Origin of the sequence: Shinella sp. JR1-6 (genome assembly GCF_004284735.1) — a bacterium.
Lineage (GTDB): Bacteria > Pseudomonadota > Alphaproteobacteria > Rhizobiales > Rhizobiaceae > Shinella.
In genome coordinates this window covers 53,836-164,881 of sequence record NZ_SHMI01000003.1, presented here as the reverse complement: position 1 = coordinate 164,881, position 111,046 = coordinate 53,836, and the positions used below count along the sequence as shown (strand labels likewise).

Annotated in this window: 113 protein-coding genes (2 of these 113 running past the window's edge); 39 read left to right on the top strand and 74 right to left on the bottom strand. The window is 66.3% G+C overall.

Features of this window, described 5'->3' with window-relative positions; genetic code table 11:
- Together pepN and EXZ48_RS06050 are read left to right on the top strand one after the other, a co-directional pair.
- Positions 1-2,242, top strand: partial view of an aminopeptidase N gene (gene pepN / locus EXZ48_RS06055; RefSeq protein ID WP_130514835.1) — the 3' portion only. It extends 407 nt beyond the left edge of the window; the window shows 2,242 of its 2,649 coding nt (coding positions 408-2,649); its start codon lies beyond the left edge, outside the window; the stop codon is at positions 2,240-2,242.
- A 213-nt stretch (positions 2,243-2,455) separates the two neighbouring features.
- Positions 2,456-4,804, top strand: a complete 2,349-nt coding sequence (locus EXZ48_RS06050) for a PAS domain-containing sensor histidine kinase (protein ID WP_023514085.1) — start codon at positions 2,456-2,458, stop codon at positions 4,802-4,804.
- A gap of 19 nt (positions 4,805-4,823) precedes the next feature.
- On the opposite strand, the gene EXZ48_RS06045 is transcribed toward EXZ48_RS06050, so the two are convergent.
- From EXZ48_RS06045 to EXZ48_RS05895, 31 genes are all read right to left on the bottom strand, one after another.
- A complete protein-coding gene (locus EXZ48_RS06045) occupies positions 4,824-7,775 on the bottom strand; it encodes a bifunctional [glutamine synthetase] adenylyltransferase/[glutamine synthetase]-adenylyl-L-tyrosine phosphorylase (protein WP_130514834.1) in 2,952 nt (983 codons plus the stop codon).
- 49 nt (positions 7,776-7,824) lie between these two features.
- Positions 7,825-9,249 (bottom strand): ATP-binding protein, encoded by a 1,425-nt coding sequence (locus EXZ48_RS06040; RefSeq protein WP_130514832.1) that lies wholly within the window; start codon positions 9,247-9,249, stop codon positions 7,825-7,827.
- A 4-nt stretch (positions 9,250-9,253) separates the two neighbouring features.
- Positions 9,254-9,937: a response regulator transcription factor gene (locus tag EXZ48_RS06035; RefSeq protein WP_023514088.1), complete on the bottom strand. Its 684-nt coding sequence runs from the start codon at positions 9,935-9,937 to the stop codon at positions 9,254-9,256.
- Between the two features lie 116 nt (positions 9,938-10,053).
- Complete coding sequence (locus EXZ48_RS06030; protein ID WP_050743563.1) at positions 10,054-11,628, bottom strand: Do family serine endopeptidase; 1,575 nt, start codon at positions 11,626-11,628, stop codon at positions 10,054-10,056.
- Between the two features lie 132 nt (positions 11,629-11,760).
- Positions 11,761-12,219: a cytochrome c-type biogenesis protein gene (locus tag EXZ48_RS06025; RefSeq protein WP_130514830.1), complete on the bottom strand. Its 459-nt coding sequence runs from the start codon at positions 12,217-12,219 to the stop codon at positions 11,761-11,763.
- Positions 12,216-14,201 carry a heme lyase CcmF/NrfE family subunit gene (locus tag EXZ48_RS06020; protein WP_050743562.1) on the bottom strand — a complete coding sequence of 662 codons (1,986 nt, stop codon included), beginning with the start codon at positions 14,199-14,201 and terminating at the stop codon, positions 12,216-12,218. Before EXZ48_RS06020 ends, EXZ48_RS06025 begins: the two co-directional genes overlap by 4 nt.
- Complete coding sequence (gene ccmE, locus EXZ48_RS06015; protein ID WP_023514092.1) at positions 14,198-14,647, bottom strand: cytochrome c maturation protein CcmE; 450 nt, start codon at positions 14,645-14,647, stop codon at positions 14,198-14,200. The genes EXZ48_RS06020 and ccmE overlap by 4 nt, the downstream gene beginning before the upstream one ends.
- Positions 14,644-15,783, bottom strand: coding sequence for a c-type cytochrome biogenesis protein CcmI (ccmI, locus tag EXZ48_RS06010; protein ID WP_130514828.1), 1,140 nt, complete (start codon positions 15,781-15,783; stop codon positions 14,644-14,646). Before ccmI ends, ccmE begins: the two co-directional genes overlap by 4 nt.
- Before the next feature lie 188 nt (positions 15,784-15,971).
- Complete coding sequence (locus tag EXZ48_RS06005) at positions 15,972-16,403, bottom strand: putative outer-membrane lipoprotein (RefSeq protein WP_023514094.1); 432 nt, start codon at positions 16,401-16,403, stop codon at positions 15,972-15,974.
- Positions 16,404-16,608: 205 nt separating this feature from the next.
- Positions 16,609-18,027: a HAMP domain-containing sensor histidine kinase gene (locus EXZ48_RS06000; RefSeq protein ID WP_023514095.1), complete on the bottom strand. Its 1,419-nt coding sequence runs from the start codon at positions 18,025-18,027 to the stop codon at positions 16,609-16,611.
- A complete protein-coding gene (locus EXZ48_RS05995) occupies positions 18,017-18,688 on the bottom strand; it encodes a response regulator transcription factor (protein WP_023514096.1) in 672 nt (223 codons plus the stop codon). The genes EXZ48_RS06000 and EXZ48_RS05995 overlap by 11 nt, the downstream gene beginning before the upstream one ends.
- A 47-nt stretch (positions 18,689-18,735) precedes the next feature.
- Complete coding sequence (locus tag EXZ48_RS05990; RefSeq protein ID WP_130514826.1) at positions 18,736-18,987, bottom strand: hypothetical protein; 252 nt, start codon at positions 18,985-18,987, stop codon at positions 18,736-18,738.
- A gap of 92 nt (positions 18,988-19,079) precedes the next feature.
- Positions 19,080-19,289 carry a hypothetical protein gene (locus EXZ48_RS05985; protein WP_023514098.1) on the bottom strand — a complete coding sequence of 70 codons (210 nt, stop codon included), beginning with the start codon at positions 19,287-19,289 and terminating at the stop codon, positions 19,080-19,082.
- 15 nt (positions 19,290-19,304) lie between these two features.
- Positions 19,305-23,150: a glycoside hydrolase/phage tail family protein gene (locus EXZ48_RS05980; RefSeq protein ID WP_130514824.1), complete on the bottom strand. Its 3,846-nt coding sequence runs from the start codon at positions 23,148-23,150 to the stop codon at positions 19,305-19,307.
- A gap of 3 nt (positions 23,151-23,153) precedes the next feature.
- On the bottom strand, positions 23,154-23,612 hold the full coding sequence (locus tag EXZ48_RS05975) for an NlpC/P60 family protein (RefSeq protein WP_130515148.1): 459 nt from the start codon (positions 23,610-23,612) through the stop codon (positions 23,154-23,156).
- A gap of 1 nt (position 23,613) precedes the next feature.
- Positions 23,614-24,504 (bottom strand): DUF2163 domain-containing protein, encoded by an 891-nt coding sequence (locus EXZ48_RS05970; RefSeq protein WP_130514822.1) that lies wholly within the window; start codon positions 24,502-24,504, stop codon positions 23,614-23,616.
- Positions 24,501-25,136 (bottom strand): DUF2460 domain-containing protein, encoded by a 636-nt coding sequence (locus EXZ48_RS05965; protein WP_130514820.1) that lies wholly within the window; start codon positions 25,134-25,136, stop codon positions 24,501-24,503. The genes EXZ48_RS05970 and EXZ48_RS05965 overlap by 4 nt, the downstream gene beginning before the upstream one ends.
- A 34-nt stretch (positions 25,137-25,170) precedes the next feature.
- Complete coding sequence (locus EXZ48_RS05960) at positions 25,171-25,704, bottom strand: phage tail tape measure protein (RefSeq protein WP_130514818.1); 534 nt, start codon at positions 25,702-25,704, stop codon at positions 25,171-25,173.
- 3 nt (positions 25,705-25,707) lie between these two features.
- Positions 25,708-25,911, bottom strand: coding sequence for a rcc01693 family protein (locus EXZ48_RS05955; protein WP_050743602.1), 204 nt, complete (start codon positions 25,909-25,911; stop codon positions 25,708-25,710).
- Positions 25,908-26,270: a gene transfer agent family protein gene (locus EXZ48_RS05950; protein ID WP_130514816.1), complete on the bottom strand. Its 363-nt coding sequence runs from the start codon at positions 26,268-26,270 to the stop codon at positions 25,908-25,910. Before EXZ48_RS05950 ends, EXZ48_RS05955 begins: the two co-directional genes overlap by 4 nt.
- Positions 26,270-26,677: a phage major tail protein, TP901-1 family gene (locus tag EXZ48_RS05945; protein WP_130514814.1), complete on the bottom strand. Its 408-nt coding sequence runs from the start codon at positions 26,675-26,677 to the stop codon at positions 26,270-26,272. The genes EXZ48_RS05950 and EXZ48_RS05945 overlap by 1 nt, the downstream gene beginning before the upstream one ends.
- A gap of 27 nt (positions 26,678-26,704) precedes the next feature.
- Complete coding sequence (locus EXZ48_RS05940) at positions 26,705-27,112, bottom strand: DUF3168 domain-containing protein (RefSeq protein WP_130514812.1); 408 nt, start codon at positions 27,110-27,112, stop codon at positions 26,705-26,707.
- Positions 27,109-27,447 carry a phage head closure protein gene (locus EXZ48_RS05935; RefSeq protein WP_024270723.1) on the bottom strand — a complete coding sequence of 113 codons (339 nt, stop codon included), beginning with the start codon at positions 27,445-27,447 and terminating at the stop codon, positions 27,109-27,111. The genes EXZ48_RS05940 and EXZ48_RS05935 overlap by 4 nt, the downstream gene beginning before the upstream one ends.
- Entirely contained in the window at positions 27,447-28,016 is a 570-nt protein-coding gene (locus EXZ48_RS05930; RefSeq protein ID WP_130514809.1) for a head-tail connector protein, read from the bottom strand. Before EXZ48_RS05930 ends, EXZ48_RS05935 begins: the two co-directional genes overlap by 1 nt.
- A 243-nt stretch (positions 28,017-28,259) precedes the next feature.
- Positions 28,260-29,501 (bottom strand): phage major capsid protein, encoded by a 1,242-nt coding sequence (locus EXZ48_RS05925; protein WP_130514807.1) that lies wholly within the window; start codon positions 29,499-29,501, stop codon positions 28,260-28,262.
- Positions 29,502-29,578: 77 nt separating this feature from the next.
- A complete protein-coding gene (locus EXZ48_RS05920; protein ID WP_130514805.1) occupies positions 29,579-30,136 on the bottom strand; it encodes an HK97 family phage prohead protease in 558 nt (185 codons plus the stop codon).
- A gap of 125 nt (positions 30,137-30,261) precedes the next feature.
- A complete protein-coding gene (locus EXZ48_RS05915) occupies positions 30,262-30,570 on the bottom strand; it encodes a DUF6107 family protein (protein WP_130514803.1) in 309 nt (102 codons plus the stop codon).
- A gap of 388 nt (positions 30,571-30,958) precedes the next feature.
- Entirely contained in the window at positions 30,959-32,092 is a 1,134-nt protein-coding gene (locus tag EXZ48_RS05910) for a phage portal protein (protein WP_130514801.1), read from the bottom strand.
- A gap of 208 nt (positions 32,093-32,300) precedes the next feature.
- Positions 32,301-32,912, bottom strand: coding sequence for a chitinase (locus tag EXZ48_RS05905; RefSeq protein WP_050743548.1), 612 nt, complete (start codon positions 32,910-32,912; stop codon positions 32,301-32,303).
- A 1-nt stretch (position 32,913) separates the two neighbouring features.
- Complete coding sequence (locus tag EXZ48_RS05900) at positions 32,914-34,080, bottom strand: DNA-packaging protein (protein ID WP_130515146.1); 1,167 nt, start codon at positions 34,078-34,080, stop codon at positions 32,914-32,916.
- Between the two features lie 439 nt (positions 34,081-34,519).
- The gene (locus tag EXZ48_RS05895; RefSeq protein WP_130514799.1) at positions 34,520-35,083 is read right to left on the bottom strand and encodes a hypothetical protein; all 564 of its coding nucleotides are present in this window, start codon (positions 35,081-35,083) and stop codon (positions 34,520-34,522) included.
- A 260-nt stretch (positions 35,084-35,343) separates the two neighbouring features.
- Here EXZ48_RS05895 and EXZ48_RS05890 point away from each other — a divergent pair, with 260 nt between their 5' ends.
- Positions 35,344-35,676 carry an MmcQ/YjbR family DNA-binding protein gene (locus EXZ48_RS05890; RefSeq protein WP_023514008.1) on the top strand — a complete coding sequence of 111 codons (333 nt, stop codon included), beginning with the start codon at positions 35,344-35,346 and terminating at the stop codon, positions 35,674-35,676.
- A gap of 7 nt (positions 35,677-35,683) precedes the next feature.
- Here the strand turns inward: EXZ48_RS05890 and EXZ48_RS05885 are convergent, their stop codons facing one another.
- Positions 35,684-36,169: a YcgN family cysteine cluster protein gene (locus EXZ48_RS05885; protein ID WP_023514007.1), complete on the bottom strand. Its 486-nt coding sequence runs from the start codon at positions 36,167-36,169 to the stop codon at positions 35,684-35,686.
- A 322-nt stretch (positions 36,170-36,491) separates the two neighbouring features.
- Here EXZ48_RS05885 and EXZ48_RS05880 point away from each other — a divergent pair, with 322 nt between their 5' ends.
- From EXZ48_RS05880 to EXZ48_RS05870, 3 genes are read left to right on the top strand one after another with little or no spacing between them, the layout of a single operon-like run.
- A complete protein-coding gene (locus EXZ48_RS05880) occupies positions 36,492-38,675 on the top strand; it encodes a transglycosylase domain-containing protein (protein WP_024270253.1) in 2,184 nt (727 codons plus the stop codon).
- Positions 38,676-38,704: 29 nt separating this feature from the next.
- The gene (locus EXZ48_RS05875) at positions 38,705-39,298 is read left to right on the top strand and encodes a DUF1214 domain-containing protein (RefSeq protein WP_023514005.1); all 594 of its coding nucleotides are present in this window, start codon (positions 38,705-38,707) and stop codon (positions 39,296-39,298) included.
- Positions 39,291-39,842, top strand: coding sequence for a DUF1254 domain-containing protein (locus EXZ48_RS05870; protein ID WP_023514004.1), 552 nt, complete (start codon positions 39,291-39,293; stop codon positions 39,840-39,842). The genes EXZ48_RS05875 and EXZ48_RS05870 overlap by 8 nt, the downstream gene beginning before the upstream one ends.
- Before the next feature lie 132 nt (positions 39,843-39,974).
- Here the strand turns inward: EXZ48_RS05870 and EXZ48_RS05865 are convergent, their stop codons facing one another.
- On the bottom strand, positions 39,975-40,163 hold the full coding sequence (locus EXZ48_RS05865) for a hypothetical protein (RefSeq protein ID WP_023514003.1): 189 nt from the start codon (positions 40,161-40,163) through the stop codon (positions 39,975-39,977).
- Positions 40,164-40,757: 594 nt separating this feature from the next.
- On the opposite strand from EXZ48_RS05865, the gene EXZ48_RS05860 reads away from it, so the two are divergent.
- Positions 40,758-41,735 (top strand): DUF2336 domain-containing protein, encoded by a 978-nt coding sequence (locus EXZ48_RS05860; protein ID WP_050743546.1) that lies wholly within the window; start codon positions 40,758-40,760, stop codon positions 41,733-41,735.
- Positions 41,736-41,744: 9 nt separating this feature from the next.
- On the opposite strand, the gene EXZ48_RS35755 is transcribed toward EXZ48_RS05860, so the two are convergent.
- From EXZ48_RS35755 to EXZ48_RS05835, 6 genes are all read right to left on the bottom strand, one after another.
- Positions 41,745-41,876, bottom strand: a complete 132-nt coding sequence (locus EXZ48_RS35755) for a hypothetical protein (RefSeq protein WP_023514001.1) — start codon at positions 41,874-41,876, stop codon at positions 41,745-41,747.
- A gap of 94 nt (positions 41,877-41,970) precedes the next feature.
- Positions 41,971-43,623, bottom strand: coding sequence for a calcium-binding protein (locus tag EXZ48_RS05855; protein WP_130514797.1), 1,653 nt, complete (start codon positions 43,621-43,623; stop codon positions 41,971-41,973).
- Between the two features lie 193 nt (positions 43,624-43,816).
- Positions 43,817-44,188: a DUF1491 family protein gene (locus tag EXZ48_RS05850; RefSeq protein ID WP_130515143.1), complete on the bottom strand. Its 372-nt coding sequence runs from the start codon at positions 44,186-44,188 to the stop codon at positions 43,817-43,819.
- A gap of 85 nt (positions 44,189-44,273) precedes the next feature.
- Positions 44,274-45,725: a methyl-accepting chemotaxis protein gene (locus EXZ48_RS05845; protein WP_130514795.1), complete on the bottom strand. Its 1,452-nt coding sequence runs from the start codon at positions 45,723-45,725 to the stop codon at positions 44,274-44,276.
- Between the two features lie 122 nt (positions 45,726-45,847).
- Entirely contained in the window at positions 45,848-46,573 is a 726-nt protein-coding gene (locus EXZ48_RS05840; RefSeq protein ID WP_130514793.1) for a peptidoglycan-binding domain-containing protein, read from the bottom strand.
- Positions 46,545-48,074 (bottom strand): HAMP domain-containing sensor histidine kinase, encoded by a 1,530-nt coding sequence (locus EXZ48_RS05835; protein ID WP_130514791.1) that lies wholly within the window; start codon positions 48,072-48,074, stop codon positions 46,545-46,547. The genes EXZ48_RS05840 and EXZ48_RS05835 overlap by 29 nt, the downstream gene beginning before the upstream one ends.
- Positions 48,075-48,586: 512 nt before the next feature.
- On the opposite strand from EXZ48_RS05835, the gene EXZ48_RS05830 reads away from it, so the two are divergent.
- Positions 48,587-49,012 (top strand): DUF5330 domain-containing protein, encoded by a 426-nt coding sequence (locus EXZ48_RS05830; RefSeq protein WP_024270257.1) that lies wholly within the window; start codon positions 48,587-48,589, stop codon positions 49,010-49,012.
- A gap of 208 nt (positions 49,013-49,220) precedes the next feature.
- Positions 49,221-49,640 (top strand): SufE family protein, encoded by a 420-nt coding sequence (locus EXZ48_RS05825; protein ID WP_023516683.1) that lies wholly within the window; start codon positions 49,221-49,223, stop codon positions 49,638-49,640.
- Between the two features lie 142 nt (positions 49,641-49,782).
- Here the strand turns inward: EXZ48_RS05825 and EXZ48_RS05820 are convergent, their stop codons facing one another.
- The 12 genes from EXZ48_RS05820 to EXZ48_RS05765 form a co-directional block, all read right to left on the bottom strand.
- Positions 49,783-50,577 (bottom strand): DUF6456 domain-containing protein, encoded by a 795-nt coding sequence (locus EXZ48_RS05820; protein ID WP_130514789.1) that lies wholly within the window; start codon positions 50,575-50,577, stop codon positions 49,783-49,785.
- Positions 50,570-50,998 (bottom strand): helix-turn-helix domain-containing protein, encoded by a 429-nt coding sequence (locus EXZ48_RS05815; RefSeq protein WP_165909287.1) that lies wholly within the window; start codon positions 50,996-50,998, stop codon positions 50,570-50,572. The genes EXZ48_RS05820 and EXZ48_RS05815 overlap by 8 nt, the downstream gene beginning before the upstream one ends.
- 235 nt (positions 50,999-51,233) lie before the next feature.
- Positions 51,234-51,668, bottom strand: coding sequence for a MucR family transcriptional regulator (locus tag EXZ48_RS05810; protein WP_024270260.1), 435 nt, complete (start codon positions 51,666-51,668; stop codon positions 51,234-51,236).
- A 413-nt stretch (positions 51,669-52,081) separates the two neighbouring features.
- Positions 52,082-52,438: a monovalent cation/H(+) antiporter subunit G gene (mnhG, locus tag EXZ48_RS05805; protein ID WP_023516530.1), complete on the bottom strand. Its 357-nt coding sequence runs from the start codon at positions 52,436-52,438 to the stop codon at positions 52,082-52,084.
- Positions 52,438-52,803 carry a cation:proton antiporter gene (locus EXZ48_RS05800; protein WP_130514787.1) on the bottom strand — a complete coding sequence of 122 codons (366 nt, stop codon included), beginning with the start codon at positions 52,801-52,803 and terminating at the stop codon, positions 52,438-52,440. The genes mnhG and EXZ48_RS05800 overlap by 1 nt, the downstream gene beginning before the upstream one ends.
- The gene (locus EXZ48_RS05795) at positions 52,803-53,276 is read right to left on the bottom strand and encodes a Na+/H+ antiporter subunit E (RefSeq protein ID WP_130514785.1); all 474 of its coding nucleotides are present in this window, start codon (positions 53,274-53,276) and stop codon (positions 52,803-52,805) included. Before EXZ48_RS05795 ends, EXZ48_RS05800 begins: the two co-directional genes overlap by 1 nt.
- Before the next feature lies 1 nt (position 53,277).
- Positions 53,278-54,819 carry a Na+/H+ antiporter subunit D gene (locus EXZ48_RS05790; RefSeq protein WP_130514783.1) on the bottom strand — a complete coding sequence of 514 codons (1,542 nt, stop codon included), beginning with the start codon at positions 54,817-54,819 and terminating at the stop codon, positions 53,278-53,280.
- A gap of 17 nt (positions 54,820-54,836) precedes the next feature.
- Positions 54,837-55,214: a Na+/H+ antiporter subunit C gene (locus EXZ48_RS05785; protein WP_050743537.1), complete on the bottom strand. Its 378-nt coding sequence runs from the start codon at positions 55,212-55,214 to the stop codon at positions 54,837-54,839.
- A complete protein-coding gene (locus EXZ48_RS05780; protein WP_023516525.1) occupies positions 55,214-55,630 on the bottom strand; it encodes a Na(+)/H(+) antiporter subunit B in 417 nt (138 codons plus the stop codon). The genes EXZ48_RS05785 and EXZ48_RS05780 overlap by 1 nt, the downstream gene beginning before the upstream one ends.
- Positions 55,627-57,966 (bottom strand): putative monovalent cation/H+ antiporter subunit A, encoded by a 2,340-nt coding sequence (locus EXZ48_RS05775; RefSeq protein WP_245461957.1) that lies wholly within the window; start codon positions 57,964-57,966, stop codon positions 55,627-55,629. The genes EXZ48_RS05780 and EXZ48_RS05775 overlap by 4 nt, the downstream gene beginning before the upstream one ends.
- A 111-nt stretch (positions 57,967-58,077) precedes the next feature.
- Positions 58,078-58,494: a type II toxin-antitoxin system VapC family toxin gene (locus EXZ48_RS05770; RefSeq protein ID WP_023512955.1), complete on the bottom strand. Its 417-nt coding sequence runs from the start codon at positions 58,492-58,494 to the stop codon at positions 58,078-58,080.
- Between the two features lie 2 nt (positions 58,495-58,496).
- Entirely contained in the window at positions 58,497-58,730 is a 234-nt protein-coding gene (locus EXZ48_RS05765; protein ID WP_023512956.1) for an AbrB/MazE/SpoVT family DNA-binding domain-containing protein, read from the bottom strand.
- Between the two features lie 140 nt (positions 58,731-58,870).
- Between EXZ48_RS05765 and msrB the strand changes: the two genes are divergently transcribed.
- Positions 58,871-59,278 (top strand): peptide-methionine (R)-S-oxide reductase MsrB, encoded by a 408-nt coding sequence (gene msrB, locus EXZ48_RS05760; RefSeq protein WP_023512957.1) that lies wholly within the window; start codon positions 58,871-58,873, stop codon positions 59,276-59,278.
- 30 nt (positions 59,279-59,308) lie between these two features.
- On the opposite strand, the gene EXZ48_RS05755 is transcribed toward msrB, so the two are convergent.
- Positions 59,309-59,812, bottom strand: a complete 504-nt coding sequence (locus tag EXZ48_RS05755) for a GNAT family N-acetyltransferase (RefSeq protein WP_023512958.1) — start codon at positions 59,810-59,812, stop codon at positions 59,309-59,311.
- 230 nt (positions 59,813-60,042) lie between these two features.
- On the opposite strand from EXZ48_RS05755, the gene EXZ48_RS05750 reads away from it, so the two are divergent.
- Positions 60,043-60,543: a hypothetical protein gene (locus EXZ48_RS05750; protein WP_130514781.1), complete on the top strand. Its 501-nt coding sequence runs from the start codon at positions 60,043-60,045 to the stop codon at positions 60,541-60,543.
- Between the two features lie 15 nt (positions 60,544-60,558).
- Here EXZ48_RS05750 and EXZ48_RS05745 read toward each other — a convergent pair whose 3' ends face one another.
- Together EXZ48_RS05745 and EXZ48_RS05740 are read right to left on the bottom strand one after the other, a co-directional pair.
- Positions 60,559-61,218 carry a hemolysin III family protein gene (locus EXZ48_RS05745; protein WP_130514779.1) on the bottom strand — a complete coding sequence of 220 codons (660 nt, stop codon included), beginning with the start codon at positions 61,216-61,218 and terminating at the stop codon, positions 60,559-60,561.
- 135 nt (positions 61,219-61,353) lie between these two features.
- Positions 61,354-61,677: a TraR/DksA C4-type zinc finger protein gene (locus EXZ48_RS05740; protein WP_023516332.1), complete on the bottom strand. Its 324-nt coding sequence runs from the start codon at positions 61,675-61,677 to the stop codon at positions 61,354-61,356.
- Between the two features lie 304 nt (positions 61,678-61,981).
- Here EXZ48_RS05740 and EXZ48_RS05735 point away from each other — a divergent pair, with 304 nt between their 5' ends.
- Complete coding sequence (locus EXZ48_RS05735; RefSeq protein WP_245461968.1) at positions 61,982-62,842, top strand: VOC family protein; 861 nt, start codon at positions 61,982-61,984, stop codon at positions 62,840-62,842.
- A gap of 95 nt (positions 62,843-62,937) precedes the next feature.
- Here the strand turns inward: EXZ48_RS05735 and EXZ48_RS05730 are convergent, their stop codons facing one another.
- Positions 62,938-63,348, bottom strand: a complete 411-nt coding sequence (locus EXZ48_RS05730) for a DUF930 domain-containing protein (protein WP_371687641.1) — start codon at positions 63,346-63,348, stop codon at positions 62,938-62,940.
- A 163-nt stretch (positions 63,349-63,511) separates the two neighbouring features.
- Between EXZ48_RS05730 and EXZ48_RS05725 the strand changes: the two genes are divergently transcribed.
- The 5 genes from EXZ48_RS05725 to EXZ48_RS05705 all read left to right on the top strand — a co-directional run bounded on the left by EXZ48_RS05725 (position 63,512) and on the right by EXZ48_RS05705 (position 68,081).
- Positions 63,512-64,639 (top strand): AI-2E family transporter, encoded by a 1,128-nt coding sequence (locus tag EXZ48_RS05725; RefSeq protein WP_023516335.1) that lies wholly within the window; start codon positions 63,512-63,514, stop codon positions 64,637-64,639.
- A 133-nt stretch (positions 64,640-64,772) separates the two neighbouring features.
- The gene (gene bigR, locus EXZ48_RS05720) at positions 64,773-65,081 is read left to right on the top strand and encodes a sulfite-sensing transcriptional repressor BigR (protein ID WP_130515136.1); all 309 of its coding nucleotides are present in this window, start codon (positions 64,773-64,775) and stop codon (positions 65,079-65,081) included.
- The gene (locus EXZ48_RS05715) at positions 65,078-65,488 is read left to right on the top strand and encodes a YeeE/YedE family protein (protein ID WP_130514773.1); all 411 of its coding nucleotides are present in this window, start codon (positions 65,078-65,080) and stop codon (positions 65,486-65,488) included. The genes bigR and EXZ48_RS05715 overlap by 4 nt, the downstream gene beginning before the upstream one ends.
- The gene (locus EXZ48_RS05710; protein ID WP_130514770.1) at positions 65,485-65,919 is read left to right on the top strand and encodes a DUF6691 family protein; all 435 of its coding nucleotides are present in this window, start codon (positions 65,485-65,487) and stop codon (positions 65,917-65,919) included. The genes EXZ48_RS05715 and EXZ48_RS05710 overlap by 4 nt, the downstream gene beginning before the upstream one ends.
- A gap of 68 nt (positions 65,920-65,987) precedes the next feature.
- On the top strand, positions 65,988-68,081 hold the full coding sequence (locus EXZ48_RS05705) for a S9 family peptidase (RefSeq protein WP_130514768.1): 2,094 nt from the start codon (positions 65,988-65,990) through the stop codon (positions 68,079-68,081).
- A 201-nt stretch (positions 68,082-68,282) separates the two neighbouring features.
- Here the strand turns inward: EXZ48_RS05705 and EXZ48_RS05700 are convergent, their stop codons facing one another.
- Together EXZ48_RS05700 and EXZ48_RS05695 are read right to left on the bottom strand one after the other, a co-directional pair.
- Positions 68,283-70,358, bottom strand: coding sequence for a caspase family protein (locus tag EXZ48_RS05700; protein WP_165909286.1), 2,076 nt, complete (start codon positions 70,356-70,358; stop codon positions 68,283-68,285).
- A 147-nt stretch (positions 70,359-70,505) separates the two neighbouring features.
- Positions 70,506-70,985, bottom strand: a complete 480-nt coding sequence (locus EXZ48_RS05695; RefSeq protein ID WP_130514764.1) for a hypothetical protein — start codon at positions 70,983-70,985, stop codon at positions 70,506-70,508.
- Between the two features lie 159 nt (positions 70,986-71,144).
- On the opposite strand from EXZ48_RS05695, the gene EXZ48_RS05690 reads away from it, so the two are divergent.
- The 6 genes from EXZ48_RS05690 (at position 71,145) to EXZ48_RS05665 (ending at position 78,988) form a co-directional block, all read left to right on the top strand.
- The gene (locus tag EXZ48_RS05690; RefSeq protein ID WP_130514762.1) at positions 71,145-72,656 is read left to right on the top strand and encodes a YdiU family protein; all 1,512 of its coding nucleotides are present in this window, start codon (positions 71,145-71,147) and stop codon (positions 72,654-72,656) included.
- A gap of 372 nt (positions 72,657-73,028) precedes the next feature.
- Positions 73,029-75,362 carry a glucose/quinate/shikimate family membrane-bound PQQ-dependent dehydrogenase gene (locus tag EXZ48_RS05685; protein ID WP_130514761.1) on the top strand — a complete coding sequence of 778 codons (2,334 nt, stop codon included), beginning with the start codon at positions 73,029-73,031 and terminating at the stop codon, positions 75,360-75,362.
- A gap of 96 nt (positions 75,363-75,458) precedes the next feature.
- Positions 75,459-77,135 (top strand): ABC transporter ATP-binding protein, encoded by a 1,677-nt coding sequence (locus tag EXZ48_RS05680; RefSeq protein ID WP_130514760.1) that lies wholly within the window; start codon positions 75,459-75,461, stop codon positions 77,133-77,135.
- Positions 77,136-77,204: 69 nt separating this feature from the next.
- Positions 77,205-77,654 carry a hypothetical protein gene (locus tag EXZ48_RS05675; protein ID WP_130514758.1) on the top strand — a complete coding sequence of 150 codons (450 nt, stop codon included), beginning with the start codon at positions 77,205-77,207 and terminating at the stop codon, positions 77,652-77,654.
- A gap of 223 nt (positions 77,655-77,877) precedes the next feature.
- A complete protein-coding gene (locus EXZ48_RS05670; RefSeq protein WP_130514756.1) occupies positions 77,878-78,378 on the top strand; it encodes a GNAT family N-acetyltransferase in 501 nt (166 codons plus the stop codon).
- A 25-nt stretch (positions 78,379-78,403) separates the two neighbouring features.
- The gene (locus EXZ48_RS05665; protein ID WP_130514754.1) at positions 78,404-78,988 is read left to right on the top strand and encodes a DJ-1/PfpI family protein; all 585 of its coding nucleotides are present in this window, start codon (positions 78,404-78,406) and stop codon (positions 78,986-78,988) included.
- A 194-nt stretch (positions 78,989-79,182) separates the two neighbouring features.
- Here EXZ48_RS05665 and EXZ48_RS05660 read toward each other — a convergent pair whose 3' ends face one another.
- The 3 genes from EXZ48_RS05660 to EXZ48_RS05650 all read right to left on the bottom strand — a co-directional run bounded on the left by EXZ48_RS05660 (position 79,183) and on the right by EXZ48_RS05650 (position 81,465).
- Positions 79,183-80,091 (bottom strand): c-type cytochrome, encoded by a 909-nt coding sequence (locus EXZ48_RS05660; RefSeq protein ID WP_130514752.1) that lies wholly within the window; start codon positions 80,089-80,091, stop codon positions 79,183-79,185.
- Between the two features lie 160 nt (positions 80,092-80,251).
- Positions 80,252-80,698 (bottom strand): cytochrome c, encoded by a 447-nt coding sequence (locus EXZ48_RS05655; protein ID WP_023516104.1) that lies wholly within the window; start codon positions 80,696-80,698, stop codon positions 80,252-80,254.
- Between the two features lie 131 nt (positions 80,699-80,829).
- Entirely contained in the window at positions 80,830-81,465 is a 636-nt protein-coding gene (locus tag EXZ48_RS05650) for a LysE family translocator (protein ID WP_130514750.1), read from the bottom strand.
- 121 nt (positions 81,466-81,586) lie between these two features.
- Here EXZ48_RS05650 and EXZ48_RS05645 point away from each other — a divergent pair, with 121 nt between their 5' ends.
- Complete coding sequence (locus EXZ48_RS05645; RefSeq protein ID WP_130514748.1) at positions 81,587-82,288, top strand: YafY family protein; 702 nt, start codon at positions 81,587-81,589, stop codon at positions 82,286-82,288.
- A gap of 3 nt (positions 82,289-82,291) precedes the next feature.
- On the opposite strand, the gene EXZ48_RS05640 is transcribed toward EXZ48_RS05645, so the two are convergent.
- The 3 genes from EXZ48_RS05640 to EXZ48_RS05630 form a co-directional block, all read right to left on the bottom strand.
- Positions 82,292-82,600 (bottom strand): type II toxin-antitoxin system RelE/ParE family toxin, encoded by a 309-nt coding sequence (locus EXZ48_RS05640; protein ID WP_023514993.1) that lies wholly within the window; start codon positions 82,598-82,600, stop codon positions 82,292-82,294.
- Entirely contained in the window at positions 82,597-82,854 is a 258-nt protein-coding gene (locus EXZ48_RS05635) for a CopG family ribbon-helix-helix protein (RefSeq protein ID WP_023514994.1), read from the bottom strand. Before EXZ48_RS05635 ends, EXZ48_RS05640 begins: the two co-directional genes overlap by 4 nt.
- Before the next feature lie 119 nt (positions 82,855-82,973).
- Positions 82,974-83,576, bottom strand: a complete 603-nt coding sequence (locus EXZ48_RS05630) for a superoxide dismutase (protein ID WP_024270857.1) — start codon at positions 83,574-83,576, stop codon at positions 82,974-82,976.
- A gap of 208 nt (positions 83,577-83,784) precedes the next feature.
- Between EXZ48_RS05630 and EXZ48_RS05625 the strand changes: the two genes are divergently transcribed.
- The 4 genes from EXZ48_RS05625 (at position 83,785) to EXZ48_RS05610 (ending at position 87,007) form a co-directional block, all read left to right on the top strand.
- Complete coding sequence (locus EXZ48_RS05625) at positions 83,785-84,177, top strand: hypothetical protein (RefSeq protein ID WP_130514746.1); 393 nt, start codon at positions 83,785-83,787, stop codon at positions 84,175-84,177.
- 21 nt (positions 84,178-84,198) lie between these two features.
- Positions 84,199-85,179: a serine hydrolase gene (locus EXZ48_RS05620; RefSeq protein WP_130514744.1), complete on the top strand. Its 981-nt coding sequence runs from the start codon at positions 84,199-84,201 to the stop codon at positions 85,177-85,179.
- Positions 85,180-85,251: 72 nt separating this feature from the next.
- Positions 85,252-86,406, top strand: coding sequence for an MFS transporter (locus EXZ48_RS05615; protein WP_130514742.1), 1,155 nt, complete (start codon positions 85,252-85,254; stop codon positions 86,404-86,406).
- A gap of 88 nt (positions 86,407-86,494) precedes the next feature.
- Positions 86,495-87,007: a ClbS/DfsB family four-helix bundle protein gene (locus EXZ48_RS05610; protein WP_130514739.1), complete on the top strand. Its 513-nt coding sequence runs from the start codon at positions 86,495-86,497 to the stop codon at positions 87,005-87,007.
- Between the two features lie 42 nt (positions 87,008-87,049).
- On the opposite strand, the gene EXZ48_RS05605 is transcribed toward EXZ48_RS05610, so the two are convergent.
- The gene (locus EXZ48_RS05605; protein WP_023515240.1) at positions 87,050-87,442 is read right to left on the bottom strand and encodes a hypothetical protein; all 393 of its coding nucleotides are present in this window, start codon (positions 87,440-87,442) and stop codon (positions 87,050-87,052) included.
- Between the two features lie 247 nt (positions 87,443-87,689).
- Between EXZ48_RS05605 and EXZ48_RS05600 the strand changes: the two genes are divergently transcribed.
- Together EXZ48_RS05600 and EXZ48_RS05595 are read left to right on the top strand one after the other, a co-directional pair.
- Entirely contained in the window at positions 87,690-89,255 is a 1,566-nt protein-coding gene (locus EXZ48_RS05600) for a helicase HerA-like C-terminal domain-containing protein (protein WP_037407989.1), read from the top strand.
- Between the two features lie 463 nt (positions 89,256-89,718).
- Positions 89,719-91,245 carry an ABC-F family ATP-binding cassette domain-containing protein gene (locus tag EXZ48_RS05595; RefSeq protein WP_130514737.1) on the top strand — a complete coding sequence of 509 codons (1,527 nt, stop codon included), beginning with the start codon at positions 89,719-89,721 and terminating at the stop codon, positions 91,243-91,245.
- Here the strand turns inward: EXZ48_RS05595 and EXZ48_RS05590 are convergent.
- The 3 genes from EXZ48_RS05590 to EXZ48_RS34770 form a co-directional block, all read right to left on the bottom strand.
- Positions 91,234-91,992 carry an RES family NAD+ phosphorylase gene (locus EXZ48_RS05590; protein WP_130514736.1) on the bottom strand — a complete coding sequence of 253 codons (759 nt, stop codon included), beginning with the start codon at positions 91,990-91,992 and terminating at the stop codon, positions 91,234-91,236. The two genes, EXZ48_RS05595 and EXZ48_RS05590, sit on opposite strands and share 12 nt — an antisense overlap.
- A complete protein-coding gene (locus tag EXZ48_RS05585) occupies positions 91,952-92,329 on the bottom strand; it encodes an MbcA/ParS/Xre antitoxin family protein (RefSeq protein ID WP_050743515.1) in 378 nt (125 codons plus the stop codon). The genes EXZ48_RS05590 and EXZ48_RS05585 overlap by 41 nt, the downstream gene beginning before the upstream one ends.
- Before the next feature lie 138 nt (positions 92,330-92,467).
- Positions 92,468-92,644, bottom strand: a complete 177-nt coding sequence (locus EXZ48_RS34770) for a hypothetical protein (protein WP_023517002.1) — start codon at positions 92,642-92,644, stop codon at positions 92,468-92,470.
- Between the two features lie 241 nt (positions 92,645-92,885).
- Here EXZ48_RS34770 and EXZ48_RS05580 point away from each other — a divergent pair, with 241 nt between their 5' ends.
- On the top strand, positions 92,886-94,760 hold the full coding sequence (locus EXZ48_RS05580) for a methyl-accepting chemotaxis protein (RefSeq protein ID WP_130514734.1): 1,875 nt from the start codon (positions 92,886-92,888) through the stop codon (positions 94,758-94,760).
- A 73-nt stretch (positions 94,761-94,833) separates the two neighbouring features.
- Here EXZ48_RS05580 and EXZ48_RS05575 read toward each other — a convergent pair whose 3' ends face one another.
- Entirely contained in the window at positions 94,834-95,256 is a 423-nt protein-coding gene (locus EXZ48_RS05575; RefSeq protein ID WP_024270860.1) for an organic hydroperoxide resistance protein, read from the bottom strand.
- 114 nt (positions 95,257-95,370) lie between these two features.
- Here EXZ48_RS05575 and EXZ48_RS05570 point away from each other — a divergent pair, with 114 nt between their 5' ends.
- The 6 genes from EXZ48_RS05570 to rnd all read left to right on the top strand — a co-directional run bounded on the left by EXZ48_RS05570 (position 95,371) and on the right by rnd (position 102,307).
- On the top strand, positions 95,371-95,862 hold the full coding sequence (locus EXZ48_RS05570; protein WP_023515241.1) for a MarR family winged helix-turn-helix transcriptional regulator: 492 nt from the start codon (positions 95,371-95,373) through the stop codon (positions 95,860-95,862).
- Between the two features lie 100 nt (positions 95,863-95,962).
- Positions 95,963-97,882 (top strand): PAS domain S-box protein, encoded by a 1,920-nt coding sequence (locus EXZ48_RS05565; RefSeq protein ID WP_165909285.1) that lies wholly within the window; start codon positions 95,963-95,965, stop codon positions 97,880-97,882.
- Between the two features lie 2 nt (positions 97,883-97,884).
- Positions 97,885-98,262, top strand: coding sequence for a response regulator (locus EXZ48_RS05560; RefSeq protein WP_023515243.1), 378 nt, complete (start codon positions 97,885-97,887; stop codon positions 98,260-98,262).
- Between the two features lie 97 nt (positions 98,263-98,359).
- Positions 98,360-99,595 (top strand): MFS transporter, encoded by a 1,236-nt coding sequence (locus EXZ48_RS05555; RefSeq protein ID WP_130514729.1) that lies wholly within the window; start codon positions 98,360-98,362, stop codon positions 99,593-99,595.
- Positions 99,596-99,679: 84 nt separating this feature from the next.
- Positions 99,680-101,065, top strand: coding sequence for a multicopper oxidase family protein (locus EXZ48_RS05550; RefSeq protein WP_050743510.1), 1,386 nt, complete (start codon positions 99,680-99,682; stop codon positions 101,063-101,065).
- A gap of 96 nt (positions 101,066-101,161) precedes the next feature.
- The gene (gene rnd, locus EXZ48_RS05545; RefSeq protein ID WP_037407995.1) at positions 101,162-102,307 is read left to right on the top strand and encodes a ribonuclease D; all 1,146 of its coding nucleotides are present in this window, start codon (positions 101,162-101,164) and stop codon (positions 102,305-102,307) included.
- 103 nt (positions 102,308-102,410) lie between these two features.
- Here rnd and EXZ48_RS05540 read toward each other — a convergent pair whose 3' ends face one another.
- On the bottom strand, positions 102,411-102,818 hold the full coding sequence (locus tag EXZ48_RS05540) for a DUF2000 family protein (protein WP_023515247.1): 408 nt from the start codon (positions 102,816-102,818) through the stop codon (positions 102,411-102,413).
- Between EXZ48_RS05540 and EXZ48_RS05535 the strand changes: the two genes are divergently transcribed.
- Both EXZ48_RS05535 and EXZ48_RS05530 read left to right on the top strand, forming a co-directional pair.
- Positions 102,817-103,707 (top strand): AraC family transcriptional regulator, encoded by an 891-nt coding sequence (locus EXZ48_RS05535; protein ID WP_130514727.1) that lies wholly within the window; start codon positions 102,817-102,819, stop codon positions 103,705-103,707. The two genes, EXZ48_RS05540 and EXZ48_RS05535, sit on opposite strands and share 2 nt — an antisense overlap.
- 107 nt (positions 103,708-103,814) lie before the next feature.
- Positions 103,815-105,173, top strand: coding sequence for an esterase-like activity of phytase family protein (locus EXZ48_RS05530; protein WP_130514725.1), 1,359 nt, complete (start codon positions 103,815-103,817; stop codon positions 105,171-105,173).
- Between the two features lie 44 nt (positions 105,174-105,217).
- Here the strand turns inward: EXZ48_RS05530 and EXZ48_RS05525 are convergent, their stop codons facing one another.
- The 5 genes from EXZ48_RS05525 to EXZ48_RS05505 all read right to left on the bottom strand — a co-directional run.
- On the bottom strand, positions 105,218-105,802 hold the full coding sequence (locus EXZ48_RS05525) for a DUF922 domain-containing Zn-dependent protease (RefSeq protein ID WP_130514723.1): 585 nt from the start codon (positions 105,800-105,802) through the stop codon (positions 105,218-105,220).
- 8 nt (positions 105,803-105,810) lie between these two features.
- Complete coding sequence (locus EXZ48_RS05520) at positions 105,811-107,331, bottom strand: Ppx/GppA family phosphatase (protein ID WP_023515251.1); 1,521 nt, start codon at positions 107,329-107,331, stop codon at positions 105,811-105,813.
- 11 nt (positions 107,332-107,342) lie between these two features.
- Positions 107,343-109,559 (bottom strand): RNA degradosome polyphosphate kinase, encoded by a 2,217-nt coding sequence (locus tag EXZ48_RS05515; protein WP_024270861.1) that lies wholly within the window; start codon positions 109,557-109,559, stop codon positions 107,343-107,345.
- A 140-nt stretch (positions 109,560-109,699) separates the two neighbouring features.
- The gene (gene hdaA, locus EXZ48_RS05510; RefSeq protein ID WP_130514720.1) at positions 109,700-110,395 is read right to left on the bottom strand and encodes a DnaA regulatory inactivator HdaA; all 696 of its coding nucleotides are present in this window, start codon (positions 110,393-110,395) and stop codon (positions 109,700-109,702) included.
- A 78-nt stretch (positions 110,396-110,473) separates the two neighbouring features.
- A protein-coding gene (locus tag EXZ48_RS05505) for an AI-2E family transporter (RefSeq protein WP_023515515.1) crosses the window boundary here: on the bottom strand, positions 110,474-111,046 show its 3' portion. 546 nt of this gene lie beyond the right edge of the window; the window shows 573 of its 1,119 coding nt (coding positions 547-1,119); its start codon lies off the right edge, out of view — the gene reads right to left on this strand; the stop codon is at positions 110,474-110,476.

Genomic DNA, 111,046 nt, shown 5'->3' with positions numbered 1-111,046 from the left:
CTATTTCCCCGACCGGCCGGATGTGCTGGCCGTCTATACGGTCAACATCATCGCCGACAAGGCGAGCTGCCCGCTGCTCTTGTCCAACGGCAATTTCCTCGGCGGCGCCGGCTACGGCGAAGGCAAGCATTTCGCCGCCTGGTTCGACCCGCACCCCAAGCCCTCCTATCTCTTCGCGCTGGTCGCCGGCGATCTCGGCGTCATCGAGGACACGTTCACCACGATGTCCGGCCGCGAGGTGACGCTGAAGATCTATGTCGAGCACGGCAAGGAGCCGCGTGCGGCCTATGCCATGGACGCGCTGAAGCGCTCGATGAAATGGGACGAAGAGGTATTCGGCCGCGAATACGACCTCGACATCTTCATGATCGTCGCCGTCTCCGACTTCAACATGGGCGCCATGGAGAACAAGGGGCTCAACGTCTTCAACGACAAATACGTGCTCGCCGATCCCGAGATCGCCACCGACCAGGATTATGCGAATATCGAGGCGATCATCGCCCACGAATATTTCCACAACTGGACCGGCAACCGCGTCACCTGCCGCGACTGGTTCCAGCTCTGCCTCAAGGAAGGTCTGACGGTCTACCGCGACCACGAATTCTCCGCCGACCAGCGCTCGCGCGCCGTCAAGCGCATCGCCGAGGTGCGGCACCTGAAGTCGGAACAGTTCCCGGAGGATGCCGGTCCCCTCGCCCATCCGGTGCGCCCGACGAAATACCGCGAGATCAACAACTTCTACACGACGACCGTCTACGAAAAGGGCTCCGAGGTGACGCGCATGATCGCGACCATCGTTGCGCGCGACGGCTTCAAGAAAGGCATGGATCTCTATTTCGAGCGTCATGACGGCGATGCCGCGACGATCGAGGACTTCGTCAAATGCTTCGAGGAGGCGAACGGCGTCGATCTCACGCAGTTCTCGCTCTGGTATCATCAGGCCGGCACCCCGCTCGTCAGCGTCTCGTCGAGCTACGACCAGGCGAAGGGCGAGTTCACGCTGTCGCTGGAGCAGATGATCCCCCCGACGCCCGGCCAGGGCACCAAGGAGCCGATGCACATTCCGCTGCGTTTCGGCCTCCTCTCCGCCGATGGTTCAGAGGCGCTCCCCAGCGCCGTCAGCGGCGCCGAGGTGACCGGTGACGTGCTGCATCTCAAGGAGCGCCGCCAGACGGTGAGCTTCTCCGGCATCGCCTCACGCCCGGTCGTCTCGCTCAACCGCAGCTTCTCCGCACCGATCAACCTGCATTTCGAGCAGGCCCCCGCCGATCTCGCCCATATCGCACGCCACGACAGCGATCTCTTTGCCCGCTGGCAGGCGTTGAACGACCTTGCGCTGCCGAACCTCGTCGAGGCCGCCCGCAAGGCACGGGCCGGCGAAGCCATCGAAACGAACCCGGTCCTCACCGATACGCTGATCGCCATCGCAGGCGACGCGGCGCTGGAGCCGGCCTTCCGGGCCCAGGCGCTGGCGCTTCCCTCCGAATCCGACATTGCCCGCGAACTCGGCAGCAACAACGATCCGGACGCCATCCGCGCCGGCCGCGAGGCGGTGCTCGCCTTCGTGGCAAACCACGATCCCGCCGTCTTCACGACGCTCTTCGAAAACCACCGCACCAGCGGCGCCTTCACGCCGGATGCGGCAAGCGCCGGCCAGCGGGCACTGCGCAATGCCGCACTCGCCTATCTCGCCGTCTCCGACGGCACGCCGACCCGTGCCGCGGAAGCCTTCGCAGCGGCCGACAACATGACCGACCTCAGCGCCGCGCTCACCGTGCTCGCCCACCGCTTCCCGGACGCGCCGGAGACGACGGCAGCACTCGAAACCTTCCGCGCCCGCTTTGCCGACAATGCCCTCGTCATCGACAAGTGGTTCTCCATCCAGTCCACCATCCCCGGCGACGGTGCACTCGAACGCGTCAATGCGCTGATGGAAAGCCCGCACTTCAACAAGGCGAACCCGAACCGCGTGCGCGCGCTCGTCGGCACCTTCGCCTTCTCGAACCCGACCGGCTTCAACCGGGCGGACGGCGCGGGCTACCGCTTCCTCGCAGAGCAGATCCTCGAGATCGACCCGAAGAACCCGCAGCTCGCCGCCCGCATCCTTACCTCGATGCGCTCCTGGCGAGCGCTTGAGGACGGCCGCTCGGACCATGCGCGCAACGCGCTGCGTACGATTGCGGCGGGCGAAAAGCTCTCCTCCGACGTTTCGGACATCGTGGAGCGCATGCTGAAGGGTTGAGTAGATAGCGTTTCCTCTCCGGCCGGCGGGCCGGAGGGGACGCGCATCCCGCGAAGCGCCTCTCTGGCCACCGCAACCCCAATTTCCCAACCGTAATAATTGGTTAACAGTCCGTTACCTTTTCCTCTGGACAAGCCGAATCACAATTGATTCATTAGGGCAGATTCGGGCGAGCGGCGCGCCGAATCACGAGAGGGTACAAGGTTTAAGACTATGACGGACGCGCAACGAGGACGCGCAGCCGGCGGGTGGACTCACCTCAAATTTCCGGGAATGGCGGCCTGGGAAGATGAGTTGACGGGACAGGCGAAGATTTTCGCCGGGCCTGCCGCGCGGCATTTGACACGGGCCGAGCCCGTGCTGAAGCGGTCGATACCGATCCTGATTATTGCCTTCCTGTTCGTGGTGGCCATCTCGCGTATGGCCGGCATCCTGGTCGAGCACGACCGGATGGAAACCAGCGTCAAGGACACGACCTCGCTGACGGCGATGGCCGTCGAGGCGGCGTTTTCCGGTCCGATGGCGGAAAGCCTTGCAAAGTCCGACCGCATGGCGGTCGAGGCGGCACTGTCCCTGCATCTGCCGCAGGATCGCATGCAGGCGGGCGGGCTTGTCCTCTTCGTCGCGGAAAAGGGCCAGGTCTTCGGCGCCTCGCTGGGCGCGGCCCGCTATGTCGGCCTGTCGCTGGCGCGCTTTGCGCCGGAGCTCGCGGCAACCCAGTATTTCGGCGATCCGGCCGGCGTCTTCCGCGCCCGCATCGGCGATGAGGACTATTACGCCTCGCTCGTGCAGATGCCCAAGAAGGGCGGCTTCATCATCGTCGCCAATCCGCTCGGGCAGCTCGCGACGTTCTGGCGCGACGAGGTGGCGTTGAACGTCACGCTCTTCGCCGGCATTTCGGCGATCCTGCTCGTCATCCTCTATGCCTACTACATCCAGGCAAAGCGCGCGCGCGATGCGGATGCGATCTTCGCGGAATCGAACCTGCGCGTCGAGACGGCGCTCGCCCGCGGTCGCTGCGGCCTCTGGGATTTCGACCTGTCGAGCCGGCGGCTGTTCTGGTCCCGCTCCATGTACGAAATGCTCGGCATGCCGGCGCGAGACAGCGTGCTGTCCTTCGGCGATGCGGCGCGCCTGATGCATCCCGACGACGACGGCATCTACCAGGTGGCGCGCGCTGTGGCGCGCGGCGAGGCCAAGCAGGTGGACCAGGTGTTCCGCATGCGCCACGCCGAAGGCCACTATGTGTGGCTGCGTGCCCGCGCCCAGCTCATCCGCATGGCCTCCGGCCGCATGCACATGATCGGCATCGCCATGGATGTCACCGAGCAGCACCGGCTTGCCCAGCGCTATCAGGAGGCCGACCAGCGGCTTGCCGACGCCATCGAATGCACGTCCGAAGCCTTCGTCCTCTGGGACAAGAGCGACCGGCTCGTCATGTGCAATGCGCACTACCAGCAGGCCTACGGCCTTCCGGACGACGTGCTCGTTCCCGGCACGGAGCGGGCGACGGTGCATGCCGCCGCGGCCCGCCCGGTCATCGAGCGGCGCATCGCTGATGCCGACGGCACGGGTGCCTCGCAGACCAGCGAAGTGCAGCTTGCCGACGAGCGCTGGCTGCAGATCAACGAGCGGCGCACCCGCGACGGCGGCCTCGTCTCGGTCGGCACCGACATCACCATGATGAAGCGCCACCAGGTGCGGCTGCGCGAATCCGAACGCCGCCTGATGGCGACCATCGGCGACCTCTCGGCCTCCCGCGCCAAGCTGGAGCGGCAGAAGGCCGAGCTTTCCGTCGCCAATGCCAATTACCAGGCGGAAAAGGACCGCGCGGAGGCGGCCAACCGGGCGAAGTCCGAATTCCTTGCCAACATGTCGCACGAGCTGCGCACGCCGCTCAACGCCATCCTCGGTTTCTCCGAGATCCTGCAGAACCAGATGTTCGGTCCGCTCGGCTCGGACAAGTACCGCGAGTATTCCCGCGACATCCACGAAAGCGGCAAGCACCTGCTCAACGTCATCAGCGACATTCTCGACATGTCGAAGATCGAGGCCGGCCATATGCGCATCAGCTGCGAGACGGTAGACCTGTCGCCGCTGATCGAGGAGACGCTGCGCCTCACCATGCTGCAGGCGGAGAAGAAGCATATCGAAGTCCAGCAAACCTGCCCCGGCCATCTCCTGACCGTCGCCGACCGCCGCGCGATGAAGCAGATCCTGCTGAACCTCCTGTCGAACGCCATGAAGTTCACCAATGCAGACGGTAAGGTGAAGGTGCGGGCGCGCCGGGTGGACGGGGCCGTCACGCTGACGATCGCCGATACCGGCATCGGCATCCCGAAATCCGCGCTGCAGAAGATCGGCCAGCCTTTCGAGCAGGTGCAGAGCCAGTATGCCAAGAGCAAGGGCGGCTCGGGCCTTGGCCTTGCTATCTCCCGCTCGCTCGCCCACCTGCATGGTGGCGCCATGCGCATCTATTCCGTCGAGGGCAAGGGCACGATCATCTCCGTGCGCATCCCCGACCGGGAACGGCTGGCGGCACTGCATCTCGCAGCGGCCTGAGGGTAAGGTTAAGGGGTGGCTACCCCTTGACCGTCGCCTGAAAGATCTTCCGCACCGCCTTGGAGACCCGGCGGATATCCGCCTCCAGCGTGCGCATATCGGGGCAGTCGCCGGCGCGGCAAACGAGGTCGACGAGGCCGGCGGGCGCCTCCTTCGGGTCGAAGCCGCCATCGACGCAGAGACGCACGATCTGGGAGATCTCGGTGTAGAGGGTGAGCGCCCGCTGCACCGTGTCGAGGTCGTTGGGGTCCATCATACTCTGTCCGAGCAGAGCCAGCGCATCGCCGGTCGGCAGCGCCCCTTCCGGCGATGCCGCGCCCCGCACTGGCGCCACGAGCGCCAGGAACTGGGCGATGAACTCGATATCGATCAGCCCGCCGGCGATGAGCTTCAGGTCCCAGATGTCCTTCGGCGGCTTCTCCTGATCGATCAGCGTTCGCATCTCGGCCACATCCTTGGCGACCTTGCCGGTATCGCGCTTGCGGCCGAGCACGGTGCGGAAGATCTCTTCCGCCTGCCGCATCAGGCTCTCGTCGCCGCACAGCACGCGGGCACGGGTCAAAGCCATGTGCTCCCAGGTCCAGGCCTCCTCCGCCTGATACTTTGCGAAGGAGGTGATACGGGTGGCGACCGGCCCCTTGTTGCCGGAAGGGCGCAGCCGCATGTCGACCTCGTAGAGCACGCCTTCGGCGGTCGGCGCGGAGAGCGCCGCGATCAACCGCTGCGTGATGCGGGTGAAATACTTCATGTTGTCGAGCGGCTTGGCACCGTCCGATTCGAAGGCGTCGCTGTCATGGTCGTAAAGCAGGATCAGGTCGATATCCGAGCCTGCCGTCAGCTCGAAACTGCCGAGCTTGCCCATGCCGACCAGCGCGACGCGCCCGCCCGGGAACTTGCCGTGCGCCGTCTCCACTTCCTCCAGCACCGCCTTGAAGGCCGCCTGGACGATGAGATCGGCCACATGGGTGAAGGCGCGGGCGGCCTGCTTTCCCGTGATCGCGCCGGTTAGAAGGCGGATGCCGATAAGGAAGCGCTGCTCGGCGGCGATGATGCGCAGGCGGTCGAGGATTTCCTCGTAGTGCCGTGCGCCGGAGACGAAGCCGTCGATGCGCTCGGAAAGATAGGTGCGGGTCGGCAGTTCGGCGAGAAGCCCCGGATCGAGCATGCCGTCGAAGACATGGGGCTTTGCCGCAATCACTTCGGCAAGCCGCGGCGCCGACGACATGATGTTGACGATGAGGGAGAGCAGTGCCGGGTTGTTGCCGAGCAGCGAGAAGAGCTGAATACCCGCAGGCAGGCCGGAAATGAAATTGTCGAAGCGCAGCAGCGCCTCGTCCGCCCGTTTGCTCTCGCCGAAGACGCGCAGCAGCTCCGGCGTCAGTTCCGTCAGCCGCTCGCGCGCCTCGACGGACTGCGTGGCGCGGTAGCGACCATAGTGCCACGTGCGGATGGTGCGGGAAATATCGGCGGGGCGCTCGAAGCCGAGGCGCTTCAGCGTCTCCAGCGTGTCCGGATCGTCCTTCTGGCCGGTGAAGACGAGGTTGCCGGTCTCCGAGGAGAGTTTTGCCTCCTGCTCGAAGAGCGCCGCATACCGCCGCTCCACGGTCTTCAGCACCTCGACCAGCCGCGCGGAAAACGCCGCCGTATCCGCAAAGCCCAGCATATAGGCGATGCGCTTCAGTTCGGCCTCGGTTTCCGGCAGCACATGGGTCTGCTCGTCACGCACCATCTGGATGCGGTGCTCGACATCGCGAAGGAACCAGTAGGCCTCCGTCAGCTCCGCCGCCGTCGCGTCGTCGATCCAGCTCGCCCTCGCAAGTTCCGCCAGCATCGGCTCGGTGGCGCGCAGGCGCAGCGCCGGAACGCGCCCCCCGGCGATCAGCTGCTGGGTCTGCACGAAGAATTCGATCTCGCGAATGCCGCCGCGGCCGAGTTTGACGTTGTGGCCCTTCACCGCGATCTCGCCATGCCCCTTGTGCACATGGATCTGCCGCTTGATCGAATGGATGTCGGCGATCGCCGCATAGTCGAGATACTTGCGGAAGACGAAGGGGGTGAGCTCCTTGAGGAAGGCCTCGCCTGCCTTGAGGTCGCCGGCAATCGGCTTTGCCTTGATGAAGGCGGCGCGCTCCCAGTTCTGCCCCCTGCCCTCGTAGTAGAGCATCGCCGAATCGACAGAAATGGCGAGCGGCGTCGCGCCCGGATCCGGCCGCAGGCGCAGATCCGTGCGGAAGACATAACCGTCCGCCGTGCGCTCCTGCATGATGCGGATCAGGCGGCGAACGAGGCGGGAAAAAGTCTCGACAGCCTCGCTCGGATCGACCGCGATCCCGGCCATCGGATCGAAGAAGACGACGAGGTCGATGTCGGAGGAATAGTTGAGCTCCGCTGCCCCCAGCTTGCCCATGCCGAGCACGATGAGGCCCGATCCTTCGCTCGGTCGGGCGGGATCGGGCAGCTTCAGCTTGCCGCTCTCATGCGCCGAGAGCAGAAGGTAGTCGATGGCGGCTGACGTCGTCGCCTCGGCAAGCTCCGTCAGCAGCGCCGTGGTGCGCCGCGCGTCGAAAATGCGGGCAAGATCGGCAAGGGCGGTGAAGAAGGCGACCTCGCGCTTGGCGCGGCGCAGCCGCGTCATCAGCACCGCCTCCGTCACCTCGCCGCCCTCGGCCTGCCAGGCCCCGCGGGCGCGGTCGATGGCAGCGTTGACGGCAGGCAGGATCGGCTCTTCAAGCGCGCGGGCGAGCAGGCCGGGATCGATGCGGGCCGTATCGCGCAGATAGGGCGACAGTGACAGGGTCGCAACGATGAAGTCCTTGAGCGGCCCCTCTTCGCCGAGAAGCCGTGCGATGGCTGCGTGCTCCTTGCCCCAGTCCCTGAGATCGGACAGGACCGACTTGACCTCCGTCTGGCTGAGAGCCCGCACGGGGCTGGCCGAAAGATCGGAAAACCGCGTCGTTTCCGCTGCGCTCATGATGCCTCCTCACCGCATCCGACCGGAAAGGCCGGCGCGAAGAGGTGTATCAGTCCGCAACGACGGGGAAAACCATCCTGACCGTCAGCCCCCGATTGTTTTCCCGTTCCGGATGGGTCGCGTCGAGTTCAAGGCGGCCATGGTGCATTTCCATGACCGCGCCGGCCAGCGAAAGGCCAAGGCCCGTGCCGGGCTTGGAGCGGCTGGCATCGAGCCGCACGAAACGCTTCACGACATCCTCGCGCTTGTCGTCGGGCACGCCCGGGCCGCTGTCGGCGACCGAGAGCACGACATCGCCCTGCCGCCGCTCGAGGAAAATGCGGATCTCGGGCTCGCCGCCGCTGCCCTCGGCATATTTGATCGCATTGTCGATGAGATTGCCGAGCGCCTGGCCGACGAGCTCGCGGTTGCCCTTGACCTCGATACCGTCGGCAATGTCCGTCACCAGCTTCAGGCCGCTGTCCTCGGCCACCGGCTCGTAGAGTTCCGCGCTGTCCTGGGCGATGCCGCTGATGTCGATCGCGCTCATCTCCGCCGGCGCCTGGCCCGCCTCGACGCGGGAAATCATCAGGAGCGCGTTGAAGGTGCGGATGAGCTGATCGGATTCCCCGATCATTTCCTCCAGCGCCACGCGGTAGTCGGCCTGCTCACCGCCGGCAAGCGCCGCCTCCGCCTTGTTGCGCAGCCGGGTCAGCGGCGTCTTCAGGTCGTGCGCGATGTTGTCGGAGACCTGCTTCAGGCCTTCGCCGAGTTTCTCGATGCGGCCGAGCATGGTGTTGAGCGATTCCGACAGGCGGTCGAACTCGTCGCCCGAGCCACTGGTCGGCAGCCGCTGAGAGAGGTCGCCCGCCATGATGCGCTGGCTCGCGCCGGACATGCGGTCCATGCGCTTCAGCGCATTGCGCCCGATCAGGTACCAGATGGCGAGCGCCCCGAAGCCCATGACGCCGAGCGCCACCATCAGCGCCTGGCGCACGAGATAGCGGAAATTCTCCGGCTCGCCGAGGTCGCGGCCGACGAGCACACGCAGGCCGTTGGAGAGTACGATGACCTGCGCATAGGCCATCGGCCGGTTGCTGCCGCGCGCCTCTTCCTGGTAGCGCTGGTAGCGGAAGGGCGTCTCCGTCCAGCCCTCCGTGTCGAGCACGCCGGGCTGGAGCGAGGCGACGTTGCCAGCCAGAACCTCGCCCGTCGGGCTCGCGATGATATAGAGGTTGGCGCCCGGCTGGCGGGCCCGCCGCTCGAGCGTGCGCAACAGGCCGTTCATGCCGTTGCTGTCGAAGATACGCTCGATCTGCTCGACCTCCTGTGCCACCGCCTCGCGCATCTGCTGGCGCAGCAGCCGTTCCGACATGGAGGAGACGTAGAAGACGAGAAAGGCCGCACAGATGGCGAACAGCAGCAGATAGACCGCGGAAAGCCGGACCGCGGTCGTGCGATAAAGGGCGGTCAGCCTGCCGAGCAGTCGATGCATGGGGTCAGCCCGCCGCCTCGTCCTTCATCATGTATCCCGCGCCGCGCACGGTGCGCAGCAGCGGCTGGTCGAAGTCCTTCTCGATCTTCGAGCGCAACCGCGAGACATGGACGTCGATGACGTTGGTCTGCGGGTCGAAATGGTAGTCCCAGACATTTTCCAGCAGCATGGTGCGCGTTACGACCTGACCGGCATTCTTCATCAGATACTCGAGCAGGCGGAACTCGCGCGGCTGGAGCAGGATCTCCTTGCCGCCACGCTTGACCGTGTGGGACAGCCGGTCGAGTTCCAGATCGCCGACGCGGTAGACCATGTCCTGCTCCGGCGTACCCTTGCGGCGCCCGAGCACTTCCACACGGGCCAGGAGCTCGCTGAAGGCATAGGGTTTCGGCAGGTAGTCGTCGCCGCCGGCACGCAGCCCCGTCACACGGTCGTCGACCTGGCCGAGTGCGGAGAGGATGAGCACGGGCGTATGGATGTTGCGGCGGCGCAGCTCCGAGATCAGCGACAGGCCGTCGCGGCGCGGCAGCATGCGGTCGATGACAAGGACGTCATAGCTGTTCTCGGTGGCGAGGAAGAGACCGCTTTCACCGTCGCTCGCGTGGTCGAGCACGATGCCCGCCTCGCGAAAGGCCTTCGAGAGATAGGCGGCCGCCTCCAGATCGTCTTCCACAATCAATATCTTCATCGTCAGGACCTTACAGCATGTTCGGCAGGACTTGGCCAGAGCGCCATCGTCCGGATACGGCAGCGCCGCGAAACCTTGCGATTTCGCGGCGCCGTCAAGCGGGATTGCGGAACCGCTCAGCCCTGGTCGATCGGCAGGGCCAGGAAGCGGCTGCCGTCATTGGTCTCGATCTGGAACAGCGCCTTGGAGCGGCCGTCCTTGCGGGCGCCATCGAGAACCTTCACCACGTCGTCGGCCGATTTGACCGGCTGGTTGTTGACCGAGGTGATGCGGTCGCCCTGCTTCAGGCCGCGGTCGCTGGCGTCGGAGTCCGGATCGACGGAGGAAACCGTCAGGCCCTTGTCGTCAGGGGTGACCGAAATGCCGAGATCGGCAAGCGCCTGCTCGGCAGCCGGGGCTTCCGGTTCGGCTTCCTCGGCGCCCGTTGCTGCCTGGATCTGTTCGCCGGCCAGCGTGCCGATCTCGACCGGGATCGTCTCGGACTTGCCGTCACGCCAGACCGAAAGGTCGACCTTCTTGCCGGGCGCGATGTCGGCGACGCGGCGGGCAAGGTCACGCGGATCCTTGATCGGCTCGCCGTCGAGCGCCGTGATCACGTCACCCTTCTTGATGCCGGCCTTGGCGCCGGGCGAATCGGCCTGCGGCTCGACGACCAGCGCACCGGCGGCGTCCGCAAGGCCGAGCGAGTCGGCAATGTCGCGGCTCACCGGCTGGATCTGCACGCCGAGCCAGCCGCGGTCGACCTTGCCGTCCTTCATCAGGTCGGCGACGACGCCCTTGGCGACGGATGCCGGAATGGCGAAGGCGATGCCGACATTGCCGCCCGACGGCGAGAAGATCGCGGTGTTGATACCGACGACCTGGCCGTTGAGGTTGAAGGTCGGGCCGCCTGAATTGCCGCGGTTCACGGCAGCATCCACCTGAAGGTAGTCGTCGTAGGGGCCGGAGCCGATGTCGCGGCCGCGGGCCGAGATGATGCCGGCCGTTACCGTGCCGCCGAGGCCGAACGGGTTGCCGACGGCAACGACCCAGTCGCCGACGCGGATCTGGCTGTCATCGGCGAAGCTCACATAGGTGAACTTGCGCTTGTCCTTCTCCTCGACCTTCAGCACGGCAAGGTCCGTACGGCTGTCCTTGCCGACAAGCTTGGCGTTGAGCTCCGTGCCGTCGTTCATCACGACGGTGAAAGCGCTGCCGTCATTGACCACGTGGTTGTTGGTGACGATGTAGCCGTCTTCGGAGATGAAGAAGCCGGAACCCTGCGAGGTCGGGCGCAGGTGCGGCTTGCGGTCACGGCCGCGACGGTCGCCGCGTTCTCCGAAGCGACGATCCGGCCCACGGTCGCCCTGGAACTGGTCGGGGCCGCCGAATTCACGGAAGAAGCGCTTCAGCGGGTGATCGTCGGGAAGCTCGTCGAGGCCCCGGCCACCGAAGTTGAAGCTGAAATTGCTCTCGTCATTGGCCGGCTTGATGTCGGACTGGACGCGAACGGAAACGACGGCCGGCGAGACGGCCTCCACGACATCGGCGAAGCTCGCAACCTGCGGCCCCTGCACCGACACGGCTTGTGCAAAACTCTCGGTGACGCGCGCGGGAATGCCGGTGGCAAGCATGACGGCCGCAAGCCCGGCGACGGTGGTCGTCCTCAGGACGGTCTTGAGACCCGGACGGAATGCGGAAATCTTGGACATTCTTTGCACCTTTTCTCTCACTTCATGGCTGCGTTTGGCAGCGGATGAGCAAGAGATAGGCGCCTGCACATTACAGCACACTATCCGCCGCATGAATTTTTGGTAATGTTGGACAATTCCGGGCGCGGACGCCTATTCCCTCTTGAGGGCGCGTTCCAGTTCTGCTTTTTCCGCCTCGGAAAGCGGTGTCCCCGTCGGCTTTCCGCCGCGCTTGCGCACGAAGAGCACCATCGCTGCCGCGCCCGCGAGGAAGAGCACGATCGGCGCGCCCCACAGGAGCAGCGTCTCGCCGCGCAGCCGCGGGTTCAGCAGCACGAACTCGCCATAGCGCGAGACGACGTATTCGATCACCGCCTCGTCGCTGTCGCCGTTCTTCAGCCGCTCGCGCACGAGAAGCCTTAGGTCGCGGGCAAGCTCCGCATTGGAATCATCGATCGACTGGTTCTGGCAGACCATGCAGCGCAGCTCGGCCGAAAGCGCGCGCGCGCGCGCCTCCAGTGCCGGATCGGACAGCACCTCGTCCGGATTGACCGCAAAGGCGGGAGTCGCGGCGAGCAGGAAGGCCGAGGCGAGGAGCAGGCGGCGCATCATTCCGCCGCCTCCAGCACAGGCTTGACCTTGCGCACCTTCTGCGGCGCGCCGACGCGCAGTCGCCGGTCGCACAGGGAGACGATGCCACCCGCCATCATGATCAGCGTGCCGATCCAGATGCAGAGGATCATCGGCTTCCACCAGACCCGCACGACGATGCCGCCGTCGGCCATCGCATCGCCGAGCGAAACATAGAGCTGGCTGAGCCCGAAGGTGCGGATGCCCGCTTCCGTCGTCGGCATGCGGCGAGCGGTATAGAGCCGCTTGGACGACCAGACGTCGGTAACGACGACACCGCCACGCGCCACCGTGAAGTGGCCGGATTCCTCGGAATAGTTCGGCCCCTGCCCGCGGCGCATGCCGTCGAAAGTCAGCGTATAACCGCCAGCCTCGATCTGCATGCCGGGCTTCATCTCGACGACATGCTCCGTCTCGAAGGCCGTCACCGCGATGACGCCGACGACCGTCACGCCGACACCGATATGCGCGAGCGCCGTGCCGAAGGCCGAGCCCGGCAGGCCGATGAAGCGGCGGAAGGCGACATTGCGCGCCACCTTGCCGACGCCGGCGCGCAGCCACAGGTCGGTAATCGCACCGGCGATCATGTAAAAGCCGATGGCAAGGCCGAAATAGGCAAGCACCGGCCCGCCGTTCTGGATGTAGAGGACCACCGCCGCGAAGACGAGGCCGATTCCCGCCGCCGCAAAGAGGCGCTGGCCGGCGGCAAACACGTCGCCCCGCTTCCAGGCAAGCAGCGGACCGAACGGCACCGCCAGCAACAGCGGCAGCATCAGGAGGCCGAAGGTGAGGTTGAAGAAGGGCGGGCCGACGGAGATTTTTTCGCCCGTAAGCGCCTCAAGCACCAGCGGATAGAGCGTGCCGGTCAGCACCGTCGCCGCCGCGGTCGTCAGGATCAGGTTGTTGAGAACGAGCGCGCCTTCGCGCGAGATCGGCGCGAAAAGTCCGCCGGCCTTCAGCGTCGCCGCCCGGAAGGCGAAGAGCGACAGCGCGCCCCCGATGAAGAAGACGAGGATGGCGAGGATGAAGACGCCGCGCGTCGGATCGGTCGCGAAGGCATGCACCGAGGTGAGCACACCGGATCGCACCAGGAAGGTGCCGAGCAGCGACATGGAGAAGGTGAGGATCGCCAGCAGCACCGTCCAGATCTTCAGCGCCTCGCGCTTTTCCATGACGAGCGCCGAATGCAGCAGCGCCGTGCCGGCGAGCCAGGGAATGAAGGAGGCGTTCTCCACCGGGTCCCAGAACCACCAGCCGCCCCAGCCGAGTTCGTAATAGGCCCAGTAGGAGCCCATCGCGATGCCGGCGGTGAGGAAGCTCCAGGCTGCCAGCGTCCACGGCCGCACCCAGCGCGCCCAGGCCGCGTCGATCCGCCCGTCGATCAGCGCCGCGATGGCGAAGGAGAAGCTGACGGAAAAGCCGACGTAACCGAGATAGAGCAGCGGCGGGTGGATGGCGAGGCCGATATCCTGCAGCACCGGATTGAGGTCCTGCCCCTCGGCGGGCGCCGGCTGGAGCCGCAGGAACGGGTTGGAGGTAAGCAGGATGAACAGCGCGAAGGCGGTCGAGATGAGGCCCTGCACGGCCAGCACATTGGCGCGCAGTCGCTCCGGCAGATTGGCGCCGAAGGTGGCGACGAGCGCGCTGAAGAAGACGAGGATGAGGAGCCAGAGCAGCATCGAGCCCTCATGGTTCCCCCAGACCCCGGTGATCTTGTAGATCATCGGCTTCAGCGAGTGCGAATTCTCCCAGACATTGCCGACCGAGAAATCCGAGACGACATAGGCGAAGGTCAGCACCGAGAAGGAGAAGAGCACGAGGAGGAAGCCGGCCATGGCCGCGGCGGGCGCCACGGCCATCAGCGCGCGGTCATTGCGGATCGTGCCGACCAGCGGCAGGATCGACTGGACGATGACGGTCGCCAGCGCGAGGATCAGGGCATAGTGTCCAAGCTCGATGATCATTTGATCGTTTCCTTGCCGGAAAGTTCGACGCCCTGCGCCTTCAGGCGGTCCGCGACGTCCTTGGGCATGTAGGTCTCGTCATGCTTGGCGAGCACCGTGTCGGCGATAAAGAGTCCGTCCGTACCGAAGGCGCCTTCCGCCACCACGCCCTGTCCCTCCCGGAAGAGGTCCGGCAGGATGCCCGTATAGGTCACCGGCACCGTCGAGAGCGTATCCGTCACCGTAAAGGTGATGGTGGAGCCCTCGCCGCGCTTGACCGTGCCGGCCTCCACGAGCCCGCCGAGGCGGATGCGCGTTCCCGGCGGGACATTGGCCTTGGCAAGGTCGCCGGGCACATAGAAATAGGCGATGGACTGGCTGAAGGCGAACATGACGAGCAGCACCGCCGCCACCAGGAAGGCGATACCGCCGCTTATCACTGCCAGACGTTTCTGCTTGCGAGTCATGGTCCGCTGCCCTCAGCCGAAATCGATAGGTCCCGGGCAAGCGCCAGAAGCTGTTTGCCGTTGTCGCTGTCGGCCGGGAAGGTCTTCAGCGCCGTCTGTAACGCGGCTTCGGCCTTCGGCCTTTGATCCAGCACAACATAGGAACGGATGATGCGCGTCCATCCTTCGATATTATCAGGGTTCTCCTGAAGTTTCGCCGCAAGGCTCTCCACCATGCCGGCGATCATCTGCTGGCGGTCGCCCGCCGACAGATCCTGCGCCGCCGCCACGTCGTCGGCGGTCGGATTGCCGAGGGCGCCGGCAACCGCCCCGCCCTCTCCCCCGGCAAGCCCGGCTATATGCCGGTTGACGAGCGGCAGCCAGGGCGCATCGGCCGGCGCTTCCTTCACCATTGCCTCGAAGGCGGCGCGCGCCTCGGCGCGCTTGCCCTCCTGCTCCAGCGCCAGCGCCAGATAGTATTCGGCACGCGGATTGTCCGCCTTCAGCGCCAGCGACTGCTCCAGCCGGGCACGCGCCTCGGCGGTCACGATGCCGTTCGACTGGGCGATCAGCGTTTCCGCATAGCCGTCCAGCCGTTCCGGCGTCGGCCCGAGCAGGCGGATCGCCTGGGAGAAGGCATTTGCCGCATCCTCCACCCGGCCGCTGCGATAGTAGATCGGCGCCAGAAGATCCCAGCCCGCGCCGTCGTCCGGATTGCGCGCCAGGTGGTTCTCCGCCTTGGCGATCAGGACGGAAATGTCGTTGCCGGGATTGGCAAGGCGCTCTGCGAGCGGCTGGGCCGGAAGATCCGGCCGGCCGGTCGCGATGTAAAGACAGAGCCCGATGGCGGGCAGAAGGAGGATCACGAAAGCCTGCGCCAGCCGGTTTCTGCGCTCGGCGGGGCTTGCCCTGCCCTTCGCCTCGGCCTTGCTGGCGGCGATCAGCCGGCGCGCGACCTCCGCGCGGGCAAGCTCGGCCTCGGTCGCGCCGATAAGCCCGGTCGCCTCGTCGCGCCTCAGTTCTTCAAGCTGGTCGCGATAGACCTCGACGTCATGGCCGGCATCGTCCGCGGCCACCACGGGGCGGCGCAGCAAGGGGAGAAGGAGGACGGCGGCCACGGCTGCCGTCATGATGGCGACGAGAATCCAGAAAAACATGACCGTTCAAATACTGGAACGCGCGAACGTTTCCAATTCCCCAGGGAACGATGACGTGAATTTGAGGCGTTTCGCCGCAACCGTCGAACGATCAGGCTTGCGTTTGCGCATTTCCAGCCGAAACGGCGCCGATCAGGGCGAAAGGCCTCGCATCCTTCCGGCAACGGGAGGCCGCCGGAAACAGGAGGCTATGACAGCGGTGCCCAGGCTCCGTCCGCATTGCGGCAGGCCGCGCCGCGCGTCGCGGTGTCCCGGCCCTCTACGGTCACCGTATGGCTGTACTGCCGGCAGTTCTGCGAGCCGACCTGATAGGGCGCAGCCGCGACCACCGATCCGCCGACGCCCTTGCCCTGCCAGACGACGGGCTGGCCGCCGGGCGCCGCTTCCAGCGCGCGGTATTCGGCTTCCAGCGCCCGCTGCATATCCGCCTTGGAGAGCTGGGCGCCACCGGCATTGCGGCTGACGAGCCCACCCTGCAGCGCCGTGATGTAAACACCCGCACCGGCTGCAACAGGCTTACCACCGGTGCCGGCCGCGCCGCCCGATGTGGTCGTGCATCCCGAAACCGTCGCTGTTGCCAGAAGGAAGGGGAAAAAGGCGCCGCGCAAACCCGTCTTCATCCGCTGGGACCGTCTCTCTTCATGAGAGAGCGCCTTCACCCGCCGGCGAAAACGCTCTAGCTTTCCGTTTCCACGCAAACGCGGTTGCAAAACCGCCGCGCGCTCCTGTTGGTCTGGTCCCGGAAGCGACACGCCCTCCCGGCACTTCGTCCACGTCGCGATCCTCATATTCGCGAGCCCCTCCCTTGTTGCATTGTCCGCCGCCTCAGGCAACATCCTTTGTGACGGCCGGCAGCACGAGCCGCGCCAGCAACCCGCCGCGCGGTCCGCGCGAAAGCCCGAAGGTTCCCTGGTACTCCGAGGCGATCTCGCTGACGATGGAGAGGCCGAGCCCGGTGCCCGGCTTGCTCTCGTCGAGCCGCTTGCCGCGTTTCATCGCCTCGCGAATCTCGTCCGGCTCCAGCCCCGGCCCGTCGTCCTCCACCTCGATGACGATCCAGTTCTTGCGCGCATCGTCGTTGCCGCGCACCTCGGCGGGCGCCATGGAGGCGCGCACGGCCACCGTCGTGCGGGCGTACCGCGCGGCATTCTCCAGGAGGTTGCCGACGGTTTCCTCGACATCCTGCTGTTCCATCGCCAGAACCAGCCCGGGCGGGTCGACGGTCAGCGGAAACTGCCGCTCGGCATTGAGCCGCCGCATCACGCGCACCAGCCGCTCCAGAACGGCCTGCGTCTCGGTGCGTGCCAGCACGGATTCGCGCTGGGCGGCGATGCGGGCGCGGTTGAGATAGGATTGCACCTGGCTCTGCATGGCTTCGGCCTGCGTGCGGACGAGATCGCCCTGCGGGGCGGCGAGCAGCCGCGCCTCATTGAGGAGAACCGCAATCGGCGTCTTCAGGGAGTGCGCAAGGTTGCCGACCTGCATGCGCGCCCGCTCGACGATGCGCCGGTTGCTGTCGATCAGCGCATTCACCTCGCTCGCGAGCGGCAGGATTTCCCGCGGGAAATCGCCGTCGAGCTGCTCGCTCTCCCCCGCGCGGATCTTCTCCAGTGCCTTGCGCGCCCGGTCGAGCGGCTTCAGGCCGATAAGGATCGCCGCCGCGTTGAGAAGCAGGCTGCCCACGCCGAAGCCGGCCAGCGCCAGATAGAGGCTCCCGGAGAAGTCATCGATATCGCCCTCCAGCACATCGCGGTTGCCGATGACGCGGAAGCGTGCCGTGCGCCCCTCATCGTCGAGCACCACTTCCGTCTCGCCCACCTCCACCTCGTTACCGAAGGAGTCGATGGTCGTATAGAAGCGCTCGTAGCGCGTATCGAAGGGGATGCTGTCGGTATCGGGAATGGGGATGCTCCCCGTTCCGAGCGAGGAAGAGGTCAGCGTCTCGCTCGCCAATGCCCCGCCGATCGGCTCGACCACCCAGTACCAGCCCGATTGCGGCTGGAAGAAGCGCAGGTCCCCGAGCTGCGGCGTGCCGGTCAGCCGCGTCTCCTCGTCCGCCGAAACGGAATTGATGACGTTGTAGAGCTGCGCGCGCAAAAGATCGCGAAAACTCTTCTCCGCGCTCTGGCGGTAGAGCGTCGAGATGACGACGGCGATGACGATGAGCGCGACCGCTGCCCAGAGCGAGGCGAGAAGAAGAACGCGGAAAGTGAGCGAGCGGGAGCGCCTGGCCTTATTTGCCATTGGCGGGGGCTTGCATCCGGTAGCCGAGGCCGCGCACGGTCTCGATCAGGTCGACGCCGATCTTCTTGCGCAGGCGCCCGACGAAAACCTCGATCGTATTGGAATCACGGTCGAAATCCTGATCGTACATGTGCTCGACCAGTTCCGTGCGCGATACCACCTCGCCCATATGGTGCATGAGGTAGGAAAGCAGCCGGTATTCATGCGAGGTCAGCTTCAGCGTCTCGCCGTTGACGGTCGCCTTGGAGCCCTTCGTGTCGAGCCGCACCGGCCCGCAGACGATGTCAGGGCTCGCATGGCCCGCCGCGCGGCGGATCAGCGCGCGGATGCGGGCCAGCACCTCCTCGACATGGAAGGGCTTGGCGACATAGTCGTCGGCGCCGGCATCGATACCGGCCACCTTGTCGCTCCAGCGGTCGCGGGCGGTGAGGATGAGGACAGGCATCGTCTTGCCGTCGGCACGCCACTTTTCAAGAACGGTGATCCCGTCCATTTCCGGCAGGCCGATATCGAGGATGATGGCGTCATAGGGTTCGGTATCGCCGAGATAGTGGCCTTCCTCGCCATCGAAGGCCTGGTCCACCACATAGCCTGATTCCTTCAAGGCCTCGCTGAGCTGCCGGCTCAGGTTGACATCGTCCTCGACCACCAGGATGCGCATTCGCCCTCTTTCCTATCTCACTCATTCCATCACGAACGCCGAAGGCCTTACATCGGCACGCGCACGGTCACCTTGCGCGGCCGGGCATTGCCCTTGCCGGGCACGAGCACCGTCACCACGCAGGTATCGCCCTTCGGCTGCGCCGAGAGCAGTTCGCCCCCCGTCTGGGAAACCACCTGCGCAGCCGCGTCGCTGCAATCGCCGGCGACCTCGACGACGCTCCGTGCAGTGCCCGTCTCGACGGGACCCGGGAGGATCATGCTGGCCGCAAGGGCGGTTATGAGAAGTGGCGAGGCCATGAATGTACTTTCGGGTGTGGATCAGTGTGATGCAAGCAATAAACGATCCACGCTGAATGGCAAATGAATGCCTTGTGGATCATCAAGCCGCCTCACCGCACGCGCCGGCGCGCCAAAATCCGCCCGTAGAGCGCCACAAGCCCGCCCAGCGTGCCCACCGCCGCCACGAGGAGATCGGCCAGTTCCCCCTCGTCCCCGGCCGTCACCTCGACACCCGCTGCATTGGCAAGCGAAGCGAGGATCGCGACCAGCGCCCCCCAGACGGTGCGCGACTGATACCAGGCTTTCGCGTCGTCATTCATCGGAGTTCCTTTCCGTCAAAGGGTGATCGTCGCGCGTGCCGGCAGGCCGAGCGGGATGGCCCGGCCGAGCTGGCGCACGCGGATGGAGAGCGCCGCCTGCGGCGCCCCGAAATCGGCAAGCTCCTGGACAACGGGATAGGTGAAGGCCGGCGCCGAGGTCTCGACGCTTCGCACCGCGGTCTCGCCCGAGAGGATATCGAGACGGTAGGCCTCCACCGGCTCGTCGAGCGGGATCTCGGCAGCCAGCCAGCTGTCCGAATCGATCCGCCCGCGCCGGATCCACGAGAGGCGCACGGCACCGTCGAGGTTCCGCTGGCCGCGCAGATGCACCGGTGCCAGGGGCGTCAGCGCCCGCTCCCCGCCGGCAAAGACGAACGGTCCCGCCTGCCCCGGCGTCATGCCGACAGGCTCGACCAGCCAGTTCGATGGCCGCCCCACCTCCTCCACGTCGAGGCCGAGCGGCACGACGGCATCGTCCAGCACCACCGCCCGCGCGTCCGCTGCATGGCCGGACACCATGGCGTCCTCCGTACCATGGAGGGCACGCAGCAGCCCGGTGAGCCGCCACCGCCCCGGCGCGATCTCGCTCGCCCCGGCAAAGCCGATAATTTCCCAGGCCCCGTTGCCGGCCCTGATCGCAAGCCGGTTGGCGCCGTTCAGCATGGCAAGCGTCTCCACCGAGGAAAGCCCGCCGAAGGGCAGGTCGAGCACGACCGCCCGCCCCGGATCGAACCGCCCGACGACGCCCGCCGCCAGCGGTGCGACCAACGTGCCGATCCGCGCCGGCCGGTCCAGCCGCACGCGGCTGCGGTAGCCCTCGCTGCCTCCGGAACTCGACACGATCATCGATCGCCACGGCTGCGCATAGGCTGCGACACGCGCAAAGTCCTGCGCCCTGCCCGACCCGAGGACCGGCAGATCGAGAAAAACGACGTCCGGCGCAAAGCCATCGCCCGGCCCCGGTCCCGCGCCGCCGACCGGCCGCCCGCGGCCGTCCAGCAGCAATGGCGCCGGGCTTTCCCCGGCCGCGATCGCCCGCGCCTCCACCTCGCGCACCAGCCCGTCGGTGACGCCGGTGACGAGGAAGCGCCCTTCCGGCCCGTCGGCCAGCCGCACGATGTCGCCCGGCGTCACGCCCATCGCCGTCGGCGGCAGGCGGAAGGTGAGGCGCCGCTGCCCGGCCCGCTGGTCGCGGAGCGCCGCCTCGACGCTTGCCGCGGCCGCCCCCGCATGCAGCACCGCCGGCAGCGCCAGCCGCAGCACGCGATTGTTCTCCCCCGCCATGCGGCGCGAGCGCGCCGTCACGCGCGCATAGGTGCCCGAATCGTCGAAATGGTCGAGGATCGCCTCGCCCGCAAAATCGCTGAGATGCCCGCGGCTCTCCTCGAACAGCGCCTCCTCCGGCCGTTCGGCAAGCACGCTGATCTGCGCCGGTGGCAATGCAGATTTCAGCCGCGAGCGGAAGACGAGCCTGCCGTTCGCCTCCAGCGCATCGATCTGGAACGCCTCCATCAGCGGCTCGATCAGGGCGCGCGCCGAGGTCTGGTCGGCCTGTACGAAACCGGAAAGATCCCCCGCGACGCCCGAGACGTCGAAATCGTGAAAACCGTGATCCTTCAGGATGGCCGCGATCACATCCGCCACCGTCCCGGCCCCGAGCCGCGCGTTCAGCCAGTGCCCGCGCTGCCAGTTGAGCCCGTCCGACCAGAGCGCCGTGTCCTCGGGAAAGGCCGGATAGGGCCGTGCATCCCAGGTCCAGACGAAGACATGGCCCGGATCGACCATGCCCGCCTCCGGCCCGTCGCCCTGCCACCAGCCGTGATGCACATCGAGAAAGCGCCGCTGAATGCTGTCATTGCGCGCGCCACCGGAATGATAGGGCAGCGCGTTTTCCGAGCTCTTCGGATCGACGAAGACGTTCGGCTGGTTCGGTCCCTTGTCGACCGCCGGGCAGCCGAGTTCGGTGAACCAGATCGGCTTGGAACGCGGCACCCAGGCCGTGTGGCCAGAGAGTTCCGCTCCGCCCGGTCCCCGCTCGTAGTGGCGGTTGCCCCACCAGCTCTCGAGGTCCTTGTAGCGGAACACCCAGGGCTTTCCCGCCATGCCGTCGGTGATAAGCACACGCTCGCGCGCCACCCGCGCCGCCGCGTCGGGGTAATACCAGTCGAAACCTTCCCCGCCCGCGATCATGGCGCGCATGGCTGCCATGTCCTCGCAGTGGCGGAACCCGTCCGGATTGCCGGCCAGCGTATCGGCATTCTGCCAGTCGGACAGCGGCATGTAGTTGTCGATGCCGACGGCATCGATCGCCGGGGACGCCCAGAGCGGGTCGAGATGGTAGCGCACTTCGCCGCTGCCGTCCGGCGGCTGGTAGCCGAAATATTCGCTCCAGTCCGCACCGTAGGTGATCTTCGTACCCGGTCTGAGGATCGCGCGCACGTCGCCCGCAAGTGTGCCAAGCGTGTCGACGAAGGGAAAGGCCCCGCTCCCGTCGCGCAGCCATGTCAGCCCGCGCATTTCCGAGCCGATCAGGAACCCGTCCACCCCGCCGGCGGCCTCCGCCAGCAGCGCATAATGCAGGATCAGCCGCCGGAACCCCTCGTCGCCGGTCGGCCCGGTGATCGTCTCGCCGGAAACGGCAAAACTCCCCGCCCCGGCCGCGCCGACGAATGCGTTCACCTGATTGCGCGCCAAAACTGTCCCGTCGGCCGATGGCGGATGGCAGGTGACGCGCCCGCGCCAGGGATAGGGCGCCTGCCGCGCGCCGCCGTAGGGATCCGGCAGCGTGTTATCGATCGGCACGTCCATCATCAGGAACGGGTAGAGATAGACCTCGATCGCCCGCGCCTTCAGGTCGCGGATGGCCGCGATCACGCTCGCATCCGAGGGCGTGCCGCCATAGGCCGGCCGACCCTCGACCCGGCTGACCACATAGGCGTCTTCGCGTGCGATGCCGGAAACCGTCCACGGCTTGCTCTCCTCCTGCCGGGCGGATGCCTCCACCCCCGGCAGGATGCGGCACTGGCCGGCCCGAAGGTCCGTGCCGAACCAGGCGACCACCAGCCCGACCCGTTCGAGGCCGGGGCACAGCGCCTGCAACTCGTCGATCGAGGCCACCCAGTCCGTCGCCGCCACCAGCGTGTTGCGGTTCATGTTGCGCGCCTTGCCGGCCGCGATCTTCTCCGTCACCAGTTGCGGGTCGTAGCCGTGTTCGCTCGAACCCGGAATGAGCGTCACCGCCCGCACCTTGCCCTCCAGCGAGCCGACCGGCCTCAGCACCTCGAACTGCAGGATGGGGATACGGTTGCCGAACGTGTCGAGCGGCAGCCGCTCGAAGACGACATAGGCAAGTCCGCGATAGGCCGGCGCATTGCCCGCCCCCTGCTTGGCGAGAATCAGCGGATCGGGCGCCTGGTCGGCGGTGCCGCGATGGACGCGCATCTCGATGCCTGTCAGGTCGATCTCCCGCCCATCCGCGAAGACGCGCCTTATGCCGGCGATCGGCCCCTCGCACACGCCGACGGCGAAATTGGCGAAGTAGCTGAAGGTCTCGACCCGCGGCCCGCTCGCCTTGCCGCCCGCGCGCTCGACGGAGACGTCCTCCTCGAAGCGCGTCGCCCAGATCAGCGTGCCGCCGACACGCGCCGTGCCGTAGACGCGGCTCATCGCCGTGCCTTCCTCGGCCCCCGGAACGCGCCCGTCGTTCAGCCGCGCACCCGGGATCTTCGTCATGCCGCCCAGCAGCGAGCGGTCGACCGCCGAGCCCGCCAGTGCCCCGACGGCCCGGCCCAGCATGGCGCCGAACGGCCCGAAGAGGCCGCCGAGCGTCGCGCCCGCGGCCTGGAAGAGAAGTGTCGCCATGGATCAGGAAATCTCCGGAAAGCGGAAGACGCCGGCGATCCGCCGCCGCCATGCGGGCACGAGCGGCGATTCGATCACCGCCGCCTGCTCATAGGCATGGATGAAACGCGCGTCGGGCGCCGCGATGCCGGCATGTTTGGCCGCCACCCCTGCCCGCCAGCGAAAGATCAGGATATCGCCCGGCCGCAGCGCCGCCGCAGGCAGCGCCGCCCCGCAATGCCGTGCCGCCGCTTCCAGCAGCCGCTCCGCGCCCGCCCGCTCCGCCCAGTCCGCGGCATAGGCGCCTGGCATTTCCGGCTCCGCCCCGTAAAGCTCCCGCCAGACCCCGCGTACCAGCCCGAGGCAATCGCAACCGACCCCCTTCAGCGCGCCCTGATGCCGGTAGGGCGTGCCGATGAAGCTGCGGGCGATGGTGACGACGCGCGCGCCGGTATCCTGCCCCTGCCCCTCATCCCCCAGCATCTCACGCATAAAGCGGCCTCCCGTCATGCACCGTCTCGCCATCGGCATAGCCATAGGTGAAATCACTACCCGGCATGTGCGGAAAACCGCGAAAATTCAGCCCGTTGGAGAATTTCGCCTTGCAGGTGGCAAAGCGCTTGTCGCATCCCGCCGTCACCTGCATCGCGTCGCCCGCGACCACCCCAGCCGGCACCGGCAACCAGAAGGTCAGTTCGTCACCGCCCGAAACCTTGCGCTGGTCCTCGATATCCGCCGTCAGCCCCGCCGCAGCGCCGCTCGTGAAGGTGAGCACGCCGTAGCGGAAGAACCGCTCGGCAAAGCCGGACAGCCCGCTCACCCGCAGCCGCATGTCGTCGAGCACCGCGCCCACTGTCACCGTCGCCCGGAAGGCCGGCGCCGCCACGTTCACACCGCACCGGCCGTCACCCAGCACCGCGTCGCAGCGATGCCCGTAGATGCGCCCGCGCACCTGGTCCAGCCGGTGCGTCAGCCGCCGCAGCTCCGCACGAAAAAGCCCGCCCTCGCGCCGCACCTCGCCGAGTTCGGCGGTACGCAACAGCAGCCGTTGCGCCGGGTCCTGCCAGTTGACCATATAGACCTCGACCTTCGCCCCGTCATAACGTCCCGCCGAAAGGTCCTCGGCGCGGATCGCCTCCGCCGAAAAGCCGCCCGAGAGATCGCCGCCCTCGGCCGAAAGCCCGTTGCCGTCCTCCGCCTCGCTCGCCTCGAAGCCGCTTGCAGCGAGATAGGAAAGCCCGCCGAAGGAGAGGTCGCGGTCATGATCGGTAAAGCCCATCACGACGCCGTCGCGCCGCGTCACCCGCCAGGCATGACAAAGCGTCGTCGCCTCACCGTCGAGATGCGCCTGCAACCCGTCCGGGATCGTCCTCATGGCCTTATCTCCACCAGCGGAATCGACGGGATGCGCCCCGCATCGAACTGCGCGAGGTCGATATCGATGCGGTCCGTGTCGAAACGCACCGGCACGTCGAACGCGTAGCCGGCCCGGATGGCGCCCGAGGCCGGTATCTTGCCCGGCTTGAAGGTGACGACACCCGTTGCGTGGTTCACCGTATAGTCCGCCGCCGGCCGCAGGCTGCCCGCCACGGAGACGACCACCGTGCCCATGACCGGCTTGTCGATGGTCCGCACCGTCTCCCCGCCGGCATCCGCATAGCGCTTGACGAGCTGGAAGGCCGCCGTCGTGCCGTCCCCCGTGCCGATCTGCTGGTCCATGGCGCTCACCGTCCCGCCCGGCGCACAGGATTTGTGGTCCACCGGGTCATGGAAGCGGAAACCGTTGAACTGCCCCGCCCGTGCTTCGAAGAAGGCGAGCACCGCATAGAGATCCGCGACCGAGCGCACGCCCGAACCCGCATCATAACGCCGCCGCGCGTCGTGCCAGCGGCGGTTGCGGTTCTCCCGCCCGTTGGAAAGGCTGACGATATCCGTCCGCCGCACCGGCCCGCCGCTGGTGCCGAGCGCGACACGCAGCGGAAACCGCACCTCATGAAACCCCGCCATGCCTTCTCTCCGTAAATTCCCTAGCCCCTCGCCCTCACAAACTGCGCTGCCCGCGCCCCACGGCGCGTGTCAGCATGGCCGAGATCTGCCCCTCGGATTTGCGGAAACTCGCCGCATCCTGCGCCGTCACGTTGAAGACGATGCGCGCCCCGCCGCCATCGCTGGCGACGCCCAGCGCCCCGTCCGGCCCGCGCTTCAAGGGCAGGATCGCCTCCGCCCCCGCCTCGCCCATCAGTCCGAGCCCGCCGCCCGTTCCGAAATAGGTCGGCGAGGCGACGACCCCACCCTTGGCGAAGGGCGTGGCGCCGCCGAGCAGCCCGGAAAGACCCGACGACAAAAACCCTTCCAGCGGCTTCAGCCCCACCGAAAGCGCAATGTCGCTCATGCGCAGCGCCAGCCCGCGCAGCACGCCCTCCAGCCCCTTGCCGTCGACGACCGCACCCTTCAGCGCATTGGTCAGCGCCGAGCCGAAGGAGCGTGAACGCGCCTCCAGGTCGTCGAAGACCGCCGAAAGCTGTCCGGCATCGTCGAGCGTGCCGGAAAGAGGTCTGTCATCCGCATCCGCCATGGTTCACTCCTTGTGGTCGGGAAAGGCGCGCATCAGCGCGGCAAGCGCATTGCGTCCGGGCGCCGACGGCACAGGCCGCAGCACACCGAGCGCGAAGGCCAGCTCGCGCGGCGTCATCGCCCAAAAATCCTTTGCAGAAAGCCGCATCCGGCAGAGCCCGGCATGGAGCGCCGCCTCCCAGGGAAAGGCCGCCCTCTCGCCGTTCAGCCCGGATGCGGCCCCGGAGGGTTTTCCGGCCGCGCCTCCACGCCCGGCCCGAATGTCGCCTGCAGCAGTTCGGCCGCGATACGCGCAAAACCGGAGAGCCCGTCCGCCACCGCCATAGCGGAAACCTCCTCGTCAGAATAGAGATTGCCCCCACCCCGCAGCCCCGCGCCAAGAATGCGGATGAGATCGTCGGCCTTCAGCCGCCCGGAAGAGAAGCGCTCCGCCAGCCCCGTCAGGCTGTCGACGGCAAAGGCGGTCTCCAGCTCCGCCAGCGCCCCGAGCGTCAGGCACAGCACGCGCCGTTCGCCGTCGAAGGCAGCCTCGATCTCGCCGCGGTGCCGGTTCGCCCGCGCGCCCATCAGAGCGCCCCGAAGGTGAGGAGCCCGGCCGATTCCAGCGCGATCTCGAAGACCACTTCGCCGTCATGCGCGCCGGAATAGTCCAGCGCGGCGATCTGGAACGGCCCCGCGACCGTGCCGAAATCCGGGATCACGATCTGCCAGGCGACGATCGTGCCGGCAAAGAACAGCGCGCGCACCAGAGCGTCCGAAGCCTGGTCCTTGAAGATGCCGGCGCCGGACAGGGCCGCGCGCTGCACGCCCGCCCCACCCAGCAGTTCGCGCCAGCGTCCCGCCGATTCCGCATCCGTCACATCGACGAGCTGCGCATTGAACGACAGCCGCTTCGAGCGCAGCCCCGCAACGGTGACGAAACCCGCCCCGTTGTCGATCTTGATGAGGAGCTCCCGCCCCTTCTGTGCCGCCATGGCAAGGTCCTTTCCGAAAATGAGGTGTCAGGCATGCGGCTCCGTCACCGCCCGGAAGCGCATTTCCGCGCGGTGGAAGCGGGACTTGCCGTCACGGCGCAGCCGCGTATCGCGGTGGAAGAGCAGGACGAGATGGTGCCCGGCGATGACCAGCGCCGCGTCGTCGAGCGCCGCGCGCACCGCCGCGGCAATCGCCTGCGCCTGCCGGTGCCCCGCCGCCTCGGACCAGGCCTCCAGCGTCACGATATGTTCCTCGCCCGCCTCGCTCGCCGTCGAATGGTCGGTGCTGTCGATGCCCGCGATGACAAGGAGCGGCGTCGCCGGCCCGTCGGGCCTGCGGTCGGTGATGCCGTTCGCCCCGACCAGTGCCGTCAGCGCCGCATCGCCGGAGAGCCTGGCGAAGATCGCCCTCTGCAGGGCCGATGCCGCGCTCATGGCCGGATCTCCTCGCAGTCGCAGAGCATGTAGCGCCCCGTCTCGTCCGGATCCCGGAACGCATGGATGGCGAAGATCCGCGCCCCCTTCCGCAGTCGCATGCCGCCGGCAAGGTCGCCCCGGTGCCGCAGCCAGATGCGGTGCGTCACCGTCACCGGCAGCGTGCCCGCCGCCTCGTCCGCCCGCGCCGCCACCGGCTCGATCGCCGCCCAGAGGGTCGCCAGCGCCGCAAAGCCGCGTTCGGCGCCGCCCTGCCCGTCCGGCGTCTCGACCGGCCCTTCCAGCGTCAGCCGCGCCGAGAGCGCGCCGGGATCGATGATCCTTACCTTCGCCATCACAGCCTCCGCAGCCGGTAGGGCGCCACCAGCCGGTCGTAAGCCGCCGGCACCGTGCCCGGCTGATCCACCGGCGAAAGCACGCCGCGCAGCTCGAACATCCCCGCCACATGCATGAGCAGCGCCCGCTTCAGCCCGTCCGGTATGTTCGCGCCGCTTTCGCCAAAGCCGGCGGTGAAATCGATCTCGATGCCGTTGAGCGCGCGGTCCGTATCCCGGCGCGCCGGCAGCAGCAGCCGCGCCGGGCGCGCCGCGCCGTCGAGCCGGTAGCCGGTCACATCGGCAGCGACCGGCAGCCCGGTCGCATCATAAACCGTCACCATCTCAATGGTTTGCACCGGCCCTCTGGCAATCTGAATCACCCGCGTCTCGGGCCAGTCGTCGAGATAGAGCCGCAAGAGTCGCGTAATCAGGCAAAGCCCCGTCGTGGCCTCCAGATATTCGCGTGCCGCGCGGATCAGCGCGGATACGAGCGCATCCTCGTCGGCCGCGTCGAGGCGCAGATGCGCCTTCGCCTCGGCAAGCGTCACCGGCTCCACGGCCGGCGGCAGCAGTTCGGCAATGGTCATGATCGTCCTTCGCGATGGAGAAAGGGATGCGGGCGCGGCCGGGAGGAAACCGCGCCCGCCGGCACCGGCAGCAGGAAACGCCCGCCGGTGCGAGAAAGAGGAAAACAGTGCGGCACCGCCCTTCGCCCCGCCTGCGGGGAGAAGGTGCCGGCAGGCGCATAAGGGGCAGCCGCACCGCGGCATCGGTTCGTACGATCACCCCTCACCCCGACCCTCTCCCGCAAGCGAGGAGAGAGGAGAACGTCAGCTCGCCGCGAACTTCACCAGCTTGATCGCCTCGAAATTCTGCACCCCGCCGCCGACGCGCTTGGTCGTGTAGAACAGCACATAGGGCTTGGCCGAGTAGGGATCGCGCAGCACGCGCACACCGGTGCGGTCGACGACGAGGTAACCGGCGCGGAAATCGCCGAAGGCGATGGAGAGGCTGTCGGCCGCGATGTCAGGCATGTCCTCGGCCTCGGCGATGGCAAAGCCGAGCAGCGAGGCCGCCTGCCCCGCCGAAGCCGGCGGACGCCAGAGATAGTTGCCGTCCGCATCCTTGAACTTGCGGATCTGGCCCTGCGTCTTGCGGTTCATTACGAAGGTGCCGTTCTGCCGATGCCCCGCCTTCAGCGAATAGACCGTGTCGAACAGCGTGTCGGAGGGGTTCGAGGCCTTGAAAGCCCCGGCCGCGCCCGTCGCGATATAGCCGATATTGCCCCAGCTCCAGCCCGCGTCGGCGACAGCCGTGTAGCCGAGGAACCCCTTCGGCTTGTTGGTGCCGTCGCCGGAAATGAAGGCGGTGCCCTCCTGCTCGGCGAAGACCATGTCGATCTCCGAGGCGATCCACCCCTCGACGTCCACCGCCGCATCGTCGAGCAGCGCGGCGGTCGCCGCCGGCATGGCGTAGAGCTCCATGGTCGGGAAGGAGAGTTCGGCAAGCTGCGCATTGCCCGTCTGCGGCCGCGCGGCGGTTTCCGCCACCCAGCCCGCCGCCATGCCGCCCGTCGCAAACGGCTTCTTCAGCACCGTGCCGGAGACCTGGCGCACGGTCGCGAGCGCCCGGATCGGCGAGACGGCGGAAAGCCGGCGGCCGATCTCCGTGTCGGTCTCCGGCGGCACGAGATAGCCGCCGTCCGCCGCCGAGCCGACCGACATGGCCTTGCCCTCCAGCGCCCTGAGCACGCTCTCGTCGCCGCGCCGCATATAGGCGGAAAAGGCCGCCTTGTGCTCGCTCGCCTCCAGGCTACCCTCGCCGCCGAGCGCCGGGCGCGCCTTCTTCAGCGCCAGCTGGTCGATGACGCGCTTGTGCTCGTCCATCGCGCGGTTGATGCGATCCACCTTGTCGCGCGTCACCACGTCGGCGGTCAGTTTCTGCTCGATCTCGCCGAGCCGGCGGTCGTTCGTCGCCTTGAAGGCCTCGAAGGCCTCCATGAAGTCGTCGAAGGCGGCGGTCATCGTTTCCGGCACGGCCTTGATTTCCGGCGCGGTCTTCTGGGTCTCCATGCTGTCTTCCTTTCGGGTTGGCATTTCCAGCCGACGCGAAACCGCTTCGGCGTCGGACACTGCGGTAAAACAAACGCCTAGCGTTTCATCATCCGGGCCGCCCGGCGCATGATGCGCACCAGCTCGGTCTCCCGGTCGCGGAACCACCGCGCATTCTTCACGTTCGACACCCGCGCCGAGGGCAGCATGGGAAAGGTGACGATCGAGATCTCCCAGAGGTCGGCCTCGAGGATACGGCGCACGCCGCTCGCCCGGTCGGTCTTCGAGCGCACGGTCTGGAAACCGATGGAAAGCCCGTCGAGCGCGCCCGACTTCATGAGGTTCAGCACCTCGCGGGCCCGCGCCACGCCGGGCGAAAGCACGCCCTCGACATAGAGCCCGCGCCCGTCCTCGCGGATCGTCCGCCAGCGCCCGAGCGGTTCGGCCGGGTCGTGCTGGAACAGCATGCGCACGCCCGATGGCCCGCGCTTTTCCAGCGAACGGGCAAAGGCACCCGACGCGATCGCATCCTTGCTCAGGTCCACCTCGCCGAAGAGGCTCGCATAGCCGGAAAACACCCCGTCGCCGGAAACGCCGGCAAGCGTCAGATCGGCATATTTCTTCGTCCGCCAGACCGGCAGGTCGTCGGTGATCATGGTCGTCTCCGATGATGTGAAGGGGGCGAATGGCGAATTGGGAACAGCGCGCGGGAAAATGAATTCCTCGCCCACACCGACCTCCATTCGCTATTCCAAATTCCCTACTTGCTGTTCGCGGCTCGCTAACGCCGGATCCGCTCCGCCAGCCGCGCCAGCACGCCCAGCCCCCACCAGGCCGAAAGGCTGGCCGCCGCAGAGCCGGTCAGCAGCACCTCCACCGGCCCGAGATAGCCGGCAATGCCGAGCCGCACGGCGATCCACAGCCCGGTGGGCCCGCCGAAGACGAGGCCGCAGGCAAGCCCGGTGAAGAACCGGCACGCCGCCTCGCGGCGGCTCTTGGGCAGGAGATAGATGAGCGAAACGGCCGCGCCCGCGGACGCGCCGATCAGCCGGGCCGTCCAAAGCCCGCCGTCGTTTCCGAAGTCAGCCATTGTTAAACCTTTCAGATTATTATCGAAATCCGAGCCATCAGACCGCACGCCGCCAAAACCGCCGGCTTTCCGAGGAGGAAGGCCGGGCCGATCAGCGAGTCTTTTGAATCCCTTGCCGCGCTTTGCTGGAAAACCGATTCAAGGTTTTCACAAGGCGGGTGCGGCACTCCGCAAAGTGATTCACATGCGCAGTACAACCAATTAATTTTCCTGGAGAAAGCAGCTATCCCGGCCCCTCACCCCAACCCTCTCCCCGCAAGCGGGGAAAGGGGACTTGCCTCACGAACGGTCATTGACCGGGGAAGCCGGCGCTGCATATCCCCTTCGCCCCGCTTGCGGGGAGAAGGTGGCCGGCAGGCCGGATGAGGGGCAGGCATCCCCGCCCCCCTCAATACCCCACCGCCCCCCGCTTCTCCTCGTCCGTCAAAAACCCCGCCGCGCCCACCCGGGCCCAGAGTTCCGAGCGCTCGTCCGCCAGCCCGCTCACCTGATCGAGATCCGGCACCAGCCGCAATGCGTCGCGCTCGGCAAACCACCCCGCAAAAGCCGCCGCCGTGCGCTGCACCAGCGGCAGCACGGTGAGCCGCCAGAAGGCGCGGTTGGCCTCCTGGTAATTGGCATAGGTCGCATCGCCGGGAATACCGATCAGCATGGGCGGCACGCCGAAGGCGAGCGCGATGTCGCGCGCCGCGCCGTTCTTCGCCGCGACGAAATCCATCTCGCGCGGGGAAAGCCCCATCGCCTTCCAGTCGAGCCCGCCTTCCAGCAACATCGGCCGTCCGGCCCGCGCCGGCCCGGAATACCCCTCTTCGAGCTCCGATTTCAGCCGGCCGTACTGGTCGGGCGTCAGGTTGCCGCCCTCCTTCGGCTGATAGACCAGCGCGCCGGAAGGCCGCGCCGAATTGTCGAGCAGCGCCTTGTTCCAGATGGCCGCGGCATTGGAGAGGTCGAGCGCCATGGACGCCGCCTCGAGCGGCGCAAAGCCGAGCTGGTCGTCGAGCGGATGGAACAGGCGCAGATGCAGGATCGCCTGCCCCTCGCCCGCAGGGTGGCGGCGCACATGCCCGCCTGCGCGGTATTCATAGGCCTCCGCCCAGCCGTCCCGCCCCTCGATGATGCGCACTCTGTCGGGCCTCAGCAGATGAAGTTCGCGCAGGCCCTCGCCCACCCGAACGCCCTCCACGAAGGCATTGCCGGACAGCAGAAGGTGGCCGTAGAGCGTCTCGAAGAAATCCGCACCCGCCTGGCGCCCGTTCGGCCGCGACAACAGCAAGAGCAAGGGCTCGTCCGGCCGCTCCGCCTCGCCCTGATAGGCAAGCCAGGGCACCGAGGCCGCCGCCTCCGCGATCATGCGCACGGCACGGTGCGCCACCGGGTTCTTCATGAACCCCTCGCGCGACAGCGAGGCATAGGAGCGGGACGACCAGTGCGCCCGGCCTTCGGCCGTCAGCGCGAAAAAGCCCGACGCCTTGGTCTCGGCCGGCCCTGTCCGTCGCCACGAAAAAAAGGATGGTAGCTTCATGATGTCCTCGGTTGTTTGCGAGGCCCAGTGAACGGCCGCCCCTTCATCCGGCTGCCACCACCTTTTCCCCGCAAGTGGGAAGAAGGGCCATGTGGAAAGGTTCGTTGCCCCTGAAAGGCCAATCGTCGAAGAAAAGCTTGCCTCACCCCCTTCGCCCCGCTTGCGGGGAGAAGGGGCGGCAGCCGGATGAGGGATCAGCCGCTGAGATCTACCCGCCCAGCGCCGAAAAAAACGCCCGCCCGTAGCCCGCCACCTTCTCCGCCCGGTCGCGCCCGTTGACGATCCGCCGCGCGCCGGTCCAGTCGGCCCGCGCGCCGGTAAAATGATCGTCGAGCCGCTGCCCGGTAAACACCCCGCGCAGCATGCCGACGAAGAGGATCTCGACGGAGACCGCCATCTCCATCGCCCGTTCCGGCCGCGCAAGAAGATCGATGCCGGTCAGTTCCGCCAGCCGCGCATAGTTGCGCCGGTGGGTGATCTGCACGAGCCCGCGCCCGAGCCAGCTCCTCCCCAAAGCATCGCGCCGCCAGTAGGGCGCGGAAACCTGCGGCAGCCGCCCGGCGGCAAAGGCCCGGTCCAGCCTGTCGATCGCCTCCCCGTCCGTCGCCGCGAAGGTCTCGCGCACCGGCTGCAGGCGCCCGCCCGTCTCGTGATGGGCCGTCGCCAGCATATAGGCGAGGAAGCGCAGGTCCTCCGTCTCGCGGCCCTGCTCGAACCGGTCGAGCAGCGCCGTCAGCCCCGCCACCTGTTTCCTTGCCAGCCGGCCGCCGTACAGCGTCCCGCGCACCGCATCGAAAAAGGCCTTGCGATCGATCGCCATCTCAAATCCCCCGCACCCGCGGCTCGCCTGCCCGCTCCAGCACCAGCGCCGTCAGCGCCCAGACCAGCGCGTCGAGCCGGTCCGGCGAGCGCCCGGAGGACAGCCCGTCCGGCCCGAAATCGCACATCTGGTCCTCCAGCTCGGCAAAGGCGGCCGCATGGACCACCCGCCCCTGCTCGTAGAGCGCCGCCACCGGCTCGGCGCGCAGGAATTTTCCGCGCGTCGCCCGCACGCACGTCACCGGCAGGTTGACATCGATGCTTCTCAGCATCGCGCTCACCATGTCGCCGCCCTGGTTCACCTCGGCGACCACCCGGTCCGCGTCGAAGCGACGGAAGGCACGCACCACGGCGCCCGCCCAGCCGGCCGGGCTCGCGCCCGTCACCGAGCAGTCGGCGAGCACCACGGCCCGTCCTGCCTCGTCCAGCCCCGCAACGACGATGCCGCAGACGGAGGCCGCCGAGGCCGTCGCCGGCGGGTCGACCGCCACGACGATGCGCGACAGTGGCCCGGGATTGCGCTGGCGGAGTGCCTCCAGCCGCGCCCGGTTCCACAGCGCGTCCTCGCGGTCGGCGATCAGCTCGCCGTCCAGCTCCTGGCGCCCCAGCCGCGTGCCGCCATAGCGCTCGGCCATCGCAACAAGAAAGCCTGGCGAGAGATTGCCGGCATTGTCGTCGGTGCGGATGCGCCGCACCGCGGTCTTCGGATCGCCCGCCAGCGCCCGCAGCAGCGGCACCGGTCGCGGTGTCGTCGTCACCAGCACGCGCGGATCGTCCCCGAGGCGCAGGCCGAATTGCAGCATGTCCCAGGTCTCCTGCGCATGTTTCCATTTGCCGAGCTCGTCGCACCAGGCGAAGTGGAACTGTGGCCCGCGCAGGCTCTCCGGATCCTCGGAGGAGAAGATCTGCGCGATCGAGCCGTTCGGCCAGACGAGCCGCCGCCGCGAGGCCTCGAATTCCGGTCGCGCCCGCCCGGCGATCCGGCAGATGCCCGATACGCCGTCGATCATCACCTCGCGCGCGTCGCCCAGCGTCTCGGCCACCAGCGCGATGCGCAGGTCCGCCGTCCCGCTGGCGATCGCCTGCACCCATTCGGCGCCCGCCCGCGTCTTGCCCGAGCCGCGCCCGCCCATCAGCAGCCACACCCGCCAGTCGCCGTCCGGCGGCATCTGGGCGAGGCGGTAGCGAAGGTGCCAGGCCTGCAACTGGTGCAGGCTCGTCGGCACGATCGGTGCCCCGCGGACAGGCTCCATTCCTTTGGCCGTGCCCCTCATCCCCCTGCCGGGACCTTCTCCCCGCAAGCGGGGAGAAGGGGATGGGGCCAGGGTTTCCTCCCCATCAGGAGCAAGAGGAATGGAACAATCGAGCGCCTGTTCCCCCTTCTCCCCGCCTGCGGGGAGAAGGTCCCGACAGGGGGATGAGGGGCAGGCCTCAGATGGGGGACAAGCCTCGCCGGCCGTCCGCCCCAAAATCCCCGCCTCCAGCGCATCGGCCTCGATCGAAAACGCCGTCCGCCCGCGCTTGTCCTCGATCATCCTCAAACCCGCCGCCGCCGTCCGCATATCCGCGTCGAATTTTTTCCCGATACTCCGGCAGGCGCGCCGTGCCCTACGGTTCGCTTTCCGCACGCGCGGCAGCATCGCCGCCAATCCCGGGCTTTGGCCCGAGCCCACGCATCCAGTCTTCCTTCGCCGCATTCAACCGTTCCTTCACGCGGTCCTCGACAAGCCGGTCGAACTCCGCCTCCAGCGCCGCCGCGTCCTCGTCGCCGTCGGCGGCAGCGTCCGCCTCCGCCCGCGCCGTGAGCAGCGTGCGCTGCAGGCTGTCGATCTTCTCCAGCGTGCGCACGATCAGCGAGACCGCCTCGATCGCGGCCTTGGCGTCCGCCTGCGCCTGCTTGCGGAACGCCTCGTCCTGCGGCGCATCCGCATCCGCCTCGGCCAGCACCTTCTGGCTCTGGAAGCGCTGGAAACGCTCGCGCAGCTCCTTGGTCATCTCGAGGAGCATGGCCTGCATGTCGAGAAACGGATCGAGCGGCGCCTCGGCCTTGATGTCGAGCATCAGTGCCGCCCCGCCCTCGAGGCCGGCCCGTTGCTCCACCAGCCCGTCATAGACCGCCGGCACCGGAGAGACGCCGAAGAGATCGAGATCGATCGCCAGATCCGTTTCCATGCCCATCCCCCAAATGAAAAGGCGCCCGGTCCGAAGGGAACGAGCGCCTGTCAATAAATTCCTGTCTCCGGATGCAGCAAGCCGGCCGCGGGCGAAGATCACCGCTCCCCCAGCCTCCGGGAAAACCGGGCCGGATCTCTCCGCCCGCACCTTTCCGACTATGCCACAACCCTACCAGACGACCGTGACGTCGTCAAGGACTATTTTCCTATTTCCGGCAAAATCTTTTCGGCCAGCCGAAAGGGTGGTACCCTTCCACCATGATATCCGACGATCTCGTGGTCATGGCCCTCGGCATGCCGGGGGCGCGGGAAAGTGCTCATTTCGGCAAGCGCGACTTCCGGGTGGGCGAGAAGGTGTTCATGACCCTGCCGGAGGCCGGCCGGGCGGTTCTGAAGTTCACGCCGGACCAGCAGGCGCTGGTCATGGAGACGGATCCCGGCCTCTGCGCGCCGGTGCCGGGCGGCTGGGGCCTCAAGGGCTGGACCTCGCTCTATTTCGACGGCGCGGACGGCGCGCGGGTGCGTGAGCTGATCGACACCGCCTGGCGCAACGTGGCGCCGAAGAAGCTCGTGGCGGCCCGGCTGCACTGAACCGTCGTTACTTCCCCTCGCCCACTTCCAGCGGCCAGGTCACGAGATAGTCCTCGTAGTCGTCGACATCGATGCCCTCCTCGCTCACCGTGCGCCCGCGGGCGGAAATGCCGGCCTGGTGCACGGTGTCGGGATCGCCGGAAACCAGCGGGTGCCACCAGTAGAGGTCCTCGCCGTCGCGGATGAGCCGATAGCCGCAGGTCGGCGGCAGCCAGGAGATCTTCGCCACGCTCTCCACCGTCAGCCGGATGCAGTCGGGCACGGTCGCCTGCCGGTTCTCGTAGTCCGAGCATCGACAGCTTTCCCCGTCGAGCAGCACGCAGCGGATCGAGGTCCAGGCGATCTCGCCCGTATCCCAGTCCTCCAGCTTGTTGAGGCAACAGAGCCCGCAGCCGTCGCACAGGCTTTCCCATTCCGGATCGGTCATCTCGGCAAGGGTCTTTGTCTTCCAGAACGGCTGACCGTCTGGCTTTTCGGCACTGGTGATCGTCATGCCCGACCCCTGAACCCCTTGGCGGCAAAGGTCAAGGGCCCCGCCGCCAGGACCAATCGACATTCAGTTCAGGCCGCGCCGAAAATGGTGCTTTTCCAAGACCCGGAGCGCAGCGTACTTTCGGTAGGTGAGCACCGGAAGCTGGAAAAGCGCCATTTGCAGGCCGGCATGGGCTGAAGGGCGATTGGTCCTAACCGTTCCGCGCGAAATCCGTTCTGTTGCCTTCAAAAGACTGATATCCTCACCGAATAAACCCGTGGTGAGAGGACGTTAACCCAACGCAGGCAGGCTGCGACCCGCCCCCGCCAAAGGTATGCGAACCGTGGAAGACGACAGCCAGACGCCAAAAAGACCCCGCCGCCGCAAGCGGCATATCTTCCTGCGCATCGATTCCTGGATCGATTCCACGGTCTGGAATGCCGGCTTTCGCTTGGGCGAGATCTGGGAGGAGATCACCATCTTCTCCCGCCGCTTCCACGTCAAAGGCTGGAAGAAGGCCGTCTTCGAGGTTGCCGGCGAAGGGATGAATCTCGGCACGGCCGGCTTCATCCTGCTGCTCGCGCTTGCCCTTCCCGCCTTCGAGGAGACCAAGGGCAACTGGCGCGCCCAGAGCGACTTCGCCGTCACCTTCCTCGATCGCTACGGCAACGAGATCGGCCACCGCGGCATCATCCATGAAGATTCCGTGCCGATCGACGAACTGCCCGACCACCTGATCAAGGCGGTGCTGGCGACGGAGGACCGCCGCTTCTTCAGCCATTTCGGCATCGATTTCCTCGGCCTTGCCCGCGCCATGAACGAGAATGCGCGCGCCGGCGGCGTCGTGCAGGGCGGCTCGACGCTCACCCAGCAGCTCGCGAAAAACCTGTTCCTTTCCAACGAGCGCACCATCGAACGCAAGATCAAGGAGGCCTTCCTCGCCCTTTGGCTGGAGGCCAACCTTTCCAAGAAGGAGATCCTGCGCCTCTATCTCGACCGCGCCTATATGGGCGGCGGCACCTTTGGCGCGGCCGCGGCGGCACAATTCTACTTCGGCAAGAACGTCACCGACGTGAACCTTGCCGAATCCGCCATGCTCGCCGGCCTCTTCAAGGCCCCCGCCCGCTACGCCCCGCATGTCAACCTGCCCGCCGCCCGCGCCCGCGCCAACGAGGTTTTGACCAATCTCGTGCAGGGCGGCCTGATGACCGAGGGCCAGGTCATCGCCGCACGACGCAACCCCGCCACCGTCATCGACCGCAACGAGAAGACGGCGCCGGACTTCTTCCTCGACTGGGCCTTCGACGAGGTGCAGCGCATCGCCAAACCCTTCGCCCAGCATTCCCTTGTCGTGCGCACGACCATCGACATGGGCCTGCAGGCCGCCGCCGATGAGGCGGTGGAAAGCGGCCTTCGCCAGTATGGCGAGAGCTACCGCGTCAAGCAGGGCGCGCTGGTCATGGTGGAAAACGGCGGCGCGGTGCGCGCCATGGTCGGCGGGCGCGACTACGGCGAAAGCCAGTTCAACCGCGCCACACGGGCGCTGCGCCAGCCGGGCTCGTCCTTCAAGGCCTATACCTACGCTGCCGCCATGGAATCGGGCATGACGCCGGAGACGACCATCGTCGATGCGCCGATCAGCTGGGGCGGCTGGTCGCCGCAGAACTACGGCCGCAGCTATGCCGGCCGCATGACGCTGATGACGGCGCTCGCCAAATCCATCAACACCGTGCCCGTGCGCCTTGCCAAGGACAAGCTCGGCACCAAGCGTATCGCCGAAATGGCAAAAGCCATGGGCGTCGAGACGCCGATCCGCACCGACAAGACCATGCCGCTCGGCACCTCCGAGGTCACCGTGCTCGACCAGGCGACCGGCTATGCGGTCTTCCCCGCCGGCGGTTTCCAGTCGCGCCGCCACGGCATCAGCCAGATCCTCAACTACGACGGCGACATCCTCTACGATTTCGGCCGCGACGAGCCAGCGGCAAAGGAAGTCTTGTCCGAACAGGCGGTGTCCTCGATGAATCGCATCCTCGTCACCATCCCGGTGAGCGGCACGGCACGGCGCGGCGCGCTCGACCGCGGCATCGTCTCGGGCGGCAAGACGGGCACCACCCAGGCCTATCGCGACGCCTGGTATGTCGGCTTCACCGGCAACTACACGACCGCCGTCTGGTTCGGCAACGACGACTATACCTCGACGAACAACATGACCGGCGGCTCGCTGCCCGCCATGACCTTCAAGCGCCTGATGGATTATGCCCACCAGGGCATCGAGCTGCGTCCCATTCCGGGCATCGAGAACCCCCTGCCGGACGGCAAGGCGGCAAGCGAGGTGGCGGCGACATCGAGCGACGAGAACGCGCTGCCCGCGCTCGTGCGCCCGCGTTCGCTCTCCACCGACGTGACGAAGCTGCTGAAAGACGTCGCCCGCGAACTCGGCGCGGCGAAGGCGCTGAAGGCCGATGGCCGGGTCGCCGCGCTCGACGGAGCGCTTGACCTTGCTCCGGCGAACCGCACAGAGTGACGGCAACCTGATTCCAACGGTCGATCGCCTTGTTCCGCACGCCCCTCGTCATCGCCACAGCGCTCGCCGTCGCCTTCGGCCTCGGCATATTGAGCTCGATCTACGCGCTGCGCGCTACGGTCGGCTTCGGTGCCATCGCGCTCGGGCCCTGGACCGCCTTCCCCGCCGCCCAGACGGTCGATGCCGACCCCTATGCGAAAGCCCACCGGGCGCGCGACGGCAAGCTGCTGCTCGGCGGCGCCGAAGGCCTGACCTTCACCGCCGCCACCGACAGCGAGAGCCGCACGCTGGTGGAAAACTGCCGTTACGAGATCCGCGGCATCACCCCGCCGGCGCGCCTCTGGACGCTGCATGCGGCGGACCGCAACGGCAACCCGCTTGAGGACGCCCGGCCCGGCCTTCCGACCGGCCTCAACGCCTGGTCGGTGCTGCGCGCCGCCGACAGCAATTTCTCCATCCGCATCGCCTCCTCGGCAACGCCGGGCAACTGGCTGGCCGTGCCGCAGGGCAAGGCGCCGTTCCTGCTGGTCATGACGCTGCTCGACACGCCGACCGCCGGCAGTTCCGGGGTCATCGACCTTGCGATGCCCGGCATAACACGGCTGGACTGCGCCGATGCGTAGCTTCCTCTATGCCATCGCCGTCGGCCTCGTCGGCGCGGCGCTGCTGCACATCGTCATCATCCTCTCGCTGCCGAGCTTCACCGGCCGCGACGCCTATACCCGCGTGCAGGCCTTCGGCGAGGCGAACCGCTTTTTCCCGCTGGCGGGAAGCAGCGATTCCCTCGCCCCGATCAACGACGACCCGGCGATGAAGACGGCGGTCTGCGCCTTTTCCGTGGAGACCGGGCCGATCCGGCTGTTTGCCGAGGGCGATGTGCCCTTCTGGTCGCTCGCCGTCTATGACAGCGCCTCCAACGAGGTGTTCAGCATGAACGACCGCACCTCGGTCAGCGGCGCACTCGATACGCTGATCGCAACGCCCATCCAGCTCATCGGCATCCGCAAGGCCGTGCCGGCCGAGCTGGAGCAGTCTATCCTCGTCGAGATGCGCGGTGAGGAAGGCTATGCCGTGCTGCGCACCTTCGTGCCGACACAAAGCCGCGAGGAAGCGGCGACCGCCTTCCTGGCGGATGCCAGCTGCGAGCCGTTTGCGGCGGAACAATAGGAAGGATCGCTCCGAAGGGAGCCTTGTGACGCGGGGCCTTTGCCCGCGAAGGCCGTTCAGGCCCGTTCAAGCCATGCGCGGCGGCCGCACGCGCATGCTCCAGCGCTGCACCGGGCAGCGACCGGAAGAGGATCAGGGCCGGCGGGCGGTGTCCTGAACACCCTGCTTTGCCGCCTTGCCGCGGGCCGCCAGCATGGCGGGCGTCAGGCGTTCGTATCTTACGCCGGTGAAGAGAAGAACCTGGGCCGGAGCCGCACGGCGAATGGTGTCGCGACGCGGCGTTCGCGCGAGCCATTCCTTCAATCGTACCACGTCTGCCATTCTCGCCTCCAAAAGAAGAATCGAGACGGATGAAGCACTCCTACAAATCTCACCCTGCCCGTTTCAACGGGCCGGTGCATCCGGTTCCGTCACCCCCGGACGCGACATGAGATCGATGTCTCCCCAGTCGCATACGGGTGGAAAACGGCGATACGGGACCAGAAGTTTCCCATTCACGGGAATGTGTCTGGCGACCGTCCGGTATCCGGAACATCGCACCTTTCCCTCGCGGAACGGCGGGCGCCTGCTGGCGGATCCACCGTTCACATGATCGAATCATAACACGTCCATCGCAATAGACGAGCCGATCCATGTCCCTAAAACTAGCGACTATCGGGTTAACATGCTGTTAACACTAGCGTGAAGCGGGCGTGTTCGCTGTTCCCTGCGGCACAGGGCAGGCCTGCGGGCGAGGAAAGCGGGGCCTGTCCCGATGCGGCACGCGGCCGGTCTGCAACCCCGGCGGCACCACCTTGTAAACATTGCGGTTTCCGCGCGAGCAAGGTTAACGCCTTGCTAACGCTTTTCCTCTACTTTTCATGAACGATTGAGAAGCGGCAAGGGGCTGCCGTTCCGGGGAATAACGGGTGTTTCGTGGCGGACAGGTTTCGCGAACTGGAGAGACCGCAGGCGGGGCGGCCGAAGGACATCGTGCTGATGGCCACGGTCTCCAGCTTCGAGAGCCTGCGTTTTCCATCCCGCTCGGACCTGCGCCAGTTCGGTGAACTCTTCGAACCGCTCTACAGCGCCTCCAGCGAGGAAGCCCGCCGGCAATCCGTCGCCGCGCTCTCCCGCTGCCCGCAGGTGCCGGACGAAACCGCCCTCTTCATCGCCACGCAGCCGATCGGCGTCGCCGCCATTTTCCTCATGGGCTCAAAGGCCATCGCCGATCGCACGCTGATGCATGTGCTGCGCGCCGCCAGCCCCGAACATGCCCGCGCCATCGGCCGGCGGGACGACCTTTCCCCCGCCATGGTCGAGGCGCTGGTCGCAAGCCACCAGGATCATGCCAGCCGCAGGGCCGGCGAGGATCGCGAGGCGTCACTGAAGGAAGCGGCAAGGCTGGAGCGGGAAGAACAGATCCGCGAGGAGTTGCGGGCCCTGGTGCGCGCCGCGACGCCAGCGGTCGAAGCACCGCCGACGCTTGAGCCGGCGACGGAGGTCCATCACGCGCTGTTCGTGCGGTTTGCCCGCGCGGGCGAGGCCGGCATGCTGGCCGTCACGCTCGCCGACGCGCTCGGCGCCAGCCAGTGGCTGTCCGAGCGTATCCTTCTCGATGTGTCCGGAAGGCAGCTCGCCGAGACGCTGCTGGCGCTCGACGTGCCGGAGGAAGACAGCCTGTACGTGCTGGCGAAAATCTACCCGCACCTCGCCGAAGGCGGTGCGGCGGCCCTGCTTTCGGCGCTAGACCCGGCCGAGGCGATCGACCGTGTCGAAAGCTGGCAGCGGGCGGACAGCTACACGAATGGCAATGGCCTGCCGAAGGCGGCCAACGGCGGCGACGCGAAGTCGAATGGGCAGGATAACCACGACAGGTCCTCCGAAGCCGCACGGCACCGCGCCGCCGGCTAATTTCCTCTATTAGAAAATCCGGCGCCGCGCCGGTACGCGAATCGTCGCGCCTTCGTTGCGCTCGGCCGAGAGCGCGGCCAGCATGGTGACGACGAACATTCCCGAAATCAGCAGTGCAAGAGCGGGCAGCACGATAAACATGGCGTTTCTCCGAGGGTTCGACACAGGCCATCGCCTGTGTGGCTCCCTTTTCCCACGCGCCGCGCCGCTGCGATGTTCCCGCGGGAACAGGCCCTCAGAACAGGAAGTCGCCCTTGTCGAGCGCGCGCAGCGCAACGTGCTCCAGCGTCAGCATGTCGTTGCCGGCACGGATCACCACGTCGTCGCCGCGCTGAACGGCATGGTTCGTCATCAGGTCGTCAAAGCCGGTGATTTCGGCATGGCCGGAAAAATCCACCCGGTCCGTGCCCGGCGTGAAATCCGCCACCCTGTCACGCCCGGTCCCCTTGGCGAACAGGAAGACATCCTTCCCGCTGCCGCCGATGAGCGTGTCGTTGCCCTTGCCGCCGTCGAGAATGTCGTTGCCGCCGCCACCCGAGAGCGTGTTTGCGCCGCTGTTGCCGATGAGCACATTGGCAAGCCCGTTGCCCGTGCCGCTCATGCCGGCCTTGCCGAGCAGGATGAGCTTTTCGAGATTGGCGCCGAGCGTGTAGCTGATGGTGGACTGCACCGTATCGGTGCCACCGCCCGCCTTCTCGACGAGCTTCAGCCGGGCATCCCCGACGATATAGGTGTCGTTCCCCTTGCCGCCCGCCACCGTGCCGGTCACCTTGCCGCCGCGCGTGTCGAACGTGTCGTTGCCCGCGCCGAGATCCACCGAACCGCGGATCGTACCGTTATTGGTGACGATCTCGCTGCCGCTGCCGCCCTTCAGCGCCAGGCCCTCTGCCTTCAGCGACCCATTGTTGGCGAAGGTGTTGAGCCCCTTGCCGAGGAGGGCGACCGCAATACCCTTCGTCGCCGTGATCGTGCCGTTGTTCGTCACCGTCGCGCTGGCCCCGTCGCTGAAGATGCCGGCTGCGCCCTTCAGCGTGCCGTTGTTCATCACCTGCGCGTGCGCGCCGCCGATATCGACAGCCTCGCCGGCCGTTGCCGTTATCGCCTTGTGATTGGCGAAATTGACCTTTGCCCCGTCGAGCCGGATGCCGCCCTTCACCGCGGAAATCGTACCGTTGTTCGCCACCACCGCATTGGCGCCAGTGATCACCACGCCCTCGTCGGCACGCGAAAGGACCTTGCCGTTGTTGGTGACGACGGCGCCCGCGCCCGACACCGTCAGCCCGTTGCGGTAGGCGTCCAGCGTGCCGCTGTTGGTCACGATCGCCGCGAGGCCGGCGCTGCGAATGCCGTCATCGGCCGTCGACTGGATGAACCCGTAATTGGTGATGATCGCCTTGGCGCCCGAGACCGTGACGGCATCGCCTGCGCTTTTCACGGTGCCGTGGTTGGTGACCAGCGCCTCGCCGCCCGCCACCTTCAGCCCGGTCCCACCGGAGGACAGCACGGAGCCCCGATTGGTGATGCTGGCGCCCGCTCCGCTGAAATGGCCGGCCGCCGCATCGCCTGAAAGCGTGCCCTGGTTGGAAAAGACAAGCCCGCCGCCGCTCGCGGAAAGGCCGGTCAGCGCCGCGGAAAACACCCCGTTCGCCTTGATCGCGACGGTCCCGGCGTCGCTCCCCAGCGTGCCAGCCCCGAGCACGACGGCATGTCCCGCCGTGGAGCGGACCGTTCCGTCGACGACGAGCATGCGTCCGGCGAAAGCCCCGCCCGCATCGACGGCAAGGCCGGCCGTGGTTATGGAAATGCCGGGCGCGACGATCCACTGGCTTTCCGCCTCGCGTGCGACGAGGGTCGATGTCCGATCCTCGAGAATGTCGTATTTGCTCATGTCTTTCCGGCGCCCGTCATCGGCATGGCCACGTCCTGTGGCAGCCCCGCCGCCTGTCGAACGGCGGGATACGTCTCGTTTTCGGGAGGGTTCCAGCGCATGCGAGGGGCCTGCCCGCCGGAACCGCCATACCGCACTTCCTGCAAAAAATCCGTTTCACCCGGATCGGCACGGCCGGTTTCCGCCCGCAGGCTTAACGTCGGAAGAACCCGTCGTCCTTCGGCTCGGCTCCTGCGAATTCGATGAGATCGCCGAGCGCGTCCGCCTCGATCGACACGACCCAGAGATCGCCGTCAAAGCGCCGCTCCCGCGCCAGTGCATCGGCAACGGCCGCCGCCTCGACACGCTCCAGCCGCGCCTCGAAGCGCCGGAGCCCGCTCTCCTCGGCCTCGAAGACACTCTGCGGCGCCGGCCCATACAGGCTCTCCGTCCCGTCGCGGAACACCTGCCGCACAAACACCGCCCCCGCCTCCTCCGCGCCCTTCACCTCGACAGCCGCAAAATCGCCGCGGGCGAAGACGCGGCGCATCAGGGCGGACACGAAGATATCGGAGCGAAGGCGCATGGCCGCGGCATACACGGCACGGCGCGGCGGGGCAATGGCGAAGGCTGGCGAGCCCCGCATCAGGGCCGCCGGGAAAAGCCGCACCTCACACGCGGATCGCCAGCCGCAGCCCGCCCCAGTGGCGGCCGTTGACGGCTATGGGGGCGGAGATGTCCTTCATCAGCACGAACTGGCCGCCGCCCATATCGCGGCGATAGGTCTGCACGAGGAAGGGTTCGGTGCTGCGCCCGGCGGCAAGCCCCACCCGGTCGTTGAAGATCCGGCGATTGCGGCAGTTGGCGGTGTTCCAGGCCGGATCGCCCGGCCGTTGCGCTTCGGAGAATTTTCGGTTGTGCGTCGGCAGGTATCCCTGGTCGTCGATCACCGCGCAGAAGGCGATGCGGCCGTCCGCGGCCACCGCCGGCTCCTGGATATCGGGCAGAACGCGGTCGGTGAAATCGGTGAAGCGCGTCGTCATCTGCACCGGGTCGGTGCCAGGGATCGGCCGGTACTGCCGGTCGAACAGAGCCTCCATGCCCATCTCGCCGCTGCGGATGGCGGCCGAAAAGCGCGCCGAGACCTTGTCGGCCAGTTGCTGCACGAGGCGGATGTAGGGGCTGTCCGGCGTCTCGATCCCCGCGCTCGCCGTCGCCTGGATGATGCGCTCGGAAATCGCCACCACCTCGCCGACCTTGCCGGACGCGCCCTGCAGCGTCCCGTTGGAGCGGATGATCTCGGCCGAGGCCGCACCGATCGAGCGGGCGAAATCGCTGCATTCCCGGTCCACCGCACCCGTCGTCGCGGCAAGCGCCGAGGCGCTGTCGAGGATCTTCGACATGACCTGTTCGACGCCGGCAAAGGAGCCCTGGACCTCGGACGCCGTCACCTTGACGCCCTCGGCGGAAACACGCGCGCCCTCGCCCGCCGCCTCCAGCCGGTCGATGCGGGCGCGCAGTTCCTGCAGCGTCTTCTGGATGGAGGCGGTCGTGCTGGAGGTCTCGAGCGACAGCGCCCGCACCTCCGCCGCCACGACCGCGAAACCCTTGCCCGCCTCACCCGCGCGCGCCGCCTCGATGGCCGCGTTCAGCGCCAGAAGGTTCGTCTGCCGGGCGATGGTGCCGATGGCGTCGGCCAGCCGGCCGACATCGGCAAGCGCGCCGGAAAAGGCCGAGATTTCCGTGCCGATCTCGTTGGAGGCCGTCACCATGTGGTCGATGGCGGCGATCGAGCCGTCGAGCTGCACCGCCTGCTCGCCCAGCACGCGGCGGGCGCTCGCGGCCAGCTGGTCCGTCTCGCCGAGCGAGCGGGCAATGTCGCCATTGGCGCTGGCGATCGCCGTCGCCGACTGGGTCAGCCGGGTGAAGAGTGCCGCGTGCTCGCGCGACTGGGCGGCGGTGTCCTGGATGGAGCCGGCGATATCGACGAGATGCAGGCCGAGGTCCGAGGCTTCGGCGGCCAGCGACCCGACGACCCGCCGCAGCGCAGCCCCATCGGCTGGCGCCGGCCTCTCGTCCTCTTCCCAGATATGCGCAGTCTCACGCAAGGCAGCGTTGGACATGGTTCGACAATCCTCCCGGTGATCGACGGATCATCGGGCAGACATGGTTAACGCATCCTTTAAAAACAACCGGTAGATGTATCAGTCAAGGCATACGACTTTGGTCGCATGCACGACGCGGCTCAGAGCGCGCCGATGTCCTTCAGCTTGGCCAGAACCTGCTCGTTCGGTTCGCCGGTGACCGGCAGGCGGTAGTGCTTTTCGAAGTGGCGGATCGCCGTGCGGGTCTTCTCGCCGATCAGCCCGTCCACGGCGATATCCGTATAGGCGATGTTGCTGAGGCCCTTCTGGATCTTCATCACCAGATCGCTCGGCACAGGCCGCGCGACGGCGGAGGTCACGGCCGGATCGGCTTCTGCCTCGGCCCGCATGATGGCCGCCGCGACCGGGTCCTCCTCGACTTCCGCCTGCGTCTGCGTCCTGGCGGGTTTGCTCTCGATGACCTTGGCCACCTCGTCGAAGGGCCGCTCGGCCGGCGTCACGTCGGTGACCTCGGGCAAGGGTTCACCCTCCTCAGCGCGTTCGATGACGAAGGTCGTCACGTCGTGCGGTTCGGGCTGGGTGGCCGTGAAACCGAGGGAATTGTCGGCAGAGCGCATCTTCAGGAACGGCGCCGGATGCCCGCCCGGCTGGTACCACAGCGCATTGGCGGCGACGAAGGAGAAAACAACGAGGAAGGCGCAGGTGCCGCCCACCACGGTCGGATGGCGCGCGGCAAGGCCGCCGAGCGCCACGAGCCCGGTGATGACGATATTCGGCCGGCGCGGCTCCACGCGTGTGCCGGACCGGCCCTTGCGGGCCTGGCCCTGGGGCCGCCGCTCAGGCTGTCTTCTGACGTGCGCGTTCATCGTTCGTGTCCTTGCCATCTCGCGACGGCTCGTAAACCGTCTCGACTACAGCCGCAAGGCGCGGCGGAAATTCGACGGTGGATGCAGTTCCGGTGCGCGGCTCGCCATCCGGCGCGACGCCCGAGCCGTCCGCCGGCACGCGTACGGTGATGACCGTGCCCTCGCCCGGCCGGCTCTGGATGACGAAGCTGCCGCCATGCAGCGCCACGAGACCCTTGACCAGCGACAGGCCGAGGCCGGTGCCTTCGTATTTGCGGGTATATTCGTTCTGCACCTGCATGAAGGGCTGGCCGATCAGCGCCAGCTTGTCGGCGGGAATGCCAATGCCGGTATCGCTGACGGTCAGGATGAGGTCCCTGCCCTCGCGTGCTGCATCGATGGTGACGATGCCGCCGCGGTCGGTGAACTTGATCGCGTTGCCGACGAGGTTGATGAGCACCTGCTGGATCGCCCGCTGGTCGGCGATGGCCTCGCCGATGGCGCGCGGCACCCGGCTCGTCAGCTTGATGCCCTTCTCGCGCGCCTGGAGGCCGAGCATCTGCTCGCAGGCCCGGACGCTGTCGGCGACGAGGAAGGGCTCGGTGAGGAGCTCGTAGCGGCCCGCCTCGATCTTCGAGACGTCGAGCATCGTGTTGACGACCGACAGGAGATGCGAGCCCGACTGATGGATCAGCGTGACGTATTCGCGCTGCCGGTCGTTCTGCAGCTTGCCGAAATATTCGCCGGCGAGGATGTCGGAAAAGCCGAGGATGGCGTTCAGCGGCGTACGCAGCTCGTGGCTGACGGCCGCAAGGAACCGCGTCTTGGCATCGTTGGCCGATTCGGCTTCGGCGGCCTTGCGGGCGCTCTCGCCGCGCAGCTTCGCCTCGTCGGAAATGTCGCGCGACTGGGCGACGACGACAGCAAGCGTGCCGTCCGCGCCGGCAAGCGCCGTCATTTCCACGCGCATATGGGTGAACTGCTCGGCATCGGCCTCGATGCGCGCGCGGTCGATGCGCACGTCCACCGTTTCGCGCGTGCCGCCCTGGCGCAGACGGTCGATCGCCGCGAGGAAGCCGATCCGGTCGGAGACATGGATCTGGTCGAGATAGCCGCGGCCGGCAGGGTCGCGCATCCAGGCAAGCATGTCGGCGCGGTCGCGGCCGTGCACCGCCGTGACAAAGCCACGCGCATCGTGCAGCGTCACAAGGCCGGCGAAGAGATCATAAGGAGAGGCGGCCGGCGGCGCGGCGGCGGCCAGCTCCTCGGCGAAGGTTTTCTGCAGTGCCGGCTTTTCCTTGAAGGTCGAGGCGGCCGCGGCCGCCAGCAGCGCGCCGGCACCGGCCAGCGCCACACCGGCGGGCAGCGCGGCGGAGGCGGGCATGACGGCGGAGAGGGCAAGCGGCAGGCCGGGAACGGCCGCCAGCAGCGCCAGCGTGGTGGCGCGCAGCGACGCGGACGGACGCTGATCGGCAGAAGGTGCGCCAGCAACGCCAGCAACGGCGCCCAGGCGGGCTGCCATTCTGTCAGCGATGGTGGTCAATTGGCGCAACGCAAAACCCTGCCGTTTATGTTCTTTTGGTGAGCCCAAAATCGCATCGGCGACTTAAGGAAAGAATAAACGACGGGGCCGGAAAGCGGGGCAAAAAGGCCCAAAAGTCCCATTTCGGGGCAATCCAACGGCCATTCGTCCGGCGTGGTTAACGGGGCGTAAGCGCCTCATTTTGCGGCATTTTTCTGTTCATATTAACTTCTGGGGCAAAGGGCGGGAAAGGCCCCTCCCGGCATTCCGGCGCCTTGCTGCCGCGCTGCCCGCCACGATCCTTAACGGCGATCGCTAAAATCTGCCTCAAATGCGTTTAAAGTGCCGGGAAAGGCGAGATAGATCGCATTTTAATCAAAACTGGGCAAAACCCGAATGATTCTTTCAAAGGGGAATTTCCTTCCCGCCCCTATTCTCGCATCAACGGTTCGCCAAGGACCAAACAAGCCGAAGGCCGCAAAGAGCCGAGGCGATAACGAGGATGGCAAGCGATGTGGTTTCTGATCAAGGGAACGTTCTGGTTCTCAATGGTTCTCGTCCTGCTCCCCTTCCTGGACGCGGAATCCTCCGCCAAGCTGGAAAAGGGCCCGACGGTCGAGATCGGCGACACGTTCACCGCCGCCAGCGAAGCGCTGCATTATGTAACGGCGATGTGCCTCGAAAAGCCGGACGTCTGCGAAAAGGGCGCCGAGACCTTCGTCGCCCTCGGCCACCGGGCCCGTGAAGGCGCCCGCATCGCCTATCAGTTCCTCGACACCCAGTTCGCCGAAGAAGGCACCGCCGTCGCCAAGGCCGATCCGGCCGCCGAAGAAGCGCTCGACCAGCCGCTTCCGGCCGTTGCCACGATCGATGCCGACGACGAGGTCATCACCGGCACCGTTGCCATCCCGACCCGCCGCCCCGACCACAAGGGCTGATACCGCCACCCATTTCCCGCATGTCCGGAACAGGCCGCCTTTTCCCGCCCGGACCTCGCGTGACCGTTTTTCTGCCTGCCTCACTCGTTGCCCTGCAACCGCCGTATGGACCCGTTCCCTACGGCGTTTCTTTTTGTCCGCACGCTTTCCGGTTCAAATTCCGGGCCGGCTCGCCTATATGAAGGCAGTCCCCGCATACGGAAGAACCATGGCCACGCTGCAAGAGATCATCGACGACTTCGCCTTCCTCGAGGAGTGGGAGGACCGCTACCGCTATGTGATCGAGCTGGGCAAGGCGCTGCCGGACCTGCCGGAGGAACAGCGCACCGCCGCCAACAAGGTGCAGGGCTGCGCCAGCCAAGTCTGGCTCGTCAGCAAGGCAGATGCGGGCGCCGATCCTATGATGACCTTCGAAGGCGATTCGGACGCCCACATCGTGCGCGGCCTCGTCGCCATCGTGCTCGCCATCTATTCCGGCAAGCGCGCCTCCGAGATCGCCGCGCTCGATGCGATCGACACCTTCAACGCCATCGGCCTCGTCGAGCACCTCTCCTCCCAGCGCGCCAACGGTCTGCGCTCGATGGTGCGGCGCATACGGGAAGAAGCCGCCGTACGGGTGGCGGCCTAGGCCATTTCCGGTGAACTCAGGCTCACCGGAAATGGCCCGGATTCTTGTTTTTACCGCATTATCCGACGCCGAAGCGATTTCGCTTCGGCTGGAAATGCTCTAGGCACCGCGCGGCCCGCCAACACGCCGCGGCGGGCGGCCTTCATCCCGGCAGTTCCGGCCGATAGCCTTGCGCACCCCAGGCATGCGACCGCCGCCCGGCCGGGACCGGCGGGGCATAGTGGCGGGCGAGCGCCATCAGGGCGGCGCGCAGCATGAGTTTGGCGGAGCGGGCGGGCCATTGCCGCTCGCGCTCCACGGTCTCCAGTCCCTTCATGAAGCAACAGACATCGAGCGCGACGCCGGACAGCTCCGGGCCGATCGCCGCAATGGCGCGCGCGACCCGCAGGCGCGCGGCAAGCGCGGTATCGGTGAGCTCGCGCGCCGCGCCCGCCTCGCCTTTCTGGCGGCCCGCGATGCGCGGCTCCCACGCCATGGTCAACCGCGGCTGCAGGCCGCCGCGGGTGAAATCCGCATGCAGCCTTTCCCCGGCGGCAAAGGCCGTCTCCGGCAGGAAGGCCTCGCCCGTCTTCTCCTTCAGCCGTGTCAGGCTCGCAAGCGGCGATTCCAGCCGGTTGGCGAGCGCCCGCTCCCGCATCCCGTCACGCAGCACCGTCACCTCGGTCATGTCGCGGTGCTGTTCGGCAAAGGGTGTTCCGGCCGTGCAGAGCCGGCGCCTGAGATAGGCGCGCGCCTCCGCCGCCGCAAAGGCACAGTCGCCCTCGCGCCGCACCAGCCCGCGGCGCACCGCCTCGGCCAGAAGCGTCGGGGCAAGTCGCTGCCGGCGCCCGTCGGCGGCAAGCGCTTCGTCCTCCGTCACCTTTGCCCCACCGGCCACCAGCAGAAAGCGCAGGAGCCTTGCAAGCGCGGCATCGTCCACCACCGCCCCCTCACCCATGGCTGCCGATCCCCGCCGGGCCGAAGACCGACTGCACGACGCGCTCGACCGCCGAGACGAAGGCATCGAAGGCGGCATCGTCGCGGCGGTCTTCCACCACATTGCAGGCATGGCCGACCGTCGTCCGGTCGCGCCCGAAGGCGGCGCCGATATCGGCCTGGGGCAGCCGCAGCACGACGTGGCAGACATACATGGCGATCTGGCGCACATGGCAGGCGGAGCGCCGGCTGTCCCGCCGCCAGAGCGCCCGGTCGCCCGCCATGGCCATCATTTCCAGGACGAGCTGGCGCACGATGCGGCAGGCGATACCGGCCGGCACGACCGGTGCTGGCGCGTCGGGCACGACGCATTTGATCTCCGGCGCAGGACCGGATGCGGTCTTGAGGGATGCCCGCCGGTGGGGAACGATGAACTGGTGCATGACTGGCCACTCCGTTTATAGGAATTTATTCATACACCCTAGAGGATGACCGGGGATGAATGAAGCACAATCGCGCAACCACTCATTGAATTTCTTTGCAAATTTATGCCTGATGTCCTCACCTAGGCATTTTTTCCTTCACATCTGGTTCCGATGCGTAGCCAGACAGGCCATAAACGCAGAAGGCCGGCCCCTTTCGGGACCGGCCTTCGATTCGCATGGATGGATGCGAGACTTACTTGCCCTTGCGGCGCTGGCCGAGGCCCATTTCCTTGGCGAGGCGCGAACGGGCCTCGGCATAGGCGGGCGCGACCATCGGGTAATCTGCCGGCAGGTCCCACTTCTCGCGGTACTCTTCCGGGGTCATGCCGTAATGCGTCATCAGGTGGCGCTTCAGCGACTTGAACTTCTGGCCGTCCTCCAGGCAGATGATGTAGTCGTTCTGCACGGACTTCTTCACCGGAACCGGCGGCTTCGGCTTTTCGGCGACAACGGGCACTTCCACGGCGGCAGCGGGCTGCGTCGTGTTGTTGAGTGCGGCATGCACGTCGGCGATCAGACCCGGCAGTTCTGCAACCGGAACGACATGGTTGCCGACATAGGCAGCGACGATATCGGCAGTCAGTTCCACAAGCAGATTGGAGCCGGCGCCAAGGGTTGTTTCGGTCATTTCTTTCTCCTGTCGGACAACACGAAGGTCGATGGCCCTATCCACCGGCCTGAACAATGAATTCGGCGTAAAGCGTCTTTGTCGGGCGATCCTGTGGCAGAATAATGCTCGCCGGCGGAAATGCAGACATTTCTGTCGATATAACTTCCACTACAGCGGTCGCCGCGTCACATGCCGGCTCTTTCCGAGACATATACCCCGCGGGCATAAATACGGTCCGAACTCAACTTAAACAGGAAAACCGCATGCAAGCTAAATCAACCCGAATGCTTTACTTCACTTGGAATATCATTCCGCAATTCGTTGTCCAGTATTATTTTAGAGAAATAACATTGGAATCTTTGAGGTGAAATAGAAACCACTAAAAATTGGTGGATAGTACAATTTCTCGGGGTTTGCTTCTCAACCCTTTATCAACGCTTCTTGTTGCCGCGTTCGCGCGCGTCGCGCATCTCGTCAAGCACCGCATGGCGCGAGAAGCGATATCCCGCCTCGTGCGCCGCCCTGGCGATGAGGTGGGCGGCGATCGGCGCGGTCAGCACGAAGAAGATGAAGCCGGCGAGCGCGCGCGTGAAGATCGCCGCGTCGAGGGAATGGATGCCGGCGGCAAAGAGCATCAGGCCGGAGCCGACCGTTCCCGCCTTCGAGGCGGCGTGCATGCGGGTATAGACATCCGGCAGGCGCACGATGCCGAGGGCCGCCAGGAAGGTGAAGATGCCGCCGGCGACCAGCATGACGGCGACGACGATGGAAAGAACGAGATCCAGCATCAGCGCCGCCTCCTTGCCCTGCTTGCCTTGCCCTGCCGCACGCCCTTGCGGGCGGGGCTCTCGCCGCCCGCCGCCGGTTCGTCCGCCTCCATGCCCTGGCGCAGCACGAAGCGCGCGAAGGCCACGGTGGCAAGGAACCCGACGAGGCCAAGCGCGATGGCGATGTCGATATAGAGGTTGAAGCCGGTCTTGATGGCGAGGACGGCGATGAAGCCGATGGCGATGGCCACCAGCATGTCGAGCGCGACGATGCGGTCCGGCAATGTCGGTCCCTTGACGACCCGGTAGGCCGTCAGGAAGAAGGCCGCGCACATCAGGAAGAGCGCGATGGCCGCGGCGGCGGAGATGACGGTTTCGGCGCCCATCAGCGGAAGGCCTCCAGGATCTTCTTCTCAAAACCATCGGCGATGTCCCGCCGGGTGCCGACGGGATCGGAGCAGTCGAGCGCGTGCACATAGAGCACCTTGCGGTCGGCGGAAACGTCGACGGAAAGCGTGCCCGGCGTCAGCGTGATGAGGTTGGCAAGCAGCGTGATCTCGAAATCCCGGTCGACTGTCAGCGGAAAGGCGAAGATGCCGGGTTTCAACGCCATTTTCGGGCTCGCCACCAGCACCGCCACCTTCCAGGCGGCGAGCGCCAGCTCCTTGATGAACAGGAGGACGAGCGACAGCAGCTTGAGCGGCCGGATGCGCCGTCCGTCCGGCTGGATATGATCGCGGATCAGCGCGAGCGACAGCGCACCGGCGACAAGGCCGAGCAGGAGATTGGGAAGGGTGAAGCTGCCGGAGACGGCGAGCCATAACAGCGCCAGGAGGGCGACGGTGAAGGCGGGCCGCATGTCAGTTCCCCCCCGGAAAGACCGAGCCGATATAGGCCCGCGGATCGGCCAGCCCCTGCGCGGCCAGCTGGATGGTGGAGAGCAGCGTCTCGGGAAAGAGGCCGAAGACCACCGTCAGCGCAGTGAGCACGGCAAGCGGCAGCAGCGCGCTTGCCGGAATGGCCTCATCCGCCAGCGCGCCGCCCGCCGGCCGCCAGTAGGCCAGAAGGAAGACGCGGCCGACTGCGATGGTCGTCAGGAAACCGGTGAGGAAGACCACCGCCGCCAGCCACCAGGCGCCGATATCCATCGCCGCCTTCGCCACCATGACCTTCGGCCAGAAGCCGGAGAACGGCGGCAGGCCGGACACCGCGAAGAACAGCACCAGCGACAGGGCGGCAAACAGCGCCGAGCGCGTGTAGAGCCCGCCGAGACGGGCGAGATCGAACGAGCCGGCAAGCCGCCCGGCAAGGCCTGCAGCCATGTAGAGCGCCGTCATCACGACCATGGAGTGCAGCGCATAGAAGATCGCCCCGCCCGTGCCGCCGGGGCTGCCGAGCGACAGACCGGCCAGCATGACGCCGATGCCCGAGATGACGAGATAGCCAAGCAGCCGGCGGATGTCGCTCTGCCCGAGCGCGCCGAGCGCCCCGAGGATCATGGTGGCGGCGCCCGCCAGCGCGATGACGAAGCTCAGTTCCTCCCGCTCGACGGGAAAGAGCATGATCAGCGTGCGCAGCAGCGCATAGATGCCGACCTTGGTGAGCAGGCCGGCGAACAGCGCCGACACCACGACGCGCGGCGTGTGGTAGGAGGCCGGCAGCCAGAAATTCACCGGAAAGGCCGCGGCCTTCATGCCGAAGGCCGTGAGATAGAGCATGGCGAGCGTCATCAGCGGCAGCTCGGCGCGGCCCGCCGCCGCCTTCGTGGCAATGTCGGCCATGTTGAGCGTGCCGAAGATGCCGTAGAGATAGCCCGTGGTGACGAGGAACAGCGTCGTCGCGATGAGGTTCAGGAAGGCGTATTTGATCGCGCCGTCGATCTGCCGCGGCTCCGAGCCGAGCGTGAGGAGACCGAAGGACGAGATCAGCAGCACCTCGAACCAGACATAGAGGTTGAAGATGTCGCCGGTCAGAAACGCGCCGGAAACGCCGGCCATCAGCAGGAGCAGGAAGGGATAGAAGCCGTAGCGCAGGCCGCTGCCGTCGATATCGCCGAGTGCGTGCACGGCGCCCGCAAGCGCCACGACGGCGCCCACGAGGGCAAAGAGCACGCCTGTCAGGTCCGCCGTGAACGCGATGCCGAACGGCGGCAGCCAGCGGCCCATCACCATCGTCACGGGGCCGTTCGCCAGGACATGGCCGAGCAGCAGCGCATCGAGCAGCACCAGCACGGCCAGTGCGGGAACGGCAAGGAAGCCCTGCAGGTGCAGCGACTTGCGGGCCATCAGCAGCACCGCGCCGGCCAGAATACACCAGACGGGCGGCAGGACGACCAGCCAGTCGAGGGTTGCGACCGGGGTCATGACGAGGGCTGCGGAGAGATCGGTAGGCGTAGCGGCCATTGGCGGGGCGGCTCCTGTCAGTAGCCGGTCGGCGGGAGGGGATCGTTCTCCGGCTCCGCCAGGCGCATCTCGTTACCGTTGTCGGTGCCGAGGTCCTGGTAGGCGCGGTAGACGAGCACCAGCAGGAAGGCGAAGAAGGAAAAGGAAATGACGATTGCCGTCAGGATGAGGGCCTGCGGCAGCGGATTGGCGGTGAGCGTCTGCGGCACGTCGTGGCCGGCGGGAATGATCGGCGGCACCTCGCGCAGAATGCGGCCATTGGTGAAGAGCAGCAGGTTCACCGCATTGCCGAGCAACACGACGCCGAGCAGCACGCGCACCAGGAACTTCGACAGCATCAGATAGACGGCGGCGGCGAAGAACAGGCCGATGAGGAGGACGAAGGGCACTTCCATCACACGTCCTCCGTCTCGAGCGCCAGCGCGATGGAGGTGATTGCCCCCACCACCACGAGATAGACGCCGGTATCGAACAGCATGACGCTGGAGAGCGGGATCTCGACGCCGAGGATGACGGGATAGACCCAGAGCCCGGTCATGAAGGGGACGGCAAAGAAGATCGACATAAGGCCGGCGACCGCCGCGATGAAGAGGCCGAAGGCCGAGATCGCCATCGGGTGGAACCACAGGGCCTTGCGCACGGCGGCAATACCGTTGGCGATGCCGAAGATCGCAAGCGCGGAGACCGCGATCAGCCCGCCCGTGAAGCCGCCGCCGGGTTCGTTGTGGCCGCGCAGCAAGACGAAGATCGAGAACAGCACCATCAGCGCGGTGAGGAACGGCGCGACGGTGCGGAAGATGAGCGTGTTCATGCCTTGCCTCCCGCCTTGCCACCCTTGCGGATGCGGATGATCGACAGGATCGCCAGGCCCGTCACCATAACGACGGCGATCTCGCCCAGCGTGTCCGTGCCGCGGAAATCGACGATGATGACGTTCACCACATTGGCACCGTGGGCGATCGTCTTGGAATAGAGGTTGAAGAAATCGGTGAGCGCCGTGTCGAAGCGGCCCTGCGTGACCTTGAGGAGATAGAGCGAGAAGCCGAGCCCGCAGGCGATGGCGATCACGGCATCCGGGATCTTCTCCCTCAGCGGCCGGTGGTCACGCGGTGTCAGCTTCAATCGTGTCATGACAAGGGCGAGAATGACGACCGACAGCGTCTCGATCATGAACTGCACGAAGGCGAGATCCGGCGCGCCGAAGAGCAGGAAGAGCATGGCGACGCAAAAGCCCTGGATGCCGAGCGCGACGATGGCCGTCAGGCGATTGCTCGCCGTCAAGACGGCGCAGAGGCCGACGACGGCGAGCACCATGACCGCCAGTTCGTGGAACGGCATGTCGGCCGGCCAGACCGGCAGGCGCGGCCATTCGCCATAGACCGCCGGCGGCACGAGCAGCGCGAGCGCGATCACGGCGAAGGTCGCCGTCATGTAGATTTCCATGCGGCCGGGCTGGACGAGCCGGGTGACCGTCGTGGCGGCGCGCACGAGGCCGGTCATCGCCTGGTCGAAGCCGCGGTCCGGTCCCCAGCCGATGTCCTCGACCAGCCGGTTCGCCATCGCGCGCGCCTTGTCGAGGAAGAGGAAGACGGCAATGCCGAAGGCAACGGTGACGGCGGACAGCGCCAGTGCGAGGCTGAGATGCGGCACGGCCGAGATGGTGACCGTCTCCTGCTTTCCGGCAATGGCAGAGGCAAGCGGCGAGGTCAGCACGGCATGGGTGATCGCGGAGAAGACACCGACGACCAGCCCCATGACGGCGAGCAGCATGGGACCGATCCAAAGGAGGGCCGGTCCTTCATGCGCATGTTTCGGCGTCTCGACCGGCGCGCCGAGGAACGGCTTCAGCGCCACGGCGAAGGCGACGGCGAACATCAGGCCGTTGCCGATGATGGCCGCGGCGGTGAAGGCGATCTGGCGCAGGTTGCCGCCGGCGAGCGCCACATAGATCTCTTCCTTGGCAAGGAAGCCGAAAAAGGGCGGCAAGCCGGCCATGGAGAGCGCGGCAAGCAGCGCGGCGAGGAAGGTGACGGGCATCGCCCGCTTGAGCCCGCCCAGTTTCGTGATGTCGCGCGTGCCCGTCTCGTGGTCGACGAGCCCGGCGACCATGAAGAGCGCGCCCTTGAAGAGCGAATGGGCGACGAGATAAAGCGCAGCGGCGGCCACCGCATGGTCCGAGCCGAAGCCGGTCAGCATCACGAGAAGGCCAAGCGAGGCGACCGTCGTATAGGCCAGCATCAGCTTGAGATCCGTCTGGCGGATGGCGAGCACCGCGCCGACGAGCAGCGTCAGCCCGCCGAAGGCCGGCAGGATCGTCTCCCAGGCGACCGTGTCGCCCATCACGGGATTGAGCCGCATCAGGAGATAGACGCCGGCCTTCACCATGGTCGCGGAATGCAGATAGGCCGAGACGGGCGTCGGCGCTTCCATGGCGTTCGGCAGCCAGAAATGGAACGGGAACTGCGCCGACTTGGTGAAGGCGCCGCCGAGAATGAGGAAAAGCAGCGGCAGGTAGAACGGGCTCGTCCGCACCTCCGCGCCAAAGGACATCAGCAGCGACAGCTGCGTGACGTCCGTGACGTTCCACAGGAGCAGCAGTCCCGCCAGAAGGAAAAGCCCGCCCCCGCCGGTGACGACCAGCGCCTGCAGCGCGGCGCGGCGCGAGGCTTCCCGCGCATGGTCGAAGCCGATCAGGAGGAAGGAGGTGATCGAGGTCAGCTCCCAGAAGACGAAGAGCATCAGGAAACTGTCGGAGGCGACGAGGCCGAGCATCGCACCCATGAACATCAGGATGAAGGAGAAGAATCGCCCCTGATGCGGATGTCCCTTCAGGTAACCGCCCGCATAGAGCACGATCAGCGTGCCGATGCCGGAAATCAGCAGCAGGAAGGCGAGCGACAGGCCGTCGATCAGCCAGGAGAAGCTGACATTGTAGGACGGCACCCAGGCATAGCCGCCCGTGACGATCTCGCCGCGCGACACTTCCGCGTTGAAGCCGAGAAAATGGAGGAAAACGGCGGCCGGCACCAGCGCCAGGGGCCAGGCGGCATGGTGTCCGAGAAGCCGCGTGAGCGCCGGCGCGATGAGCGCGCCGAGAAACGGCAGACAGAAGGCGAGGAAGGTCAAGCCCATCGTGTCTGGAATCATTCCGTCTCCCTCATCCGCGGGCTCCACCCGTCTTGCCGTGTTTTTTCAGATCGCCGGTTCTACGTCGGTATGACGAAAATCACCACCCTTGAACGGCAAACCTGCGACGTTTTACCCACCTTCAGGCGGATCAGGCGTATGCAAGGCAAGGCTCGGGAAGTAAGTCCGGTATCGCCCGGCGTCCCGTGTGATCAAGGTCAGGCCGGCAACCGCGGCATGGGCACCGATGAAGAAATCCGGCAGCACGCTCACGCGGTTGCCGCCGGTCCGGCGATAGGCCTGGAAGGCCTTTCCCGCAAGGAAAAGGGCCTGCCGCGGCATGGGCAAGGGCTCCAGCTCCGCCAGCGCGACCATCGCATCGAGATCGGCAATATCCCGGTAGCGCACGGAAAGCTCGGCATAGACGACATCGTTGATCGCGAGGGGACCAAGCAATGCGGCGGCCTCAAGCTCGGCCTGCGACCACGCAGCCCAGACCGGATCTTCCGTCACGAGGTCGAGCAGGACATTCGTGTCGACCAGGAACATGCTCAATCGTCGCCGCGCGTCAGTGCCATGATCTCGTCCGTCGTCATTCCCTGACCGGCCTGGCCGCGCAAGCGCGCAAACCGGCTTTTCGGCCGGGCATCGTCCAGGGGCACGACGACGATGCTGCCATCCCCGACCCGGCGGAACTCGACCCGGCTACCGGGGCCGATGCCAAGGAAGTCCCGCACGGCCTTCGGGATCGTCACCTGCCCCTTGCTCGTCACCGTCGTGCTCATGAACCCTCGGTAATACCGTCGTGAAAGTGCGTATTACTTTACGCCGCAAACGATGTGTTTGCCAGCTCTCCATCAGGATACCGCCAAAGATTGTCTTGCCGCCCCCGGCACCCTATCTATGGCTCCGACAGGAGGACGCGATGAGCGACACGAAGACACTGAAGGTCAACAAGACGAAGGACGAGTGGCGGGAGATCCTGACGCCGGAACAGTTCCGCATCACGCGCGAACACGGCACGGAGCGTGCCTTTTCCAGCCCCGACTTCGACCTTTCCAAGAAAGGCACCTATCACTGCATCTGCTGCGACAGGCCACTCTACCGCTCGGAGGCGAAGTTCAATTCCGGCACCGGCTGGCCGAGCTTCTACCAGCCGATCGAGCCCGGCGCCGTGGCGGACCATTCCGACTATTCCTACGGCATGACGCGCACGGAAATCCGGTGTTCGGACTGCGACGCGCATCTCGGCCACGTCTTCCCGGACGGTCCGCCGCCGACGGGCCTGCGCTTCTGCATGAACGGCGTGGCCCTCAGCTTCGATCCGGACTGAGGCACATGGAAAGGCGGCCGCGGGCCGGGCCTACCGCTTGGGAACCTTGAGTTCCATGCAGGTCAGGTCCAGCCAGCGGCCGAACTTGATGCCGACCTCGCTGAACCGGCCGACCACGCGGAAGCCGAGCTTTTCGTGCAGCTTGATCGAGGCGGCGTTCTCCGCCTCGATGCCGGCGATCATCACATGGATGCCGTTGAAACTCGCCCGGTCGATCAGCGCCTTGAGCAGGCGCTTGCCCGTGCCGGTGCCGCGGGAATCGCCGCGCACATAGACGGAATGCTCGACCGTGTGGCGATAACCGTCGAAGGCCCGCCAGTCGCCATAGGAGGCGTAACCGATCACCTGCTTGCCCCGCATGGCGACGAGCACCGGGAACCCGCGCTCGCGGCGGGCGGAGAACCAGGCCTTGCGGTTTTCGAGGTCGACGGTGGCCTCGTTCCAGATCGCCGTCGTGTTGGCGACGGCATCGTTGTAGATGTCCATGATGCCGGGAAGATCCGCCTCCACGGCGTCGCGTATCGTGATGTCCATGGTTCCCCCCGGTTTTGCCTCCTGCCATACAGGAGGAGCGGGAAAGCTGTCCAGCCTGCTTTGTGGCGCGGCGCCGCAAACTTGACGCGCGAAGGATGCTGTAACAGTTTAAAAGCGCTGCACAATTCCTTGAAACGGAATCGCTTCGCGGATTTCGGCAGCGCTTGAAGGGTGAAGAAACGCCCGCCTTTGTCCGTTCCCCAGGGGACGCCATCAACGAGTAGCCCATCGTGCAACGTTTTCTCTTCCTTCTTTTCTTCGCCCTCCCCGCCGCCGCCTTCGCCCAGGGCTGGGAGCCCTATGTCAACGCCCGCTTCGGTTTTGCGGTGGACGTCCCGCCCGGCTTCACGCTCGTGCAGGAGGCCGACAATGGCGACGGGCGGACCTATGCCAATGGCGAGGCCAAGCTCTCCGTCTGGGCGAACCATCTGGTGATCGGGTCGTTCGCGGACGAGGTCGCCAGCCGGCGCATGGCCTATCTGCGCGAGGGCTGGGATCTCAGCTACGAACGGCAGGCGGCCGGCTGGGCAAGCCTTTCCGGCACGCTTGTCGATTCCATCCTCTATCACCGCATCATCGCGCTTTGCGACGAGGCGGCCGCCTCCTTCGTGCTGGAATATCCGCAATCGATGAAGGCGGAGATGTCGCCGCTCGTCGGCAAGCTGGTGAAATCGCTGCGGCCGGCCGAGGGCTGCACGAGCGCACAGGGCACCGCCCCGCCGGCGCAATAGCGGCGAAACACGCCGTCAGACACCCGAAACGACGCTGGTCAGCACTGCCGAATAATGCACGGCGGCCGCGGCGACGACGAAGCCGTGCCAGATGGCGTTCTGGAAGCGCAGCTTCTCCCAGACATGGAAGATGACACCCACCGAATAGAGCACGCCGCCGGCAACGATGAGCGTCAGCGTGGCGGTGGGAAGGTGTGTCGTCAGCGGCCCGGCGGCAAGCACACCGCTCCAGCCCATGGCGAGATAGATGAGGATCGCCAGCCGGTCGTAGCGGCCGGGCAGGAGGAATTTCAGCGCCACGCCCGCCGCCGCCATCAGCCAGATGCCGACGAGCATGCCGGCGAGCAGCGGCTCGTCGATGCCGCGCTGCAGGAAGGGCGTATAGGTGGCGGCGATCAATACGAAGATCGCGGCATGGTCGAAGCGGCGCAGGTGCCATTTGACCGTCGAGACCGGCCAGATATTGTAGGCGAAGGAGGTGGCGAGCGCAGCGACGAGCCCGACGCCGTAAACCCAGGCGGCCGCCAGTTGCCCGCTCGTCGCCCAGACGGTGGCATAGAAGATCAGCGCCGTCACGCCGATCAGCGCGAGCACGACGCCGACACCATGCACGATGCCGTCGGCGATCACCTCGCCCCGATCATAGTTCCATTTGACGCCCTTGATCTCCGTCACGGCCGATCCTGCCTTGTCCATTAAAGACAAGGTGGCGCGTTTGGAAGCCAGGGGCAAGAGTGTGGCCGGATCACAAAAGTTTGCCGCGTGAGACGAATGCTCGACCCAAACCCGAGCCCCCTCCCGCGGCAGGCGCTATTGCTGCGCGATGCACTCCTCGCAGAGTGCGGCATGGGGCACGGCGGCGAGGCGGGCCGCAGAGATCGGCGCGCCGCACTTGGCACACAGTCCGAAGGTGCCGGCGGCGATGCGGTCGAGCGCGGCGTCGATGGCGCCCAGTTCCTTGAGACCGGTCGTGCCGAATTCCTCCAGCACCTCGTCGTTCTCCCGCTCGATGGCGCGGTCGGCGCTGTCGCCGCTCTTCAGCGTGTCGAGATCCTTCTCGATCCTGTTCAGGCGGCTGTAGAGCTCGCGCTTGCGGGCCTCCAGAATGTCCTTGTACTGCGCCAGGTCCGTCACGGTACCGATCTCCTTTCATCTGCGATCATGCACTGAAAATGGCATCGCGCCTGAGAAACGACATTGATCGGAATCAAGTTCCCGAACCGGTACCGTCAACGCTGCATTGACAGTAAATCGCCGAAACACCACCTTTCGTGAACGCCGCCGCTCCGCCATATTCCCCCACGACAGAACGGTTTCCAAGGGAAACCGAAACAGGGATAAAACCATGACGGACCTCGACAGACGGACATTCCTCGGCGCCGCCGCCGCGGGCATCGCCGCCACCAGGGCCGGCCCCAGCCGCGCGGAGACCGCCCCGATGAACGATACGAACAGCCACGCCATCGACATGCCGGCCTTCGTCGATCATTCGCACCTGACGGTGATCGACCTGCCGATGCTCTCGGCCTTCTACCAGAAGGTGATGGGGCTTTCGGTGCTGGACACATCGGCTTCTGGCGAAACGCTCGGCGTTGCCGGCCGGCCGCTCCTGACGCTGACGACGGGCAGCAATGCCGCGCGCGCGCCGCGCAATGCGCCGGGCCTCTTCCACACCGCCTTCCTCGTGCCCAACCGCCGGGAACTCGGCCGCTGGCTCGCCCATGCCGCGCACAACAACGTGCCGCTCACCGGCGCTTCCGACCACCTCGTCAGCGAGGCGATCTATCTCGACGATCCGGAAGGCAACGGCATCGAGATCTATCGCGACCGCGACCGCACCGAATGGACCTATGTGCCCGACGGCAAGGTCAAGATGGCGACGAACCGGCTCGACCTGCAGGCCCTTTATGACGAAGCGCCGAAGGACGGCTGGACGGGCCAGGAAAACGGCACGGCGATCGGCCACATCCATCTCCAGGTCTCCGACATCCCGGAGGCGGATGCCTTCTTCCGCGATGTGCTCGGCCTCGACATCATGGCGAGCTATCCCGGCGCCAGCTTCTTCGCGACGGGCAAGTACCACCACCATGTCGCCGCCAATGTGTGGAACTCCCGTGGCCAGCCGAAGCGCCAGACGGGCATGACGGGCCTTTCCGACTACACGATCCGCTTCAACGATCCGGCGAAGCTGGAAACGGCACTGAAAAAGCTGGATGAATTGTCGATCGCGACGACGCGCGAGGGCGACACAGTCTCGCTCGTCGATCCCTGGGGCATTGGCCTCAAGCTCTCGGCCTGAGCCGACGCGCGCCAAGGTGGAGGGTTGGAGCATCCACCCTCTGCCCTGCTGGGCAGAGGGTGGTATCGGGCGTCGCTACAAGACGCCCCACGGCCTCAATCGTAGAGATAATGCGCGGCCCAGTCCTCGTGCGGCACCACGTCGCCGATGCGGTACTTGAAGGCATTGACCTCCAGCCGGTCGGCGCTCGCCTCGCATTTGTAGGACAGGCGATACCATTCGCCGCCGCTGCGGAAGACGGCGCCCTTCGTCTTGATCGTGCTACCGTCGAGCTTGGGATCGCCGAAGGCATAGGCGATCACCTTGTCCGGGCGAAAGCCGCCCTTGTCGCCGCTGATCTTGTCCATCGCCTCGATGTCGCAGCGCTGCTCCAGCCGCTCTTCCGGCGTCAGCTTCTGAAGCTGGCTGCGCACGCGGGCATCGATCGCCAGCGCGGGGGATGAACAGAGCGGCGCGAGCGCCAGAGTGCAAAGGGCGATAAAAAGCCCGCCTGCCTGCCGTTTCAACTGTCGGCCTCCTCTTCGTGGCGTCATTACCGACACCTTAATTCGGGGTTAACGGGCAATATGTCGATTTCGCGGCGCTGGCAACCCACCGCAGGTTTCAGGCCACAAGCGGCGGAACTTCCGCACGCTTCGCGCGTTTTCGGCGCCAAAGAGGGGCTATGCCATGCACGACATTTCGGGAAAGCCGGCGGAACGGCGGCTCTTGCGGGGCAGCCTCGACATGGAAAAGGACCTTTCGCAGGATGCGCCACGCCGCTACGGGCTGGACATCGCCGCGGCCTGGGCAGCCATCGGCATCTTCGTCATCATGGCCATGGCCGTCGTCTATCTCATGGCGCCGATCCTCATTCCGCTGTCGCTGGCGGTCGTCACCGGCCTGATCTTCGGCGTGGCCGCGGAAAAGCTGACCGATCTCGGCATTCCGCCGCTCCCGACCGCGCTGCTGCTGGCCGGCGCCTTCGGGGTGGGCGTCTTCTTCATCGCCGGCATGCTTGCAGATCCGATCACGCAGCTTGCCGCAAACGCCCCCGATCTGGTGCGCGGGGCCTATGACCGCATCACACCGCTGTTCTCCCGCCTCGGCTGGCTGAACATCAGCCCGCAGACCTTCGAGAGCGGCCAGATGTCGATGGAAAAGGTGCTGGAAAACACCGGCAGCATCCTCGGCATCCTCTCGGCCAGCCTCACCCCCGCCCTCCTGCAGGGCATGATCTTCTTCGCCGCGCTGGTGCTCTTCCTCTCGGCCCGGCTGAAACTGCGCCAGATGCTGATCATGGCCTTCCCGCGCCGCGGCCAGCGGCTTGCCGCCATCCGCGTGATGAACGCCATCGACAGCGCGCTCGGCTATTATTTCGCCACCGCCGCGCTGGTCTACGGCGCGCTCGGCGTCGTCACCGCGCTCATCACCTGGGGCGGCGGGCTCGCCATGCCCGTGCTCTGGGGGCTCTTTGCCTTCCTCTCCTCCTTCGTGCCCTTCCTCGGCGTGACGCTGATGACCATCGCGCTCGCCACCGCCGGCCTGCTCACCCACGAGACGCTGATGATGGGCCTCCTGCCGGCGCTCGCCTTCTTCGTCGTGCACCTTGCCATGGAAAACCTCATCATGCCGGCCGTGATGGGCAAGCGGCTGGAGGTCAACGCCTTCATCATCTTCACCGCCATCATCTTCTGGACCTGGATGTGGGGCGCGGCCGGCGCCATGCTGGCGCTGCCTCTATCCATCATCGGCATGACCATCGCCGACGAGCTGCGCCCCGCCAAGCGCAAGGCCCGGCGCAGCCTGCCCGGCTGACAAACCGTCGCACCGTCACAGTCCCGCTTGCCCATAAACATTATACATTATATGAAAGTGTATAATGTTGAAAACAACGGCAGGAAGGACGTGCCCCTTGAGCGTGACGACACCGCCCAGCGGCAAGGCGACAATGCCGCCGCAGGCCATGGAGGCGCGGGCGGCCGAGGTCGCCGGCCTCCTGAAGACGCTCGCCCATCCGGCCCGGCTGATGCTGGTCTGCACCCTCGCCGAGGGTGAATTCTCCGTCGGCGACCTCGAACGCCGGATCGGCATCCACCAGCCGACGCTCTCCCAACAGCTCAACGTCCTGCGTGAGGCCGGCATCGTCGAGACCCGCCGGGAAGGCAAGCAGATCTTCTACCGCCTCACCGCCGAAAAGGCCGCAAGGCTCATCGGCGCGCTCTACACGATCTTCTGTACGGACGAGGACAATCCATGATCGACTACCTCCCCTCCCTTCTCGGCGGCATGCTGATCGGCCTTGCCGCCGCGCTGCTGCTCGCCCTCAACGGCCGGGTCGCCGGCATCAGCGGCATCCTCGGCCGGCTCACCCAGGGGAGCAACGTCGCGGTCAACGCCGCCTTCGTCGCCGGCCTCCTCCTCGGCCCCATCCTCTATCGCGGCTTTGCCGGCGGCTGGCCGACCGTCACCATCGCCGCCCCGTTGCCGCTCATCGCCGCGGCGGGCCTCCTTGTCGGCTTCGGCACGCGCATGGGCTCCGGCTGCACCAGCGGTCATGGCGTCGTCGGCCTTGCCCGGCTTTCGCCGCGCTCCTTCGCCGCCGTCGCCAGCTTCCTCGTTGCCGGCGTTTTCGCCGTCGCGCTCCTGCGGAGTTTCGGCCTGTGACCCGCCCCGTCCCGCAAATCCTGTCGGCGCTCGCCTGCGGCGCGCTCTTCGGCCTCGGCCTTGCCCTGTCCGGCATGCTGGACCCGGCGCGCGTGCAAGGCTTCCTCGACCTTGCTGGCGACTGGGATCCGAGCCTTGCCTTCGTGCTCGGCGGCGCCGTCGCCGTCATGGCGCTCGGCCTCGCCCTCATCCGCCGCCTGCCGCGCCCGGCCTTCTCGGACGGCTTCCACCTGCCCGATACCCACCCCGTCGACCGGAGGCTTATCCTCGGCTCGGCGCTGTTCGGCCTCGGCTGGGGGCTCGGCGGCTTCTGCCCCGGCCCGGCGCTGGCCGCCCTTTCGCTCGGCCGGCCGGAACCTCTCCTCTTCGTTGCCTGCATGGTGGCCGGCATGGTGTTGCACGACCGGCTTTTCGCCCGTCGGGTAGGCTGAACGCTTGATGCAGGCCGCAGGGCTCTCTATCTCTCTGATCCCGCCTACCGATTTGCCGGAGTGAAATCTTGCCCGTCTTCAAAAATCTGCCCGCCGCCCCCGTCGCCGCCAAGAAGCCGGTCGCCGATACCCGCCACGGCATCACCCGCACCGACTACTACGCCTGGTTCCGCGACGAGAACTGGCAGGCGATGTTCAAGGATCCCTCGATTCTCCAGCCGGAGATCCGCACGCATCTGGAGGCGGAGAACGCCTATATGACGGCTGCGATGGCCGACACCGAGGCGCTGCAGAAGACCCTGTTTGCCGAGATGCGCGGCCGTATCAAGGAGGACGACAGCTCGGTGCCCGTCAAGGACGGTCCCTTCGCCTATGGCACGGCCTATGTCACCGGCGGCGAGCAGCCGCGCTACTTCCGCGAACCGCGCGACGGCGGCGAACGCACCATCCTGCTCGACGGTGACAAGGAGGCGGCAGGCAAGCAGTACTTCCGCCTTGCCGGCATCGGCCATTCCACCGACCACTCGCTCGGCATCTGGGGCTATGACGACAAGGGCTCGGAATACTTCACGCTGAAGGTGCGCGACCTTGCGACCGGCGAGGACCGCGGCGACGACCTCGTCAATACCGGCGGCGACGGCGTCTGGGCGCCGGATGCGAAGAGCTTCTTCTACACCGCGCTCGACGAGAACCACCGTCCGTCGAAAATCTTCCACCACATCCTCGGGGAGCGGCAGGAAAACGACCGCCTCGTCTATGAGGAGAAGGATGCCGGCTTCTTCATGTCGGTCGGCGGCTCGCTGATCGACGACTTCATCTATATCGACATCCACGACCACGAGACGAGCGAATACCGCCTGCTCTCCACTAAGGACCTACTTGCGACCCCGGTCCTCGTCGCTCCGCGCCAAGTGGGCCTTGAATATTCGATGACGGAAGGCGGCGACGTCTTCTACATCCTTACCAATGCCGACGGCGCCAAGGACTTCAAGATCTGCCAAACGCCGGTGACGGCGCCGGGCCGCGAGAACTGGACGGAGGTCGTGCCGCATCGCCCGGGCACGCTGATCCTCAACCACATGGCCTTTGCCCGCCACCTCGTCTGGCTGGAGCGCCATGAAGGCCTGCCGCGCATCGTCGTGCGCGATCGGGAAAGCGGCGAGGAACACGCCATCGCCTTCGCGGAAGAAGCCTATTCGCTCGGCCTTTCGGGCGCGGCGGAATACGACACCGACGTCATCCGCTTCTCCTATTCCTCGATGACGACGCCCTCGCAGCTCTTCGACTACAACATGGCGACGCGCGAGCGCACGCTTCTGAAGACGCAGGAAGTGCCCTCCGGCCACACGATCGACGACTATGTCACCCGCCGCGTCTTCGCCCCCGCCTGGGATGGCGAGACGGTGCCGGTCACCCTGCTCTACCGCAAGGACACGCCCCTCGACGGTTCCGCACCCTGCCTGCTCTACGGCTACGGCGCCTACGGCATCACCATCCCGGCGTCCTTCAACACCAATTGCCTGTCGCTGGTCGACCGTGGCTTCGTCTATGCCATCGCCCATATCCGCGGCGGCAAGGACAAGGGTTTCGCCTGGTACGAAAACGGCAAGATGGACAAGAAGACCAACACCTTCAAGGACTTCGTCGCCGCAGCCGACTATCTGAATCAGGAGAAGTTCACGTCCTACGCGAACATCGTCGCCGAGGGCGGCTCGGCCGGCGGCATGCTGATGGGCGCGATCGCCAACATGGCGCCGGAAAAGTTCGGCGGCATCATCGCCGCCGTGCCCTTCGTCGACGTGCTCAACACCATGCTGGACGACACCTTGCCGCTCACCCCGCCGGAATGGCCCGAATGGGGCAACCCGATCGAGAGCAAGGACTTCTACCAGTTGATGGCCAGCTACTCGCCCTACGACAACGTGGAGGCCAAGGCCTACCCCGCCATCCTCGCGCTCTCCGGCCTCACCGACCCGCGCGTCACCTATTGGGAGCCGACCAAATGGGTCGCCCGGCTGCGCGAAAGGACCACCGGCGACGAACCGATCCTCCTCAAGACCAATATGGGCGCCGGCCACGGCGGCGCCTCGGGCCGCTTCCAGCGCCTGGAGGAAATCGCCTTCGAATATGCCTTCGCGATCAAGGTGGCGGGGAAGATGTGACGGCGACCCGCAGGCGGAGGTTTAGCCCCTCATCCCGCTGCCGCGACCTTCTCCCCGCAGGCGGGGAGAAGGAAGCAAGCCGTGAGGCTTTCCTGCATTCGACCATCTCCTCCTGGTGGGAAACCAGTGCAGCAAATCCCTTCTCCCCGCTTGTGGGGATAAGGGGCCGGCAGGCGGATGAGAGGCAGCCACTGCGGCGCCCTACCGGAACGCCGCCACACATGCCTTGAGGTCGTCCAGCATCGCGCTCGAGCCTTTCAGGCTCGTCCGCACGTCGCCGATACGGATGGTGTTCCCCCGCTTCAGTGCGTCGATCACCCCGCCGTCGCGACCGAGGTCGTAGGCGATCTCCTGGCCACCATAGGCCTTGCCCTTGACGTCGTAGCCTGCACCGTCGTCGATCCAGTATGTCGCGTCGTTCGTGTAGTCGTCGCGGTAGTCGTAGGCCGTGTCCTGGAAGCCGAAGGTGACATGGCCGTCGTCGTACCAGCGGAAGGCGGCGTGGCCGCCGCCCTCGCCGCTGCGGGTGGCGCGGCAGTTCAGGAAGCGGCGGTCGCCGGAGAAATCCGCGGCGATCTCCCAACCGCCGACCGTGCGCGCGGCGCGGTAGGGATCGGCGTCCTTGCCGTAGCCGTAGCCGTCGCCGTGGCCGGCGGCAGCGGTTTCGCCATAGGCATCCGTCTTCGTCTCGTGACTGGCCTCCGCAGCATAGCCGTCCGTCTTCGTGTCGTGGCCGGCCGTGTCGCTTGACGCGTGCTGCTCATCCGGGAAATCGCGCAGCGCGGCGCGGTACTTGTCGTAGAGCCCGAGGCGGCGCACGTCGACGAAGTCGAACTCGTAGTCCTCCAGCGCGCGCACGCTGTTGTCGCGGAAACGCACGAGGCCGCGCACGCGCAGGCACCCGTCGCCGCATTCCACCTCGTCGACATATTCGCGGGCATTGTCATCAGGCGTCTTGAGGGCGACGCCGAGGCTGTGGCGGCGCTCCTCGTTGATCGCGCGGAACATCAGGGACTGCGCGTAACCACGGCGGTCCTCGTCGAAATAGTCGTAGATCGCGCGCTCCTCGCTGGGGCTGAGATCGTCCCGGCTCGCGACATAGATGCGCCGCTCGGGAATGCTGGCCGCGGTGATGACGTTGCGCAGCCGCTCATGCGAATAGACCGTGGTGAAGTAGGAGAGATAATCGCAGCCTTCCGGCGGATACCAGAAGCGGACGTCGATCAGCACCAGCTGGCCGTCCTTGTAGACATCGGAAAGACGACGATCCTGCGCATAGTCGCCGAAAGTGATGCGCCCGCAGGGATCGCTCCGGTCGTTGGATACCGTGAGATAGGGCATCTCGTCGCTCACCTCGCGGTCGGCGGAAAAGCGGCGGGCGAGAAGGTCGATCTTGCGCTTGGCCACAGAAGCGAAGATGCCCTCGGGATAGCGGCCGAGATAGCGGTCATAGGCCTCGCGGTTGTCGGCGAGCGAGGCGAATTCGTAGAAGGCGATCTCGGCCTCGTCGACCTTGTCGTCCTTCGGGCTCAGGGCGAACTTTCCGTAGTCGGCATCGCTCTGCCAGGTCTCCTGCTTGCCCTTGCTGCGCTCCTTGACGATCTCGCCGGTCTTGCGGAAGGCATCCTCCAGCACGATGCCGGGAATGCTGATCGCATCGACGAAGGCCGAAGCGAAGGCGCTGATCGGTGTTCCCTCGTAGTCATAGGCGGTGCCGGGCGCGGCGGCATAGGCATAGTGCACGCCCGCGGCGTCCTTCGGCTCGGCGAGCCCTTCCGGGATGTCGCGCAGCGTCAGGAACGGGTTTTCGTGTGCGGCGTCGAACAGCACGACCTTCAGGCCCTTGCCGAGCCCGCGCAGCGTCTTCGTGATTTCCGAGACGGGCAGCGAACGGTTGCGCAGGCCCGTGACGGTGCGGCCGGAGGCATCGACCGGCAGCAGGAAATTGTCGCCGTCGATTTGCACAGCATAGCCGGAAAAATAGACGAAGAGCACCGGGTCCTCAGCCTTCTCCGCCAGCCGCGTGAAGTTGTTGAGCGCCGAAAGCATGCCGAGATGGTCGGCATCGGTGACGCGCGTCACGTCGAACTCCACCCGCTCCAGCGCCTCGCCGACGAGGTCGATGTCGTTCAGCGGATTTTCCAGCGGCTCGGCATCCTCGTATTCGGCATTGCCGATGAGGAGCGCGTAGCGTTCGGCGGCAAAGGCCGCAGGCGCGACGAGAAGAACAAGACAGGCGGCAAGCGCCGCGACCCACCGATGGACATTCCGCTGCACGATACCCTCCCCGAGGCATGATCGCGGTCCGCCGGCACGCCGGCAACCGGACATTCGCTCACCCAATGCATGCTTGAAAAGGGGACGGACGGCGCCGCCCGCTTATTCAGAAGGTCATGAAATTCCACACGGCGGCACGGCGCGGCGTCAGGAGCCGGTGCAGGCGGCCGCCAGCTTGTCGATCGCCGCCTTCGAGCCCGTCAGCGGAAGGGCGAGCGGCTTGAAAGCCGTTTCGGGATAGGCGACGGTGAGCGCCTTGCCCGCCTTCAGCCGATCGACCAGCGGGCCCGCGAGCGGGACCTCGCTGACCATCGCGCCGTCCATCGCCTCGTAATGCGCCGGCCGGTCGAACGCTTCGCCGTCGACGGAAAGACGCAGCAGGCTGGAAAAATCCCCGCCGTCGCCCGGCGGAAAATCCAGCGCCGCAGCGGGAAGGAACCGCAGGTTCAACTGACCTTCCGGGCCGCATTTCAGGAAGAGGTTGCTTTCCGTCGTCCCGGCGCCGACACAGACCGAGGCCAGCATGACAGGCCCTTCCTCCTCCTCGGAGACGGCGGCGCTCCAGGCGCCGCAGGTTTGCGCGAAGGCGATGGACGGGAACAGCAAAAAGACCGCGAGCGCACGCATCTGGCAGGACCCCGACATGTTGAACCGGCATGGCTTGTCACCGAACGCTAGCACCGCGCCTGAGGGACGGCAAGCGAGCCTCCTTGCACCGGCCCTTTCATTCCGGCCGCGCATCGCTACCTATAGGCAAACGAGACGAGAACGCCGCAAGAGGACGCCATGAGCAACGCCACCAACCCGCAGCGCAGCGACGTCGGCCGCCCCGTCGCCTTCGACAACAGCTATGCGCGCCTGCCGGACCTCTTCTTCGCGCCGGTCGATCCGAGCCCGGTGGAAGCGCCGCGGCTGATCGCGTTCAACCGCACGCTTGCCGGGGAACTCGGCCTTGATGCGGATGCGCTGGAGCGGCACGGCGCAGGCTATTTTTCCGGCAACGTGCCGCTGCCCGGCTCGCTGCCGCTTGCCATGGCCTATGCCGGCCACCAGTTCGGCCAGTTCGTGCCGCAGCTCGGCGACGGACGGGCGATCCTCCTCGGCGAGGTGATCGACCGCGACGGCCGTCGGCGCGACATCCAGTTGAAGGGCGCCGGCCAGACGCCCTATTCGCGCCGCGGCGACGGGCGGGCGGCGCTCGGACCGGTGCTGCGCGAATATATCGTCAGCGAGGCCATGCATGCGCTCGGCATACCGACGACGCGGGCGCTGGCGGCGGTCGCCACCGGCCAGCCGGTCTATCGCGACCGGGTGCTGCCCGGCGCGGTCTTCACCCGCGTCGCCGCAAGCCATATCCGCGTCGGCACCTTCCAGTTCTTCGCCGCCCGCGGCGACACGGAGAATGTGCGCGTGCTCGCCGACCATGTCATCGACAGGCACTATCCGGCGCTGAAGGGCGCGGAAAACCCCTATCTCGCGCTGCTCGACGCCGTCGCCGACCGGCAGGCGTCGCTGATCGCGAAATGGCTCGGCGTCGGCTTCATCCACGGCGTGATGAACACCGACAACATGACGGTATCGGGCGAGACGATCGATTTCGGTCCCTGCGCCTTCATGGATCACTACGATCCGCGCACCGTCTATTCCTCCATCGACCGAAACGGGCGCTATGCCTTCGGCAACCAGCCCGCCATCGGCCAGTGGAACATCGCCCGGCTTGCCGAGGCGCTGCTTGCCCTTCTCGACGACGACCAGGACAAGGCGGTGGCGATGGCGAACGCAGCCGTTGCCCGCTTCATGGATCGCTTCCAGGATCACTGGAAGGTGGTGATCCGGGCGAAGATCGGCCTTGGCGCCGAGGAAGACGACGACGACCAGGGCCTGATCCGCGACCTCATGGTCACGCTCTACGAGCAGAAGGCGGATTATACGCTCGCCTTCCGGCGCCTTGCCGACGCGGCCGAAAGCGAGGCAGCGGACGCAGCCCTGGAAGACCTTCTCGAAACGCCCGGCACGCTTGCGCCCTGGCTTGCCCTCTGGCGCGCGCGGCTGGCGCGGGAGGCCGGGACCCCGCAGGCGCGCGCTGCGGCGATGCGCAACGCCAACCCCGCCTTCATCCCGCGCAACCACAAGGTCGAGGAGGCGCTGGCGGCGGCGGTCGACCACGGCGACTTCTCGCTGTTTTCGGCGCTGAACGACGTGCTGGCGCGGCCCTACGAGGACCAGCCCGCCTTCGCCGCCTACGCCCTGCCGCCCAAGCCCGGCGAGGAGATCACCGCAACCTTCTGCGGGACGTGACCGAAATGGGGTTGAAGGCCGCCCCTTCCTTGTAGGCGCCCATCACCCGGGGCGCTTGCCCCTCATCCGGCCTGCCGGCCACCTTCTCCCCGCAAGCGGGGCGAAGGGATATGCCGCGCCGTTTTCCCCAAGCAACACCCGTTCGTGGGGCACGTCCCCTCTCCCCGCTTGCAGGCAGAGGGTTAGGGTGAAGAGCAAGTTCCCCGTGTGATGGTTTCGCCCGCAAAACATGAGTCTAAAAGTATAATTTTCTCCTCTCCCCTTCTCCGGGATTGAAGCGCCACGATTCCGCCCTAATTTCTCCCGTGTCCCTCCTTGAGCCGGACGTCTTGTCGGCCTTCTCCCCGGCCGGCAGCACCAACGGAGATCCCCATGTTGCTCACACTGACCGCCGCCCTCTTCGCCATCATCGGATTGGTGCTGACGGGCGGAGGCGGGTGGCTGCTGTCGCTCGGCGGCAGCCCCTATTATCTCGTCACCGGCCTTGCCTTCCTCGTCACCGCCGTGCTTCTGCTGCGCCGCTCCGGCGCGGCGCTCTGGCTCTACGCCCTCGTCATCCTCGGTTCGCTCGGCTGGGCGATCTGGGAAGTCGGTTTCGACTGGTGGCAGCTCGGCCCGCGCGGCGGCGTCATCGTGCTGCTCGGCCTATGGCTGATGCTGCCGGCCATCCGCCGCCCGCTCGGTTTTGCCAGCCCCACCGGCACGCCCTACCCGGCCTCGGCCCTGCCGCTCGCCGTTGCCGTGCTCGTCTCCGTCGGCGTTGCCGGCTTTGCGATGACGCAGGACCCGCACGACGTGGCCGGCAGCCTGCCGACCGACGTCGTCAACGCCACGCCCGCCCTCGGCGGCAATGTGCCATCCGGTGAATGGCACCAGTATGGCCGCACGCAATACGGCCAGCGCTATTCGCCGCTCGACCAGATCAACACGGAAAATGTCGGCACGCTGAAAGTCGCCTGGCAGTACCAGACCGGCGACGTGAAGCTGCCCGACGATGTCGGCGAGACCACCTATCAGGTGACACCGCTGAAGATCGGCGACACGCTCTACATGTGCACGCCGCACAACTGGGCAATCGCGCTCGATGCGGCCTCGGGCAAGGAGAAATGGAAATACGATTCCAACTCCGGCATGAACCCGGACCGCCAGCACCAGACCTGCCGCGGCGTGACGTATTATGCCGATCCGGCCGTGGCCGCCGGCACGACCTGCGCCACGCGCGTCTACCTGCCGACCTCGGACGCCCGGCTGATCGCGCTCGACGCGGCGACGGGCGACGTCTGCACGAGCTTCGCCGAAAACGGCGTGCTGCAGCTCGAACAGGGCATGCCCTACAATCCCGCCGGCTACTACTATTCCACCTCGCCGCCCGTCATCACCGACGGCAAGATCATCATCGGCGGCGCGGTGAACGACAACTACTCCACCCAGTCGCAGTCGGGCGTCATCCGCGCCTTCGACGTCAACACCGGCGCGCTCGTCTGGAACTGGGATTCCGGCAATCCGGACGTCACGACGCCGCTGCCCGAGGGCCAGGTCTATACGGTCAACTCGCCGAATTCCTGGTCTGTCTTCAGCTATGACGACGCCCTCGGCCTCGTCTATATCCCGCTCGGCAACCGCGTGCCCGACCAGCTCGGCATGGGCCGCAGCGAGCATGTCGAGAAATACGCCTCCTCCATCGTCGCGCTCGACATCAAGACGGGCGCGGTGCGCTGGGTGCGCCAGACGGTCCACCACGACCTCTGGGACATGGACGTGCCGGCCCAGCCGGCGCTGATCGACATCACCAGGGACGGCGCCACCATCCCCGCCCTCGTGGGCCCCACCAAGCAGGGCGACATCTACGTGCTCGACCGGCGCACCGGCGAGCCGATCATCGAGGTCAAGGAAGTGCCGGCACCGACCGGCGCCATCCCCGAGGACTTCACCGCGCCGACCCAGCCGGTCTCCGGCCTCACCTTCATGCCGCCGCCGCTCAGGGAAAGGGACATGTGGGGCATCAGCATGTTCGACCAGCTCGCCTGCCGCATCGACTTCCTGTCGATGAAGTACGAAGGCCGCTACACACCGCCTTCGCTGGAAGGCACGATCGTCTATCCCGGCAATTTCGGCACGTTCAACTGGGGCTCCGTGGCGGTCGATCCGGAGCGGCAGGTGATGTTCGGCATGCCGACCTACCTCGCCTTCACCTCCCGCCTCGTGCCGCGTGACCAGATCCCGCCGAAGGGCCAGGGCGAGAAAGGGTCCGAACAGGGCCTCAACCGCAACGAGGGCGCGCCCTACGGCGTCTTCATGGGCCCGTTCCTCGGCCCGCTCGGCATTCCCTGCCAGGCGCCGCCATGGGGCTATGTCGCCGGAGCGAACCTTGTCACCGGCGAGATCGCCTGGAAGCACAAGAACGGCACGGTCATGGACATGACGCCGCTGCCGCTGCCCTTCAAGGTCGGCGTGCCCGGCATCGGCGGTCCGATGATCACCAAGGGCGGCGTTGCCTTCCTCGGAGCCGCAGTGGACGACTACCTGCGCGCCTACGACCTGACGAGCGGCCGCCAGCTCTGGGAGGCCCGGCTTCCCGCGGGCGGACAGGCCACGCCGATGACCTACACGGCCGGCGACAGGCAATATGTGCTGATCGTCGCCGGCGGACACGGCTCCGTCGGCACCAAGCCCGGCGACTACGTCATCGCCTATACGCTGCCGTAACGAAGACGTGATCCGCCATCCGGCCGGCGCGCGGTTGCCACCGCGCGCCGGCCTTTTCACTATGCCGCCCTCCTCCTCTCCTCCCGGAGATTCGCCATGCAAGACGACTGGCGGCTCATTGCCGCGCCGGTGAAGATCATCCTTGCCAACTACTGGCGCTCCTCGCGTGGCCTGCTGGCGCTCGTCGCGATCATCGTCTTCCTTTCGGCGATCGCCTCCATCGCCGCGCCCTACCTCTTCTCGCGCCTCATCGACGCCATGGCCGCCGACCGGATGGCGGAGATGCTGGCGGCCGGTCTTGTCGTCTATGCGTTGCTCATCGGCATCGCGGCAGCCCTCCAGCACATGGTGCAGTATCTCTCCTACATGAGCGCGGAGAACCTCAGCTTCATCGCCAGCACCAGCCTGTTCGAGCGGCTGCTGAAGAAACAGGCCGCCTTCTTCACCGAGCACAACCCGGCCGAGATCGAAAGCGCCGGCCAGCGCGGCCAGGGCGCGATGATGACGCTGGTGCAGCTCGCGCTCATCGTCTTCATTCCCGGCATCACCCAGATCACGCTGGCGCTCGTCATGCTCGGGGCGACGATCAATCTCGAGGTCGTCTTGATCGTCGTCGCCTATGGCGGCGTCTTCATCACGCTGACGGCCATCGCCAACCATCGCACACGGCAATATCTCGACGCGGCGATCGAAGCCGGGCAGGAGAACGCCAAGTTCATCGGCAATGCCATGACGGCCATGGAGACGCTGCGCCATTTCGGCAGCCATGGCTGGATGCAGGCGCGTTTTGCCGGAAAGGCCGGAGAGGAGCGCGACAACTGGACGGCCTTCTGCCGCCGACGCATCGGCTATTCGTCGCTGATGGGCGCCGGGCTCGCTTTGCAGTTCGTCATCACCTTCCTGCTCCTCCTGCCGCGCTACCGGGCGGGCGATCTCAGCGTCGGCGACATCGTGCTGTTCAACACGCTGCTGCTGCAGCTCAACCAGCCCTTCGAGATGATCGGCCACGCGCTCGACGACGTGGTGCGCGCCCGCGCCTCGCTGCTGCCGCTCGCCCGCATCTGGGCCGCGCCCGAGGAGCCGGATACGGGCACGTCGGGCGGTTTTACGCCTGACGACGGGCGCCTCGCCTTCGAAAATGTCTCCTATGCCCACGAGAACGGCCGCGGCGTCGAGAGGATCGGCTTTGCCGCGACGCGCGGGCGCATCACCTATCTCGTCGGCGAAACCGGCTCCGGCAAATCGACCCTGCTGCGCCTCGCGCTGAAATCCATCCGCCCGCAGGCGGGCCGCATCACCGTCGACGGCATCGACCTCGATGGCGTTTCCCAGCGCGACTGGTATGCCGCCGTCGGCATCGTGCCGCAGGAGGCGGTGCTGCTCAACGACACGCTCGCCGTCAACATCGTGCTCGGCCGCGTCCTCGACCCGCAGCGGCTGCGGCGCGCGGCGGAAAAGGCGGCGATCCTAGCCTTCATCGAAGGCCTGCCGGAGGGATTCGAGACCATGGTCGGCGAGCGCGGCATGAAGCTTTCCGGCGGAGAACGGCAGCGCATCGCCATCGCCCGCGCGCTCTATGCCGACCCGCAGTTCCTCTTCCTCGACGAGGCGAGCTCGGCACTGGACGAGGCGACGGAAGCGGGCATCATGCAGCATATCCGCGGGCTTGCGGGCGACGTGACCATCCTTGCCGTCACCCATCGCAAGAGCGTCATCGCCCCGCAGGACCATGTCGTGCGGCTCGGTTCGGGCCGCATCGAGAGCGACGTGTAAAGGGCGGCAAGGTTCGCAAAAGCTGCAACCTGTAATGGTTCCCGCAATCAAGGTTCCGGGAGCCCTTCCATGAAGATCGACGGCAGCATGCTTTCCGCCTACACCTACGGCAAGCCGCGCGCGACGAGCGGGGAAAGCCTTTACGACGGCACGGGCGGCGGCGGCTCGGGGCGCAACGTCCCGACCGTCAGCCCTACGGCCCCGATCCCCTCCGGTCTTGCCAACGCGCTGTGGCTGACCCAGGCCAAGCTCGACAAGGTCGAGGACGAGAGCGCCAGCCTGATGTCCGAGTTCCTGGAGCTTTCCAAAATGACGCCGGCCGAGCGGCTGCGCAAGGAAATGCTGGAGGCCCGCGGCCTGACCGAGGAGAGCCTGGCGCAGCTTCCCGAGGAAGAGCGATCGGCGATCGAGGAAGACATCCGCCGCGCCATCAAGCAGCAGCTCGGCATCGACGACACCCAGCAGGCAGGCACGGCGGAAGGGCAATCCGTCGCCGGCACGGAGGAAGCGGGGGTCTGACCGCCTCCGCTTTCATCCCGCTTTTTGCAGGTGTCGACGAAAGCCGATTGACAAACGGCGCGATTTCGAGAATATCGCGTCCATGATCAAGAGCACGCACATCGCCGCGACGTATTTTTGGCTGTTCCGATAAGGAGCGGCTGTTCGATCATGTCAACAAGCCGCCATCAGGCGGCTTTGTTGTTTCTGGGCACCTGATGGCACAAAACCCTAGGAGCCCGAAATGCAGAATACCGTCATCAAACTCGACCCCGCCGCCCTCGATCGCCCACCGATGCTGACCATCCGCGCCGCGCGCCCGGGCGACCTGCAGCAGATTCTCGACATGATCGCCCTGCATGCCGAATGCCACGGCGACACGGCGAAGGTCTCGGCCGTCGACCTCGACCGCGATCTCTTCGGCGCCCATCCCTGGATCACCGCGCTCGTCGCCGAAGCCGGCGGCCGCCTGATCGGGTACGCCCTGCTCGTGCCGATGTACCGCGCGCTCGAAGGCCAGCGCGGCATGGAGCTGCACCAGATCTTCGTGCGCAAGGACCATCGCGGCCACGGCATCGGCCGCCACCTCGTCTCGCGCGCCCGCGAACACGCCCGCATCGCCGGCTGCGGCTACCTTTCGGTGAGCGCGGCGACCGGCAATTTCGGTGCGCACCGCTTCTACGAGCAGATGGATTTCCGCGCCGGCCCGGTGACCGGTATGCGTTACGTTCAGTCTCTGGGCTGATCGATTCGAAGAGGAGGACACCGACATGGCGAAGAGACTGGCGATCGTGCTGACCGAGGGATATGCCGACTGGGAATGCGGGCTGCTGATGGCGACGGCGCGCGGCGACTGCGGCGCCGAGACCGTCATCCTGACGCCCGGCGGCGCGGACGTGACCTCCCTCGGCGGCGTCTCCATAAAATCCGCCGGCAGGGCGGAGGATGCCGCGCCCGCCGATTTCGACGTGCTCGTGCTGTGCGGCGGCACGATCTGGCAATCCGGCGAGGCGCCCGACCTTTCGGCTCCGGTCGCGCGCTTCGTTTCGGCCGGAAAACCGGTCGCCGGCATCTGCGATGCGACCCTGGCGCTTGGCCGCCTCGGCCTGCTCGACGACCGGGCGCACACCGGCAACTATCGCGGCCAGCTGCCGGACGTCGTGCCGGCCTATCGCGGCGCGGCGCTCTACCGCGACCAGCCGCAGGCCGTCCGCGACCGCGCCGTCATCACCGCCTCGGGCGCGGCCCCGGTCTCCTTCGCGCGCGAAATTCTCGGCGCCATCGGCCTCGGGTCCACCGAGCTGTTCGACTATCTGGCAATGTATGGTGACGAGCATCGCAAGGCGCCGGCGTGATGGCATGATCGCCCTCCTTTGCCGTGCCGGTTACCCTCCACTTTGGGCGCGGAGGCGTTACTGCCCCGCTCCTCGGTCATGCTCGGCCGTGAGCCAAGCATCCACGCGCCGGGCGAGCCCTGAATCCTCGGCTCAAGGCCGAGGATGACCACAGTCAAATGGGCTGACGCTGCCGAGCCGGAAACCGCCCCGCCTCAATGCGCCGGTATCGCCTTCAGATAGGCCGCGATCGCCTCGCGGTCTTCCTTGGGCAGCAGCGCCATGTTCTTCTGCACCGACACCATGGCGCCGCCGACGCTGTCGAATTCCGGGGTGAATCCCGTTTCGAGATAGCTGACGATGTCGCCCGCGCTCCAGCTGCCGAAGCCGCCCTCGGCCGGCGTGATGTTGGGCACCCGCCCCTCGCCTTCCGGGTTCGGCCCGCCGGCCAGCCACAGGCCCGTCTCAAGCCCGCCGATGACATCGCGCGGCGTATGGCATTCGCCGCAATGGCCCGGCCCTTCCACGAGGTACTGGCCGCGCCTGACGGTCTCGTCGGCATTCGCCAGCGCCACCCGCGGCGCCTCGTTGAGATAGAGGAATTTCCAGCCGCCGAGCGCAAGGCGTATGTTGAAGGGGAACGGCAGGTCGTGGCCGGGCGCGACATTGCCGCTCTTCGGCAGGGTCTTCAGGTAGCCGTAGAGATCGGCGATGTCCTTGACGGTCATGCGCGCATAGGAGGCATAGGGGAAGGACGGGTAGAGATGCTCGCCGTCGCGGCCGGTGCCTCGCTTCATGGCGTCGCCGAACTCCGCCAGCGTCCAGGCACCGATGCCGGCGGTCTCGTCGGGTGAAATGTTCGGCGCGTGGAAGGTGCCGAACGGGCTCTTCAGCGCAAGGCCGCCCGCCAGGACCAGCTTCTGGTCATCCGCCGCGCCCGGCGCGGCATGACAGCTCGCACAGCCGCCCGCATGGAAGATGCGCTCGCCATTCGCAAGATCCGGCGCGCCCGCCCCAGCCCAGGCCTCCGCCGGCAGCCGCTCCGGCGCGGTGAGAAACAGGAAGGCGCCGGCGCCGATCGCACCGAGCACGACGATCCCGCCGAGAAGTTTCTTGAGTGCCATGAAAATCCCCTATCGTCCCCCGTCACCGCAGCATCCGGAACGCCCGTTTTCACACAACCCGGTGCCGATTGGATCTCGCCGCGGGGAATGTTCAGCAACGCCGCCCCGGCACTCTGCCGGGGTGGTCGCTGTTCGTTTCAGGTGGAATGGCCTACCGCGATCACTTCTTGATGCGGTAGACCTCATGACAGCCCGCACAGTTGGGGCCGATCGTGCCCAGCGCGGCACCGACGGCCGCCTGATCCGCCGGTATGCCGGCAGCAAGGATCGCATCGGCATCGGCGGCAAGCTTGGCGGACTTCGCCTTGAAGTCGTCCATCGCTTCGAAGATCTTGGGGCTCGCTTCGGTTTCGTTGCCCGCCTCGGAACCGGCCGGGAACTGGTCCGGGAAGGCCTTGGCCACTTCGCTCATGGTGGTCAGCGACGCCTTGACGACCTCCGCATCGTAGGGCTTCTCGCCCTTGCCGATGCCGGCCAGCGCGCCCATGGCCCCGCCGACCTTCTTCATCATCTCCTGACGGACGACCTGCGGCTCATCCGCCGCCACGACGGCCCCCGCGCCGATGACCGCAAGCGCGGCCGCGGCTGCCAAAGTCCTGAACTTCATCGGGTTCTCCCGGTTGCTGGCGGGCGGTTTCCTCCGCGCCGCCGGTTTACGATGCGTGGGCATCTTTGCATTTTAGGAAGTCGAGGAAAGTAAAATATTTTTGAAAACCAAAATGATGGGTGTTCACACACTCACACCGCCCCCCAGCCCCGCCACACCGTAGCCACCGCGATCGCCACGAGCAGCACGCCCGCGGCGCGGCCGACGAGGCGGGTGGCGGCAGGATTGCCGGTCAGGGCATCACGGCTGCGGGCGGCGGCGAGCGCGAGGCCGCCATAGACGGCAAGCTGCGTGGCCCAGATCATCAGCAGCATGACCAGCGCCTGACGCCACAGCGGGCCGAACTCCGGGCGCAGGAACTGCGGGAAGACCGCGAGCATGAAGAGATAGGCCTTCGGGTTCATCAGGCTCGTCAGCGCGCCCTGGCGAAAGCGGGTCGCAAGGCCGCGCCGGTCGAGACTGCCGACAGCGTCCACCACGATCGAGGAGCGGAAGAGCTGCCAGCCGATGAAGGCGACATAGGCGGCGCCGAGAAGCAGCAGGCCGTTGAACAGGCCCGGCGCGAAATGCAGGAGCATGCCGACGCCGAGCGCCGCATAGAGCGTATGCACGAGGCCGCCCGCCATGATGCCGAAGGTCGCCGAGAGCCCCGCCTTGCGCCCGCCGGAAAGGGAGCTCGCCAGCACGAAGACCATGTCCATGCCGGGCACGATGATGATGCCGGAGACGAGCAGGAAGAAGAGCCAGAGGTTTTCGCTGTAGGTCATGTCAGTTGTCCATTGCCGGTGCACGCCCGGAAGCCCATTGCTCCCTTGTGTTTCAAGCGCTTGAAGCGTGCTATAGCGAAAGCCAACTGACAGGGATGTGTCAGTTGTGAAGGGGACGACCATGCGCAAGGCCTCCCGGCTCTTCGAGATCATCCAGATCCTGCGCCTTGCCCGCCATCCGGTGACGGCGGCCGAGATCGCCGCGCGGCTGGAGGTGACGGTGCGCTCGATCTACCGCGACATCGCCGCCCTGCAGGCGATGCGCGTGCCGGTGGAAGGCGAGCGGGGCATCGGCTATATCCTGCGCCCCGGCTTCGACCTGCCGCCGCTGATGTTCTCCATCGAGGAGACCGAGGCCGTGGTGCTGGCGCTGGCGCTTCTGGAGCGCACCGGCGATGCGGAGCTGAAGGCGGCCGCCCGGCGGGTGGGCGACAAGATCGCCGGCGCGGTGCCGCCGCCGCTGCGCCAGACGTTCTCGGCCCGCGCCCTGCACGCCTGGGGCACCACGCCGCGCCAGCCCGAGGGCATCGACCTTGCCGCGGTGCGCCGGGCGATCCGCGACGAGGAGACGCTGCGCATCGACTACCGCGACGAATATGGCCGCGCCAGCGAACGCACCATCCGCCCCATCGCCCTCATCTACTATTCCGAGACCGCCAACATCGTCGCCTGGTGCGAGCTGCGCGAAGCCATCCGCAACTTCCGCGCCGACCGGGTGGAGGCCTGTGAAGCGACTGGCCTGCATTTTCGCGGCGAGGGCGACAGGCTGCGGCAGCTGTGGATTGCCGGCTGGGTGGAGAGCCGGCGGCAGGAGGCGGGGTGAACGCTATTCCGGCCATTCCTTCGCCCGCCAGTTGCGTGCGGTGTGAATGACGCGAAGGATGAAAAGGGTTTCCTGACCATCTTTCATATCGAGGCTGTAGGCGATGATGTAGGGCAATCCGCGCACGGATTTCTCATAGGTTCCGCCGACACGCCCCGGTCGACCGATCGGCCGCTCGCCGAGCAGGAGCGCGGCGGCATCGATGCGGCCGGCGACCGAACGGGCGGCTGCGGGATCGTCGCGCGCGATATGACTTATCTGCCGTTTGAGATCTTCGAGAGCGGAAAGCGACCAGCGGACGGGCCGCCTCACGGGCAATCGCGCTCAGCCGCGTCTATGATAGACGCGAGTTCGGACAGGGCCTCCTCATGGGAAACCGTGCGTCCCTGGCGAACGTCTTCCAGGCCCTGGTTGACGCCCTCGACGATCGCAAGCTCCCGGGCGACATAGGTGGAGACCGCCTCCTCCGCGAGAAAGGAGCGGCTGCGCCGAGTCTCGGCGGCCAACCGGTCGAGTTTTTCCTTGAGGTCCGCACTGACGCGGATCGTCATCGTCGTGCTAGGCATATTCGTTACCTGCGTTCGCTTATTTACATTCTAACACAAATGGCAGGACACCTCCAAGGCAAGGAAAAACCCCGGCCGTTTCCAGCCGGGGTTTCCTGATTTCGAAAGCGAAGAACGCCTTACTTCGTAGCGGCTTCGTAGCGCTCCAGGACGTAGTCCCAGTTGATCAGGCTGTCGACGAAGGCCTCGAGGTACTTCGGGCGGGCGTTGCGGTAGTCGATGTAATAGGAATGCTCCCAGACGTCGACGCCGAGGATCGGGTTGGCGCCGTGCACGAGCGGGTTTTCGCCGTTCGGGGTCTTGGAGATGGCGAGCTTGCCGTCCTTGACGGAGAGCCAGGCCCAGCCGGAGCCGAACTGCGTGGTGCCGGCGGCGACGAAATCGGCCTTGAACTTGTCATAGCCGCCGAGATCGCTGTCGATCGCCTTCTGCAGGGCGCCCGGCAGGCTCTTGCCGCCGCCACCCTTCTTCATCCACTTCCAGAAATGGACGTGGTTGTAGTGCTGGCCGGCATTGTTGAAGAGGCCCTGGTTGGTGCCGTAGGACTTCTTGACGATCTCTTCCAGCGAGAGGTCCTGAAGGCCCGCTTCCTCGGCCAGCTTGTTGCCGTTGTCGACATAGGCCTTGTGGTGCTTGTCATGGTGATATTCGAGCGTTTCGCGCGACATGAAGGGCGCGAGCGCGTCGTAATCGTAGGGAAGCGGCGGAAGTTCGAAAGCCATCGTGGTGTCTCCTCTTGGCGACGGAATTTTTTCAATGAAATCCGTGAGCGGAACATAGGAGCGGCGACCGGAAGTGGCAACCGCCCGGGTTCCAATTTTTCCTGACATGCGACAAAATCCTTCCCGTTTCCCGTGTCAGATCAATGACGAATGGAACCGGAAGCGATTCCGGACATTTTGTCCGACACCCCTGACACGGAGCCTGCCCATGCATCTTCGCCTGCTTTCCGCCCTTCCGCTTCTCCTCGCCGCCCCGCTCGCCCATGCCTCCTCGCCCGATGCCTGGGAGGAATTCCGCGCCGACGTGGAGAAGAGCTGCCTGGCGAGCCTGCCGGAAGCGCTCGGCACGCCGAACGTCTTCGTCGAGCCGACAGGCACGCAATCCTTCGGACTTGCGGCAATCGAGGGGCTTTCGCCGGAATCGAAGAGTCAGATCACCTATCTCTGCATCTACGACAAGGAAAAGAAGACCGTGGAGGTCTCCCCGCCCATCGCGGCCGAGTTCCTGCATGTGGTGCGCGAAAGCGAGCGCGAGGCGGCAGCGGTAGAAAAGGCCAAGACGGGCGACAACAAGACGGTGGACGAGGCCGGCCAGGAATAGCGCCGCGCGACCGCCGCCCCGCTGCGGCAGCAGTGTTTCTATCCGCGCCTCCCGCCGGAAGCGCCGTCGTGCAAGACTTGGCCACTGACTCCTCATCCGCCGGGAGGCGCTGTTGGACGATCTCAACGCCCTGCTTTCTTCCGGCGGCCCCTGACGGCACTGCTCGCCGTCAGGGGCCGCGAGGTGGTTTTTGCCCGCGGCTTCCATGCCCATCGCTCGAGCGTCGCCTCGGTGCGCAAGTCCCTGATCGGCATCCTCTACGGCATCGCCGTTGCGGCCGGTGAAATCGACATCCACGCCACGCTCGACGCGCTCGGCATCGACGATCTCTCGCCGCTGACGGCGCAGGAGAAGCAGGCGACTGTCGCCGACCTCATGAAATCGCGCTCCGGCGTCTACCATCCCTGTGTCTACGGCATGGAGCCGAGCCGCCCGGTGCGCGGCAGCCACGCGCCGGGGACCTTCTGGTACTACAACAACTGGGATTTCAACGCCCTCGGCACGATCTACCGACAGGAGACCGGACGCACGCTCGCAGCGGCCTTTCGGGAGCAGGTCGCCGAACCGCTTCAGATGCAGGATTTTGCGGCCGAGGATGTTTCCGATGTCTTCGGCCCGCAATCGCGTCACCCCGTCTACAAGATGCGTCTTTCCGGCCGGGATCTGGCGCGCATCGGTAGGCTGGTCCTCGAAGGCGGCCGCTGGGAAGGCCGACAGGTCGTGCCGGAGGCGTGGGTGGCGGAGAGCACGCGGCCGCTGACCGATCTCGGCGGCGGGCGCGGCTATGGCTATCTCTGGTGGTCGGCGGAAGCGAACGCGCCGGGCGACGACCTCGCGACGGACTGGCCCATCGTCTATGCCAGTGGCGCCGGCGGGCAATATATCATCGTTATTGCGGCGCTCGACCTCGTCGTGGTGCACCGGGCGGCGGATGTCGACAACGGCATCAGCCATGCACGGATGGGACAGATCCTCCGCGCCCTGCTGCGCACCATCGTCTGACCCGCCCCTTCCCAAACAGGGGCCCGATCCGGTATGGAGAAGCGCGCGCCGGTGCGGCGCCGGGAGCCCTTCATGCAGTCCTCGTCGTCAACCGTCTTCTCGCCGGACTGGCCGGCCATTGCCGCCGTCATTCTCGGCGTCACCGCCTTTTCCGTGGCGCAGGGGCTCACCTATCCGCTGATCTCGCTGACGCTGGAGGCGCGCGGTTTCTCGCCGGCGCTGATCGGCGTCAACGCGCTCGCCTTCGCCACCGGCCTTGCCGCCTCGACGCTGCTCCTCGGCAGCCTGACGGCGCGCTGGCGGGCCGACCGGCTGATCATCGCCAGCCTCGTCGGCTGCTCGCTCTGCCTTGCCACCTTCGCGGCCTCCTCCTCGTTTGTGGTCTGGTTCGTCGCCCGCTTCCTGCTCGGCTTCTTCGCCAGCCTCATCTTCATGCTCGGCGAAGCCTGGCTCAGCGCCGCCTGCCCGGACCGGCTGCGCGGCCGGGTCTCCGGCATCTACGGCGCCGGCATGTGCGCCGGTTTTGCCGCCGGCCCGCTCGCCATTCCACTGCTCGGCAGCGAGGGCGGGCTCGGCTTCGCGTTGACCGCCGTCTATCTCGCCATCGTCGCTTTTGCGACCGCCATGCTGATGTTCTCGACAAGGACGGTGCCGGAGCCATCGTCCACAAGCGACGTCTTCCGCTTCTTCAGGGCGGCACCGCTGCTCGTCGGCATGGTCTTCGTCTTCGGCTTCGCCGACATCGCCGCCATCTCGGCCATGCCGGTCTATTTCGTGAAGATGGGGCATACGGAGGCCTTTGCGGCGATCAGCGTGACGGTGCTGGCGCTGCCGACGGCGATCGCCCAGCCCTTCATCGGCCTGCTGCTCGACAAGCTGCCGCGCGAACGCGTCGCCATGGCGGCCGTCAGCACCGCGGCGGCGAGCTATCTCATCCTGCCGTCGATGCAGTCGGAAATCGCCATCCTCTCGGTCTTCGCGCTGATGGGCACGGCCACCTTCTCGCTCTACACCTGCGCGCTCACCATGCTGGGCGAACGCTACAGCAGCGCCATGCTGGTGGCCGGCGCCGCCGCCTTCGCCCTCGCCTATGCGGCGGGCAGCGGGGCAGGCTCGGCACTGACCGGCGCAATCATGGAGGCCGGCGGGCCGAAGGCCGGGCCGCTCTCCGTCGGCATCGGGCTGACGCTCTTCACCGCCGCCCTGATGCTGGCACGCCGGCGCTGAGCCCCTCCCGATCCGGCCGCCGCGATTTGACGCATGTCGCCGGCGAAAAACCGCTGTAGGCTCCTGAACGACAGATTTCAGGGGTATCATGGCCGTTCCGCAGGACAAGGCCGCGCTGATCGCGGCCATAGACACCGAATTCGGCAAGCTTCTGAAAACGCTGGCGGAGGTTCCGGAGACGCGTGTGCACGAGCGCACGATGGAGGGCCATGCCAAGGACACGCGGATGAGCCCCTTCGACCTCGTCGCCTATCTGACGGGCTGGAACGAGCTGGTGCTGAAATGGCTTGCGCGAGACGCCGCCGGTGCGCCCATCGACTTTCCGGAAACCGGATTCAAATGGAACGAGCTTGGCAGGCTCGCCGGAAAATTCTACCGCGACTACGAGGGCCTGCCCTATCCGCACCTGCTGAACCGGCTGCAAGCCGCCAAGCAGGCAATTCTCGCCGCGGTGGAGCGGAAGAACGACGCGGCACTCTACGGACGCCCCTGGTATGAAAAATGGCCTATGGGCAGGATGATCCAGTTCAACACCGCATCCCCCTATGCCAATGCGCGCGGCCGCCTGCGCAAGTGGCTGAAATCTCCGCCATCCGGCTGAGGCGGGAGGCCATCCCGCCGGCGCGGGATGGCGAAGGCCCGATCAGACGAACTGGCTGAGGCCCGGTACGGAGGCGACGACCTCGTCGACAACGTCGGCGCCGGCATGCTCGCGGGCGACCGCCATGGTTTCCTTGGCAAGGCCGGTGATCTCGCCCATGCCGAGGCCTTCGCTCATAAGCTGCTGACCGAGACCCATGACGCCGCCGCCGCCGATGGCGCTCATCAGGCCGCCAAGCAGACCGCCCCCGCCCGTGCCTTCGCCGTTATACTGGGCGACCAGCTCGGAGGCGCCCGGAATGGCCTCGATCATGCGGGCGACCGGGCCGTCGGCGGCCTCGCGCTGCAAGAAGCCGAGCATCATGCCGATGGCCTTTTCCGCCAGGGCGGCATCGATACCGACGGCATCGGCAACGCGGGTGACGAGTTCGTTCATGGAAAATCCTCCGAAAGGGAATTGACGTTGACGTCAAGGTAAATGAATTCCCCGGCAAACTCAAGCCGGCTGCACGGGGCGTCCACGACCGGGCGGGCGCGCTTTGAAAGCGTGTTGTTCCCGTGCGGGACTATCCTTATAACCTGCCTGAGACGATTCAATGAAAACCTGCCCGGCGCGGCGATCCGCCCGTGGGCAGTGATCGGGTCAGAACGGCTTTCGAAGGAGTTTCAACGTGACGGAATCCATTCTTCAGGACGGAAAACTCTATATCGGCACCAGCCGCAAGCCTGACGATACGAACAACAAGCCGGAATATCTGGAGCTGAAGTTCGGCAACCGCCACGGCCTCGTGACGGGCGCGACGGGCACCGGCAAGACGGTGACGCTGCAGATCCTCGCCGAAGGCTTTTCCAATGCCGGCGTGCCGGTGTTCTGCGCCGACGTGAAGGGCGACCTCTCGGGCATCGGCGCCATCGGCGAGGCCAAGGACTTTTTGCAGAAGCGCGCCGACCAGATCGGCCTTTCGCCCTACGAATTCCAGCAGTTCCCGGTGATCTTCTGGGACCTCTACGGTGAGAAGGGCCACCGCGTCCGCACCACCATTTCCGAGATGGGCCCGCTGCTGCTCTCGCGCCTGATGAACGCGACGGACGCGCAGGAAGGCGTCATCAACATCGCCTTCAAGATCGCAGACCAGGGCGGACTGCCGCTGCTCGACCTGAAGGATTTCCAGGCGCTGCTCAACTATATGGGCGAGAACGCCTCGACGCTCTCCAGCCAGTTCGGTTTCATCTCCAAGGCCTCCGTCGGCTCGATCCAGCGCGAATTGCTGATCCTCGAACAGCAGGGCGCCGAGCAGTTCTTCGGTGAGCCGGCGCTGAAGATCTCCGACATCATGCGCACCACCAATGACGGACGCGGCGCGATCTCGGTCCTGGCGGCCGACAAGCTGATGATGAACCCGCGCCTCTACGGCACGTTCCTGCTCTGGATGCTCTCGGAACTGTTCGAGGTGCTGCCGGAAGTGGGCGATCCCGACAAGCCGAAGCTCGTCTTCTTCTTCGACGAGGCGCATCTTCTGTTCAACGACGCGCCGAAGGTGCTCACCGAGCGCGTCGAACAGGTCGTGCGCCTCATCCGCTCCAAGGGCGTCGGCGTCTACTTCGTCACGCAGAACCCGCTCGACGTGCCGGAAACCGTGCTCGCCCAGCTCGGCAACCGCGTGCAGCATGCGCTGCGCGCCTATACGCCGCGCGAGCAGAAGGCGGTGAAGACCGCGGCCGACACATTCCGCCCCAACCCGGATTTCAATTGCGCCGAGGTCATCACCAATCTCGGCACCGGCGAGGCGCTCGTCTCGACGCTCGAAGGCAAGGGTGCGCCTTCCATGGTGGAGCGCACGCTGATCCGCCCGCCGGCCTCGCGCCTCGGCCCGGTTACCGAGGCCGAGCGCAAGGAGATCATGGGCGTCAGCCCCGTCGCGGGCCTCTATGACGAGGATTTCGACCGCGAATCCGCCTACGAGATCCTCACCGCCCGCGCCAAGAAGGCCGCCGAAGCCGCCGCCGCGCAGGAGCAGGCGGAAGAGCAGCAGGCAGACACCCCGTCCTCCGGCGGCAGCCGCTGGACCCTGCCCGGTTTCGGCGACGACGAGCCCGCCGCCCAGCCCGCCCCCAAGCAGCCGAAGGCCCGCTCCGGCTACCAGCGCGAGACCGTCGCGGAAGCGGCGATGAAGTCCGTGGCGCGGACCGTCGCCTCCTCGCTCGGCCGGGCGCTGGTGCGCGGCATCCTCGGCAGCCTGCGGCGGTAGGCGCTGCGGGCGCGGCGCGGCCCCTCATCCGGCTGCCGCCACCTTCTCCCCGCAGGCGGGGAGAAGGGGATGCCGATCCGGTTTCCCGCAAGAGGGGCCGGCGGAAATAGGACGGGACCTTGCCACAAATCCCTTCGCCCCGCTTGCGGGGAGAAGGTGGCGGCAGCCGGATGAGGGGCGCCTCCCCCCGCTTGCCAAACACCGCAGGCCAATGCTATCCCTCCCCCGTTCGCAACACGTAAGAGAGGGCTGCGCGTGAAATACGAATTTCTGCCACACCGTACGCACGGCCCTGATCTTGCCCTGCAGATGCGTTTGCAGGGCTGATCGGAACGAACACACTCTTCTTCTGGTCCGCCTTACCCGGCGGATGCGCTCACTCCGCATCCGTGTCCCCTGAGCCTTTTCGCGTGATCGACGGCCGATGCCGCGCCGCGGGGCTCCGAAGACCAGAGATCGTTCCATGTCGCTCATCAATATCCGCGCCCTCGGCGTCACCGTCTCCACCCCGCTTTTCGCCAATCTCAACCTCGCCGTCGCCGCCGGCGACCGGATCGGCCTCGTGGCGGCCAACGGGCGGGGAAAATCCACCCTGCTCAAATGCATCACCGGCGCATTCGAGCCGACGACAGGCGAGATCACCCGCGCGCGCGGCCTCACCGTCGGGCATATGGAGCAGAACCTTCCGACCGGCCTCGACGCGCTGACCTTCCGCGAGGCCGTGCTCGGCGCGCTTTCTGCCGAACAGCAGGAGAGCGAAAGCTGGCGGGCCGATGTCACGCTGGAGGAGCTGGAGGTGCCCGAGACGCTGCGCGAGCGGCCGCTCCGCCAGCTCAGCGGCGGCTGGCAGCGCATCGCGCTGATCGCCCGCGTGCGCGTCGGCGAGCCGGACGTGCTGCTCCTCGACGAGCCGACCAACCATCTCGACCTCTCGAAGATCGCCCGGCTGGAGGGGTGGCTCGCCAGCCTGCCGCGCGACATGCCGGTCGTCATCTCCAGCCACGACCGCGCCTTCCTCGACGCCGTGACCAACCGCACGCTGTTCCTGAGGCCCGAGCGCTCGCAGCTCTTCACCCTGCCCTATTCGCGCGCCCGGGCGGCGCTCGACGAGGCGGACGCGGCCGAGGAGCGGCGCTTCGAGAAGGACATGAAGGTTGCCCAGCAGCTGCGCCAGCAGGCCGCCAAGCTCAACAATATCGGCATCAACTCCGGCAGTGACCTCCTGGTGGTCAAGACCAAGCAGCTGAAGGAACGGGCCGAGCGGATCGAGGATGCCGCGCGCCCCGCCCACCATGAGCGCTCGGCCGGCGCCATCCGCCTCGCCAACCGCGGCACCCATGCCAAGGTGCTGGTGACGCTGGAGGACGCCGCCGTGGAGACGCCGGATGGCACCCTCCTCTTCCGCACGGACCAGAAGTTCATCTGCCAGGGCGACCGCATCGTGCTGCTCGGTCTCAACGGGGCCGGCAAGACGCGGCTCGTCCAGCGGCTGCGCGCGGCGATCGCGGCAGCGGGCGCCGGTCAGGAGGGTATCAAGGCGACGCCCTCGCTGGTGCTCGGTTATGGCGACCAGGCACTTTCGGACCTTTCGGACGCCGAGACGCCGCGCGGTACGATCATCCATCGCTTCGACATCGGCGACCAGCGGGCGCGCAGCCTTCTGGCCGGCGCCGGGCTCTCCATCGAACAGCAGGGGCGGCCGGTCGGCCAGCTCTCCGGCGGGCAGAAGGCGCGGCTCGGCATGCTGGTGCTGCGGCTGACCAATCCGAACTTCTATCTGCTCGACGAGCCGACCAACCATCTCGACATCGAGGGCCAGGAGGCGCTGGAGCGGGAGCTGACGGCAAACGAGGCGAGCTGCCTCATCGTCTCGCACGACCGCGCCTTCGTGCGGTCGGTGGCCAACCGCTTCTGGGTGATCGAGAAGCGGCGGCTCATCGAGGTGGACGGACCCGAGGACTTCTTCGCCGAGGCGGCCCTATCCGCCTGAAACGATGCGCGGGTCACCACGAAAATCCTCGCGGGAGAAGCCGATGCGGCGCGGCGGGTGGTCGCACAGCGCCTGCACGCCAAGCCGCGAAAGCCGGATGCGCCAGGTCTGGCGCTCCACCGGCTTTGGCGCAGCGAAGGCAGAGGCGGTGAGAAGTGCCATGTTGGTGCCGCCGGCCGGATCGCGCACCGAGCGATAGAGGATGGCGGCAAGGCCGGCCGCCCGCGCGCCGTCGGCCAGCGACTGGCAGGCGGCGTAGTCGGTCGGGTGCGTCCACACGGCCGCATCGCGGTCGAGCGGTGGGGCGGTAAGATCGAGCGCCCCGCCGGTCTCGACCAGGGCGGAAAACGCGGTGTAGTCGGCAGCGTTGGCCGGCAGCGGCGTTGCGGGCGATTCGGCGAAGAACAGCAGCCGGTAGAAGGCCATTTCGGAAAGCGCCGTCTCGACGGAAAACCCGGCATAATAGATGCCGAGCGTGCGCCCGGCGCGGCGGAAATGCGAGCCGTGCGGATAGACGGCGCCGTAGCGGAACGGGGTCGCGAGCAGATAGTCGAGACCGGCGCATTCCGGCGGCAGCACCGGCTTGCTCTCCTCCAGGAGGTCCTCCAGCAGCGCCTGCTCGTCCAGCGTATCGACGAGTTTCAGCGTCGAGACGCGGTGCTGCGCCTCGACGAAACGCCAGACGGGCCCCGCAAAGGGCCGCGCCTCAGACGAGAGCGCGGCGGGCGTCCAGATAGGCGAGGACATCGACGAGGCCGGAAATGGAAACGATGCGGTCGACAGGGCGTTCGCCGAGCACGGTGTTGTCCGCCGTCATCCAGGCGCGGGCGACAGCCTCGTCGCCACCGGTGACGGCATCGAGCGAGCGGAAGAGGCGCACGAGCAGCACCGCCAGCTCGAACGGCTTGGTGCCACGCTCCAGAAGCACGTCCTGCCGCTTCAGCCGGGAGACCGTCGCCTCCGAGACGCCGATGACCGCCGAGAGGATGCGCGCCGTCAACCCCAGCCGCTCCGCCGCATTGACGGCCGCCTTGGTGAGCACGGCGCCTTCGGCATTGGCCTTTGCGATGGGCTTGCGTTGCATGGCGCGATCTCCTTTCATGAGAAACAATATAGCAATTCTTTTTCTCATGACAAGCTGATCGAATACCCTCCCTGCACGACAAAAGGCCCGGAGGCTGGGGCTCCGGGCCTTTCGCTCAAAGGTCTGTGCCGGGGACGCTTACTTGCAGACCTTGATCTTCTTGATGATGACGTTGCCGTAGTAGTCGTAGGACTTCACCTTCTTGATGAAGCAGTGCGGCTTGTAGCCATAGCTGTAATATCCGGCCTGCGAGGGGGCCGCGAAGGAAACGGCGGCAACGAGGGCAACGGTGGCGGAAACGATGATCTTGCGCATGGGGTCTCTCCTCATCTCTCTTGGATGAGCCTCTCTCATCCGGTGACCAGAAGGTCTCACATCGCCGCGCCCGCCGCTGTTTCGCATGGAACAGGGCCCGCGGGCCGGCCACGCCACAGCGGATGAGCGATTACCGAAAGGTAAATACAACCATAATTAGATCTTTCTAAATTTAATATATGCTAAATAAAATTTCTCTACCGTTTACCATCTCCACGGTTCAGAACGGTAAGGCCTTCCCATGCAGATCTCCACGAAACTCAGTGCGGTGACGCTCGTCCTGACGCTGCTGCTCGCCGGCGCCACGCTTTCCACCTATCTCGTTCTCAATGCCATGTCGGCCTCGATGAGCACCATCGTCGTCGACCGGCTGCAACCCGCCGCAAGCCTGAAGAAGGTCGGCGACCTCTATGCCGTCAACATCGTCGACACCGCCCACAAGGTGCGCAGCGGCGCGCTCGGCTGGGAGGAAGGGCAGCGACTGAACACGGAGGCGCTGGCGACCATCCAGACGATCTGGGACAGCTATGCCGCCTCCTACCTCACCAATGAGGAGCGCGGCCTCGTCGGCCAGATGAGCGCCGAAATGCAGAAGCAGGCCGGCAGCATCCAGGACCTCATCGCGATCCTGAAGGCCAGGGACAAGGCGGCGCTCGATGCCTATGTGGAAACGCGGCTCTACCCGACGATCGACCCGATCGGCACCTATGTCGCGGCCCTGGTCGACCTGCAGATCCGCGTCGGCGAGGAGGAATTCGCCAAGGCCAGCGCCACCAAGACCTTCAACCTCGTCCTGCTGTCGATCTTCGGCGCGGTGGCGCTCGCCGTCTCCGCCCTCGCCTTCTGGATCATCATCGCCGGCGTCTCGCGCCCGCTGAAGACGATCACCGCGATCATGCAGACGCTCGCCCGCGACGTCACCGATTTCGAGGTGCCGTTCCGCGGCCGCAAGGACGAGATCGGCAGCATTGCCGGCGCGGTCGAGATCTTTCGCCAGTCGGCGATCGACAAGCACCGGCTGGAGCGCGCGCCCGAGGCAACCCGCCTGCAGGCGGAGGCCGACCGGGTGCGCCTGCAGGACGAGGCGGAGGCGGCCGCGCAGAAACGCCTGCAGGAGGCGACCGCCGGTCTTGCCACCGGCCTGCGCCGCCTTGCCGCCGGCGACCTCTCCTTCCGGCTGAACGATGCCTTCGCGCCGGATTTCGAGCAGCTGCGCAGCGACCTCAATGCCGCCGTGGGCCAGCTCGGTGAAGCGCTCGGCGCCGTCGCGCAGTCGGTCGAGGAGATGGATACGGGCACCCGCGAGATCAGCCACGGTGCCGACGCGCTCTCCCGGCGCACCGAGCAGCAGGCCGCCTCGCTCGAGGAAACCGCCGCCGCGCTCGACGAGATCACCGCCAATGTCGGCAATTCGACGCGGCGGGCGGAAGAGGCCCGCACGGTGGCGGTGGAAGCCAACGGCTCGGCCAGCCATTCCGGCGAGATCGTCGCGAGGGCCGTCAACGCCATGCAGCGCATCGAGCAGTCTTCGGGCCAGATCTCCAGCATCATCGGCGTGATCGACGAAATCGCCTTCCAGACCAACCTTCTGGCGCTGAATGCCGGCGTCGAGGCCGCGCGCGCCGGGGAAGCCGGCAAGGGCTTTGCCGTCGTCGCCCAGGAGGTGCGCGAGCTTGCCCAGCGCTCCGCCCAGGCGGCAAGGGAGATCAAGGAGCTCATCCGCAACTCCGAAACCGAGGTGCGCAACGGCGTGAAGCTGGTCAGCGACACCGGCGAGGCCCTGCAGGCGATCGGCGGCCATGTCGCGACGATCAACCAGCACATGGAGGCGATCGCCGTCTCCGCCCGCGAACAGTCCGTCGGACTCTCGGAGATCAACACGGCCGTCAACCAGATGGACCAGACGACGCAGCAGAATGCCGCCATGGTGGAGGAAACCAACGCCGCCTCCGCAACGCTGGTGGCGCAGGCCGAAAAGCTGCGGCAGCTGATCGGCCGCTTCACGCTCGCGCAGCCGGCCCGCGTGGCACAGGCCGCACCGCAGCGCATGGCGCAGGCCCGGCCCCGCCTTTCCGGCAACACGGCCCTGAAGGCGGAGAGCTGGGAAGAGTTCTGACCTGCCCCAAGGACACAAAAAGGCCGCCCGGGACATGTTCCGGGCGGCCTTTTTCGTTTGGCTCGCAAGCCGATCAGACGACGGTGGTCTTGACGTCCAGATTGCCGCGGGTGGCGTGGCTGTAGGGGCACACGACATGGGCCTTCTTGGCGAGGTCCTCGACCACGGCCTTGTCGACGCCGGGCACGGAGACTTCGAGCGCGGCTTCGAGGCCGAAACCGCCGCCATCTTCGCGCGGGCCGATGCCGACAGTCGCCGTGACCTTGGCGTCATCGGGGATCTTTACCTTTTCCTTGCCGGCGACGAACTTCAGCGCGCCGAGGAAGCAGGCGGAATAACCGACAGCGAAGAGCTTTTCCGGGTTGGCGCCGGCCGCGCCGTCACCACCGAGTTCCTTCGGCAGGGTGAGCGTGACGTCGACGGTGCCGTCTTCGGTTGCGCCATGGCCGGCGCGGCCGCCGGTTGCAGAAGCCTTGGTTCTGTAGAGAATGGGCATGGGATGTCTCCTTCCGGGTTTCGTTGCTGATGAAATCTAGATAGCGCAAAATTAGATTGCGCGCAATATGATTTTGCAAATTGCAATTTTGGCCGTTTGTGCGACAATGGCACCATGACCGACAAACGTGACGAAGCTGAGACGGACGATATCCCCGCGGGCATGCTGGCCCTCGACCAGCAACTCTGTTTCGCCGTCTATTCGGCCGCCCATGCGCTGAACCGCACCTACAAGCCGCTGCTCGATCCCTATGGCCTCACCTATCCGCAATATATCGTGCTGATGACGCTGTGGGAGGAGGACGGGCGCACGGTGAAGGCGCTGGGCACGACACTCGGCCTTGATTCCGGCACGCTTTCCCCTCTCCTCAAGCGGCTGGAGGCAGCCGGCTACATCCACCGTGCCCGCGACCGGAGCGACGAGCGTCAGGTCCTCATCACCCTCACCGACAAGGGCCATGCGATGAAGCGCGAGGCCGTGGCGATCCGCATGCAGATCGGCAAGGCGACGGGCTGTTCGGTCGAGGCCCTGCAGGCCCTGACCGCGGATCTGCAAACCCTCACCGGGCAGCTCGACACCGGCACGACGCGGGACGATGCCGCCTGACCGGCGGAGATTTTACCGTATCCTCCCCCTACGGCACCTGTTCGCGATGCAACCTTCACGCTAGAGTGCGCGCGGCGGTCGAACCGCGATGGGGGCACTCTTGAATTCTGCATGGTCCTGGCAAAGGGCGAACGTCGCGGCGGGCCTTTGGTGCATCGTCGTGGGCACCGTCATGGTGGCGATCTGGCTTGCGGAGCCCATCGACCTGGCGAAGCGCCATCCCTACCTGTTCGGCATGAAGTTCAATGCGGCCCTCGCCTTCGCCATCGTCGGGCTCGCGCTCCTTCTTTCCACACGCGGCCTCGCGCGCCTGCCGGCATTGATGATGCTGCCGGTCTTCCTCTATGGCGCGCTGGCCCTCTCCCAGCATGTCTTCGGCATCGATGCGGGCATCGACACGCTGCTGCACACGCCCTTCGTCGATATCGGCACCAGCCTGCCGGGGCGGATCGCCCCCAACACGGCGCTCTGCCTGATGCTGGTCAGCCTGGCTCTGGCGCTGCGGGCCCTGTCCGGCCGCAACAGCATGATGCAGATAGCGCTCGGCTTCGTCACCTTCATCATCGCGGCGGCCGCCCTGATCGGCTACGCGATCTCGCTGGACTTCGCCCACGACTGGGTGCGCTTCACGCGCATGTCCTTCCAGAGCGGGAGCTGCTTCGTCGCCGTCAGCGTCGCGCTTATCTTCGTGGGCACGGAAGAGACCGGCCAGGACCGGTTGACGCTTGCCGGCGTGCTCGGCCTTGCCACCTACCTTCTCCTGCTCGGCATGGCCTATTACGAGCTGGAGCGCTACGAGGCCTCGTTCGGCATCACCTTCTCGGGCGACGGCACGAATGCCCGCGCGACGCTCTCCTCGCTGGTGCTGATCTCCGGCCTTCTCTACGGCGCCCTCGTCGCGCACCTCTATTTCTCGTCCCGCCGTGCGCGGCGCATGGCAGCGGATCTCGCAGAAAGCCGCGCCCGGCTCACGGCCATCATCGACAACGCGGTGGACGGCATCATCACCATCGACGACCGCGGCCTCATCCTCTCGGCCAACCCGGCCTGCACGCGCATCTTCGGCTTTTCGCCGGAGGAGATGATGGGGCGCAACGTCAAGATGCTGATGCCCGAGCCCTATCACGGCGAGCACGACCGCTACATTTCCAACTACAACCACAGCGGCGAGGCGAAGATCATCGGCATCGGCCGCGAGGTGGAGGGCCGGCGCAAGGACGGCAGCATTTTCCCGCTCGACCTTGCCGTCGCCAAGCTGGAGCTCGACGGCGCGGTCATCTACAGCGGCATCGTGCGCGACATTTCCGAGCGCAAGGCGAGCGAGCAGGCGCTGATCGAGGCGAATGCCGAACTGGAGGAGTTCGCCTACCGTACCTCGCACGACCTGCGCTCGCCGATCGCCTCCTCGCTCGGCCTGCTCACCATTTCCAGGGACATGCTGGCGGAAGGCGAAATCACGGCGCTCGGCCAGACATTGCAGCGCATGGAGAAGAATTTCCGCCGGCTCGACCACCTGATCCAGAACATCATCACCATCACCCGCAACCGGCTGATGGAGGAGGAAGAGCGGCCCATCGCGCTGCGGGCGCTCGTGTCCGAGGCGATCGACGCGCTGTCACATCTTGAGGATTCCAAGCGGATCCACATCGAAAATCATGTGCCGGCGGAATTGACAATCCTAAGCAAGCCGTCGAAATTCCAGGTCATCGTCGGCAACATGCTCTCCAACGCGGTCAAGTATCACGACCCGAAGGAAGCCGAGCCGGCGATCGACATCCGCGCCTTCCGCTATGCCGGCAAGCTGCGGCTGTCGGTGGAAGACAACGGCCTGGGCGTTCCGCCCGCAAGCCGCCATTTGTTGTTCAAGATGTTCAAACGGCTACACCCGAACCGATCCTTCGGCAGCGGGCTCGGCCTCTACATATTGAGAAAGAGCACGGAAGCCCTCGGCGGCACGGCGCTCTATGAAGCTAGAGATAAGGGCAGCCGGTTCATCATAGAACTGCCCGACGGGGACTGAGCATGAATATCCAATCGATCCTGATCGTCGATGACGATGAGAACGACCAGTTCATCTGTGAATACACCATCCGCAAATATGATCCGTCGATCCGCATCCTGAAGGCGTTCGACGGTGCGGAGGCGCTCGACATCCTGCACCGCGAGACGCCCAACGCCATCATCCTCGACATCAACATGCCCGTCATGAACGGCTTCGAATTCCTCGATCGCTATGCCGAGGAATTCGAGGTGCACGCCCCCGTCGTCGCCATGCTGACGAGCTCCCATCTCGGCAAGGACCGCGAACGGGCGATGCAATACAGCTTCGTGAAAAGCTATTTCGAAAAACCTCTGCAGGCCGATCACCTGCGCATCATGGCGGAACTGCTCGACGAATAGCGCCGGCGGGAGGGGCGCCGGTCCGGATTGCATACAATTTCCGCGCCCGCCCCGCTTTCCCTCTCCCATTCAGGAAATCCTTCGCCATAGTGGCCGCATGTCCACGATTCGCCCCCTGATTCCCCTTCTCGTCACCGCAGGCATCCTGATCGGAGGGAACGGGCTGCAGGGTACGTTCATCGCGCTGCGCGCCTCGCAGGAAGGCTTTTCCACCTCGGTCATCGGCTTCGTCGGCGCGGGCTATTCCATCGGGTTTGCCATCGGCTGCATCTATGTGACGCGCGTCCTGCGCGCCATCGGCCATATCCGCACCTTCTCCGCCATGGCGGCCATCGCCTCGGCCTCGGCGATCGCCATGCTCCTGGTCGTCGACCCGATCTTCTGGTTCGCCATGCGGCTCGTCGCCGGCATCTGTTTCGCCAGCCTCTTCGCCACCGTCGAGAGCTGGCTGAACGCCGCCGTCACCAATGCCAACCGGGCGCGCACCCTCTCGATCTACCGTCTCGTCGACCTCGGCTCCGTGACGGCGGCACAGTATCTCATCCCGGGCATCGGCATCGGCGGCTTCGAGCTCTTCGCCATCGTCGCCATGTCGCTGTCGCTGTCGCTGGTGCCGATCTCGCTTGCCGACCGCTCCAGCCCGACGGTGCCGGAGGCGATCCGCTTCGAAGTCAAGAAGCTCTGGAACATCTCGCCGCTGGCGACCGTCGGCTGCATCGTCGTCGGCCTCACCAATGCGGCCTTCCGCAATCTCGGGCCGATCTACGCCCACGACATCGGCCTGACGGTGACGGCGATCGCCAGCTTCATGAGCGCCGGCATCGTCGGCGGCGTGGTGCTGCAATATCCGCTTGGCCTCTATTCCGACCGGCTCGACCGGCGCCTGATCATCCTCATCGCCACCTTCGGTTCGGCACTTGCCGCGCTCTACCTCGCCATCTTCGCCGGCGGCGACGAACTGAAGAACCTTGTCGGCATCTTCGTCTTCGGCGCCTTCGCCATGCCGCTCTATTCGCTCTGCTCCGCCCATGCCAACGATCATGCGGGCGAAGGCGAACATGCGCTGGTTTCCGCCGGCATGCTGTTCTTCTGGTCCTGCGGGGCGATCATCGGCCCGCTCTTCGCCTCGGTTCTGCTGCAGTTCTTCGGCCCGCAGGCGCTGTTCCTCTACACCGCCGTCGTCCTCGTCGCCTTCATGGCCTATACGGCGCTGCGCATGAGCGCCCGCCCGGCCGTGCCCGCCGGCGCGCGGCGCAGCCGCTTCCGCAACCTCCTGCGCACCTCCTTCTTCTTCAACAAGCTCGCCGACAAGGACCGCAACGGCGAGCCGTGAGCCTGCGGCAATGTGGTCGAGCGGCACTTATTGCTGAGCCATGCCCTCAGGTTTAGAAGCAAGGGACGCACCGGAGGGACTGCCATGCTGACACGCCGCACGCTGATGAAGGGCGCACTCGTCGCCGGGGCCTATGCCGGCGGCGTCGGGCTGGCCGGCCGCTATGGCGGGCTGGCGAAGGCGGCAGCGTCGACAACGCTCGTCGCCCGTCCCGGCGAGGCGATGCTCACCGGCAAGGGCCCGACCAGGGGCGTCATGACCTATGGCGATGCCGAGATTCCGCCGGTGCTGCGCATGCGGCGCGGCGAAGCCTTTGCGCTGCGCCTCGACAACAGGCTCGACGAGCCGACGACGATCCACTGGCACGGGCTTCGCATCGACAACAAGATGGACGGCGTGCCCTTCCTGACCCAGCCCTATGTCTATGGCGGCGACGGGTTCGACTATGCCTTCACCCCGCCCGATGCCGGCACCTTCTGGTACCATCCCCACTGCAACACGCTGGAACAGATGGGCCGCGGCCTTGCCGGGCTCATCGTGGTGGAGGACCCGGCAGATCCGGTCTTCGACGCCGAGATCGTGCTCAACCTGCGCGACTGGCGGCTCGGCGGCGACGGCCAGTTCATCGCCCAGTTCAAGCCGCGCGATGCCGCCCGGGCCGGCACCTTCGGCACGGTGCGCACCGCCAACTGGCGGCAGTCGCCGCAATATGACGCGCCGGCCGGCGGCCTCGTGCGCCTGCGCCTTGCCGCGACCGACGTCACCCGCATCCTTGCGCTCCAGGTGGAAGGCGCGGAGGCCACGGTCATCGCCCTCGACGGCAATCCGGCGGCGACGCGCTTTGCGCTCGACCATCTGCTGATCGGCCCCGGCCAGCGGCTCGATCTCGCGCTGCGCATGCCCGACATGGAAGGCGCCGTCGCGGCGCTGAAGGACCTGCGCGGCACGAAGCCGGCAACGCTCGCCACCTTCCGCGCCACCGGCGCCTCGCTGAAGCGCGACGCGCGCGACCTGCCGTTGCTTTCGCAAAATCCGCTGCCCGAGCCGGACCTTTCCGCCGCCACCGAAATCCCCTTCATCCTCAGCGCCTCGGCGGAGGAGCGGCCGAAGGACGGCATCTGCGGCTCGCTCGGCTACAATTTCTGGGCCATCAACAAGGTGCCGTGGGCGGACGACACGGGCGACCCGACCGCCCCGCTCGCCGAGATGAAGGCGGGCCGGACCTATATCTTCAATGTCGAGAACCCGACGCCGCAGGTCCACCCCCTCCACCTGCACGGCCTCGTCTTCCGGCCGATGAATTCCAACAAGCAGGCGATCCGCCCGCATTTTTCCGACACCTACCTTATCCTGCCGGACGAGAAGGTGCAGCTCGCCCTCGTCGCCGACAATCCGGGCGACTGGGTGTTTCATTGCCACATCATCGAGCACCAGAAGACCGGCATGACGAGCTATGTGCGGGTGACCTGACATCCGGAGGGCCAAGTTTTCGATTGTGGCAAAACCGTGGAACGTCTAAAGCTGCCCGATCCAAGAACGAGAAAGTCCGCCCGAGCCGCTATGCAGATCATCGAGACCACCGCAGCCCTTGCCGAAGCCTGTGAGACACTCGCCCGGTCCGAGTATCTGACCATCGACACGGAGTTCCTGCGGGAAACCACCTTCTGGCCGGAACTCTGCCTGATCCAGCTGGCGGGACCAGAGATCGAGGTGATCGTCGATCCGCTGGCCAAGGGTCTCGACCTCGCCCCCTTCTTCGCCCTGATGGCGAACCCGGCGGTGCTGAAGGTGTTCCATGCCGCCCGACAGGACATCGAGATCATCGTCAACCGCGGCGACCTCATTCCGCATCCGATCTTCGACACGCAGGTTGCCGCCATGGTCTGCGGCTTCGGCGACAGCGTGTCCTACGACCAGCTCGTCCAGAAGATCAAGAGCGTGCATATCGACAAGTCCTCGCGCTTCACCGACTGGAGCCGCCGGCCGCTCACCGAAAAGCAGCTCGAATATGCGCTGGCCGACGTGACGCACCTGCGCGACGTCTATCTCGCGCTCAAGGAGAAGCTGGAGGCCGCCGGCCGCTCGCTGTGGCTGACCGAGGAAATGGCGGTCCTGGAATCGCGCGAGACCTACGACCTGCATCCGGACGACGCCTGGAAGCGGCTGAAGATGCGCGTCAAGAAGCCGATCGAGCTGGCGGTGCTGCAGAAGGTCGCCGCCTGGCGCGAGCGCGAGGCGCGCGGCCGCAACGTGCCGCGGTCGCGCATCCTGAAGGACGACACGATCTACGAGATCGCCCAGCAGCAACCGGCCGATGCCGAGGCGCTGGCGCGCCTGCGCACCATTCCCAAGGGCTGGGAGCGCTCACAATCGGGTGCCGCCCTGCTGGAGGCCATCAACGAGGCGCTCGCCATTCCGAAGACCGACCTGCCGCGCCTGCCCCGACAGGCCCACGTGCCGGAGGGGGCTGCCGCGGCCAGCGAAATGCTGAAGGTGCTCCTGAAGATCGTCTCGGAGAAGGAAGGCGTCGCCGCCAAGATCATCGCCAACAGCGACGATCTGGAAAAGATCGCCGTCGACGGCGAGAAGGCCGAGGTCGCCGCCCTCTCCGGCTGGCGCCGCGAGCTCTTCGGGGAAACAGCCCTCAACCTCATCACCGGCAAGGTGGCACTGCGCTTCGTCGACAAGAAGATCGAGGCGGTCGCACTTTAGCGCATTTCCAGCCGAAGCGAGATCGCTTCGGCGTCGGATAATGCGGTAAAAACAAGAATCCAGGGCATTTCCGGTAAACCGGAGTTCGCTGGAAATGCCCCAGTCAGGCGTGCAGCTTCGCTCCCTTGGTGATGCGGTCGACCGTCTTCTTGTCGGCGTGCACCGCGATGCCGACGACCTTGGCGTCAGCGGGCCCGAATTCTGAAAAGACGGCGCGGTTGGCGGCGTCGTGGCCGGTCGCAAACATTTCCTCGATATAGACGGAGGCCGGGACGTCGCGTTCCAGCGCCCGGGCATGGATCTTCGACAGCGTCGTTCCGTCCCCCGACAGCACGATGACCGGCTGCACGCTCAGCGCATTGTAGACATTGCCGGCCGCATCGCGATAAGCTTCGCCGATCAGCTCCGGTTTCCGGCCGATGACGCCGCCGGACAGGAAGGCGGTCACGTTCAGCTTCTGCCAGACCTCCAGGTCCTCGCGCAGGACAATGGCGAACTTGGTATCGAACATGCAGGTATACTCCCGGGAAGAGGCTGCGGACCATTCCGCGGCCAATGCGATAGCAGGCGCGGTCGAAGGCCCGCTTGAACGTTCGTGCACGGAAAGGGACCGCATCCTCGTGGCGCCGGAACTCGCCGGCATCGAACGCATCGAGGCGCGCTTCCACGGCAAGGGCTTCGAGCCGCACCGGCACGACACCTATGCGCTCGGCGTCACAATGGCCGGCATCCAGACCTTCTCCTACCGCGGCGAGGCCCGCTTCAGCCCGCCCGGCAACGTGATCGTGCTGCATCCCGACGAGATGCATGACGGGGGCGCGGCCACCGAGGACGGCCTCACCTACCGCATGATCTACATCCCGCCGGAGCGCTTCCTGCCTGCGACCGCCGCGCGCGGGCGTACGCTGCCCTTCGTCGCCGCGCCCGTCATTGACGATCCGAAGCTGGCGGGCCTGCTGCTGGACGCCATCGGCAGCATGGATGCGGCAATCGAACCGCTGAAGCTCGACGAGCTGCTGGGAGAAATCGCCGGCCTTCTGCTCGACCATGCCGGCGCGCCGCAGGCGAAGATGGGCCGGCTCGCCCATTCGGAGGTGCGTCGGGCCTGCGATTTCCTCAGGGAAAACCTTTCCCGGCAGGTGAACTCCGCGGAGCTCGAACAGGTGACCGGACTGGACCGCTTCGCGCTGTCCCGGCAGTTCCGCCAGCTGCTCGGCACCAGCCCGCACCGTTATCTCGTCATGCGCCGGCTGGAGCGGGCAAAAACCCTGATCGCTGCGGGGGAAAGCATCGCTGAAGCCGCCTTTGCCAGCGGCTTTGCCGACCAGGCGCATCTCAACCGCCACTTCAAGAAGGCGCTCGGCATGACGCCCGGCCGCTTTGCGGCGCTCGCCATCTGATCCCAGAAATCCCCCGGACCGTCACGAAAGCGACAAGCAACTGTCAAGCAGCAGTCATGTGCGCCCCCTATCAACGGCCTCGTTTTGCCAACCCGATGGGGATATTCATGACCAGACATCTTTTTTCGACCGCCGCGCTCGCACTCCTGATGGCAACCGCCGCCGGGGCCAGCGACAAGGAATTTCCGGCCACGCTGAAGGCCCATGCGATCCTGCCGGCCAACACGATCATCGCCGCCCCGGCCGATGCCGCCACCTATCTGAAGACCTCGGGCAAGTTCACCACCGCCGACCGCAAGCGCACCGAGGCGCTCGGCACCGTCATGGGCAAGGACGGCGTGCGCCAAACCGGTCTGTCGCTGCCCTTCGACGGCCAGCCGATGCAGGGTTTCTCCGGCATCAAGACCATGGAGGACGGCTCGTTCTGGACGCTTTCCGACAACGGCTTCGGCAACAAGCTGAACTCCACCGACGCCATGCTGATGCTGCACAATGTGCGCTTCGACTGGGACAAGGGCACGATGGAGCCGGTCAAGACCGTCTTCCTCTCGGACCCGGATAAAAAAGCGCCGTTCCCGATCGTCATGGAAGGCGCTGAAAAGCGCTATCTGACGGGCGGCGACTTCGACGTAGAATCCATCCAGCCGGTTGCCGACGGCTTCTGGGTCGGCGAGGAATTCGGCCCCTACATCCTGAAATTCGACCTCGACGGCAAGCTCACCGACGTGATCGCCACCGAAGTGGACGGCAAGCCGGTCACCTCGCCGGACAATGCAACGCTCGCCGTGCAGGCCGATCCCACCAAGAAGATGCCGGCCTTCAACCTGAAGCGTTCCGGCGGCTATGAGGGCCTGGCGCTCTCCAAGGACGGCACGAAGCTCTACGGTCTCCTGGAAGGCCCGATCTGGGTGGACAGCGAGAGCGTCGAGCAGGCAGACGGACGGCCTGCGCTGCGCATCATCGAGCTCGACGTCGCCTCCAGGGCGTGGACGGGCCGCAGCTGGCTCTATCCGCTCGCCGAGGGCAGCGAGGCGATCGGCGACTTCAACATGCTGGACGAAACGACCGCGCTGGTGATCGAACGCGACAACGGCGTCGGCACCGCGGACAAGGCCTGCGCCGACGCCAAGGACCCCAAGCCCGACTGCTTTGCCACCGCCTCGAAGGTCAAGCGCATCTACAAGATCGCCATGACCGACGAGAACGCCGGCAAGGCCGTGCGCAAGATCGGCTATATCGACCTCCTGAAGATCGCCGACCCCGACAACAGGAAGCGCCAGGGCGGCGGCGAAGGCTTCTACGACATGCCGTTCCTGACGATCGAGAATGTCGACCGCATCGACGAGACCCACATCATCGTCGGCAACGACAACAACCTGCCCTTCTCCGCCGGCCGCGCCCTCGACAAGGCCGACGACAACGAGTTCGTGCTCATCGAAGCGGGCGACCTGCTGAAGGCCGAGTGAACATCTGCGGCGGCGCCTCCGGGCGCCGCTGCTCCCCTTGATGTCTAGCGCGGATCGACCAGATGCAGGATGAGCTGGTGGACGTTGCCGCCGTCGTTGAGTTCGACCTGGTCGAAGTCGCGGCTGCGGGTGCGCTGGGCCTGGGAGAGTTCGCCGAGCTTTGCCTGAAGCTGCGGGCGGATCTTCTGGCAATTGGGATCGTTTTCGACCGTCATGCCGACGCTCGCCGCCTCGATCTCCTTCACCATGTCCCTGATGAAATCGCCATGCACCTTCTCATGGGCGGTCACGCCGGCAATGAAGGTGTCCCAGCGGCTTTTCAGCGGCTCGGAGAGCTTCGTCTTCAGCTTGGGCAGCGTATAGGTGATGATCAGCTTCGGCCTGTTGACCGTGATGGTGCAGGCATTGCCTTGGCGCTCGTACTTGCGCGTCCAGGTAAGCTTGAAGCCGGTATGGGCGATGACGCGGGCGACGCCGAGCTTCGGACCGCGCGCGCCGATCGACTGGTAGATCTCGAGCCCCGTCGAACCCGCGACGCTGTAGGGCTCGACGCGCTCGACCGCCTGCCATTCCTGCGCAGCCGCGCTTGCGGCAAAGAACAGGGCTGAAAGAAGGATCAAGGCTCTCATCGCGGGCCTCACAGGAACCGGAAGGCGAGCTTCCTGCCCGTCAGCTTGGCAAGCTGCTGCAGGCGGCCGTCGAGCCGTTCGCCGGCAAGCTCGGAAAAATCGGCGGGCACGACGAATTCGAGGTCGGTATCCGGCGCGCTCGACTTGCGGATGGAAAGGTGCGGCACGACGCCGGGCATGGAGGCAGAGAACGGGTAGACGATCCGCAGCAGGGCACCGACGAGTTTCGCCAGCTCACGCAGCCGGGGCGTGGCGATCGCGGCCAGCGAACTGCTGACGGCATCGTCGTTCAGGCCTTCGAAGCGGTAGTAGTTGGTGAGTGCGATGAAGGCGCGGCCCGGATGGGTGATGCCGATGAAGGTGCCGTGTGCGATGAGGTTCAGCGCCTGCAGGCCGCGATAATCGGGATGGGCGCGCCAGCTGATATCGGCAAGCAGGCAGGCAGCCTCGCGGTAGCGGCGCTCCTCCTCCGTTTCGGTGATGCCGAAGAACGGCATCATGCGGCCGGTCCATTCGGCAAGCTCGCGGGCATGTTCCGGCGAGCGGGCGCGCAGGATGGCAAGCTCGCCGGCGGCGGCAAGCAGTGGATCGCGTCCCTTTTCCCGGTCGGGCAAGAGCGAATAGAGAAAACCTTCGCGCACGCCCTGCGCGGAGAAGAAGACCCGGGAGGGCTTCATCAGCGCGATCGTCTCCTGCAGGGCGACGGCGCCGAAGGGAAGCAGGTTGCGGCGGCCCTTGGAGATCGCCGCATAGGCGGCGTCCTTCTGATCCTTGGCCGTCACGATGTCCGTCAGGAAATCCATGGCATCGGCAAAGCCGAGCTCATAGCCCTGGATCATGTGCAGCGGATAGTTCTGCACCTCCATGTGCAGGGCGCCGATGGCGCGCCAGGTGCCGCCGACGGCATAGAAGGCGCGGCCGGTGCCGTTCTTCAGGAGGTTGGCGGTGCGCAGGTACTTGCGCGCGACGATACGGGCCTGGGCGGTCGAGCCGCCGGAGGCTTCCGAGAGGCGGATGCCGCCAAGCGGCAGCGTGATGCCGCGGCCGATCATGGCGCCCGCCACGTCGACCAGCTCCAGCGAGCCGCCGCCAAGGTCGCCGACGATGCCGTCGGGATCGTGAAAACCGCTGACGATGCCGAGCGCGGAGAAATAGGCCTCTTCCTCGCCGGTGAGGACGCGGATCTTCTGGCCGAGGATGAGCTGCGCCTGGTGGATGAAATCCGGACCGTTTTCCGCCTCGCGCGCCGCGGCGGTCGCCAGCGCGAACATGGTGGAGGCGCGCGCCTGCCAGGAGAGCGCCTTGAAGCGATGAAGGGCGGCAAGCGCCCGCTCGACGCTGGCCGGATCCATGCGGCCGGTCTTGGCAAGCCCCTTGCCGAGGCCGCACATCACCTTCTCGTTGAACAGGATGGCCGGCGAACGGCTCATGCCCTCGTAGATCACGAGGCGAATCGAGTTCGAACCGATATCCACGACTGACACCGGGGCAATTCCAGGCAAACGCCCCTGGGCTTCAGACTCAACCATGCATATCCAGTTTACTTCTTACGGCGGCCTTTCCAGCCCGCGATCGCCTTCGGTGCCGAGGACTTCAGAGCTTCACCCCGGCCGGACAGGCTGGGGTTGGTCATGAAGTAGTGCTGAGCGTTGAACGGCTCGGCACCGGGCTGCACTTCCATGCGCCGGGACGTTCCGTCCGCAAGAATCTCGTAGCTCTGCTGGTTATCGATGAGATTGCCCAACATGATCTGCGAGAGAACCTGCTCATGCACCGTCCGGTTGATCAAAGGCACGAGTGTCTCGACTCGCCGGTCCAGGTTTCGCGGCATCATGTCCGCGGAGCTTATATAGACCAGCGCCTTGTCTGAGGGAAGCCCGTGGCCGTTGCCGAAGCAGAAGATGCGGGAATGTTCGAGGAAGCGGCCGACGATGGATTTGACATGGATGTTGTCGGAAAGGCCGGGAACCTGCGGGCGCAGGCAGCAGATGCCACGCACGACGAGATCCACCTCCACGCCCGCCTGGCTCGCGCGATAGAGCGCGTCGATGATGTCGGGATCGACCAGTGAATTCATCTTCATCCAGATGGCCGCCGGAGCGCCGTTCCTGGCATGCGCAATCTCCTCCTCGATATGGCGGAGAATGCGCGGGCGCAGCGTATAGGGCGAGAAAGCGAGCTTCATGCCGGCTTCGGGCTCGCCGTAGCCGGTGATGAAGTTGAAGATGTTCGCCATGTCGTTGGCGATCGTCGGGTTACAGGTGAAGAAGGAAAGATCCGTATAGATCTTCGCGGTGATCGGATGGTAGTTGCCGGTGCCGAGGTGGCAATAGGTACGAAGCTTGCCCTCCTCGCGGCGCACGACCATCGACATCTTGGAATGGGTCTTCAGTTCGATGAAACCGAAGACGACCTGCACGCCGGCGCGTTCGAGGTCGCGCGCCCAGCGGATGTTGGCTTCCTCGTCGAAGCGGGCCTTCAGTTCCACCAGCGCCGTCACCGACTTGCCGGCCTCGGCGGCGTCGATCAGCGCGCGCACGATCGGGCTGTCGTTGGAGGTGCGGTAGAGCGTCTGCTTTATCGCCAGAACGTCAGGATCGCGCGCAGCCTGGAGAAGGAACTGGACCACCACGTCGAAGCTTTCGTAGGGGTGGTGGACGACCATGTCCTTTTCGCGGATGGCGGCGAAGCAGTCTCCGGCGTGCTCTCGGACGCGTTCGGGAAATCGGGCATTGTAGGGCTCGAACCGAAGGTCGTTGCGCGGCGCCTTGGCGATTTCCGACAGCGTGTTGAGGGCGAGAAGGCCGGGCAGAACGGCGACACGGTTGTCCGGCACGTTGAGTTCGCCGACGACGAAGCGGCGCAGCGATTCGGGCATTTCCGAATCGGTCTCGATGCGGATCACCGAGCCGCGACGGCGGCGCTTCAGCGCCGTCTCGAAGAAGCGCACGAGATCTTCGGCCTCTTCCTCCACTTCGATATCGCTGTCCCGGATGATGCGGAAGGTGCCCGAGCCGCGCACGATGTAGCCGGGGAAGAGCCTTCCGATGAAGAGCCCGACCGCGTCCTCCAGCGTGATGTAGCGGATCGCGCCCTTGGCGTCGGGCAGGCGGATGAAGCGGTCGAGCGCGACCGGCAGGCGCAGGAGCGCCGTCATCGGCTCCTTGCCCGTCGTGCTTTCCAGCTGCAGGCCGATCGAGAAGCCCAGATTGGGGATGAAGGGGAACGGATGGGCCGGGTCGATCGACAGCGGCGTCAGAACCGGGAAGATCGACTGGGTGAATTCCTGCTGCAGCCAGACCTTGTCGTCGCTCGACAGCCCGGTCGGGCGCACGATCAGGATGTCTTCCTTGGCGAGATACTGCTGGAGCACGGCAAGCGAGGCCTGCTGCTCCATCTGGAGATTGTCGATCTCCTTGAGGATGTCGTCGAGCTGTTCGGCCGAAGTCTTGCCGTCAGGGCTGCGGATGCCGACGCCCTGGCGCACCTGGCCCTCGAGGCCGGCGACACGCACCATGAAGAATTCGTCGAGGTTGCCCGCCGAGATCGACAGGAAACGCACGCGCTCCAGCAGCGGATGGGCGGTGTTCAGCGTTTCCTCTAGGACGCGGCGATTGAACTGCAGCCAGGAGAATTCACGGTTGATGAAGCGTTCGGGGCTTGCCATCAAGGCTTCGACATCGACGGTCGCGCCTTCCGGCGGCGGCACCTGCTCGACGGGCTTTTCCTGCGCATGTTCCGAAGTCGCTGTATCCATTGGAGAGTCCGCCCCACTTTGCCGCCGGATCGGCCGCATGCTTGCCACGCGGGTTCGGACGGAAACCGATTTCCACTTTTCCCCGAACCGCTTAGCGTAGTTTGACGACGGAACTGTGACAGTCAATCCGGCAGGCCGGTTTAGCCGGCGAAATCCTCGCCCCCGGTCATGTCGCCGAGCACCTCCTGCGCCAGCGCGCGGGTGATCCGGCTGCCGCGGGCAAGCGCCAGCCGGTCGAGGCGCTCGACGAGCGTCTGGGCGGCCTCCAGCGAGCGTTCCATGCGGGCGACGATATAGGCCACAAGCCTTTCATCGACGAAGAGCTGACGGTCAGCGAAGAGCTTTATGATGACCTGCGAGAGCAGTTCGTCGTCCGGCTCGCCGATCTCCACCACCGTGGCGGCCTTCAGGCGCGAGCGCAGGTCCGCCAGCTCGACCGGCCAGGACATCGGCCAGAGCCGGCTGGTGATCATCAGCGTATGGCCGTTCTGGCGCACATTGTTGATGATGTGGAAGAGCGTGCGGTCGTCGAAACCGGCCCGGTCGGCGTCCTCGATCAGCACCGGCCCGCGCTCGGCCGCCGCCTCGGCGCCCCTGCCCGCCTTCGCCTCGATGATCTCGGCCCCCGCCTTCTCGCGCCAGATGGCCGCGAGATGCGATTTTCCCGAGCCGACGGGACCGGCGATGACGACGACCGGCGACGGCCAGTGCGGCCAGGCGTCGATCATCGCCACGGCGGCATTGACCGGCTCGGCGAGCAAAAGGTCGTCGCGCCCCGTCGCGGGGTCGTGCCCGAAGGCCAGCGGCAATTGTTCGGCGGTCTTGCGCGATGTCATGGTGCTACTCGGTACTAACTCTTCGTTCTGGCGCAAGTCCGGGCAAGACTGCTCCCCTTGGGGCAGCCGCGCCATCGGTCAACCCTCGGGCGTGCTCTCTTCGAGCAAGACGGGTTTGCTCGCGCCGTAGTAAAGGTCGCTGTCAAGGTAACGCTGCAGGCCGAAGCGGACAAGCACGCCGACGGCCGCAGCTGCCGGCACCGCGATCATCAGGCCGACGAAGCCGAAGAGCGCGCCGAAGGCGACCAGCGCGAACATCAGCCAGACCGGATGCAGGCCGACGCGTGAACCGACGAGCTTGGGCTGCAGGATGTTGCCCTCGATGAACTGGCCGGCGAAGAAGATGACGGCGATGAGCACCACCATCCAGTAGTCCGGCCAGAACTGCACGACGGCGACCCCCACCGCCAACACCAGACCGACCAGCGAGCCGACATAGGGAATGAAGCTGATGAGGCCGGCGAAGAGGCCGATCAGCAGGCCGAAATTGAGGCCGGCAAAGGACAGCCCGATGCCGTAGAACAGGCCGAGGATGATGCAGATAGAACCCTGCCCGCGCACGAAGCCGGCAATCGCCGCGTCCATTTCGGTCGCGATCTGGCGCACGTTGGCGACGTGGTCGCGCGGTACCCAGCTGTCCACCTTGGCGAT

Coding starts and splice junctions, on each gene's coding strand:
- EXZ48_RS06050 (WP_023514085.1), top strand. CDS start 2,456: ATGACGGACGCGCAACGAGGACGCGCAGCCGGCGGGTGGACTCACCTC.
- EXZ48_RS06045 (WP_130514834.1), bottom strand. CDS start 7,775: ATGAGCGCAGCGGAAACGACGCGGTTTTCCGATCTTTCGGCCAGCCCC.
- EXZ48_RS06040 (WP_130514832.1), bottom strand. CDS start 9,249: ATGCATCGACTGCTCGGCAGGCTGACCGCCCTTTATCGCACGACCGCG.
- EXZ48_RS06035 (WP_023514088.1), bottom strand. CDS start 9,937: ATGAAGATATTGATTGTGGAAGACGATCTGGAGGCGGCCGCCTATCTC.
- EXZ48_RS06030 (WP_050743563.1), bottom strand. CDS start 11,628: ATGTCCAAGATTTCCGCATTCCGTCCGGGTCTCAAGACCGTCCTGAGG.
- EXZ48_RS06025 (WP_130514830.1), bottom strand. CDS start 12,219: ATGATGCGCCGCCTGCTCCTCGCCTCGGCCTTCCTGCTCGCCGCGACT.
- EXZ48_RS06020 (WP_050743562.1), bottom strand. CDS start 14,201: ATGATCATCGAGCTTGGACACTATGCCCTGATCCTCGCGCTGGCGACC.
- ccmE (WP_023514092.1), bottom strand. CDS start 14,647: ATGACTCGCAAGCAGAAACGTCTGGCAGTGATAAGCGGCGGTATCGCC.
- ccmI (WP_130514828.1), bottom strand. CDS start 15,783: ATGTTTTTCTGGATTCTCGTCGCCATCATGACGGCAGCCGTGGCCGCC.
- EXZ48_RS06005 (WP_023514094.1), bottom strand. CDS start 16,403: ATGAAGACGGGTTTGCGCGGCGCCTTTTTCCCCTTCCTTCTGGCAACA.
- EXZ48_RS06000 (WP_023514095.1), bottom strand. CDS start 18,027: ATGGCAAATAAGGCCAGGCGCTCCCGCTCGCTCACTTTCCGCGTTCTT.
- EXZ48_RS05995 (WP_023514096.1), bottom strand. CDS start 18,688: ATGCGCATCCTGGTGGTCGAGGACGATGTCAACCTGAGCCGGCAGCTC.
- EXZ48_RS05990 (WP_130514826.1), bottom strand. CDS start 18,987: ATGGCCTCGCCACTTCTCATAACCGCCCTTGCGGCCAGCATGATCCTC.
- EXZ48_RS05985 (WP_023514098.1), bottom strand. CDS start 19,289: ATGAATGACGACGCGAAAGCCTGGTATCAGTCGCGCACCGTCTGGGGG.
- EXZ48_RS05980 (WP_130514824.1), bottom strand. CDS start 23,150: ATGGCGACACTTCTCTTCCAGGCCGCGGGCGCGACGCTCGGCGGCCTC.
- EXZ48_RS05975 (WP_130515148.1), bottom strand. CDS start 23,612: ATGCTGGGGGATGAGGGGCAGGGGCAGGATACCGGCGCGCGCGTCGTC.
- EXZ48_RS05970 (WP_130514822.1), bottom strand. CDS start 24,504: ATGAGGACGATCCCGGACGGGTTGCAGGCGCATCTCGACGGTGAGGCG.
- EXZ48_RS05965 (WP_130514820.1), bottom strand. CDS start 25,136: ATGGCGGGGTTTCATGAGGTGCGGTTTCCGCTGCGTGTCGCGCTCGGC.
- EXZ48_RS05960 (WP_130514818.1), bottom strand. CDS start 25,704: ATGGCGGATGCGGATGACAGACCTCTTTCCGGCACGCTCGACGATGCC.
- EXZ48_RS05950 (WP_130514816.1), bottom strand. CDS start 26,270: ATGGGCGCGCGGGCGAACCGGCACCGCGGCGAGATCGAGGCTGCCTTC.
- EXZ48_RS05945 (WP_130514814.1), bottom strand. CDS start 26,677: ATGGCGGCACAGAAGGGGCGGGAGCTCCTCATCAAGATCGACAACGGG.
- EXZ48_RS05940 (WP_130514812.1), bottom strand. CDS start 27,112: ATGAGCGCGGCATCGGCCCTGCAGAGGGCGATCTTCGCCAGGCTCTCC.
- EXZ48_RS05935 (WP_024270723.1), bottom strand. CDS start 27,447: ATGGCGAAGGTAAGGATCATCGATCCCGGCGCGCTCTCGGCGCGGCTG.
- EXZ48_RS05930 (WP_130514809.1), bottom strand. CDS start 28,016: ATGACCATTGCCGAACTGCTGCCGCCGGCCGTGGAGCCGGTGACGCTT.
- EXZ48_RS05925 (WP_130514807.1), bottom strand. CDS start 29,501: ATGGAGACCCAGAAGACCGCGCCGGAAATCAAGGCCGTGCCGGAAACG.
- EXZ48_RS05920 (WP_130514805.1), bottom strand. CDS start 30,136: ATGATCACCGACGACCTGCCGGTCTGGCGGACGAAGAAATATGCCGAT.
- EXZ48_RS05915 (WP_130514803.1), bottom strand. CDS start 30,570: ATGGCTGACTTCGGAAACGACGGCGGGCTTTGGACGGCCCGGCTGATC.
- EXZ48_RS05910 (WP_130514801.1), bottom strand. CDS start 32,092: ATGAAGCTACCATCCTTTTTTTCGTGGCGACGGACAGGGCCGGCCGAG.
- EXZ48_RS05905 (WP_050743548.1), bottom strand. CDS start 32,912: ATGGCGATCGATCGCAAGGCCTTTTTCGATGCGGTGCGCGGGACGCTG.
- EXZ48_RS05900 (WP_130515146.1), bottom strand. CDS start 34,080: ATGCCGCCGGACGGCGACTGGCGGGTGTGGCTGCTGATGGGCGGGCGC.
- EXZ48_RS05895 (WP_130514799.1), bottom strand. CDS start 35,083: ATGGAAACGGATCTGGCGATCGATCTCGATCTCTTCGGCGTCTCTCCG.
- EXZ48_RS05890 (WP_023514008.1), top strand. CDS start 35,344: ATGATATCCGACGATCTCGTGGTCATGGCCCTCGGCATGCCGGGGGCG.
- EXZ48_RS05885 (WP_023514007.1), bottom strand. CDS start 36,169: ATGACGATCACCAGTGCCGAAAAGCCAGACGGTCAGCCGTTCTGGAAG.
- EXZ48_RS05870 (WP_023514004.1), top strand. CDS start 39,291: ATGCGTAGCTTCCTCTATGCCATCGCCGTCGGCCTCGTCGGCGCGGCG.
- EXZ48_RS05865 (WP_023514003.1), bottom strand. CDS start 40,163: ATGGCAGACGTGGTACGATTGAAGGAATGGCTCGCGCGAACGCCGCGT.
- EXZ48_RS35755 (WP_023514001.1), bottom strand. CDS start 41,876: ATGTTTATCGTGCTGCCCGCTCTTGCACTGCTGATTTCGGGAATGTTC.
- EXZ48_RS05855 (WP_130514797.1), bottom strand. CDS start 43,623: ATGAGCAAATACGACATTCTCGAGGATCGGACATCGACCCTCGTCGCA.
- EXZ48_RS05850 (WP_130515143.1), bottom strand. CDS start 44,188: ATGCGCCTTCGCTCCGATATCTTCGTGTCCGCCCTGATGCGCCGCGTC.
- EXZ48_RS05845 (WP_130514795.1), bottom strand. CDS start 45,725: ATGTCCAACGCTGCCTTGCGTGAGACTGCGCATATCTGGGAAGAGGAC.
- EXZ48_RS05840 (WP_130514793.1), bottom strand. CDS start 46,573: ATGAACGCGCACGTCAGAAGACAGCCTGAGCGGCGGCCCCAGGGCCAG.
- EXZ48_RS05835 (WP_130514791.1), bottom strand. CDS start 48,074: ATGGCAGCCCGCCTGGGCGCCGTTGCTGGCGTTGCTGGCGCACCTTCT.
- EXZ48_RS05830 (WP_024270257.1), top strand. CDS start 48,587: ATGTGGTTTCTGATCAAGGGAACGTTCTGGTTCTCAATGGTTCTCGTC.
- EXZ48_RS05825 (WP_023516683.1), top strand. CDS start 49,221: ATGGCCACGCTGCAAGAGATCATCGACGACTTCGCCTTCCTCGAGGAG.
- EXZ48_RS05820 (WP_130514789.1), bottom strand. CDS start 50,577: ATGGGTGAGGGGGCGGTGGTGGACGATGCCGCGCTTGCAAGGCTCCTG.
- EXZ48_RS05815 (WP_165909287.1), bottom strand. CDS start 50,998: ATGCACCAGTTCATCGTTCCCCACCGGCGGGCATCCCTCAAGACCGCA.
- EXZ48_RS05810 (WP_024270260.1), bottom strand. CDS start 51,668: ATGACCGAAACAACCCTTGGCGCCGGCTCCAATCTGCTTGTGGAACTG.
- mnhG (WP_023516530.1), bottom strand. CDS start 52,438: ATGCTGGATCTCGTTCTTTCCATCGTCGTCGCCGTCATGCTGGTCGCC.
- EXZ48_RS05800 (WP_130514787.1), bottom strand. CDS start 52,803: ATGGGCGCCGAAACCGTCATCTCCGCCGCCGCGGCCATCGCGCTCTTC.
- EXZ48_RS05795 (WP_130514785.1), bottom strand. CDS start 53,276: ATGCGGCCCGCCTTCACCGTCGCCCTCCTGGCGCTGTTATGGCTCGCC.
- EXZ48_RS05790 (WP_130514783.1), bottom strand. CDS start 54,819: ATGGCCGCTACGCCTACCGATCTCTCCGCAGCCCTCGTCATGACCCCG.
- EXZ48_RS05785 (WP_050743537.1), bottom strand. CDS start 55,214: ATGGAAGTGCCCTTCGTCCTCCTCATCGGCCTGTTCTTCGCCGCCGCC.
- EXZ48_RS05780 (WP_023516525.1), bottom strand. CDS start 55,630: ATGAACACGCTCATCTTCCGCACCGTCGCGCCGTTCCTCACCGCGCTG.
- EXZ48_RS05775 (WP_245461957.1), bottom strand. CDS start 57,966: ATGATTCCAGACACGATGGGCTTGACCTTCCTCGCCTTCTGTCTGCCG.
- EXZ48_RS05770 (WP_023512955.1), bottom strand. CDS start 58,494: ATGTTCCTGGTCGACACGAATGTCCTGCTCGACCTCGTGACGGAAGAT.
- EXZ48_RS05765 (WP_023512956.1), bottom strand. CDS start 58,730: ATGAGCACGACGGTGACGAGCAAGGGGCAGGTGACGATCCCGAAGGCC.
- msrB (WP_023512957.1), top strand. CDS start 58,871: ATGAGCGACACGAAGACACTGAAGGTCAACAAGACGAAGGACGAGTGG.
- EXZ48_RS05755 (WP_023512958.1), bottom strand. CDS start 59,812: ATGGACATCACGATACGCGACGCCGTGGAGGCGGATCTTCCCGGCATC.
- EXZ48_RS05735 (WP_245461968.1), top strand. CDS start 61,982: ATGAACGATACGAACAGCCACGCCATCGACATGCCGGCCTTCGTCGAT.
- EXZ48_RS05725 (WP_023516335.1), top strand. CDS start 63,512: ATGCACGACATTTCGGGAAAGCCGGCGGAACGGCGGCTCTTGCGGGGC.
- bigR (WP_130515136.1), top strand. CDS start 64,773: ATGCCGCCGCAGGCCATGGAGGCGCGGGCGGCCGAGGTCGCCGGCCTC.
- EXZ48_RS05715 (WP_130514773.1), top strand. CDS start 65,078: ATGATCGACTACCTCCCCTCCCTTCTCGGCGGCATGCTGATCGGCCTT.
- EXZ48_RS05695 (WP_130514764.1), bottom strand. CDS start 70,985: ATGCGTGCGCTCGCGGTCTTTTTGCTGTTCCCGTCCATCGCCTTCGCG.
- EXZ48_RS05690 (WP_130514762.1), top strand. CDS start 71,145: ATGAGCAACGCCACCAACCCGCAGCGCAGCGACGTCGGCCGCCCCGTC.
- EXZ48_RS05685 (WP_130514761.1), top strand. CDS start 73,029: ATGTTGCTCACACTGACCGCCGCCCTCTTCGCCATCATCGGATTGGTG.
- EXZ48_RS05680 (WP_130514760.1), top strand. CDS start 75,459: ATGCAAGACGACTGGCGGCTCATTGCCGCGCCGGTGAAGATCATCCTT.
- EXZ48_RS05675 (WP_130514758.1), top strand. CDS start 77,205: ATGAAGATCGACGGCAGCATGCTTTCCGCCTACACCTACGGCAAGCCG.
- EXZ48_RS05670 (WP_130514756.1), top strand. CDS start 77,878: ATGCAGAATACCGTCATCAAACTCGACCCCGCCGCCCTCGATCGCCCA.
- EXZ48_RS05665 (WP_130514754.1), top strand. CDS start 78,404: ATGGCGAAGAGACTGGCGATCGTGCTGACCGAGGGATATGCCGACTGG.
- EXZ48_RS05660 (WP_130514752.1), bottom strand. CDS start 80,091: ATGGCACTCAAGAAACTTCTCGGCGGGATCGTCGTGCTCGGTGCGATC.
- EXZ48_RS05655 (WP_023516104.1), bottom strand. CDS start 80,698: ATGAAGTTCAGGACTTTGGCAGCCGCGGCCGCGCTTGCGGTCATCGGC.
- EXZ48_RS05650 (WP_130514750.1), bottom strand. CDS start 81,465: ATGACCTACAGCGAAAACCTCTGGCTCTTCTTCCTGCTCGTCTCCGGC.
- EXZ48_RS05645 (WP_130514748.1), top strand. CDS start 81,587: ATGCGCAAGGCCTCCCGGCTCTTCGAGATCATCCAGATCCTGCGCCTT.
- EXZ48_RS05635 (WP_023514994.1), bottom strand. CDS start 82,854: ATGCCTAGCACGACGATGACGATCCGCGTCAGTGCGGACCTCAAGGAA.
- EXZ48_RS05630 (WP_024270857.1), bottom strand. CDS start 83,576: ATGGCTTTCGAACTTCCGCCGCTTCCCTACGATTACGACGCGCTCGCG.
- EXZ48_RS05625 (WP_130514746.1), top strand. CDS start 83,785: ATGCATCTTCGCCTGCTTTCCGCCCTTCCGCTTCTCCTCGCCGCCCCG.
- EXZ48_RS05615 (WP_130514742.1), top strand. CDS start 85,252: ATGCAGTCCTCGTCGTCAACCGTCTTCTCGCCGGACTGGCCGGCCATT.
- EXZ48_RS05610 (WP_130514739.1), top strand. CDS start 86,495: ATGGCCGTTCCGCAGGACAAGGCCGCGCTGATCGCGGCCATAGACACC.
- EXZ48_RS05605 (WP_023515240.1), bottom strand. CDS start 87,442: ATGAACGAACTCGTCACCCGCGTTGCCGATGCCGTCGGTATCGATGCC.
- EXZ48_RS05595 (WP_130514737.1), top strand. CDS start 89,719: ATGTCGCTCATCAATATCCGCGCCCTCGGCGTCACCGTCTCCACCCCG.
- EXZ48_RS05590 (WP_130514736.1), bottom strand. CDS start 91,992: ATGTCCTCGCCTATCTGGACGCCCGCCGCGCTCTCGTCTGAGGCGCGG.
- EXZ48_RS05585 (WP_050743515.1), bottom strand. CDS start 92,329: ATGCAACGCAAGCCCATCGCAAAGGCCAATGCCGAAGGCGCCGTGCTC.
- EXZ48_RS34770 (WP_023517002.1), bottom strand. CDS start 92,644: ATGCGCAAGATCATCGTTTCCGCCACCGTTGCCCTCGTTGCCGCCGTT.
- EXZ48_RS05580 (WP_130514734.1), top strand. CDS start 92,886: ATGCAGATCTCCACGAAACTCAGTGCGGTGACGCTCGTCCTGACGCTG.
- EXZ48_RS05575 (WP_024270860.1), bottom strand. CDS start 95,256: ATGCCCATTCTCTACAGAACCAAGGCTTCTGCAACCGGCGGCCGCGCC.
- EXZ48_RS05570 (WP_023515241.1), top strand. CDS start 95,371: ATGACCGACAAACGTGACGAAGCTGAGACGGACGATATCCCCGCGGGC.
- EXZ48_RS05560 (WP_023515243.1), top strand. CDS start 97,885: ATGAATATCCAATCGATCCTGATCGTCGATGACGATGAGAACGACCAG.
- EXZ48_RS05555 (WP_130514729.1), top strand. CDS start 98,360: ATGTCCACGATTCGCCCCCTGATTCCCCTTCTCGTCACCGCAGGCATC.
- EXZ48_RS05550 (WP_050743510.1), top strand. CDS start 99,680: ATGCTGACACGCCGCACGCTGATGAAGGGCGCACTCGTCGCCGGGGCC.
- EXZ48_RS05535 (WP_130514727.1), top strand. CDS start 102,817: ATGCAGGTATACTCCCGGGAAGAGGCTGCGGACCATTCCGCGGCCAAT.
- EXZ48_RS05540 (WP_023515247.1), bottom strand. CDS start 102,818: ATGTTCGATACCAAGTTCGCCATTGTCCTGCGCGAGGACCTGGAGGTC.
- EXZ48_RS05530 (WP_130514725.1), top strand. CDS start 103,815: ATGACCAGACATCTTTTTTCGACCGCCGCGCTCGCACTCCTGATGGCA.
- EXZ48_RS05525 (WP_130514723.1), bottom strand. CDS start 105,802: ATGAGAGCCTTGATCCTTCTTTCAGCCCTGTTCTTTGCCGCAAGCGCG.
- EXZ48_RS05520 (WP_023515251.1), bottom strand. CDS start 107,331: ATGGTTGAGTCTGAAGCCCAGGGGCGTTTGCCTGGAATTGCCCCGGTG.
- EXZ48_RS05515 (WP_024270861.1), bottom strand. CDS start 109,559: ATGGATACAGCGACTTCGGAACATGCGCAGGAAAAGCCCGTCGAGCAG.
- hdaA (WP_130514720.1), bottom strand. CDS start 110,395: ATGACATCGCGCAAGACCGCCGAACAATTGCCGCTGGCCTTCGGGCAC.